General features: G+C 65.1%; 98 protein-coding genes, 1 tRNA gene and 6 pseudogenes (2 of these 105 only partly in view). 54 read left to right on the forward strand and 51 right to left on the reverse strand.

What is annotated here, in order from left to right:
• The 5 genes from RZA67_RS07430 to RZA67_RS07450 all read left to right on the forward strand — a co-directional run.
• Positions 1–257, forward strand: the 3' portion of a protein-coding gene (locus RZA67_RS07430) for a copper homeostasis protein CutC (RefSeq protein ID WP_317213940.1). Its footprint begins 499 nt before the window's first position; the window shows 257 of its 756 coding nt (coding positions 500–756); its start codon lies beyond the left edge, outside the window; its stop codon occupies positions 255–257.
• Between the two features lie 128 nt (positions 258–385).
• Positions 386–898, forward strand: a complete 513-nt coding sequence (locus RZA67_RS07435; RefSeq protein ID WP_317213941.1) for a DUF2975 domain-containing protein — start codon at positions 386–388, stop codon at positions 896–898.
• Positions 898–1125, forward strand: coding sequence for a helix-turn-helix transcriptional regulator (locus RZA67_RS07440; protein ID WP_317212055.1), 228 nt, complete (start codon positions 898–900; stop codon positions 1123–1125). Before RZA67_RS07435 ends, RZA67_RS07440 begins: the two co-directional genes overlap by 1 nt.
• Before the next feature lie 40 nt (positions 1126–1165).
• Positions 1166–2698 carry a TerC family protein gene (locus RZA67_RS07445; protein WP_317212056.1) on the forward strand — a complete coding sequence of 511 codons (1533 nt, stop codon included), beginning with the start codon at positions 1166–1168 and terminating at the stop codon, positions 2696–2698.
• A 36-nt stretch (positions 2699–2734) separates the two neighbouring features.
• Positions 2735–3058, forward strand: a complete 324-nt coding sequence (locus RZA67_RS07450) for a DUF3817 domain-containing protein (protein WP_317212057.1) — start codon at positions 2735–2737, stop codon at positions 3056–3058.
• A gap of 171 nt (positions 3059–3229) precedes the next feature.
• On the opposite strand, the gene RZA67_RS07455 is transcribed toward RZA67_RS07450, so the two are convergent.
• Positions 3230–4363, reverse strand: a complete 1134-nt coding sequence (locus RZA67_RS07455) for an MFS transporter (RefSeq protein WP_317213942.1) — start codon at positions 4361–4363, stop codon at positions 3230–3232.
• A gap of 187 nt (positions 4364–4550) precedes the next feature.
• Positions 4551–5549, reverse strand: a complete 999-nt coding sequence (locus RZA67_RS07460) for a hypothetical protein (protein ID WP_317212058.1) — start codon at positions 5547–5549, stop codon at positions 4551–4553.
• Positions 5550–5966: 417 nt separating this feature from the next.
• Here RZA67_RS07460 and glgA (RZA67_RS07465) point away from each other — a divergent pair, with 417 nt between their 5' ends.
• The 6 genes from glgA (RZA67_RS07465) (at position 5967) to glgX (RZA67_RS07490) (ending at position 15658) form a co-directional block, all read left to right on the forward strand.
• Positions 5967–7511, forward strand: a complete 1545-nt coding sequence (gene glgA / locus RZA67_RS07465) for a glycogen synthase GlgA (protein ID WP_317212059.1) — start codon at positions 5967–5969, stop codon at positions 7509–7511.
• Between the two features lie 95 nt (positions 7512–7606).
• On the forward strand, positions 7607–9760 hold the full coding sequence (glgB, locus tag RZA67_RS07470) for a 1,4-alpha-glucan branching protein GlgB (protein WP_317213944.1): 2154 nt from the start codon (positions 7607–7609) through the stop codon (positions 9758–9760).
• Complete coding sequence (gene treZ / locus RZA67_RS07475; RefSeq protein ID WP_317212060.1) at positions 9757–11514, forward strand: malto-oligosyltrehalose trehalohydrolase; 1758 nt, start codon at positions 9757–9759, stop codon at positions 11512–11514. Before glgB (RZA67_RS07470) ends, treZ (RZA67_RS07475) begins: the two co-directional genes overlap by 4 nt.
• The gene (locus tag RZA67_RS07480; protein WP_317212061.1) at positions 11511–13388 is read left to right on the forward strand and encodes a 4-alpha-glucanotransferase; all 1878 of its coding nucleotides are present in this window, start codon (positions 11511–11513) and stop codon (positions 13386–13388) included. The genes treZ (RZA67_RS07475) and RZA67_RS07480 overlap by 4 nt, the downstream gene beginning before the upstream one ends.
• On the forward strand, positions 13375–13557 hold the full coding sequence (locus RZA67_RS07485) for a DUF2934 domain-containing protein (protein ID WP_317212063.1): 183 nt from the start codon (positions 13375–13377) through the stop codon (positions 13555–13557). The genes RZA67_RS07480 and RZA67_RS07485 overlap by 14 nt, the downstream gene beginning before the upstream one ends.
• Positions 13544–15658, forward strand: coding sequence for a glycogen debranching protein GlgX (gene glgX / locus RZA67_RS07490; protein ID WP_317212064.1), 2115 nt, complete (start codon positions 13544–13546; stop codon positions 15656–15658). The genes RZA67_RS07485 and glgX (RZA67_RS07490) overlap by 14 nt, the downstream gene beginning before the upstream one ends.
• 70 nt (positions 15659–15728) lie before the next feature.
• On the opposite strand, the gene RZA67_RS07495 is transcribed toward glgX (RZA67_RS07490), so the two are convergent.
• Positions 15729–16121 (reverse strand): hypothetical protein, encoded by a 393-nt coding sequence (locus RZA67_RS07495; RefSeq protein ID WP_317212065.1) that lies wholly within the window; start codon positions 16119–16121, stop codon positions 15729–15731.
• A gap of 336 nt (positions 16122–16457) precedes the next feature.
• Here RZA67_RS07495 and RZA67_RS07500 point away from each other — a divergent pair, with 336 nt between their 5' ends.
• The gene (locus RZA67_RS07500; RefSeq protein ID WP_317212066.1) at positions 16458–16910 is read left to right on the forward strand and encodes a PA2169 family four-helix-bundle protein; all 453 of its coding nucleotides are present in this window, start codon (positions 16458–16460) and stop codon (positions 16908–16910) included.
• A gap of 132 nt (positions 16911–17042) precedes the next feature.
• On the opposite strand, the gene RZA67_RS07505 is transcribed toward RZA67_RS07500, so the two are convergent.
• The 8 genes from RZA67_RS07505 to RZA67_RS07540 form a co-directional block, all read right to left on the reverse strand.
• On the reverse strand, positions 17043–19442 hold the full coding sequence (locus tag RZA67_RS07505) for a response regulator (RefSeq protein ID WP_317212067.1): 2400 nt from the start codon (positions 19440–19442) through the stop codon (positions 17043–17045).
• Positions 19435–19896 (reverse strand): response regulator, encoded by a 462-nt coding sequence (locus tag RZA67_RS07510; RefSeq protein WP_317212068.1) that lies wholly within the window; start codon positions 19894–19896, stop codon positions 19435–19437. Before RZA67_RS07510 ends, RZA67_RS07505 begins: the two co-directional genes overlap by 8 nt.
• Entirely contained in the window at positions 19893–22139 is a 2247-nt protein-coding gene (locus RZA67_RS07515) for an ATP-binding protein (RefSeq protein ID WP_317212070.1), read from the reverse strand. The genes RZA67_RS07510 and RZA67_RS07515 overlap by 4 nt, the downstream gene beginning before the upstream one ends.
• A gap of 240 nt (positions 22140–22379) precedes the next feature.
• On the reverse strand, positions 22380–22634 hold the full coding sequence (locus tag RZA67_RS07520; protein ID WP_317212071.1) for a hypothetical protein: 255 nt from the start codon (positions 22632–22634) through the stop codon (positions 22380–22382).
• Positions 22631–23947 carry a TFIIB-type zinc ribbon-containing protein gene (locus RZA67_RS07525; protein WP_317212072.1) on the reverse strand — a complete coding sequence of 439 codons (1317 nt, stop codon included), beginning with the start codon at positions 23945–23947 and terminating at the stop codon, positions 22631–22633. Before RZA67_RS07525 ends, RZA67_RS07520 begins: the two co-directional genes overlap by 4 nt.
• 15 nt (positions 23948–23962) lie before the next feature.
• Positions 23963–25105, reverse strand: a complete 1143-nt coding sequence (locus RZA67_RS07530; RefSeq protein ID WP_317212073.1) for an SPFH domain-containing protein — start codon at positions 25103–25105, stop codon at positions 23963–23965.
• A 120-nt stretch (positions 25106–25225) separates the two neighbouring features.
• A complete protein-coding gene (locus tag RZA67_RS07535) occupies positions 25226–25594 on the reverse strand; it encodes a VOC family protein (protein WP_317212075.1) in 369 nt (122 codons plus the stop codon).
• Positions 25595–25665: 71 nt separating this feature from the next.
• Positions 25666–26430 (reverse strand): helix-turn-helix domain-containing protein, encoded by a 765-nt coding sequence (locus RZA67_RS07540; protein WP_317212076.1) that lies wholly within the window; start codon positions 26428–26430, stop codon positions 25666–25668.
• Between the two features lie 167 nt (positions 26431–26597).
• Between RZA67_RS07540 and RZA67_RS07545 the strand changes: the two genes are divergently transcribed.
• Positions 26598–27686, forward strand: a complete 1089-nt coding sequence (locus tag RZA67_RS07545) for a DUF5694 domain-containing protein (RefSeq protein ID WP_317213945.1) — start codon at positions 26598–26600, stop codon at positions 27684–27686.
• Positions 27687–27695: 9 nt separating this feature from the next.
• Here the strand turns inward: RZA67_RS07545 and RZA67_RS07550 are convergent, their stop codons facing one another.
• From RZA67_RS07550 to RZA67_RS07565, 4 genes are all read right to left on the reverse strand, one after another.
• The gene (locus RZA67_RS07550) at positions 27696–28820 is read right to left on the reverse strand and encodes a sensor histidine kinase (protein ID WP_317212077.1); all 1125 of its coding nucleotides are present in this window, start codon (positions 28818–28820) and stop codon (positions 27696–27698) included.
• A 96-nt stretch (positions 28821–28916) separates the two neighbouring features.
• A complete protein-coding gene (locus tag RZA67_RS07555; protein ID WP_317212078.1) occupies positions 28917–29108 on the reverse strand; it encodes a hypothetical protein in 192 nt (63 codons plus the stop codon).
• A gap of 101 nt (positions 29109–29209) precedes the next feature.
• Entirely contained in the window at positions 29210–30076 is an 867-nt protein-coding gene (locus RZA67_RS07560; protein ID WP_317212079.1) for an SDR family oxidoreductase, read from the reverse strand.
• Positions 30077–30171: 95 nt separating this feature from the next.
• Positions 30172–30552 carry a sensory rhodopsin transducer gene (locus RZA67_RS07565; protein WP_317212080.1) on the reverse strand — a complete coding sequence of 127 codons (381 nt, stop codon included), beginning with the start codon at positions 30550–30552 and terminating at the stop codon, positions 30172–30174.
• Between the two features lie 202 nt (positions 30553–30754).
• On the opposite strand from RZA67_RS07565, the gene RZA67_RS07570 reads away from it, so the two are divergent.
• Entirely contained in the window at positions 30755–31918 is a 1164-nt protein-coding gene (locus tag RZA67_RS07570; protein ID WP_317213947.1) for a zinc-dependent alcohol dehydrogenase, read from the forward strand.
• Positions 31915–32403 carry a hypothetical protein gene (locus RZA67_RS07575; protein ID WP_317212081.1) on the forward strand — a complete coding sequence of 163 codons (489 nt, stop codon included), beginning with the start codon at positions 31915–31917 and terminating at the stop codon, positions 32401–32403. Before RZA67_RS07570 ends, RZA67_RS07575 begins: the two co-directional genes overlap by 4 nt.
• Here RZA67_RS07575 and RZA67_RS07580 read toward each other — a convergent pair.
• Positions 32400–32771 carry a response regulator gene (locus RZA67_RS07580; RefSeq protein ID WP_317213948.1) on the reverse strand — a complete coding sequence of 124 codons (372 nt, stop codon included), beginning with the start codon at positions 32769–32771 and terminating at the stop codon, positions 32400–32402. The genes RZA67_RS07575 and RZA67_RS07580 overlap by 4 nt on opposite strands.
• Before the next feature lie 228 nt (positions 32772–32999).
• On the opposite strand from RZA67_RS07580, the gene RZA67_RS07585 reads away from it, so the two are divergent.
• The 3 genes from RZA67_RS07585 (at position 33000) to RZA67_RS07595 (ending at position 35021) form a co-directional block, all read left to right on the forward strand.
• On the forward strand, positions 33000–33521 hold the full coding sequence (locus RZA67_RS07585) for a ferritin-like domain-containing protein (RefSeq protein WP_317212083.1): 522 nt from the start codon (positions 33000–33002) through the stop codon (positions 33519–33521).
• Between the two features lie 32 nt (positions 33522–33553).
• Complete coding sequence (locus RZA67_RS07590) at positions 33554–34456, forward strand: manganese catalase family protein (RefSeq protein ID WP_317212084.1); 903 nt, start codon at positions 33554–33556, stop codon at positions 34454–34456.
• Positions 34457–34598: 142 nt separating this feature from the next.
• Positions 34599–35021, forward strand: coding sequence for a BLUF domain-containing protein (locus RZA67_RS07595; protein ID WP_317212085.1), 423 nt, complete (start codon positions 34599–34601; stop codon positions 35019–35021).
• Positions 35022–35042: 21 nt separating this feature from the next.
• Here RZA67_RS07595 and RZA67_RS07600 read toward each other — a convergent pair whose 3' ends face one another.
• From RZA67_RS07600 to RZA67_RS07610, 3 genes are read right to left on the reverse strand one after another with little or no spacing between them, the layout of a single operon-like run.
• Positions 35043–35615, reverse strand: a complete 573-nt coding sequence (locus RZA67_RS07600; RefSeq protein ID WP_317212086.1) for an isochorismatase family cysteine hydrolase — start codon at positions 35613–35615, stop codon at positions 35043–35045.
• Between the two features lie 11 nt (positions 35616–35626).
• Positions 35627–35908: a hypothetical protein gene (locus RZA67_RS07605; protein WP_317212088.1), complete on the reverse strand. Its 282-nt coding sequence runs from the start codon at positions 35906–35908 to the stop codon at positions 35627–35629.
• 58 nt (positions 35909–35966) lie between these two features.
• The gene (locus RZA67_RS07610; RefSeq protein ID WP_317212089.1) at positions 35967–36464 is read right to left on the reverse strand and encodes a DUF892 family protein; all 498 of its coding nucleotides are present in this window, start codon (positions 36462–36464) and stop codon (positions 35967–35969) included.
• 236 nt (positions 36465–36700) lie between these two features.
• Here RZA67_RS07610 and RZA67_RS07615 point away from each other — a divergent pair, with 236 nt between their 5' ends.
• From RZA67_RS07615 to glgX (RZA67_RS07670), 12 genes are all read left to right on the forward strand, one after another.
• Positions 36701–37651, forward strand: coding sequence for an acyl-CoA dehydrogenase (locus RZA67_RS07615; RefSeq protein WP_317212091.1), 951 nt, complete (start codon positions 36701–36703; stop codon positions 37649–37651).
• On the forward strand, positions 37639–38391 hold the full coding sequence (locus RZA67_RS07620; RefSeq protein WP_317212092.1) for a PIG-L family deacetylase: 753 nt from the start codon (positions 37639–37641) through the stop codon (positions 38389–38391). Before RZA67_RS07615 ends, RZA67_RS07620 begins: the two co-directional genes overlap by 13 nt.
• Positions 38388–38975, forward strand: a complete 588-nt coding sequence (locus tag RZA67_RS07625; RefSeq protein ID WP_317212093.1) for an SAM-dependent methyltransferase — start codon at positions 38388–38390, stop codon at positions 38973–38975. The genes RZA67_RS07620 and RZA67_RS07625 overlap by 4 nt, the downstream gene beginning before the upstream one ends.
• Positions 38976–38986: 11 nt before the next feature.
• Positions 38987–39661: a glycosyltransferase gene (locus RZA67_RS07630; RefSeq protein ID WP_317212094.1), complete on the forward strand. Its 675-nt coding sequence runs from the start codon at positions 38987–38989 to the stop codon at positions 39659–39661.
• Between the two features lie 190 nt (positions 39662–39851).
• Complete coding sequence (locus RZA67_RS07635) at positions 39852–40355, forward strand: BLUF domain-containing protein (RefSeq protein WP_317212095.1); 504 nt, start codon at positions 39852–39854, stop codon at positions 40353–40355.
• Positions 40356–40468: 113 nt separating this feature from the next.
• The gene (gene glgA, locus RZA67_RS07640) at positions 40469–42010 is read left to right on the forward strand and encodes a glycogen synthase GlgA (RefSeq protein WP_317212096.1); all 1542 of its coding nucleotides are present in this window, start codon (positions 40469–40471) and stop codon (positions 42008–42010) included.
• A gap of 44 nt (positions 42011–42054) precedes the next feature.
• Positions 42055–44238, forward strand: a complete 2184-nt coding sequence (gene glgB / locus RZA67_RS07645; RefSeq protein WP_317213949.1) for a 1,4-alpha-glucan branching protein GlgB — start codon at positions 42055–42057, stop codon at positions 44236–44238.
• Positions 44235–45977: a malto-oligosyltrehalose trehalohydrolase gene (gene treZ, locus RZA67_RS07650; protein WP_317212098.1), complete on the forward strand. Its 1743-nt coding sequence runs from the start codon at positions 44235–44237 to the stop codon at positions 45975–45977. The genes glgB (RZA67_RS07645) and treZ (RZA67_RS07650) overlap by 4 nt, the downstream gene beginning before the upstream one ends.
• Complete coding sequence (malQ, locus tag RZA67_RS07655) at positions 45974–47815, forward strand: 4-alpha-glucanotransferase (RefSeq protein ID WP_317212099.1); 1842 nt, start codon at positions 45974–45976, stop codon at positions 47813–47815. Before treZ (RZA67_RS07650) ends, malQ begins: the two co-directional genes overlap by 4 nt.
• The gene (treY, locus tag RZA67_RS07660; RefSeq protein ID WP_317212100.1) at positions 47812–50400 is read left to right on the forward strand and encodes a malto-oligosyltrehalose synthase; all 2589 of its coding nucleotides are present in this window, start codon (positions 47812–47814) and stop codon (positions 50398–50400) included. The genes malQ and treY overlap by 4 nt, the downstream gene beginning before the upstream one ends.
• A 1-nt stretch (position 50401) precedes the next feature.
• The gene (locus tag RZA67_RS07665; RefSeq protein ID WP_317212101.1) at positions 50402–50563 is read left to right on the forward strand and encodes a DUF2934 domain-containing protein; all 162 of its coding nucleotides are present in this window, start codon (positions 50402–50404) and stop codon (positions 50561–50563) included.
• Positions 50550–52667: a glycogen debranching protein GlgX gene (gene glgX, locus RZA67_RS07670; RefSeq protein WP_317212102.1), complete on the forward strand. Its 2118-nt coding sequence runs from the start codon at positions 50550–50552 to the stop codon at positions 52665–52667. Before RZA67_RS07665 ends, glgX (RZA67_RS07670) begins: the two co-directional genes overlap by 14 nt.
• Positions 52668–52711: 44 nt before the next feature.
• Here glgX (RZA67_RS07670) and RZA67_RS07675 read toward each other — a convergent pair whose 3' ends face one another.
• The 4 genes from RZA67_RS07675 to RZA67_RS07690 form a co-directional block, all read right to left on the reverse strand.
• Positions 52712–54442 (reverse strand): ATP-binding protein, encoded by a 1731-nt coding sequence (locus tag RZA67_RS07675; RefSeq protein ID WP_317212103.1) that lies wholly within the window; start codon positions 54440–54442, stop codon positions 52712–52714.
• Between the two features lie 126 nt (positions 54443–54568).
• Positions 54569–55039, reverse strand: a complete 471-nt coding sequence (locus tag RZA67_RS07680; RefSeq protein ID WP_317212104.1) for a hypothetical protein — start codon at positions 55037–55039, stop codon at positions 54569–54571.
• Positions 55040–55128: 89 nt separating this feature from the next.
• Positions 55129–57156, reverse strand: a complete 2028-nt coding sequence (locus RZA67_RS07685) for a TonB-dependent receptor (protein WP_317213951.1) — start codon at positions 57154–57156, stop codon at positions 55129–55131.
• Positions 57157–57283: 127 nt separating this feature from the next.
• A complete protein-coding gene (locus RZA67_RS07690; protein WP_317212105.1) occupies positions 57284–58387 on the reverse strand; it encodes a hypothetical protein in 1104 nt (367 codons plus the stop codon).
• A gap of 165 nt (positions 58388–58552) precedes the next feature.
• Here RZA67_RS07690 and RZA67_RS07695 point away from each other — a divergent pair, with 165 nt between their 5' ends.
• Positions 58553–61042: a methyl-accepting chemotaxis protein gene (locus RZA67_RS07695; RefSeq protein ID WP_317212106.1), complete on the forward strand. Its 2490-nt coding sequence runs from the start codon at positions 58553–58555 to the stop codon at positions 61040–61042.
• A 114-nt stretch (positions 61043–61156) separates the two neighbouring features.
• Here the strand turns inward: RZA67_RS07695 and RZA67_RS07700 are convergent, their stop codons facing one another.
• The 8 genes from RZA67_RS07700 to RZA67_RS07735 form a co-directional block, all read right to left on the reverse strand.
• Complete coding sequence (locus RZA67_RS07700) at positions 61157–61690, reverse strand: lipocalin family protein (RefSeq protein ID WP_317212107.1); 534 nt, start codon at positions 61688–61690, stop codon at positions 61157–61159.
• Between the two features lie 8 nt (positions 61691–61698).
• Entirely contained in the window at positions 61699–62772 is a 1074-nt protein-coding gene (locus RZA67_RS07705; RefSeq protein WP_317212108.1) for a cyclopropane-fatty-acyl-phospholipid synthase family protein, read from the reverse strand.
• Positions 62769–63554 (reverse strand): DUF1295 domain-containing protein, encoded by a 786-nt coding sequence (locus RZA67_RS07710; RefSeq protein WP_317212109.1) that lies wholly within the window; start codon positions 63552–63554, stop codon positions 62769–62771. Before RZA67_RS07710 ends, RZA67_RS07705 begins: the two co-directional genes overlap by 4 nt.
• The gene (locus RZA67_RS07715) at positions 63551–64804 is read right to left on the reverse strand and encodes a cyclopropane-fatty-acyl-phospholipid synthase family protein (RefSeq protein WP_317212110.1); all 1254 of its coding nucleotides are present in this window, start codon (positions 64802–64804) and stop codon (positions 63551–63553) included. The genes RZA67_RS07710 and RZA67_RS07715 overlap by 4 nt, the downstream gene beginning before the upstream one ends.
• Complete coding sequence (locus RZA67_RS07720; RefSeq protein WP_317212111.1) at positions 64801–65571, reverse strand: DUF1365 domain-containing protein; 771 nt, start codon at positions 65569–65571, stop codon at positions 64801–64803. Before RZA67_RS07720 ends, RZA67_RS07715 begins: the two co-directional genes overlap by 4 nt.
• Complete coding sequence (locus RZA67_RS07725) at positions 65568–66845, reverse strand: FAD-dependent oxidoreductase (RefSeq protein WP_317212112.1); 1278 nt, start codon at positions 66843–66845, stop codon at positions 65568–65570. The genes RZA67_RS07720 and RZA67_RS07725 overlap by 4 nt, the downstream gene beginning before the upstream one ends.
• A 1-nt stretch (position 66846) precedes the next feature.
• Positions 66847–67797 (reverse strand): fatty acid desaturase, encoded by a 951-nt coding sequence (locus RZA67_RS07730; RefSeq protein ID WP_317212113.1) that lies wholly within the window; start codon positions 67795–67797, stop codon positions 66847–66849.
• 80 nt (positions 67798–67877) lie between these two features.
• A complete protein-coding gene (locus RZA67_RS07735) occupies positions 67878–68645 on the reverse strand; it encodes a hypothetical protein (protein ID WP_317212115.1) in 768 nt (255 codons plus the stop codon).
• Positions 68646–68778: 133 nt separating this feature from the next.
• Here RZA67_RS07735 and RZA67_RS07740 point away from each other — a divergent pair, with 133 nt between their 5' ends.
• Together RZA67_RS07740 and RZA67_RS07745 are read left to right on the forward strand one after the other, a co-directional pair.
• Positions 68779–69402, forward strand: a complete 624-nt coding sequence (locus tag RZA67_RS07740; protein ID WP_317212116.1) for a sigma-70 family RNA polymerase sigma factor — start codon at positions 68779–68781, stop codon at positions 69400–69402.
• Positions 69399–70076, forward strand: coding sequence for a ChrR family anti-sigma-E factor (locus tag RZA67_RS07745; RefSeq protein WP_317212117.1), 678 nt, complete (start codon positions 69399–69401; stop codon positions 70074–70076). The genes RZA67_RS07740 and RZA67_RS07745 overlap by 4 nt, the downstream gene beginning before the upstream one ends.
• A 20-nt stretch (positions 70077–70096) precedes the next feature.
• On the opposite strand, the gene RZA67_RS07750 is transcribed toward RZA67_RS07745, so the two are convergent.
• Positions 70097–70738 carry a hypothetical protein gene (locus RZA67_RS07750; protein ID WP_317212118.1) on the reverse strand — a complete coding sequence of 214 codons (642 nt, stop codon included), beginning with the start codon at positions 70736–70738 and terminating at the stop codon, positions 70097–70099.
• Positions 70739–70894: 156 nt separating this feature from the next.
• Between RZA67_RS07750 and RZA67_RS07755 the strand changes: the two genes are divergently transcribed.
• Positions 70895–72550, forward strand: coding sequence for an acetolactate synthase large subunit (locus tag RZA67_RS07755; RefSeq protein WP_317212119.1), 1656 nt, complete (start codon positions 70895–70897; stop codon positions 72548–72550).
• A gap of 44 nt (positions 72551–72594) precedes the next feature.
• On the opposite strand, the gene RZA67_RS07760 is transcribed toward RZA67_RS07755, so the two are convergent.
• A complete protein-coding gene (locus RZA67_RS07760; protein ID WP_317212120.1) occupies positions 72595–73359 on the reverse strand; it encodes an EAL domain-containing protein in 765 nt (254 codons plus the stop codon).
• Positions 73360–73630: 271 nt separating this feature from the next.
• Here RZA67_RS07760 and RZA67_RS07765 point away from each other — a divergent pair, with 271 nt between their 5' ends.
• The 5 genes from RZA67_RS07765 to RZA67_RS07785 all read left to right on the forward strand — a co-directional run bounded on the left by RZA67_RS07765 (position 73631) and on the right by RZA67_RS07785 (position 77736).
• Positions 73631–74989, forward strand: a complete 1359-nt coding sequence (locus RZA67_RS07765) for an EAL domain-containing protein (protein ID WP_317212121.1) — start codon at positions 73631–73633, stop codon at positions 74987–74989.
• Positions 74990–75026: 37 nt separating this feature from the next.
• A complete protein-coding gene (locus RZA67_RS07770) occupies positions 75027–75176 on the forward strand; it encodes a DUF2256 domain-containing protein (RefSeq protein ID WP_317212122.1) in 150 nt (49 codons plus the stop codon).
• A gap of 66 nt (positions 75177–75242) precedes the next feature.
• Entirely contained in the window at positions 75243–76439 is a 1197-nt protein-coding gene (locus RZA67_RS07775; RefSeq protein WP_317212123.1) for a GAF domain-containing sensor histidine kinase, read from the forward strand.
• A 169-nt stretch (positions 76440–76608) separates the two neighbouring features.
• Complete coding sequence (locus RZA67_RS07780) at positions 76609–76875, forward strand: hypothetical protein (RefSeq protein WP_317212124.1); 267 nt, start codon at positions 76609–76611, stop codon at positions 76873–76875.
• 99 nt (positions 76876–76974) lie between these two features.
• Positions 76975–77736 (forward strand): hypothetical protein, encoded by a 762-nt coding sequence (locus RZA67_RS07785; protein ID WP_317212125.1) that lies wholly within the window; start codon positions 76975–76977, stop codon positions 77734–77736.
• A 63-nt stretch (positions 77737–77799) separates the two neighbouring features.
• On the opposite strand, the gene RZA67_RS07790 is transcribed toward RZA67_RS07785, so the two are convergent.
• The 6 genes from RZA67_RS07790 to RZA67_RS07815 all read right to left on the reverse strand — a co-directional run bounded on the left by RZA67_RS07790 (position 77800) and on the right by RZA67_RS07815 (position 85652).
• On the reverse strand, positions 77800–79218 hold the full coding sequence (locus RZA67_RS07790) for a dihydrolipoyl dehydrogenase (RefSeq protein WP_317212126.1): 1419 nt from the start codon (positions 79216–79218) through the stop codon (positions 77800–77802).
• The gene (locus RZA67_RS07795) at positions 79215–80600 is read right to left on the reverse strand and encodes an NAD-dependent succinate-semialdehyde dehydrogenase (protein ID WP_317212127.1); all 1386 of its coding nucleotides are present in this window, start codon (positions 80598–80600) and stop codon (positions 79215–79217) included. Before RZA67_RS07795 ends, RZA67_RS07790 begins: the two co-directional genes overlap by 4 nt.
• Before the next feature lie 66 nt (positions 80601–80666).
• A complete protein-coding gene (locus RZA67_RS07800; protein ID WP_317212128.1) occupies positions 80667–81428 on the reverse strand; it encodes a hypothetical protein in 762 nt (253 codons plus the stop codon).
• Between the two features lie 130 nt (positions 81429–81558).
• Positions 81559–82980 carry a PepSY domain-containing protein gene (locus tag RZA67_RS07805; protein WP_317212129.1) on the reverse strand — a complete coding sequence of 474 codons (1422 nt, stop codon included), beginning with the start codon at positions 82978–82980 and terminating at the stop codon, positions 81559–81561.
• Position 82981: 1 nt separating this feature from the next.
• Complete coding sequence (locus tag RZA67_RS07810) at positions 82982–85021, reverse strand: TonB-dependent receptor (RefSeq protein WP_317212130.1); 2040 nt, start codon at positions 85019–85021, stop codon at positions 82982–82984.
• Positions 85022–85151: 130 nt separating this feature from the next.
• Entirely contained in the window at positions 85152–85652 is a 501-nt protein-coding gene (locus RZA67_RS07815; RefSeq protein ID WP_317212131.1) for a DUF2946 family protein, read from the reverse strand.
• Positions 85653–85831: 179 nt separating this feature from the next.
• Between RZA67_RS07815 and RZA67_RS07820 the strand changes: the two genes are divergently transcribed.
• Entirely contained in the window at positions 85832–86251 is a 420-nt protein-coding gene (locus RZA67_RS07820; protein WP_317212132.1) for a hypothetical protein, read from the forward strand.
• Between the two features lie 640 nt (positions 86252–86891).
• Here the strand turns inward: RZA67_RS07820 and RZA67_RS07825 are convergent.
• Together RZA67_RS07825 and RZA67_RS07830 are read right to left on the reverse strand one after the other, a co-directional pair.
• Positions 86892–88014, reverse strand: a pseudogene (locus RZA67_RS07825) (IS3 family transposase).
• A gap of 512 nt (positions 88015–88526) precedes the next feature.
• Positions 88527–88649: pseudogene (locus RZA67_RS07830) on the reverse strand (TIGR03761 family integrating conjugative element protein); the annotation flags it as partial.
• Between the two features lie 208 nt (positions 88650–88857).
• Here RZA67_RS07830 and RZA67_RS07835 point away from each other — a divergent pair.
• Positions 88858–90039 carry an HNH endonuclease gene (locus tag RZA67_RS07835; RefSeq protein ID WP_317212133.1) on the forward strand — a complete coding sequence of 394 codons (1182 nt, stop codon included), beginning with the start codon at positions 88858–88860 and terminating at the stop codon, positions 90037–90039.
• A gap of 252 nt (positions 90040–90291) precedes the next feature.
• Here the strand turns inward: RZA67_RS07835 and RZA67_RS07840 are convergent.
• Positions 90292–91119: pseudogene (locus RZA67_RS07840) on the reverse strand (STY4528 family pathogenicity island replication protein); the annotation flags it as partial.
• On the opposite strand from RZA67_RS07840, the gene RZA67_RS07845 reads away from it, so the two are divergent.
• A complete protein-coding gene (locus RZA67_RS07845; RefSeq protein ID WP_317212134.1) occupies positions 91057–91644 on the forward strand; it encodes a flavodoxin in 588 nt (195 codons plus the stop codon). The pseudogene RZA67_RS07840 and the gene RZA67_RS07845 sit on opposite strands and share 63 nt — an antisense overlap.
• A 181-nt stretch (positions 91645–91825) precedes the next feature.
• Here the strand turns inward: RZA67_RS07845 and RZA67_RS07850 are convergent, their stop codons facing one another.
• The 7 genes from RZA67_RS07850 to RZA67_RS07880 form a co-directional block, all read right to left on the reverse strand.
• Positions 91826–92206 carry a hypothetical protein gene (locus RZA67_RS07850; RefSeq protein ID WP_317212135.1) on the reverse strand — a complete coding sequence of 127 codons (381 nt, stop codon included), beginning with the start codon at positions 92204–92206 and terminating at the stop codon, positions 91826–91828.
• A gap of 945 nt (positions 92207–93151) precedes the next feature.
• Positions 93152–94261, reverse strand: coding sequence for a caspase family protein (locus RZA67_RS07855; RefSeq protein WP_317212136.1), 1110 nt, complete (start codon positions 94259–94261; stop codon positions 93152–93154).
• A 23-nt stretch (positions 94262–94284) separates the two neighbouring features.
• Entirely contained in the window at positions 94285–96771 is a 2487-nt protein-coding gene (locus RZA67_RS07860; protein WP_317212137.1) for an effector-associated domain EAD1-containing protein, read from the reverse strand.
• A gap of 1 nt (position 96772) precedes the next feature.
• Positions 96773–97609: a hypothetical protein gene (locus RZA67_RS07865; protein WP_317212139.1), complete on the reverse strand. Its 837-nt coding sequence runs from the start codon at positions 97607–97609 to the stop codon at positions 96773–96775.
• 3 nt (positions 97610–97612) lie between these two features.
• Positions 97613–98401, reverse strand: a complete 789-nt coding sequence (locus RZA67_RS07870; RefSeq protein ID WP_317212140.1) for a hypothetical protein — start codon at positions 98399–98401, stop codon at positions 97613–97615.
• A 172-nt stretch (positions 98402–98573) separates the two neighbouring features.
• Positions 98574–99887 (reverse strand): GTPase-associated system all-helical protein GASH, encoded by a 1314-nt coding sequence (locus tag RZA67_RS07875; RefSeq protein ID WP_317212141.1) that lies wholly within the window; start codon positions 99885–99887, stop codon positions 98574–98576.
• A gap of 200 nt (positions 99888–100087) precedes the next feature.
• Positions 100088–101167, reverse strand: coding sequence for a site-specific integrase (locus tag RZA67_RS07880; protein ID WP_317212143.1), 1080 nt, complete (start codon positions 101165–101167; stop codon positions 100088–100090).
• 201 nt (positions 101168–101368) lie between these two features.
• Between RZA67_RS07880 and RZA67_RS07885 the strand changes: the two are divergent.
• Positions 101369–102286: pseudogene (locus RZA67_RS07885) on the forward strand (DNA-binding protein); the annotation flags it as partial.
• 490 nt (positions 102287–102776) lie between these two features.
• A pseudogene (locus RZA67_RS16475) lies at positions 102777–102863 on the forward strand (transposase); the annotation flags it as partial.
• A gap of 210 nt (positions 102864–103073) precedes the next feature.
• On the opposite strand, the gene fdxA reads toward RZA67_RS16475, so the two are convergent.
• A complete protein-coding gene (gene fdxA / locus RZA67_RS07890) occupies positions 103074–103397 on the reverse strand; it encodes a ferredoxin FdxA (RefSeq protein ID WP_317212144.1) in 324 nt (107 codons plus the stop codon).
• Positions 103398–103548: 151 nt separating this feature from the next.
• Here fdxA and xylB point away from each other — a divergent pair.
• The 3 genes and pseudogenes from xylB to RZA67_RS07905 all read left to right on the forward strand — a co-directional run bounded on the left by xylB (position 103549) and on the right by RZA67_RS07905 (position 107930).
• Positions 103549–105110 (forward strand): annotated as a pseudogene (gene xylB, locus RZA67_RS07895) (xylulokinase).
• Positions 105111–105132: 22 nt separating this feature from the next.
• Complete coding sequence (gene xylA, locus RZA67_RS07900) at positions 105133–106473, forward strand: xylose isomerase (RefSeq protein WP_317212145.1); 1341 nt, start codon at positions 105133–105135, stop codon at positions 106471–106473.
• A 32-nt stretch (positions 106474–106505) separates the two neighbouring features.
• Positions 106506–107930, forward strand: a complete 1425-nt coding sequence (locus RZA67_RS07905) for a sugar porter family MFS transporter (protein WP_317212146.1) — start codon at positions 106506–106508, stop codon at positions 107928–107930.
• 96 nt (positions 107931–108026) lie between these two features.
• Here the strand turns inward: RZA67_RS07905 and RZA67_RS07910 are convergent.
• Positions 108027–108101 (reverse strand) — tRNA-Glu (locus tag RZA67_RS07910).
• Positions 108102–108154: 53 nt separating this feature from the next.
• On the opposite strand from RZA67_RS07910, the gene pcnB reads away from it, so the two are divergent.
• The 7 genes from pcnB to RZA67_RS07945 form a co-directional block, all read left to right on the forward strand.
• Positions 108155–109528 carry a polynucleotide adenylyltransferase PcnB gene (pcnB, locus tag RZA67_RS07915; RefSeq protein ID WP_317213953.1) on the forward strand — a complete coding sequence of 458 codons (1374 nt, stop codon included), beginning with the start codon at positions 108155–108157 and terminating at the stop codon, positions 109526–109528.
• A gap of 6 nt (positions 109529–109534) precedes the next feature.
• On the forward strand, positions 109535–110023 hold the full coding sequence (folK, locus tag RZA67_RS07920; RefSeq protein ID WP_317212147.1) for a 2-amino-4-hydroxy-6-hydroxymethyldihydropteridine diphosphokinase: 489 nt from the start codon (positions 109535–109537) through the stop codon (positions 110021–110023).
• 31 nt (positions 110024–110054) lie between these two features.
• The gene (gene panB / locus RZA67_RS07925; RefSeq protein WP_317212148.1) at positions 110055–110870 is read left to right on the forward strand and encodes a 3-methyl-2-oxobutanoate hydroxymethyltransferase; all 816 of its coding nucleotides are present in this window, start codon (positions 110055–110057) and stop codon (positions 110868–110870) included.
• On the forward strand, positions 110867–111706 hold the full coding sequence (gene panC / locus RZA67_RS07930; protein ID WP_317212149.1) for a pantoate--beta-alanine ligase: 840 nt from the start codon (positions 110867–110869) through the stop codon (positions 111704–111706). The genes panB and panC overlap by 4 nt, the downstream gene beginning before the upstream one ends.
• 211 nt (positions 111707–111917) lie before the next feature.
• Positions 111918–112298, forward strand: a complete 381-nt coding sequence (gene panD, locus RZA67_RS07935; RefSeq protein ID WP_317212150.1) for an aspartate 1-decarboxylase — start codon at positions 111918–111920, stop codon at positions 112296–112298.
• Entirely contained in the window at positions 112295–113809 is a 1515-nt protein-coding gene (gene pgi, locus RZA67_RS07940) for a glucose-6-phosphate isomerase (RefSeq protein WP_317212151.1), read from the forward strand. The genes panD and pgi overlap by 4 nt, the downstream gene beginning before the upstream one ends.
• A 154-nt stretch (positions 113810–113963) precedes the next feature.
• Positions 113964–114623 carry the 5' portion of an HNH endonuclease signature motif containing protein gene (locus RZA67_RS07945; RefSeq protein ID WP_317212152.1) on the forward strand. It continues 18 nt past the right edge of the window, so only the first 660 of its 678 coding nucleotides appear in the window; its start codon is at positions 113964–113966; the stop codon falls past the right edge of the window.

Consider the following 114623-nt stretch of genomic DNA (forward strand, 5'->3'; position numbering starts at 1 on the left):
ACATGGCGGCGGCGGCAGGTCGCATCGCGATCATGGCAGGAGCGGGCGTCAATGCCGGCAACGTGGCCGAGCTGGTGAAGCGTACGGGCTGCAGACAGGTGCATGCCTCGGCCAGCCGGCTGCACTGTCCTTCTTCCGGCGGGAAGCCGGCGCCCGCGCTGCCGGGGCTGGCACCGGCCTACCGGCAGACCGATGCGCAGGCGGTGGCCGCGCTGCGGCAGGCGTTGGCGGCCATTGAAGGTCACGCTGGCGTCTAGATCACGCGTGGTCGGACTGGACACGTTGCATCATATCGTTTATCAATAAACGACGGCGCCGGTTGGGGCTGCCGGTTCCAGGAGGCGGTGTGTCCAGCAGTACCGGTCGTGAGGGCGAGCCCCGCGGCATCTTCAACCTGACCCGTTGTGCCATCCACGCGGTTGGGATTCTCTGCTGGCTCGGCATCGCCGCTGCACTGACCGCTTTGCCGCTGGTCGTCTCGACACCTGCCTGGCTGCTGGGCAGCATCGAACCTGCCGTGGTCGCCGCTCATGGCGATGGTCCGCATCTGCTGCTGCATTTCTGCGCCGGATTGCTGGTCATCGTGCTGCTGCTCGCCCTGGGGCTGGTCTTCCTGCGTCAGCTGCAGCGCTTCGTGGCATCCATCGGTCAACGCCAGCCATTCACCGATGGCAACGTCAGGCGTCTACGTCGCATGGCCTGGCTGATGCTGGTCATGGAGCTGCTGTCGATCCTGATCGGCCTGTATGCCACGTGGATGGGGCCGCCGTTTGCCTGGATGGAGATCGGCGGTGGCATGTCCATCACCGGCTTGATCGCGGTGCTGATGCTGTTCGTGATGGCGCATGTGTTCGCCGTGGGCACGGCCATGCGCGAAGACCTGGACCGTGTGGTCTGATGGCCATCGTCGTTGCACTGGATCAACTGCTGCGCGAACGCGGCATGACCCTGTCCGAGCTGGCCGACCGTGTCGACATCACGGTGGCCAATCTCTCAATACTGAAAACCGGCAAGGCGCGTGCCATCCGGTTTTCCACGCTGGATGCGATCTGCCGCGAACTGCACTGTGCACCGGGTGACCTGCTCGGACGCGACCCTGCGCGCGGACAGGATGATGCGCTCTGAAAATCCTGCCTTCAACTGACCTGGACTGACTGGAATCCTCATGGAATGGCTTGCCGACCCCTCGATCTGGATGGGGCTTGCAACACTGGTGGTGCTCGAGATCGTGCTCGGCATCGACAACCTCGTCTTCATCGCGATCCTTGCCGACAAGCTGCCACCGCATCAGCGCGACAAGGCACGGGTGATCGGGCTGTGCCTGGCGCTGCTGATGCGGCTGGTACTGTTGGCGGCGCTGGCCTGGATCATGAAGCTGACCACGCCGCTGTTCAGTGTGCTCGACCATGCGTTCTCCGGGCGCGACCTGATCCTGCTGTTCGGCGGCCTGTTCCTGCTGTTCAAAGGCACGATGGAGCTGCACGAGCGGCTGGAAGGGCGCGACCATGAAGCCGATGGCAAGAAAGCGTTTGCCAGCTTCGGCCTGGTGGTCACCCAGATCGTCGTGCTCGATGCGGTGTTCTCGCTGGACTCGGTCATCACCGCTGTGGGTATGGTCGACAATCTGGGGGTGATGTATGCGGCGGTGACCATCGCCATGTCGGTGATGCTGTTGGCCAGCAAACCGCTGACCCGCTTTGTCAACAAGCATCCGACCGTGGTGGTGCTGTGTCTGGGCTTCCTGCTGATGATCGGCTTCAGCCTGGTGGCCGAAGGCCTGGGCTTCAAGATCCCCAAGGGGTATCTGTACGCGGCCATCGCGTTCTCGATCATGGTGGAAGCCTTCAACCAGTGGGTGCGCTTCAACCGCGAGCGTGATGCGGCGCTGGTGCCGTTCCGACAGCGCACGACCGATGCCGTACTGCGGATGTTCGGTGCGCGCGATGGCCGCCAGGAACACGACGACGCAGAAGACGCGCAGGGCGCGCAGGGCGATCGTCTGCAGCCAGCCGAGCAGGACATGATCCGCAGCGTGCTGACCCTGGCCGAGCGGCCGGTGTCGAGCGTGATGACCGTGCGCACCGACGTGGAATGGCTGGACATCAGCCGTAGCCCGCAGGACATCATCGCGCGGCTCATTGCCAGCCCGCATACCCGCCTGCTCGTGGCCGACGGCGATCTGGACCGCCTGCGTGGTGTCGTGCAGAGCCGCGACCTGCTGGCCGGCCTGCTGCAGGGCCGGCCGCTGCAGCTGGAAGAGAATCTCCGTCAGGCCCAGTTCGTGTCCAGCACGGCCAGTGCGCTGCAGGCGCTGGAGCTGATCCGGCAGCATCCGGTACCGTTGGCGGTGGCGGTGGATGAATATGGCAGCGTGGAGGGCCTGGTGACGGCCAACGATCTGCTGGCCGCGATTGCCGGCGATCTGGCCGACACCCAGGACGACCGCTACGGCATCGAACTGATCGCCGAAGGACAGTGGGAGGCCGACGGTGCACTCACGCTGGAGGATCTGCAGCGCCAGGCGGGCATCCGCTTTGCGCGCAGCACCGACTATCAGACGCTGTCCGGTTTGCTGCTGCACACGCTGGAGCGCATGCCGGAGCAGGGCGATCGCATCGAGCACGAGGGGTACGCGCTGCGGGTGCTGTCGATGGCCAAGCGCCGCGTGGGCCGCATTGCCCTGCAGCGACTGGACTGATCCGCGTCGTCGTTACGTTGAATGAGGAGGCCGCTGATGCACACGTCGACACCAATGAGTCCCACCGGCCGCGTGTTTGCTGCGGTGGCCCTGTTTGAAGCCTTCACCTGGGCAGGGCTGCTGCTGGGCATGTTGCTCAAGTACGGCACTGGAACGACCGAGCTGGGCGTATGGGTGTTCGGCCGTCTGCACGGCGGGGCGTTTGTGCTGTACGCCGTCGTTGCCCTGGTCGCTGGTCTGAAGCTGCGCTGGCCCTGGTGGGCCACCGTACTGGCCGTGCTGGCAGCGGTACCGCCGCTGGTGACCCTGCCGCTGGAGATCTGGTATCGCCGGCGCGGTCTGCTGGCCAGCGCCACGTAGCGCCGGGCTCTGCCCGGCAGAACGTACAGCGTCGCGGCATTCGGTAGGTGACGACCGTTGGTCGTCACGCTGGTAAGCGCGCGGTTCTGCCCGGCGAGCACGCAGCGCGGCTTAAGCGCGACCCTGCCAGAAAAGCAGCCGGGCCGGCAACGATGTGCCGGGCCATGCCGGTCACGCACGTGCCGCGCGTTGCCCCAGCAGGCCGACCAGCAGCAATGCCGCCATCGCCAGGCAGAAGGCCATCACCAGACTGCTGGCCTGTGCCACAAACCCAATCAACGCAGGACCTGCCAGCACGCCGGCATAGCCCAGTGTGGTGACGGCTGGAATGGCCAGGGATTCGGGCATGACCTTCTGCCGCCCCGCCAGCGAAAACAGCGCCGGCACCACGTTCGCACAACCGATGCCGATCAGTGCATAACCCGGCAGCGCCACGGTCAAGCCCGCTCCGAAAGTGGCGAGCGCGAACCCGGCCGCTGCGACCACGGTGCCGACGAGGATGGCACGTGCGTAGCCGAGTGCGCTGATGACCCGATCACCGGCCAACCGGGTCAGCGTCATGGCGACAGCGAACACGAAAAACGCGACGCCGGCCTGATGCTCGGGTACGCCCTGCACGTCATGCAGAAACACCGCGCTCCAGTCGAGCATCACGCCTTCAGCAAGGAACGCGACAAAGCACATCAGGCCGATCAGCAGCACCACACCGTGGGGTGCGGCAAACATGGGCGCATCGTCCGGCGCGCGGTCCCGACGCCAGTGCGGGGCTGCCAGCACCGTGACACCCGCCATGCCGCCCACCAGAAGCAGGACGGCCACCCAAGGGGCCATGCCCACCCAAAGCAGCACGGTCATCGCCGCCGCGCCGACGGCACCGCCAATGCTGTAGAACGCATGAAAGCCCGACATCATCGGACGACCTGCATCGCGCTCGACCATCACGGCCTGCATGTTCATGATGCAGTCGCAGGCGCCCACGCCCGCACCAAAAACGAACAGCGTCATGCCGAGCATCAATGGGGTGGCCGCGACGGCCAGCAACGGCAGGGCCAACATGGCCACCACCAGCGTCAACAACAGGACCCGGCGGCAGCCGACACGCGCGGCAAGCGCGCCCGCCAGCGGCATCGCCAGCATCGAGCCGGTGCCCAGGCACAGCAGCGCCAACCCCAAGCTGGCCTCATCCAGATCGGTGCGATTTCTGGCGAAGGGAACCAGTGGCGCCCAGGCCGCGGTAGCGAATCCGGGCAGGAAGAACACCGCACGTGTGGCGTGCTGCTGGAGACGTGCGGTGGAGGCAGACAATGTGGGCATGGGTACCTGAGCGGAACTCGACAAGCGGGTGGATCACGCGCGAGGCGCGCGGCGCGCGGCGCTGCCAAAGCATGCCCGAGTGGCTGCCGCCCTGCACGCCGATGCATGCGCGTGCATACGTATTCGGGGCAGCACGCGGGGAGCAGATCATCGTGCATGCAGACCAGCGCCGCCTGTGTCAGCGCGACCAGGTCTGCTGGAAGAAGTCGATAACCTCATCGGCCAGCTGCGCCTGCACCCGGCGGCGGTCGACGCCCGGCGGGTCACTGCAGAGCGTCGGCAGCGCAGTGGCGAGCGGGGGCGGGCAGGGGGCCAGGTAGACGTAGTGGCCGGCGCCGACCACCGCGCGCCAGTCACGCAGCGCAGCAACGCCATCGCGTACGGCCAAAGCGTTCCAACGGGGCAGCAGCACGTCGTCGGCCATGGCGGCATGCAGGAAGACCGGCCGCTGGACCAGCGCCAACGCCTGCGCGTCATAGAACACTGCCAGAGGTGCCATCAGGAATGCGGCGCTGATCCGGCTGTCCTGGAGCGGCCGGCGCTGTTCCAGCGCAGGTGCGTCGGCGGGTGCCTGCAGACAGAGCTCCTCGTCCTGCGGGTGCTGCTGGCAGTAGCGCACGCGGCGCGCCGGATCGGGCTCGGCGCCGAGCAGCGCCAGTGCGGTATGGCCACCAGCGGAAAAGCCTGCTATTCCGATACGGTGCGGGTCGATGAGTGCGGCCCACTCCGGGTCGGCGAGCAGGGTGTCCAGCAGCGAGGAGACCTGCCAGGCGCGGCCCAGCAGGACGCGCTCGGTGCCGAAGCCACTCTGGTCCAGGTGGCTGTCGCCGGCATGCTCAATGGCCGCCACCAGGAAGCCGGCCTCGGCCAAGGCCACAGCAAGCGGATGATGGCCAAGGGCGCTGCCTCCATGGCCATGCGAAATGAGCACGAGCGGGTGCGGACCCGTCTGGCGGGGCAGCCCGAAGCTGGCGTCGACGACGTAAGGGCCGATACGGGTCGGCGCGCCCTGGGCAGGACTGGGATAGAACAGCATTGCGGGCATGCGTGTGTCTGTCGTCGGCTCGTGCACCTGCAGTTGCACGATCCCGGTCGCGGCGGCAGCGGGCGCCGCGGTCGGCAACAGGCAGGCGATCAGCAGACAGCGCAGAATCGGCAGCAGGGACATCGGGCGCATCGCACTTCCTTGTGGTCGGGTGTTCAGAAGACCCTCAATCGCTGCGCATGGCACGTCCCATCGGTCATCTAAACCTTTCCGCTCGTCAGAGCGCCGCGCCATGCCGGCAGAGCCGTGCCGCAGCCTTTCGACGCCGCGCCCCCGCAGCGCAGCCAGGAGTGGCAGGGGCCGCGCGCCGTAATTGCCCGCTCAGTGGAGTCCGCAATGCACGGCGCGCCACGTTGAGCGCGCCATGCCACGTCCACGTTCCCCCTTCTTTGTCGAGGCGGTGGCAAGAGGCCGGGTTTCGCGTGGTCGATCGATCGACGGCAAGTATAGATTCGATCGCAAGCCAGGGACTCAATCTATCTCCCTGACCTGTCACCGCGCGCGGTCCCAACGCCGCGCACGTCTTTCGGCCCACGCTAGGAGCGCATCATGAGCGCCGTCGTTGAAATGTCGCGCCATCACCCTGTCTCCACTCCGTTGCGAGCGCCACTGCGCGGCGCGCAGCGCAGCCGCGACGCGCGAGGTCGCTTCCTCTCGCTCGTTGAGCCGGCACGCCGCGCCGCTCCGGTCCTGTTCGTGGTGTCGGAGATGGCGGACTTCCTCAAAGCAGGCGGTCTGGGCGACGTGGCTGCGGCGCTGCCCCGCGCACTGCGCCACCAGTGTGACATGCGCGTGCTTATACCGGGCTATCCGTCCGTGCTGGCCGGCATGCAGTTCCTTCGTCACGTGGGAACCATTGCCGGACGGGCAGGGCTCCCGGACTGTGATCTTGCACTGGGCCGTCAGGCGGATGGATTACCGGTCTACGTACTGCTCAACGCGGCGCTGTATGAGCGCGCGGGCTCCCCATATGTGGATGCGTCCGGCCAGGCGTGGGTCGACAACGCGGTGCGCTTTGCCACGCTCTCCCATGCTGCTGCGCGCATCGGCGCCGGTCAGGGAGATCCTGACTGGCAGCCGTCGCTGCTGCATCTGAACGACTGGCCGACTGCGCTGGCTGCCGCCTATGTGCGCGCCGACAACGGCGATGTACCCAGCGTGCTTACGATCCACAACCTGGCCTACCAGGGCCTGTTCGACTGCACCCACGCCCCACAGCTCGGCCTGGATGGCGATGCGTTGGACGCCCTGCGGTTTCACGGCCAGCTGTCGTTTCTCCAGGCCGGCATCAACTGTGCGACACGGATCAACACTGTAAGCCTGCACTACGCGCGCCAGATCACCACCGCCGCCGACGGCTGCGGTCTGCATGCGCTGCTGGCCCAACGCGAGGCCGAGGGACATCTCAGTGGCATCGTCAACGGCATCGATGAGAGCTGGAATCCGTCTGGTGATCGCCACCTGCGCGCGACGTTCAGCGCGCAACACTGTGCTGGCCGCGCGCAGAACGCGGCAGCGGTAAGGGAGGCGTTCGGCCTGCAGTACACCACCGGCCCTCTGTTCGCCGTGGTATCGCGACTGGTACACCAGAAAGGGCTTGATCTGACTTGCGCGGTGGCTCCGCAGATCATCGCCGTTGGTGGGCAGCTGGTGGTGATCGGCTCGGGCGAGCCCGCGGTCGAAGCGCAGGTGCGGGAGCTGGGCCATCGCTATCCGGGGCAGGTGGGCGTGTGGATCGGCTTTGAAGAGGCGCTGGCTCGCAAGATGTTTGGCGGTGCTGATTTCCTGCTGATGCCCTCGCGCTTCGAGCCCTGCGGCCTGAGCCAGATGTATGCGCAGCGTTTTGGCTGCCTGCCGCTGGCACACGCAACCGGGGGGCTGGTAGACACCGTCGAGGATGGTGTCACCGGATTCCTGTTTCACGAGGCCAGCGTCGATGCACTGAGCGGCTGTGTCCAGCGGGCCATGCGTACCTTCGGTATGCCCACATTGATGCAGGCGATGCGCCGCGCCGCCATGCTCACGCCAGCCGGCTGGGATCGGGCGGGCCGACTGTACCTTGATCTGTACCAGCAGATGGGAGTGGCGGCGTGAACGGTTCCCTGGCTCCTGCCGAGATTCCATCGGCCGCGACAAAGCGCAGCGCGCGCCGCAGCCGGTCCACACCCCCTTCGACGCCGCATCCGGCGCTGGCCAGCGTGGCCGCCGGCCTGCCCGGCGATGCGTTTGCCGTGCTGGGTCCGCACCAGGCGGTCGAGGACAGCGTAGTGGAGACAGTGCTCATGCACGGCGCTGTGGCCGTGCATGCGCGCTGCGCTGGCAAGCGCAACTGGACCGCGCTGACCTCCACGTCGATCGATGGGGTGTTTGCCGGGGTTCTGCGCGGTAACGGCAGGCAGATACAGCTGCGCGTCCAGTGGCCACAGGGCGAGCAGACCCTTTGGGATCCCTACGCGTTCGGCACGCTGCTGCCTGAAACGGTGCTTCAGCGCATTGGCGAAGGCGACGTGGATGCGATGCGCCAGCTGGGCGCGGTGGCCTGTTGTGACTCGGGTATCGAGGGCGTGCGCTTTGCCGTCTGGGCGCCCAATGCGCGCCGCGTGGCCGTGGTGGGCGACTTCAACGGCTGGGACGGCCGCCGCCATCCCATGCGGCTGCGGCATACCGCGGGCGTGTGGGAGATATTTCTGCCGGGCGTGGAGGTCGGTGCCCGCTACAAGTTCTGCATCACGGCCCCCAACGGCCAGCCGCTGCCGTACAAGGCTGACCCGATGGCTCGCTGGGCGGAACTGGCGCCTGCGACCGCCTCACGTGTTGCGTCGCCTGCCGCGTTCCAGTGGCATGACCAGGCGTGGATGGCGCGTCGCGGCCGGTGGCGGCAGGGCCCGGTTTCGATCTACGAGCTGCATGCCGGCTCCTGGATGCGTGACGAGCACGGCAGCGTGCTGGGCTGGAATGCACTGGCCGAACGCCTGATCCCGCACATCCAGCGGCTCGGCTTCACCCATGTGGAACTGCTGCCGGTCAGCGAGCATCCTTTTGGTGGCTCGTGGGGCTATCAGCCGTTGGGGCTGTACGCACCGACTGCACGGCACGGCGATCCGGCGCAGTTCGCTGCGTTCGTTGACCGATGTCACTGCGCCGGTATCGGGGTCATCGTCGACTGGGTAAGTGCCCACTTCCCCGATGACGAACACGGCCTGCGCCAGTTCGACGGAACGGCTCTGTACGAGCACGCCGATCCGCGCGAAGGCCTGCATGCGGACTGGAACACGCTCATCTACAACTACGGCCGCAACGAAGTCGCCGCCTACCTGCTGGGCAGCGCGCTGGAATGGATCGAGCGCTTCCATCTGGATGGGCTGCGGGTGGACGCGGTGGCCTCGATGCTCTACCGCGACTACAGCCGGGCCAGCGGGCAATGGCTGGCCAACGAGCACGGTGGCCGCGAAAACCTGCAGGCTGTTGCCTTTCTCAAACGCCTCAACCAGCAGGTGGGCCGCTGCCATCCGGGCGTGATGGTGATGGCGGAGGAATCCACTGCCTGGCCTGGCGTCACCGCGCCGGTCGAGCACGGTGGGCTCGGTTTCACCCATAAGTGGAACATGGGCTGGATGCACGACACGCTGATGTACATGCAGCGCGATCCGGTGCACCGGTCACATCACCACAGCGAGGTGACCTTTGGCCTGCTGTATGCGTTTTCCGAACATTTCGTGTTGCCGCTGTCGCATGACGAAGTGGTGCACGGTAAAGGGTCGCTGCTTTCACGCATGCCGGGCGATTGCTGGCGGCAGTTTGCCCAGCTGCGTGCGTACTACGGCCTGATGTGGGCGCATCCCGGCAGCAAACTGCTGTTCATGGGCGGCGAGTTCGGGCAGGCCGGAGAGTGGCGGCATGATGCCGGCCTGGATTGGCAGGAGGCGGCGCTGCCGTTGAATGCGGGCCTGATGCAACTGGTCGCTGATCTCAACGCGGTGCTCCGCACCCAGCCGGCGTGCTTCCGGGCCGAGCAGGATCCTGGCAGTTTTCAGTGGGTCGTCGGTGATGACCACCAGAACAGCGTGTACGCCTTCCTCCGGCATGACCCCAGCGGCGCTGCAGCTCCGGTGCTGGTCGTGTGCAACCTCACCCCCGTGGTTCGCTCCCATTACCGCGTTGGTGTCCCTGTGGCCGGGTTCTGGCGCGAGGTGCTCAACACAGACGGTGCAGGCTATGGCGGCAGCAATGTGGGCAATGAGGGCGGCCGGCACAGCGAGGCGGTGACATGCCATGGTCAACCGCATTCGCTGGTGCTGCAGCTGCCGCCGCTGGCCACACTCTACCTGCAGGTCGCCGCATGAACGAGCCCGGCACGGTGCGCTGTGGTGCCTGGTACCGGCATGACGGCCGCGTGCGTTTCCGACTGTGGGCGCCTGCTGCCCGACAGGTCGAGCTTATGCTGGGCGACCAGTGCCTCCCCATGCAGGCCGACGCTGCGGGTTTCTACGAGGTCAGCGCTGCAGCGGCGGCGGGCAGTCGCTATCGCTATCGGATCGACGGGGGCGCGGTGGTGCCCGATCCTGCCTCCCGCTGGCAGCCGGACGGGCTGCGCGGCGCCAGCGCGGTGCTTGACGATACGTCCTACACCTGGCGACACGCCCCCTTGGCGCGGCCTTGGCACGAACTGGTCATCTACGAGGTTCATCTGGGCTGCAGTGGCGGTTACGCGGGGCTGCAGGCGCAGCTGCCGACACTGGCTGCCAGTGGCATCACCGCGCTGGAGCTGATGCCGCTGGCGCAGTTTCCGGGACGCCGCAACTGGGGCTACGACGGCGTTCTTCCGTTCGCACCTGCAGAGGCATACGGCACTCCGGACCAGCTGAAGTCCTTGATCGACGCGGCGCACGGCCTGGGCATGGCGGTGCTGCTGGATGTGGTCTACAACCACCTTGGTCCCTACGACAATCACATGGCGTGCTATGCCCCCGGTTTCAGCCGGGACGACCGCGCCACCCCCTGGGGCGAAGCGATCGACTTCCGCCAGCCGCCGGTGCAGCAGTTCTTCATCGAGAACGCCCTGATGTGGTTGCGTGACTACCGTTTCGACGGGCTGCGTCTGGACGCCGCGCAGGAGATCCAGCCCAGCCGCTTTCTGGGCCAGCTCGCCGATACGCTGCGTGCTGAGCTGGGCGGGCAGCGGCAGATCCATCTGGTGCTGGAGAACGAGCATCGGCAACCGTGCTGGCTGCATGAGCATTACCAGGGGCAGTGGAACAACGATTTCCACCACGCCCTGCATGTCATGCTGACGGAAGAAAAGGAAGGCTACTACCGACCTTACGCGGTGCCGGGCCAAGCCGAGGCCGCGCTGGCGCGCTGCCTGCAGGCCGGCTTCAGTGAAGCAACCGACCAGCGCCATGCGTCCCGGCCCGCCCGCGCCGTCGATGGGCGGCTGCCACTGGACCGGTTCGTGGTCTTCGCCCAGAACCATGACCAGATCGGCAACCGGGCCTTTGGCGAACGTCTGAGCACCCTCGTCGATCCCCTGCGTGCGCGTCTGGCGACGGCCATGGCGCTGCTCACCCCGATGACACCGATGGTGTTCATGGGCGAGCCGTGGCAGTCCAGGGCGCCGTTTCTGTACTTCATCGACATCGAGCCTGCGCTGGCCGAGCGCGTCCGGGAGGGCAGGCGGCGCGAGTTTCGCGGGTTCCTGGCGTTCGGCGATGCGCAGGCGCTGATCGGCCTGCCTGATCCGAATGCACCGGTCACGTTGGCCTGCAGCACGGTTGCGCTGCCCACTGAAGGTGACAGCTCACAGACCCGGGCACTTGCGGCGTTCACGCACTGGGCGGCATTGCGTCGTCGTTATCTCTGGCCCGCCGAGGGGGCCGCCAGGCCACTGGGCGCGCAGGTGATCGGCCCGCGTGCGGTGAGCGCGGGGTGGCAGCTGCCCGCAGGGCAGTGGTGGCTGGCCTTCAACGCCGGCGATGCGCCTGTTGCGCATGGGCTGCCTGCGGGTGAGTGTGTGCTGGACATCAGCGTAAGCAGCGACCGCGACCACGCGGCCTGTCTGGCCGGCCCCGGCCTGCGGTTGCACTGGAGGCCAGCGTGACAGCGGGCGTGACGGCGCTGCACGCGCGGGCGGTGGCGCTCGGCATGGAGGTTCAGTGGCGCGACATCCAGGGGCGCCGTCGGCAGGTCGCCGACGCAGCACTCGCCGACGTGCTCTCGCGGCTGGACGGTATTGACCACGATCCAGCAGGATCACTACTGACCTGCATCGTTGGCGCCACCGTGCCGATCGCCGCCAGCGCGAAGCACGCCGCCAGCTGGGAGGATGAGGCTGGGGCACTGGAGCCTGCGATCTCTGTGAGCGACGGCCTGTGGCAGGCGCCCTCGCGTCCAGGCTATTGGCGCTGGCTGCAGGGCAGACGCGTGCAACCGGTAGCCGTAGCGCCGCCGCGCGCTTGGTACCCGCCCCGTACAGGGCCCTGCCGGCACTGGGGACTGGCGGCGCAGGTCTACAGTGTGCGCGGGTGCGGTGACGGTGGAATCGGTGACAGCCAGGGCGCGCTGGGCTGGCTTGGGCAGATACACCGCCATGGCGGCCACGCGCTGGGTCTCAGCCCGATCCATCGCGGCATGACGGGCGGCTATCGACCCTATTCGCCAAGCGATCGGACTGCCTTCGAGGCTGTACATGGATCACCGATGCAGGTGTTTCCCCGCGCTGCGACCGCGGTGCGCACCGCCGACCCTGCACTGGATGCGCGCCTGTGTGCGCATGAGGCAGCGACGAGCATGGACTGGGCAGCCGCAGCGGCCGACAAGCGGGAGTGGCTGCAGCGTACGGGCGACTGGCTGCGCGAACACGACCCGATCCAATGGCAGGCGTGCATGACCGCGCGCGATGGCGCCACGACGACGCTGGAGTGCTTTGCGCAGTGGGTCGTGCGCGAGGGATGGGCGCGTGTGCAGCAGCAGGCGCGCGCGCTTGGCATGGGCATCGGATTGATCGCCGACCTGGCCGTGGGCTTCGACCCTGCCGGTGAGGAGGCACAGCGCAATGCCGGCAGCGTGCTGCACGGACTGCAGCTGGGCGCGCCGCCGGACGCCTTCAATCCAGAAGGGCAGGCCTGGGGGATTACCAGTTTCTCGCCGCAGGCACTGCGCAGGACCGGCTACGCGCCCTTCATCGCGCTGCTCCGCGCGACCATGGCCGATCGTGGCGGTCTGCGGGTGGACCACATCCTGGGATTATGGCGGCTGTGGCTGGTGCCCTGCGGTGCCGAGCCGGCGCAGGGCGTGTATCTGCGTTACCCCTTCCAGGATCTGCTGAACCTGCTGGTTCTTGAGTCGTGGCGACACCGCTGCCTGATCATCGGCGAGGACCTCGGCGTGATTCCGGACGGCATCCGGCGATGTCTGGCCCGCCGCGGCGTACTGGGCACGGAGGTCCTGCAGTTCAACCACGACGAAGCTGGCTTCATGCCCCTGCGCAGGTGGCGCTCGCGCGCGGTGGCGATGCCCTCCACCCATGACCTGCCGCCGATCGCAGCGTGGCTGCAGGGTGATGATCTGCGTTGGCGACGGCGAGTGGGCTGGACCAGCGGGGCGGAAACCGCGGCCGCGCTGCAGCAGCGCAGCCAGCACGTCGCGCAGCTGACTGAACGGGTGTGTGCCGAAGGCATCACGCCTACCGACCCCCTTGCTGATGCCTTGCGCCTGGTTGCGTGCTCGCCTGCGGTTCTCGCACTGATGCCGCTGGAAGACATCTGTGGAGTGCGCTGCCAGCCCAACATGCCCGGCACCGTCGAGCAGCACCCCAACTGGTGCCATCGGCTGCCGGAGGCCGCAGAGACCGCACCCGGGGTCGAGCAGCGTCTCGTGGCAGTGAGTACGGCACGCACGGCATCTGCCGGTGTCGCAGGGCTTGATGACCAAGCCGAAGCGGTAAGTACCAGCGAGGTGGATGATGGAGACTGACCAACGGCAGCAGTGGCTGCAGCAGCTGGCCTATCAGGTGTGGGAAGCCAGAGGCCGACCGCACGACGGGCACCAGCAGGACTGGCGGGTCGCCGAGCGCCTGCTGGATGCGGAGCTTGCGCTGCGCCATGCCGATGACACTGAGGACCGCGCCGATGTCAAGCCGTAGCAGAACGCTGACCCGATCCAGGGTCAGGTCCGGCCGTCCGTATCCGCTCGGTGCGCATTGGGACGGCCTTGGCGTCAATTTTGCCTTGTACTCGCGCCATGCGACAGCGGTGGAACTCTGCCTGTTTGACGCGCGGGGCCGTGAGTGCGAGCGGGTAGCCCTGCCCGAATACACCGACGAGGTATGGCATGGCTATCTGCCCGACGCGCGCCCGCTGCAACGCTACGGCTATCGGGTGCACGGACCGTACTCGCCGGAAGACGGACACCGCTTCAACCCGAACAAGTTGCTGTTGGATCCGTACGCACGCCAGATCAGTGGCACCCTGAAGTGGGCACCGCAGCTGTTCGGGTACGTGCAGGGACACCGCGATGCTGATCGGAGTTTTGACCGGCGCGACAGCAGCGCCTACATGCCACGTTGCGTGGTCATCGATCCGGCCTACACCTGGGGAGCGGATGCGCCCCCGCGCGTTGCCTGGGAACACACCGTGATCTACGAGGCGCACGTGCGTGGGCTGACCATGCAGCATCCGCTGGTACCCGGTTGCGAGCGCGGGACGTTCGCTGCCCTTGGCAACGATGCCGTGGTCGAACATCTCTGCCGGCTCGGCGTCACTACCGTGGAACTGTTACCGGTGCAGGCCTTTGTTGATGATCAGCACCTGCTGCAGAAAGGTCTTCGCAACTACTGGGGCTACAACAGCATCGGCTTTTTCGCCCCCGACCCGCGTTATCTCGGGCAGGATTCGGTGGACGAGTTCAAGCAGATGGTGGCCCGACTACACCATGCCGGACTGGAGGTGGTGCTGGACGTGGTGTACAACCACACCGCCGAGGGCAACGAGCTGGGGCCTACGCTCTCGTTCAAGGGCATCGACAACGCCAGCTACTACCGGCTGGCCGAAAACAAGCGCTACTACGTCAACGACACCGGTACGGGCAATACGCTGGACCTGACCAACGCTGGCGTTCTGCAACTGGTGATGGACTCGCTGCGGTACTGGGTCAGCGAGATGCATGTCGATGGATTCCGTTTCGACCTGGCCAGCATTCTGGCGCGGGAGCGGCTGGGGTTTGACCCGTCCGGCAGTTTTCTCGATGCGGTGCGTCAGGATCCGGTGCTGGGGCAGGTGAAACTGATTGCCGAGCCGTGGGACATCGGGCAGGGTGGCTACCAGCTCGGAAACTTCGCGCCAGGCTGGAGCGAGTGGAACGACCGGTTCCGTGACACCGCGCGTGCCCTGTGGCGGGGCGATGCCAACCATCTGGCGGACTTTGCCACCCGCTTTACCGGCTCGGCCGACCTGTTCGAGCACAGTGGACGACGTCCGTCTTCGAGCATCAATTTCATCACCGCGCACGATGGTTTCACGCTGCGTGACCTGGTCACCTATGCCAGCAAGCACAATGAGGCCAACGGCGAAGAGAACCGTGACGGCAGCTCGCACAACCTGTCCAGCAATCACGGCATCGAGGGACCCACCGACGATCCGGCGATCATCGCCGCGCGTCTGCAGCACATGCGCAACCTGCTGGCAACGCTGCTGCTCTCGCAAGGAACGCCGATGCTGCTGGCCGGCGATGAATTCGGACACAGCCAGCAGGGTAACAACAACGCCTACTGCCAGGACAATGCACTGAGCTGGCTTGATTGGGAGCTGGCAGGCGGCACCGAGGCGCAGGCGCTGGCCGGCTTTGTCGAGCGACTGCTGGAACTGCGACGTCGCCATCCGCTGCTGCGGCGCAATCGTTTCCTGCGCGGGCAGCCCGATGCGCACAGCCAGATTATCGACGTTCGCTGGTACCGCCCTGATGGCAGGCTGATGGAGCAGGCCGACTGGCATGATGGCCAGCGTCGCAGCTTGGCCATCGTGCTGGATGGACGGGGGCCCGACAACGGTCTGCGTGAACCGGGCAATCATGTCAGCCTCGCGCTGCTGCTCAATGCCGCCAGCGTGGAGGAGACCTTCGTCCTTGCCGAGTCTGCTGTGCAGTTTGATTCGCTGCTGCTGCAGACCGCCTCGGCGCCTGTCCAGCGGCTGGGGGACAGGCGGTGGCGGGTGCCAGCCAGCAGCCTGTGTCTGCTGGCGGCCGCATGATGGCAGACTGGCAGATGACGCGTCCGGACGAGCGGCGGCAGCGTCAGCGCGGGACGGGCTGAACGGCCGCTCAGCGCACCAGGTGTAGCGTCCTGTGCGTCGGACGGCTGCTCTGGCGACGTTGCCGTTCCAGCGCCTGCATCCGTCGCCTGATCAGCAGATGCAGATCGAGCAGTGCGAGCTGATCCGGTCGCGGCTGCGGCGCGATGTCCAGCAGTGCGGTGACAGCCTGCTCAGCTGATTCGTCCGGGAGGGTGAGTCGACGTTCATAGAGAGTGAGGCAGTGGCGCCAGCAGTGCTGCAGACCGCCAGCCGGCAACGGCCTGACCAGCCGCTCGTAGCATGCCCAGAAGGCGCGCTCGCGGCGCACGTCCACGTTGCGCGCTGACGAAGAGGTGGCTGGAAGCAGCGCGTGGACGGGCGATGGCCGTCGGGCGCAGGGCAGGGGAGAGGCGCGGTCCATCCCACCATCGTGCACCGCATACCTTGCCGCAACATTGCCGTTGCAGGAGCGGTTGACGAGCCTCCGGATCGTCGCGCTGCTGGTACACCACCCCCGGTTGCGGCAACGCCACACGGCACGGCGGCCGGGGCCGAGATCGGCTCGGCAGCAGATTCGCGGGGCCGGCGCGCCAATGGCCTCTGCGCTCCGAGGTGCCCGGGTCAGCTCGGGTTTTGAGGAATGACAGATGGATGAAACGGCGCTCACCTGCATTGCACGCCCACCTCTTCAATCTGGCTGTGCAGGCGGCCGATACCACTGCCGCCCTCACCAAGAACTCACGTAAGGAGCATCGCCATGAGCACCCAGTCCACCATCGAACATCGCCTCAATGATCTGATCGAAATCGCTCGTGACGGTCAGTCGTTCTACGATGAAGCCGCAGGCAAGGTCAAAGACCCCGAGCTTTCGGCACTGTTCACCCGCATTGCCGCGGTGAAGACCCGTATCGTCGCAGCACTGAGCGGCTCGGTCGCTGCCAGCGGCGGCAAGCCGGCCGAGCACGGCACCATGGTTGGTTCCATGCAGCAGTTCTACGGCAAGGTGCGCGCAGCGTTCGGTGACACCAACTACGGCTACGTCGCCGAACTGGAAGAGTCCGAAGACCGCCTGCTGGCTGCGTTCAAGGACGTGCTGACCGACAACGATCTGCCGCCGACCGTGCGCCAGGAAGTCCAGCAGCTCCTGCCGGAAGTCCAGGAATGCCACAACGTCATGCGCACCCGCAAGCACGCCATGAAGGCCGCCTGATTCCGGAACAGGGCGGGGCATTGCTCCGCCCTGCCGCGATGATTCTTTGGACGCCCCGCCATGCGCGGGGCGCCCTGCGTTGTGCAGAGAAGGGGCTGACGGCCGGGCACGGGAGCCGCGTCATCAGCGCTGTCAGGCCGTGGCCGGCCCCATGGCACGGCGGACTGCCTGGTCCAGATCGCGACGGGTGAACGGCTTGGCGAGCATGGGCGCCGTACGACCCTGCTCGTCGGCCCCCTGATGATCCTTGGGGTACCCGGATGCGAACAGCACGGGAAGCTGCGGCAGCTTCGCCCGCACCTGACGCGCGAGTTCCCACCCGGACATTCCGGGCATCACGATATCCGAAAACAGCAGGTCGATCCGCGTGTCCGGCCGCTCCAGCAGGCGCAGCGCGCTGGGCCCATCGTGCGCTTCCAGCACGCGATAGCCGAACTGCCGCAGCGCCTCCACCGCGTAGGCGCGCACGTCGTCATTGTCCTCGACGAGCAGAATGGTCCGGCCGTCACCGTCTTCGAAATCGCCCAGCTCGGCAACGGGTTCCACAGCAGCTGGCAACGGCAGCGAAGAGCGTGGGAACATCAGGGTAATGGTGGTGCCCACGCCCTGAATCGACTTGACGAACACATGGCCGCCTGACTGCAGCACAAAGCCGTGCACCATTGACAGGCCCAGCCCGGTGCCGCGGCCGACTTCCTTGGTGGTGAAGAAAGGTTCGAAGACCTTGGCAACCACATCTGCCGGCATACCGTGCCCGGAGTCGGACACGCGCAGCATCACATATTCACCGGGGGTCGCACCTGGATACTGGTCGACGTAATCGGTCTCCAGATGACTGTTGTCGACCTCGATGCGCAGATTCCCACCGTCGGGCATCGCGTCGCGCGCATTGACCGCCAGATTGAGTACCGAGGCTTCAAGCTGGCCGGGGTCGAGCTCCACGCACCAGAGGTCGTCAGCACTGCGGATCTCCAGCTGTACCAGCTCGCCGAGGGTACGCTGGAGCATCTCGTGCATGCCGCCCACGTGGTCGCCCAGATGTACCGCCTCGCTGCGCAGCGGCTGCCGCCGTGCGAAAGCGAGCAGCCGCTGGGTCAGGCCGGCAGCACGCCCCACGGCCTTAAGCGCGCTGTCCAATGCACGGGACATTCTCGGGTCCGTCGCAGCGGCCCGCTCGTTGAGCATGCCGACGTGCTCGATGTTGCCGGCAATGACGGTCAGAATATTGTTGAAGTCGTGCGCAATGCCACCGGTGAGCTGGCCCACCGCTTCGATCTTCTGGGACTGGCGCAGTGCGTGCTCGGCATGGCGACGCGCCGTGGTTTCCACCGCTTCGGAGACCACCGCCGCCACTCCGCCATCACTGTCCAGCAGCGGACGCAACGAGAACTCGAAGCTGCGACGGCCGGAAGGCAGTTCAAGCTCGATTTCATGGCGGCTCGCACGTCCGCCGATGGCATCGGCGATGGCAGCAGTGACGGTCGCGCCCGCTTCGGGCGTGCTGGAAAACCATGCCGACTGCGCGAACAACTGGCCCAGTACGCTCTGCCGCGTAGTGAGTACCGCATCGAGCGAGGCGACATTGGCATCAACGACCCTGCCGCGCAGGTCCAGCAGGACCTGGTGCTGGAAGCTGGACTGAAACACCGCCTGCAGACGCTGCTGACTGCGCTGAAGCTCACGGGTGCGCGCCTGCACCTGGTACTCGAGAGACTCATTGGCCTCACGCAACGCCCGTTGCACTTGCTTGAGCGCGGTGATGTCGTGGCTCAGCACGATATAGCCGGCGACGCTGCCGTCGACAGCGCGTTCCGGAACACAGTCGACCTGCAGGACGTGCAGGGTGCCATCACGGTGCCGGCGCTCGACCTCAAAGCTCTGCCGCTCACCTGTGAGGACCTGCTCCAGATGGATGCGTGACTCCTCGAACGACGCTGCTCCCGCGATGTCGGTGGCGTGCCGTCCAACCAGCTGCTGCAGTTCCAGACCATGCCAGTTGAGATAGGACTGGTTGGCAAAGCGGAAGCGATGCTGGTTGTCCAGATTGGCGATCATCGCCGGCAGTGCGTCGGTGATCAGCTGCATGCGGCCACGGCTTTCATCCAGCGCCGCTTCCGCCGCCGCGAGCCGGTCGCGCTTGCTGGCCTCGGCAACGGCACGCAGGATGGCATCGGGCAGGCGCTGCAGACGCTGTTTGACTACGTAGTCGCGTGCGCCACGGGTCAGCGCCTGCACCGCCAGCTCTTCAGTCAGGGTGCCGGAGACGAAGATGAAGGGCACGCGCGGCGCCATTTCTCTGGCCAACGCGAGCGCTGAATCGCCGTCGAAGTTCGGCATCACGTGGTCGGCGAGGATCACCTGGTAGTCAGCCGACCGGAGCGCCTTGATGAACGGCTCGCGCTCCCATACGCGGTCGATGTGCGCATGCACGTCGGCACGGCGCAACTGGGCACCGATCAGTTCGGCGTCCAGTGCGCTGTCTTCCAGCATCAGGATGCGCAAAGCAGTGCTGGCGGGCGCAGGCTCAGCCATTGGTCGCGCCTGCCGAGCGCTGGGGCGGTGGCTGGTTGGTGATGCCCCAGAACATGCCCAGGCCCTGGATGGCCTCGAAGAACTCGTTGAAGTCCACCGGCTTGACCACGAAGGCATTGACACCCAGCTCATAGCTGCGCACCAGATCCTGCTCCTCGCGCGAGGAGGTCAGCATCACAATGGGGGTGCTGCTCAGCTGACGGTCGCCACGCACCTGCTCCAGCACCTGCAGACCGTCAAGCTTGGGCAGTTTCAGGTCAAGAAGCACAACGACCGGGCCACCATGGTTGAGGCCGGCGAAGCGACCCTCGCAACGCAGATACTCCAACGCTTCCACACCATCGCGGACGTGGGTGACTTCGTTGAGCAGCTGACAGCGCGCCAGCGCGGTCATGGTCAGCTCGGCGTCCTTGAGGCTGTCCTCGACCAGAAGGATGGGGCGAAGATCCCTCATGGGCGTACTCCGGATATCAAGGGAAGGGTGAAATGCAGGGTGGCGCCGTGATCCGGCTCGCCTTCGGCCCAGGTGCGCCCGCCATGCCGGCTGATGATGCGCCGGACGTTGGCCAGGCCGATCCCGGTGCCTTCGAATTCATCAGCGTGGTGCAGTCGCTGGAACACGCCGAACAGCTTGTCGACGTAGCGCATGTCAAAGCCGCAGCCATTGTCGCGCACGAAGAAGTGGTGCTCCTCATCTTCAGTCTGGTGGCGGACTTCGATCCGGGCCTGCGCCCGGTCGCGGGTGAACTTGACGGCGTTGGCGAGCAGGTTCTGCCACACCAGTGCGATCATGGCCGGGTCGGCCTGCACGCGGGGCAGGGGATCGACGTGCCACTCGATGCTGCGGTTCTGCAGGTCGAGCTCCAAATTGCGGCGCACGTCGGCGACCAGTGTCGCCATATCCACGGTCGCCGGGCCCAGGGTCGAGCGGCCCATCTGCGAGAAACTCAACAGGTCATCGACGAGTGTGCCAGCCGATTTGGCCGACTCGACGATGGTGTCCAGATAGCGGCGTTCGGTTTCGTTCATGCGCTCGGCGGCAGAACTGCCCAGCAGTTCCGAGTAACCGACGATGTGCCGGAACGGTGCGCGAAGGTCATGGCTGACCGAATATGAGAAGGCCTCCAGCTCGCGGTTGCTGCGAACCAGCTGCTCGTTGAGCTCGGCCATTTCCTCGGCCTTGCGCAGCACGATGTCGACAATGGCGGTACGGATCTCGAGCGCGGCCTCGCGATCAGCTTCGTTCCAGGGCAGGCTCTGCTGGTGGACCGTCTCCTTCCACGCCTCGAACGAATGACGCGGCGACAGCGGCAGACCCGCTCCTGCAGCCTGTTTACGCGGCTCACCGCCCCAGCGGACGGTGCGCACCACCTCGGGGCGGAACCACATCAGGTAGCTGTCGTGCAGCTGCGAGATGGAGACGGCGAGCAGACCGCTGGCGCGGTCGGCGAAGGCCGCCGCTTCAGGCAGCATCGCAACCAGATTGTCGGTACTGAAGACTTCCTCCCCTGTCCGCGTCCGTGCCAGCCATTGCGCCAGCGCCATCACATCATCGGCCGCCGGGCAGCAGCCCAGGCGGATGCAACGGCCCTTGTGCACGATGGCGGCCCCGCTCGCTTCGGCCAGCGCCATCAGCGTCTGGGCCTCCTGACCGAGCGCACTCATGAATTCCTCGGTGCCCGCCATGCGTCCCAGCAGTTTGACCAGCATGGCCCGCCGCGCGACGCGCATCTCCATCGCCTGCGCGCGCTCTTTAAGACTCATCTGCAGCGACTGCACCTGGCCCAGGAACTCGCAGGCCGTACGCACGGGGTAGGAAACCCGACGCGGGCGTTGACTGTGGCAGGACACCAGTCCCCACAACCGACCTTCCTGCAACAGCGCGATGGACATCGAGGCGCCGGTGCCCATGTTACGCATATACTGCAGGTGCACCGGCGAAACGCTGCGCAGGACCGCCAGGCTCAGATCGGTCGGATCGGCAGGTCCGGCCGCGGGCGGCGCGCGCAGCGGTACCGGCTCATAGTTGGCATCGGCAATCAGGCGCACGCGCATCTGCTGGTATAACGCACGTGCCTGCGCCGGGATGTCAGATTCGGGAAAACGCAGGTCCAGGTAGGAGGGCAACACCTCATTGCGGTCTTCGGCGACAACCGTGCCGTTCCATTCCGGGTCAAAGCGATAGACCAAAACGCGATCGAAGCCGGTCAGCGCACGGACGTGCACAGCAGCCAGCCGGCAGAGCTCGGTGCTGTCGCCAGCGGTTTCGATGTCGGCCATCATCGCGCGGATGGCCGGATAGAGTTCTTCCAGTGAACCGGCCTGTCCCTCAACCGGCGCTTCCAGCTCCACCAGCAGGTCCCGCTCGGAGCGGTGAACAAGCAACTGGTAACGGCCCAGCGCTGCCAACTGAACACCACCCAGGTGCACCGAGCTGCCGGGCGCCGCGGCTTTCAGCTGTTTCAGAAACGGAGCCAGCACGCCGCCCAGCGCCCTGTCGGCGTCTTCGCCCAACGGATCGCCGAAGGCCTCCACCAGGGCAGGGTCACTGACCGCACACTCGCGCACACGCTGCGAATGAGGATCAATGACCAGCAATACCCCATAGGGCTGGATGGCGCCGGGTGTGTGGATCGGCTCACGTGCACAGCCGGACAGGTCCAGCTGCGCGGCGTCGTCTTGGGTGGATGGAGTCAAGAGGGCAGCTCTGATTCTGGGTGGACACAGGACGTGAAGGAACCATCACATCAAATGCCTCCCGACCGGTGAGGCAAGGTTACCGCGAAAGTGCGCCGGCGAGGTGAAATCACCGTGCCATCGCTCCGGCCAGCAAGGGGTTCGCCGCGCTCGCCGCCGAGCCCGTGGCGGTGACGGTGGCGGGTATGGCGAGCGTGCCCGCCGGAGCGGGGCAACGGCGTGACGACCAACGGTCGTCACCTACCTGAGACGTGTGCGGGCGACCCGTTTGCGGTAGTCACGCCCGTTTTCACCCCGGATGCGCCGTTCCCGCGTCCCGGTGATGCTGTCCACGCGTCGGTCCGAGCCGCTGACCGGCTTGGCCTCGACCTTGGTGTCGCGCTCGAAGGCATGCGATTTGTCGGTGTTGCGGTAATAGCGGTAAAGCGCCCAGTACAGCGCCGTTGCACCAGCCGGCCCGGCGGCCAGCAGCCATAGTCCGTTTTCGTCGCTCATAGTCCTGCCACCAGCATCCAGATAACGAGAGCTTCAATGAAGGTGCCGGCCGTCAACGCGGCCAGCAGCAGCTTCCACTGCTGAACCGGCACGCTGCCCATGGTTTCGCCGGTACGGCCATTGACCGCGATGTAATGCAGCATGCCGCCGTTGCGGCCAGGCTGGTGATAGGAGTACAGCCACACCGGCAGGTACATCGAGACCCAGCGGGTACCATGCACCTCCAGTTGTTCCTGTTCCCAGCGCACGCCGCGGTCATACCGTACAAGCGAACGTTCCACCTGCGCGCGCGCGAGCGACAGCAGCTGGTCTTCCAGGCGGGGACGCATCTTCTCGACGTCCAGATCGCGCTTTTCGGACGTGAAGCCGAGCAGATAGGACGCGTTCCATTTCAATGCGTTCTTGGTGTCGAACGGCAGGATGGCGTTGATGATGTTGTTGGTGTTGGTCTTGATGTCGAGGTTGCCACGCTCGGCTGACGACTCCAGCGGCAGGTCATCAACGGTGAAATCCACCTGACGCTCGACCTGGTAGATGTCGGCGTCATAGTAGGTGGTCTTGTTCTTTTCCGTGCCCCGCGTGTATTGGCGGGTGAGAATCTCCCCCTTGCCGGACACCGCGGCGCTGACATTGCTGTCCACGATCATGTAGGGCAGGTACACGCCCACGACATTCTCGGGTGTGAACTGATCCTTGAACGCCTTGAGCGCGAACAGGCGCCGCTTGTCGACGAACTGACGGATGCGTGCGACCGCATCGTCCTTGCTGATCCGGAAGGGCAGCACCGCATCGGGTACCGCGCCGTTGGCCACCTGTTCGTTGACTCCGAATACGTGACGGCACCAGTGGCAGCGCGCCGTCATGGTGGTCTCGGTATTGATGGTGACCTCTGCACCACAACCGGTGCACTTGAAACTCATCAACGTACTGGCGTCGGCGGCGATGTCGCGCGCACCGCTGGCGATCACCGTCCCGCGCAGCTGGTCCAGTCCTTCCCCGAGGCCATAGGCCTCCTCGACACGTTCGCCATGCCATTGGTGGCGACAGTACTGACACACCAGCACGTCGGTGCCCGGTTTGAGCCTGACGTCACTTGAGCCGCACCGGGGACAGCGGTTGACGCCGTCGCTCAGTTCGACGGCGGATGTGTCCAGCGCCTGCGGATCGGGCGCCTCCAGCTCGTCACGGATGGCCTGCGGCAGGTGCGAGGTGTCGACCGGGAAACTGCCGGGCAGGGGCGGCACATCGCGCGGGGAGCCGGGGCCTGCGACGGGCGCCCTGGGCAGCGGCGGCGGGGTACGGCGTTCGGACATGTAGAGGGTGCCTGCTCAGAGTCCCAGCGCCTTGGCCTTCAACGCATCGTAGTCGGCCTGGGTGATCAGACCGAGGTCGAGCATCTGCTTGGCCTTCTGCAGCTTCGCAACCGGGTCGTCAGCGGCCGGCGCTGGCTGCTGCTGCAGGTTGCCAAGCCCGCCGAGCATGCCACCGGCCATGCCCACGCCGACCAGCCCGGCTGCGCCGCCGGTCTCGCCGGCCGACTGGATGCCCTGGGCGACGCTGGCCTGCAGGTTGGAATTGCCGCGTGAACCGGACAGCGCATCGGCGCGCTGGACGGTCTTGAGCAGTTCGCGGGTGTTGGCGTCGTACTCGATGGAGACGATCGCCGTCTTGACGATGGCCAGCCCCCGGTCCGAGCTCCACTGGTAGCCCTGTTCGACCGCATCGGAGAGGCTTTTGGCAAAGCCCAGCGAATCCTGCTGCAGGCGGGTGATGCGGTTGCCCTTGCCTGGATCATTGGTGTAGAGGCTGAAGGCCGGCGCCAGCGAGCTCACGACCTCGTTGAACAGCTGGTTGGCAGCTGCGTTTTCCAGGTCGGTGAAGTCGAACACCTGTCCGGGCTGCAGGTAGCGCGCCGGGACGAAGTTCTTCACGAACAGGATCGGATCGACGATCTTCAAGGTGTACGAGCCGCGGGTTACCGCGCCGACCTGGGTGTTGAGGAAGCCATCGTCCCAGTAGATTTCCGACTGGGTGCCGAAGCGGTTGTCCGGCAGTTCCTTCAGTGACACAAAGAAGGCGGCCTGCTGCGTGCCTGGCTGGCCGCCGAACTTGAAGCGCTCCCAGCTCTGGCGGATCAGCGGCGTGACCAGGCCGTCGCCGGCGAAGATCGACTGCGAGTTCACCTCATCCGACCGCCACTCGTAGCCGCCAGCCTCGGCGGCAAAGCCGGTGATGGCGCCATCCTGCATCAGCAGCAGCCCATAGCCCTCGGGCACCACGATCTTCGACCCGTTGGTGATGATGTTCGACGATCCGCTGGTATTGGAACCGCGGCCGGCGTTGCTGCCCCGTGGCACGGCGGCGAACAGGGCCGCCGTGGCGGGCAGGCCGGTGGGCACGGTCAGGAAGTCCTTCCACTGGTCGGCCAGCACGCCGCCGACCGCACCTTTTACTGCCTGCACCAGACCCATGATCGAACTCCCTGTGTCATTGCCGGGCACCGTGCCCGGGCATGTCGGCCGACTATATCAGGGCCAACGGCTTCGTCACGGCCGGACCATGAACGCCTGCCGACATTTCCTACGGCGGCGTCAGCCCGCATCGCTCCAGACCGCCAGGGCATAGCCGTCGAGGTCGCGGAAATGGAAGCGACGGCCACCGGGGAAGGCGAAGGCGGGCAGGACGATGCTGCCACCGGCCTCCAGCACCCGCCGCTCGGCGGCGGCCAGATCCGAACAGTAGATGATGACCAGCGGTCCGCCGCTGGCCTGCACCTCACCGTCGGTGGTGAATCCGCCTTTCAGCCGCCCATCGTCAAACTCGGTGTACCCGGGACCATAGTCCGTGAACTGCCATCCAAACACCTGTGCATAGAAGCGTTTGCTGCGCGCGATGTCGGCGACGTGGAACTCGATGTTGTCGATGCGGCGCTCGGCGCCGCCGGTCTGTTGCTCTGTCATGGGAAGGCTCGTGGTCAGGAGGAGGCAGCATGCCATTGCGTCCGGACGCCGGTCTTGAACAGAACGGCCAATCAGACGCCATGGTTCCGACGCAGCACTGCAGCACTCAGCAGGGTCAGCTCGCGGGCGTCGCGGCTCAGGTGGGACTGGTCGGCGTAACCGGCAGCGGCGGCAAGCCCGGCCAGCGTCTGGCCCGGCGCGCGACGCGAAAGATGAAGGAAGCGCTGCAGCCGCAGGATGCGCTGCAGCGTCTTGGGCCCATAGCCGAACTGTTGCTGGCAGAGACGGCGCAGGGTGCGCGGACTCAGGGCCAGGCGGGCCGTCAGCCGGTCCAGCTCCGCCTCCCCGGTGCGCAGCGCGTCGAACACCGCCGCCGCCTGCCGGCTGCGCAGCGCGTCGGAACTGTCGAGGATGCCGGCCATCCCGGCGGCGAGCGTGCGCAGACGTTCGCCGGGCGTTGCACTGCCAATCCGCTGCGACAGTGCTTCCACGCCGGTGCGGGTGAACTCGGCCAGCGGTACGGCCTGGCCCACCAGCTGGTCAAGTCCAACACCGAGCGCGGCGTGGGCCTGGCCCGGCAGAAAGCGCAGGCCGAGCACATGGGCTCCGGGGGGAAGGTGGGGGTGCGCGGCTACGCGATCGGGCCCCACCACCAGCAGCGTGCCCGCGCGCCAGATGATGTCCACACAGCCGTCGGGCAGTACGGTGATGCTGCCGGCCTGTGTGCTGGGCAGGTGGCTTTGCCACAGCTGGCCGAAGCTGGCCCTCAAGGCGCCAGACGCCGCGTACTCAATGTAGCCGGCGCCTGCGTTGGCGGAGGAGGGTGGGGCGTCCATGGTCCGATTATCACTGCTGGCCGCGTCGAGGGTACCGGCCGATGCACCGCCGAGGGAAAAGGTTGCAGTGACCAATGGGGCTGTCACGCATCCCTGCGGCGCGTCAGCATCAGCCTGCCGGTCAACACCGCCTGCCGGCATCACTCCGTTCTCAGCAGGGAAGCACCATGTTCCATCGCATGACCTTCACTCTCGCCCTGGCCCTGGGCTGCTCCAGTGCGCTGGCGGCGGAGCCGGGATATCAGCCGAGCTTCCACCCCGACCAGCTCAAGGGTCCCCCGGCCGGGGCTCCGAATCGCGTGCTGGTACTGGGCAGCCCCCATCTTGCCGAGCTGTCCACGCGCATCGAGCCTGAGCATATCGAGCCGCTGCTGTTGCGGCTCGCGGCCTGGCGACCTGACGCGATCGCGATCGAGGCGGTACCCGGACTGCAGTGCGATTTCATGCGGCGCTCTCCGTCCCGGTACGCAGACAGCGTGGACAGCTACTGCGTGGATACCGCTCCGGCAGAGCGCGCCACCGGACTGGATGTGCCCGCCGCCAATGCCGAGGCCGAACGCTTGTTGGCGGCCTGGCCCGCCGCTCCCTCACCCGCTCAGCGCCGCCATCTCGCCGCCATCCTGCTGGCGGCGGGCGAACGTCACTCGGCACTGGTGCAGTGGCTGCGTCTAGCGGCCAACGAGCGGATCGCCGCCGATGGACTCGATGACGCGCTGGCGGCCTATCTGAGCAGCCAATCGCAGCGCCCCGGCGAGAGCATCGTGATCGCCGCCGTGCTTGCCGCGCGACTCGGACTGGAGCGGGTGTGGGCCGTTGACGACCATACGGCAGACTCGGCCACGCCCGATCACGAGCGGACCGCCGCAGCACGTGCGCTTGGCCTGGCGTGGGACAACAAGGATGTGCGGGCGCGTGCTGCAGCGGACGTGCCGCTGTATGCCAACCTGCGCGAGCCCGGCGGTATGCTGGCGCTCTACCGCGCGTACAACGCACCCCCGAACGCGATGCTGGCCTACCGCGGGGACTTTGGCGCGGCGTTGCGTGAACCGTCCGCCGAAGCCTACGGCCGCCGGTACCTGGGGTATTGGGAAACGCGCAATCTGCGCATGGTGGCCAACATCCGTGACGTGCTGGCGCGGAAACCGGCGACCCGGATGCTGGCCCTGGTGGGCGCTTCGCACAAAGGCTACTACGAGGCCTATCTGCACCAGATGCATGATGTGCAGCTGGTTGACAGCGACGACATCCTCCGCTGACGCCGCCGATCAGGTGTTCCGTGGCAGGGTGATTGAAAACGTGGTCGTGCCGTCGTTCGACGCCGCCTCCACACTGCCGCCGTGCGCACGGGTGATTTCCCGCACCAGGAACAGGCCAAGCCCGAGGCTGGCATGTTCGCCCTGCGAAGCGCTGCGGGACCCACGGCGCAGCGGATCGAACATCACGCGCAACGCCTCATCGTCCAGATCCGGACCTGCATTGCTCACGGTAATCGTGATGGCGCCAGCATGGCCGTGCACGCGGATGTCCACAGGAGTACCCGCATCACCATACTTGGCCGCGTTCGAGGCGAGGTTGTGCACGGCCTCGCGCAACCGCGAGGCGTCGAACTGCCCGCGTGTGTCACCCGCTGCGGCCAAGCGGATCTGCGTGCGAGGCAGGGCAGCGCGCAGCAGTTCGGCTTCTTCACCAAGCGCCGTCCCCAGGTCTGCCTCTTCACGCCGGATGAGCATGCCATCGCCGAGCTTGCTCCGGCTGTACTCGAGCAGATCGTCCAGCAGGCGGGTCATCCGCAGGCCGCCGTTGATGATGCGGTCAAGCTGCTGTGCATGGGCGCCGCTGCCCAGGTCTTCGGCAAGGGCATCGGCAGAAAAAACTACAGCCGCAAGCGGCCCGCGCAGGTCGTGCCCCAGCGTACCGAGGAAAATCTGCCGCCAGGATTCGACCTCCCTGGAGAACTCGGCAAGCGACTCGGCCACGGCCTGGTCGATGGCTTCATTGAACCTGAGCACGTCTCCGATCGAATCGACCACCAAAGCAGCATCGGCCGCCCACAAGCGCAGGACCGACGCACGCAGCGCACGATACTCGGCGACCATCTGGTTGATACCAAAACCAGCAATAGCGCGGGTGCGACCATGGTAGGTCGCGGCGGTCTCCGGTCCGGTCACCGCAGGCGCGCGTCCCTCGGACTTCACCTGTTGCTGCAGGGCGGTCTGCGGTGTGCGCAGGTCAACAACCACCGCCTGCAGTATCTGCGGGAGATGGTTGCGCAGTTCCTTTGTACTGAAGGCGGTGCCCGGCGGCGCCTGCGTCTCTGCAAAGGCCACGGCCTGGCCAAGAATCGCCTCCGCATTGTGTTCGATGAAATCCGCAAGCCGCATCTCGGTCATTGGAGTCCTGGTGACGAGAGCGTATACAAACGGGCATATTCGGTTGTGAAACACATCTCACTGGCCACGAAATGTTATGGGCGCGTGAAAGGATGCTCAGCCGTTTTTCCCTGTCGGGTCGGGATCGGGCCTCTCGTAATCATCAGGACGTGCTTTCGGCTCGTCGCCCTCGTCGGGCATGTCGTGTTCCCGCCACGTAGCTTCATCATTGCGAAGCTTGTCCGGTGTATGCGCCTTGGACTGGTCATCCACATCGGCAGTGGGGTTGAACGGCAGTTTGTCTGGCATGGCGTGTGTCCCTCTGGGGCTGTGCTGAATGGCGAAGGCAGCGCTGGTTCAGCCGCACGGCGGCAGGCAACGGCTGTGACCGCTGCCTGCACAGGCGACGGTTACAACGTGACCGCGCCGCCGGAAATGGTCAGCAGCGCACCGGAGGTATAGCTGGCGCTATCGGCGGCCAGCATGACGTAGGCCGAGGCAAGCTCGGCGGGCTGTCCGGGGCGGCCAAACGGGGTCTGACTGCCGAACTGCTCCACTTCCTCCGCAGCCATCCCCGCAGGAATGAACGGCGTCCAGATCGGGCCGGGCAGCACCGCATTGACCCGGATGCCCTTGTCGGCCAGCAGCCCGGCCAGCCCGATGGTGAGATTGGCCAGCGCGCCCTTGGTGGCCGAGTAGGGCAGGATATTGGGCGTGGGTTTCTTCGAGTTGACCGATGCGGTATTGATCACCGATCCCCCATCACGCAGGTGGGGCACCGCCAGACGGGTGAGGTTGAATACCGCGTGCACATTGGTGTCAAACGTGCGGCGCCAGTCGTCCAGGGTGATGTCATCAAAGCTTTCGTAGTAGCGCTGGTAGGCCGCATTGTTGACCAGCACGTCCAGGCCGCCCAGTTCCTTCACCACCTGGGCGATGAGCGCGCTGGCCTGCCCCTCATCGCTGACATCGCACGGTACCAGCAGTGCGCGCTGACCGGCCTCTTCGATCAGTGCGCCGATGGCCGCGGCGTCCTGCTCCTCACCTTCGAGAAAGGCGATGGCAACATCCGCGCCTTCTCGCGCAAAGGCAATTGCGACTGCCGCACCGATGCCGCTGTCGCCGCCGGTAATCAGCGCACGCTTGCCCTTCAGCAGGCCATGCCCCTGGTAGGTCTGCTCGCCGTGATCCGGGCGCGGTTCGAGCAGACCGGTCTTTCCCGGGAACGACTGCTGCTGGGCCTTGAACGGTGGGCGGGGGTAGTGAGGGACGGGCATGCGAGGCTCCTGATGTGGGAAGTGTGGCAAGCAGTGTGGGCGTGCAGGTGTAAACATGGCGGCCCGCAGGCGTCGCTGCGATGTGCAGGCCGGTATCACACCGGGTAGGCCAGCGTGGTCATGATCGAGTTCGCTGCCTGTCGGGAGTCCAGGCGCGTGTGCTGTACCACCACCGGGACATCGGACTCGACCACACACGAGAAGCCGACGCCTCTGGGAACCGGGGCCGGGTCCTGCAGGTCGTTGAACCGCAGGTGGACCGTCCGACGCGCGGGCACCGCAAGCAGATAGGGACCCTGCGGCTCTCGATCCTCGAAGTACAGCATCAGGCTCACCTTGGCGCTGTTGGGCCCCGTGTTAAGCACGCAGCAGGTCTCGTGGCTTTGCAGCTCGGGCTCGGGCCCGTTGCTCCAGCCGGGGATGTAGCCCTCGGCGATGGCCCAGCGGTGACGTCCAATCGGGGTCTCGTTGCTCATGGCAGACTCGGATGCATGGAGAGTCGGCAGCATCGCAGGCGGCTGACGGTCTACGCTGTGCAGGAGGCGTGGGCGCGGGATCAAGACAGTGCCGGCTTAACGGAATGACGGCACCGGCTGGACGTGATGCATACGGTGTGGTCACCGTGGCGCCATGCAGGCGCATGCGAGGCTGCATGCACCCCCTGACGGAGAGTGCATGATGCAGGCGTTGACCTACCATGGCCGCAAGGACGTACGCGTTGAAACGGTTCCCGATCCGGTGCTGGCCGCCGAAGATGATCTGATTCTGCGGGTGACTGCCACTGCGATCTGTGGATCGGACCTGCACCTGTACCGCGGCAAGATTCCTGATCTGCACCAGGGTGATGTGCTGGGCCATGAGTTCATGGGCATCGTCGAAGAGGTCGGTCCAGCGGTGACCCAGGTACGGCCCGGCGACCGCGTGGTGATTCCCTTCGTCATCGCCTGCGGCGACTGCTTCCACTGCCGTCTGTCCGAGTACGCGGCGTGCGAGACGACCAATCCAGGCCATGGCGCCACCTTGAACAACAAGGGCATGCTGCCGCCGGCCGCGTTGTTCGGCTACAGCCACCTTTATGGCGGTGTAGCCGGAGGCCAGGCCGAGTATGTCCGCGTGCCGAAGGCCAACGTCGGTCCGCTGCGTATTCCCGAGGGCGTGGCTGACGAGCAGGTGCTGTTTCTCTCCGACATCCTGCCGACCGGCTATCAGGCCGCGCTGAACGCCGGGGTCAAGCCCGGATCGACCGTGGCGATCTTCGGTGCTGGACCCGTCGGGCTGATGAGTGCGGCGTGCTGCCGGTTGCTCGGGGCGGAGACCATTTTCATGGTCGATCACCTGCCTTACCGCCTTGAGTTCGCGCAGCGCACCTATGGAGTAACCCCGATTGACTTCAAGCAGATTGACGATCCGGCCGATTACATTGTCAGTCAGACCAGCGGTCGCGGCGTCGATGCGTCGATCGAAGCGGTGGGCTTCGAGGCTGAAGGCAGCGCGCTGGAAACAGCACTGACCGCCGTCAAGCTCGAGGGCAGCAGCGGCGTTGCCATCCGCCAGTGCATCGCAGCCACCCGCCGCGGTGGCGTGGTCAGCATCCCCGGCGTCTACGCCGGCTTCGTCCACGGCTTCCTGCTCGGCGACGCGTTCGACAAGGGACTGACGTTCAAAATGGGCCAGACCCACATGCAGGGCCTCATGCCTGAGCTTCTCACCGCCATTCTGGAAGAGCGGCTGGACCCGGGCCATATCATTTCCCACCGCATGCGCCTGGCAGACGCGGCACAGGGCTATGCGATGTTCGACAACAAGGATGACGATTGCCGGAAGATCGTGCTCACGCCATGAGCAGCGTGGTGATGGCAGGCCTCTACGCGCTCTGGCTGACCGCCGGGGCGCTGGACTTCCATTTTCACCGCCGTACCTGTATCGCGCAGACCTCGGGCCTGCGCGAAAGCGTCCTGCACGGCCTACAGCTTGCCATCATCGGAGGCGCGGCGCTGTTGTGGTTGATGCTGGCGCCAACCCGAGGGCTGGCTGCAGCGCTGGCCCTGGCAGCTGGGCTGCACGCGCTGGCGGGCTATATGGATACCGTCAGCGCGGATGGGCGCCGCCGTATTTCTCCAGCCGAGCAGCACGTACACAGCGTCCTTGACGTGGCCCCGTGGCTGTTCGTGGCCTGGGTTGCTGCGGGACGCCAGGATGCATGGGGCCTGACATGGCAGCCCGCACCGCTGGTCATCTGGTTCGGCGTGCTCGCGCCGGCCATCGTCCTCGCCGGCCTGCCATGGCTGGCCGAGCTTCGACGCTGCCTGCAGGCTGCGCCGAACTAGCCGCCGAGCAGGGTTTCCACCTTCTCCTGCAGTTCGGCGACGTGGAAGGGTTTGGCCAGGAACGGTACGCGCCGGTGCCGCGCCGGAACCAGCTGCGTATAGACCGCGGAGGCGAAAAGGAAGGGGATGCCGCGCTCGGTGAGGCGATCGGCGACAGGAAACACCGTGCCGTCCAACAACTCCACGTCCAGTACCGCGCCGTCGAACTGCTCCCGCTCGAGCAGGCTCAACGCTTCAAAAACACTGTTTGCATGCACGACCTGTTTGCCACATTGCTCCAGTGCCTGCTCGACGAGCCCCGCCAGGTCCAGCTGATCCTCCACAAGCAGCAGCCGTGTGCCAGCCGGGGCAGATCGTTCCAGTTTCATTGCCGATGTCCGTAATGCCATGTTGCGTTCTACTGTGTGCCGCGACTGATCAAGGATGCGGTAAACCACCGTGTGCGTCATGCGAAGGCACCGCAACCGGCGCTTTCTTGTTAGCGGCAGGTGGTGGTCGCGTCGTCAGTTGCGCCGTCGTGCACTCACGCCAGCCGACGTCGCAGTGATGCCGCGCCGGTAACGATGGACTCCCACGCCAACGCCGCGGAGCGCCGGATGTCCACCAAGCACGATATACGTACCGCCCGCCTGCTCAAGTGGCTGCAGGACGCCTATGCCATGGAGCAGGAGGCAGAAACGATGATGAAGGCCATGGCCTCGCGCATCGAGCACTACCCCGCTCTGGCTGCACGCATCGCCCAGCATGTGCAGGAAACCCGCAACCAGGCGCAGACACTGCGCGAGTGCATTCATGCTCTGGGCGGCAGTGTGCCTACGGCCAAGGGGCTGGTGGCCAGCGTCGGTGCCGCATTGCATGCAGCCGGCAACAGCATGATGGAAGACGAGGTGGTCAAGGGTATCGGTCTGTCCTTTGGCTTCGAGAATACCGAGATCGCCACCTATCGGGCGCTGATCCTGGCAGCCGAGCGTGCAGGCGCTACCGATATCGCAGCCGTGTGCGCCCAGATCCTGCAGGAAGAACAGGCGATGGCCGGCTGGCTTGAGCAGCACCAGGACAGCCTGGTCGGCGCCTTCCTTGACCGTGAAGAAACCCCCGGCGCCGAATCCAAGCGCTGAACCCGCCCGCCACCGCCAGCAAAGGAGTTTCCATGTTCTTTCACCACAAGAAACTGATGTATACCGTGCGCGTCCGCGAGTCCAACCCGCAACTGGCAACGCTGATGCTCGAGCAGTTCGGCGGCCCCCAGGGGGAACTGGCCGCCGCCATGCGCTACTTCACCCAGGGTCTGGGTGAGTGCGACCCGGGACGCAAGGATCTGCTGATGGATATCGCCACCGAGGAGATCAGCCACCTGGAAATCATCGGCACCATCATCGCCATGCTCAACCGCGGCCCCAAGGCAGTCCAGTCGGAGGGAATGCTGGAAGCCGAAGACATGCGGCTGCTGGGCCAGAACAGCACCAGTCACACCGAGCAGATCCTGTACGGCGGCGGCCCTGCGCTGGTGAACTCCAGCGGCGTACCGTGGACGGCGGCCTACATCGATACAATCGGCGAGCCGACGGCCGATCTGCGTTCCAACATCGCTGCCGAGGCCCGCGCAAAGCTGGTGTATGAGCGCCTGATCAACGTCACCGATGACCCCGGCATCAAGGACGCGCTGACGTTCCTGATGACGCGCGAAGTGGCCCATATGAAATCCTTCGAGAAGGCGCTGCACAGCATCCAGCCCAACTTCCCGCCGGGCCGGGTGCCCGGCGATCCCGCTTTCACCGACCTGTACATGGACATGTCGCAGGGCGGAGTCGAGCCTGAAGGCAGCTGGAACAGCGGGCAGTTGTGGGAGCGGGTAAGCGACCGCGACGCACAGGCCGCGCTGGACGGTGGCGATGGCAGTTGCAGCGTCGGCTTGACCGAGCGCGAGCAGGCAGCCGAAGCGGCAATGGCTCTGCGCACGATGTCGGTGCCGGAGGCGCGGCCGACCACGGGTGCCGAGCTTGGCGCCGGTCCCGGTGCAGGCGCGCTGGATCTTCCGCCGCGGGAGCCCTGAGCGGATCCGGGCCACAGGTGCGGCCGATGTCCGCGCCTGTCCGCTGAGCCCCTGTGAAAGGCGGCACGCGCAGCTTCAACACCGCGTTGACGCAGTGTGGGTAAATCTGGACGCTCCCGTTCCAGGCAGATACCAAAGGATCATGGCAAACCGCGCGTTGGCCTATGTGAGCGAGCCGATCAAAGGCCTCTCGAAGCAGAAATTGACTGCTCTGGTCGAGGACGCTGCGGCGTTCAATCAGCTACACGGCATCACCGGGCTGCTGCTGTTTGACGGCACGCGATTCCTGCAGTACCTGGAGGGGCCGGAAGAGGCGATGAAACGTACCTATTCGCGCATTCTGGCCTCGACCAGCCATCATGAGATCGTTGAGCTGGCGCGCGGACGCATCAGCGGCCGGATGTTTCCGGCCTGGTCGATGCGTCTGCTACCTGTGGGCGCACCTGAACTCAGTCAGGCCGCCTTGGCCGACTGGCGCGGGTTCGTCAAGCGTGCGGGCCGCCAGGGCGGGACCCCGGCGGCAATGGACCACCTTGCGGCTGCCGCGGCTCCCTATCTGGCGTGACAGGGCACTGCCCGCAGTCGCTCACTCGGTCTGCGGGGCAGAGGAGCGCAGCATGTCCGCCAGCGCGGCGTTGCTCATCAGTTCGGCGGTGTGCGAGCGCTGAAGAGTCTGCAGCGCCGGTTCGCGCCGATCGGGCAGCGCCGCCACCGCTTCGTGGGCAACGATGGTCTGATATTCCCGGGAGTTGGCGTCCATTGCGGTGGCCAGAACGCAGGAGTCAAGCGCCATGCCGGTGAGGATCAACTGGTCCACGCCGAGCTTGGCCAGCAGAACCGGCAGCGGTGTGGCCAGGAACGCGGAGTGTTTGGGCTTCAATACGAAATAGTGCTCGCGCCTGGGAGCCAGCAGCCGGGCGATCCCGGCCGAGGCCCCGCCGCCGCGCCGGCACGCATCGACCAGTGCTGGGAAATCACGCTGCCAGTTACCGAAGTTGTCATTGGCATAAATGACGGGCAGCCCATGGTGATCAAACAGCGCACACAGTTTCGCCGCCTCGCGAGCAGCGCGCAGCGCCAATGGCCCCAGCCGCCGCCCGTCGGGGAAGTCGAACAGGCTGAAGAAGTCGACCAGGAGCAGGGCTGGCTTTTTTTCCACGGCAGTACCTGTCAGCAGGGTGGGGGCGGCGTGGTGGAGCGCTGCCGTCGTCGCCAGGCAAGAAACTGCCCGGTAATCGCGGTTCCGAGAAGCAGCAGGTTGGTGACCACGAAAACGCTCGATCCGAGCAGGTAACTGTAGAGGGTGAACAGCGCTGACGCGCTCATCTGCCCGAGAAATAGCCAACGCGACACCGTCTCCGGATGCGCAGCCCGATGCTGCTTGATCATCTGCCGGACCAGGGTGGCCACCAGTACGAGCGTCGCCACCCAGCCAAGAATGTCAGGATGCATGGTCCACTCCCTTGCCACTGCCGCCGTCCCCGGTGACCGGAGACGGCGGCCCGCGCGATCAGGCGGCCTGTGCGGCCTTGGCGTTGCCGCCGGATTTGGCCAGCAGCGTGAGCTTCTCGTCGGTTGCCTTTTCTTCCTCCAGCGTCTCCAGCAGCAGCGGCAGCGCATCCTTGTAGCCGAGTTCCTTGGCCAGCGCCGCGATGGTGCCGTAGGACGCGATCTCGTAGTGTTCCACCTTCTGCGCGCCGCCGATCAGCGCAGCGTCGCGCACCGGTCCCTTGTCGATGCTGTCGATGACTTCCTTGCTCTCTTCGACCAGACCCTCCATCGCCGCGCATTTGATGCGTTTGAGCCGGATGCCGAGTACCTCCACAACCTGATCGATACGCTCGATCTGACCCTGCGTTTCCTCCAGATGGGTCTCGAACGCGGCTGACAGATCGGGGTTGTCGGCGGCGTGGGCCAGACGGGGCAGGGCCTTGGTAAGCTGCTTCTCGGCACTATAGATGTCAGAGAGCTCGTGGATGAACAGTTCTTCGACGGTCTTGATCGCCATGGGGCCTCCTGTCTTGTCGGAACGGGATTTCAATCTAGGGCAGTTACCGTGGACCGTCGGCGGAAGCTGCGTGAACGCGGAATCGTTGCCGGCCGAATGTTTCTGCATGCGGCCACAACAACTGACCGTGCAGCGCCTGGCGCACGGGCGCAATATTCATCTGGAGAGCACCTGCCAATAACGGGATCGTGACCCTCTGTCCACTACGTTCGGCTGCCCCGACTGTATGACCGCCGATGACCCCGGATAGAGCACCGCTTGTAGAGCGCGCGCGCAACTGGCTGCAGAACGAGCCGGCACTGCCGTTCCCCGGTGGAGGCGATACGCTCGGTCGCTGGCAGGCGCTTGCGCGGATGGGCGCTGAGGATCTGGCGCTGGCCAAGGTGCTCGAAGCCCACCATGACGCAGTTGCGATCCTGCACGAACTTGGGCTCCCGGCACCGGCAGCGCTGCGCGACGGCTCAGTCCCGCTGCTTGCGGTGTGGGCCGCCGAAGGGCCAGCCTGCACTCTGCGGGTGGACGATCGTGGGCGTCTGGACGGCGACAAGCCCTGGTGCTCGGGCGCCGACCTGGTCGACGGTGCGCTGGTAACTGCGCGCGGGCCACACGGCACTGCCCTGTATCGTGTCGACGCCGGCCAGTGGACAGCGCTGCCCGATCAGCAGTGGCACGCGCCGGGCATGACGATGATCCCGTCGACCACGGTGCGCTTTGCACGGGTCGCCGCAGCGCCTGTTGCGGGGCCGGACGCGTACCTGGACCGGCCCGGTTTCTGGCACGGCGGTGCCGGCATTGCCGCTGTGTGGTATGGCGCCACTGTCGCGCTGGCCGAGAGAATGCGTCCTGCGTGTGCCGATGGCCTGCGCGCCCGGCTCCTCGGCGAAGTCGATCTCATCCTGCCGCCGGCTGCGGCATTGCTGCGGGAGCTGGCCGCCGCCATCGATGCAGCGCCCGATAACAGTTTCCAGCAGGACGTCATCCGTGTTCGCAGCGTGGTCGAGCGTGCGGCCTCCCGCGTGCTGGACCTCGCAGGGCGCGCGCTCGGCCCGGCGCCCATGTGTCTGGAGCCGGACCACGCACAGCGCTGGGCTGATCTGGCGGTCTTCATCCGTCAGAGTCACGGCGACAAGGACTGGGCGTGGCTCGGTGCGGCCCGCGCCGGGCAGGAGGCACCGTGGACGCTGTAGCGCTTATCAATGGACAGGGCTCGGATGAACGCGCCTGGCAGGGGTGTGACTGGCTGTGGCAGCAGCCGGAGACCGGGCTGCATGCACTCTGCGCTGACGCTGCGCGCATCGTCGTCGTCGCTCCGCACCCTGACGATGAGGTTCTCGCCTGCGGTGGGCTGCTGAGTCTGGCTGCGGCCGACGGGCTGCAGAGCTGGGTCGTTGCCGTGACCGATGGTGAAGCGTGCTATCCCGACGAGGCCTGGTGGACACCGCATCGCCTGCGCGACGCTCGGCGGCACGAACTGGCAACTGCGGTGTCGGCCCTTGGCATCGGAGCGGAGCGCATTACCCACCTTGGGATCGCCGATGGCGGGGTGGCCCAGCGTGAGGCCGCCCTGCAGCGCTGGCTGAGGCGACATCTGCACAAGGACGACCTGGTACTGGCTCCGTGGCGGTTCGACGGTCACCCGGACCACGAGGCGGCGGGGCGGGCTGCGTGGCACGCTGCCCGCGCTGTCGGCTGTGCACGCCTGGAGTACCCGGTCTGGGCGTGGCACTGGATGGACCCTGCTTACGCGCATATTGCATGGGAGCGACCACGACTTCTGGACATCAGTGCCGGTCGTGGTGCCAAGCAACGCGCCATCGCCGAGTTCCGTACCCAGACCGGCGATGTCGAGCAGCTGCAGAGCCCGCCGATCCTGCCAGCGCATGTCCTGGCCCGTTTTCACCGCAACCATGAGGTGTATCTGGCATGAGTGCCCAGCCTTTCTTCGACGAACTGCACGCACAGGAGGACCCCTTTGGCTATCGCAGCCGCTGGTACGAACAGCGCAAGCGTGCGCTGTTGCTGGCGAGCCTTGATCGGGCACACTTCGAACGCGGCTGGGAACTTGGCTGCTCCAATGGCGTGCTCACCGAAGCCCTGGCGCCGCGCTGTCAGCGCCTGCTGGCCACCGACATCAGTCCGCGTGCCACGTTCCAGGCCCGACGCAATCTTTCACACCTCTCCCATGTGCAGGTGCATTGTGCACAGCACCCCCAGCAATGGCCTGCGGGACGCTTTGATCTGATTGTCTGCAGTGAAATGGGCTACTACCTCGAGCCGGGCGAGTTGGCGCCACTGCGTGACGGGTTGCATGCGGCGCTGCGATCGGATGGCCTGCTGGTGGCCTGTCACTGGCTGCCCGCCTTCAGCGGCCGGACCTGCAGGAGCGAACTGGTGCATGAGCGGCTGGGGCAGGGCCTGCAGGAGACCTTCCATTATCGTGATGCCGACTTCCTGCTGCAGGGGTGGTCCTGGACCTCCCGGTCGCTGGCCCGCGACGAGGGGTTGCGGTGATAGGGGTTCTGGTGCCGGCACACAATGAGGCCGACACCATCGCCGCCTGCCTCCGGTCAGTGCGGCGGGCCGCACGACATCGTGCGCTGGGCGGTGAGGCGGTGCGCATCGTCGTCGCGCTGGACAGCTGCACGGACGCAACGGGGGCGGTCTGCGAGCGCTTCGGGGTCATGACCCTGCCCGTGCAGGCGCGCAATGTCGGTGCCGCGCGCGCGGCAGCGGCGGCCTACCTGCTGGCACAAGGGGCGCGCTGGCTGTCATGCACCGATGCCGACAGCCGGGTGCCTGATGACTGGCTGGTGGGTCAGCTGGCGCACGGCAGCGATGTGTTCTGTGGGCTGGTCGACCTTGATCCTGCCAGCGCGCCGGATCATCGACTCGAAGCACGGTTCCATCAGCGCGAGCAGTGGGGAGATGCTCACGGCCGTATCCATGGGGCCAACCTGGGGATTTCGGCGCAGACCTACAGGGCCACGGGCGGCTTCGCGCCGTTGCGCTGCGCTGAGGACGTCGACCTCGTCGGGCGGGCGATAGCCGGTGGGGCGAGCGTCTGCTGGGCGGCCTCCCCTGTGGTGCTTACCAGCGCGCGACTGCAGGGTCGTGCGGTCGGCGGGTTTGCGGATTTTCTTGCGGCCATTGCCTTGCCGGTGCCGGCGCTGACTCCCGAGGCGATGCGCACCGTCTGATGGGCCGGGCACTCGCACCGGACATCACGCACCTCATGCTGACAGGGTGCAGGCGAGCTGGAAGCAGTACCGACGACGGACGCAGCCGATGCGAAGAGCGCGTATGTGCCGCGTGAGCTGATCGGCGAGCTGCTCACGCCGGTTTACCCGGGGACGTCCACTCTCTTTCCATGGAGGACTTCCAATGCCAATGAATGCCATCGTCTATGCGAGCCAGGCTGTCACCGGACTGGAGCCGGCCCGTCTGCAGGCGCTGGTGCGCAGTTCTTCCGAGTTCAATGTCCGTATGGGAGTCACCGGCATGCTCCTGCACGATGGTCAACGGTTCCTTCAGTACATCGAGGGCCCCGAACGCGAGCTGCGTCAGGTGTACGCGCGCATCTGTGCGTCCAGTTCCCACCACGAAATGATGGAACTGGCGCGCGGGCAGATCGATGTCCGGCGCTTTCCCGACTGGGCACTGTACCTGGCCCCAGCGACGCCGCCCGTACTGCGCGAGCTGGTCCTGTCCGACTGGAGTGCTTTGGTCCGCAGCAGGCACGTTGGCGCACGTGCAGGCACCGCGATTGATCGTCTCATCGGCCTCATCGGCAACGAGGCCATGGCGTTGCCGGTCGAGCGCATCTCACTTAAGAGCCCCTGTCACGGTCGCGTCGCTTTTTGTTCACGATTGCTTGATTCACCAAACGTATAGATTCGTTTGAAGCCTCCGTCGGCGTTCCCCCACGCCTCCGCGATGACTCCTCGAATTTTCCTGCCGCAGCCCTCGAGGGTTGCGGCGTGCACCTGCCTACCCTGCGAGCCCTCATGAACGCCCTTGTCGAACCGCTGCTCCGTAACTCTCCATCGCAGCTGTCAGCCACCGCCACCACGCCGCGCAGGCGTGACGCGCGGGGTCGCTTTGCTGGCGCCGGCGGCAGCGCCCAGCGGCGTGAACGGGTCTTGTTCGTGGCCTCTGAGATGGCCGATTTCATCAAGGCTGGTGGCCTTGGTGACGTGGCAGCATCGCTGCCGCGGGCGCTTCGCAGTGGATGTGACGTAAGGGTGCTGATTCCCGGTTATCCGGCGGTACTGGAGCGCTTGCCACATCTGCAGCCAGTCGGCGTGATCGCGCCGCGCGCAGGATTGCCCGAGTGTGTCCTGGCCTGCACCGAGCAGGGCGATGGTCTGCCGATCTATGTGCTGCTCAACGCCGCCCTGTTCGAGCGCGAGGGCTCACCCTATGTAGACGAGCAGGGCGCCGAGTGGCCCGACAACGCGCTGCGCTTTGCCACACTGGCCCACGCCGCCGCCGAGATCGCCGCCGGTCATGGCGACCTGGAGTGGAGCCCGCAGCTGCTGCACCTCAACGACTGGCCCGGCGCCCTCGCTGCGGCATATGTGCGCTGGAACGGCACCGATGTTTCGACATTGCTGACCATTCACAACCTTGCCTACCAGGGCCTGTTTCCCAGTGCGCTTGCGCCGGTGCTGGGTGTCCCGGCTGCGCACGCGCATGAGCTGGACTTTCATGGCCGGCTGTCCTTCCTGCGCGGCGGTATCGTTCACGCTACGCGGCTGAACACCGTGAGCCTGCGCTACGCCGAGCAGATCACCGACGAGCGTGATGGCTGCGGATTGCACGGGCTGCTGGCACAGCGTGCCGAGCGCGGTCATCTGTCCGGTATCGTCAATGGCATCGACGAAAGCTGGGACCCGCGCAGCGATCACCACCTGCGCGCCCACTTCAGCGCTGATCAGATCAGCGGTCGCGCCGAGAATGCGCGCAGCGTGCGCGAAACGTTCCGCCTGCATCCCGGCACCGGGCCGCTGTTTGCGGTCGTATCACGGCTTGTCCACCAGAAGGGCATCGACATCACCTGCGAGGTCGCGCCGCAGATCATTGCGGCCGGCGGCCAGCTGGTGATCATCGGTGGCGGTGAACCGGCCGTGGAACAGCAGGTGCGGGAGCTGGCGCAGCGTTATCCGGGCCAGGTCGGCGCCTGGATCGGGTTCGAGGAGCGCCTTGCGCGGCAGATGTTCGCTGGCGCGGATTTCCTGCTGATGCCCTCGCGGTTTGAACCATGCGGGTTGAGCCAGATGTATGCCCAGCGCTTCGGATGCCTGCCCATTGCCCATGCTACCGGCGGGCTGGTGGACACGGTCGATGATGGCGTTACCGGGTTCCTGTTCGAGCAGGCGACCGCTGACGGCATGCGCCGCTGTGTGGAGCGCGCCATGCGCACCTGGCGGCTGCCGGTGCTGCTCAAGGCGATGCGTCGCGCGGCCATGCTCCGTCCCAGCGGGTGGAAGCTCGCCGGGGGGCGTTATCTTGACCTGTACCGTCAGGCGATCGGGGCGGCAGCATGATGGCGCTGGACGGTGGAACGGCGCAGGACGCCAGCGCGGGCATGATGATGCACGAGAGCGCCGAGGAAGCATTGCCGGCGCTTGGCACGCTGGTCCGGGGCGAGCCGGCTGATGCGTTTGCGCTGCTGGGCGTGCATGCCACCGAGCAGGGGTGGGTACTGCGTGTGTTGCTCCCCGGCGCGCTCTCGGTCGCCGCACGCGGCGACAGCGGCACCTGGCAACCGGTTCATGCAAGCGCGCTTGAGGGTCTGTTCACCTGCCCGTGGCCACACGCGTGCCGACGTGCACAGTTGCGTGTTCAGTGGCCCGGCGGCGAGCAGATCATCGATGACCCCTACGGCTTCGGCACGCTGCTTGAGGAAAGCGTCCTGCAGCGGCTCGGACAGGGCGATTCCGATGCGATGCGCGCCCTCGGCGCTGTCGTGACCGAGGTCGACGGCATCGCCGGGGTGCGCTTTGCGGTCTGGGCGCCCAACGCGCGCCGCGTGGCGGTGGTGGGCGAGTTCAATGGCTGGGACGGCCGCCGGCTGCCGATGCGGCTGCGACATGCTGCGGGCGTCTGGGAACTGTTCGTGCCCGGCGTTGAAGCAGGCATGCGGTACAAGTACCAGATCACCGGCGCCGACGGTCGTCTGCTGGCCGACAAGGCCGACCCCATGGCGCGCTGGGCAGAGGTCGCACCAGCAACCGCCTCCCGCGTGGCCGCCCCGGCACAGTGGGCCTGGAACGATGCCGACTGGATGGCGCAGCGCGGCCGCTGGGCTGAGCAGGCGCTGTCGATCTACGAGGTACACGTCGGCTCCTGGCAGCGTGACCAGACGGGACAGATCCTGGACTGGCAGTCGCTGGGTGATCGACTGATCCCGCATGTACAAGGGCTGGGGTTCACCCATATCGAGCTGTTGCCGGTCAGCGAACACCCCTTCGGCGGAAGCTGGGGCTATCAGCCGCTGGGCATCTATGCACCCACCGCGCGCTACGGCGCTCCGGAGGAGTTCGCGCGCTTCGTTGACCGGTGCCATCAGGCCGGCATCGGCGTGATCGTCGACTGGGTCGGGGCACATTTCCCCGATGACGTGCACGGTCTGCAGCGTTTCGATGGCACCGCCCTCTACGAGCACGCCGACCCACGCGAGGGGCTGCACGCAGACTGGAACACGCTGATCTACAACTTCGGTCGCAACGAGGTGTCGGCTTTCCTGCTTGGCAGCGCACTGGAGTGGGTCGAGCGTTTCCACCTTGACGGCCTGCGTGTGGATGCAGTCGCATCCATGCTGTATCGCGATTACAGCCGTGCCGAAGGTGAGTGGGTACCCAATGAACATGGCGGGCGCGAGAACCTCCAGGCCGTGGCATTCCTGCGCCATATGAACGGCACGCTGCGCCATCGCCATCCGGACGTCATGCTGATCGCCGAGGAATCGACCGCGTGGCCGGGCGTGACCGCTACGGTCGAATCCGGCGGACTTGGTTTCACTCACAAGTGGAACATGGGCTGGATGCACGACACACTGAGCTACATGCAGCGCGACCCGGTGCACCGCCGTCATCATCACAGCGAGATGACCTTCGGGCTTGTCTACGCGTTTTCCGAGCGCTACGTGCTGCCGCTCTCCCACGACGAGGTGGTACACGGCAAGCGCTCGCTGATGGGCCGCATGCCCGGCGATCACGATCAACAGCTTGCGCAGCTGCGCGCGTATTACGGTGTGATGTGGGCACATCCGGGCAGCAAACTGCTGTTCATGGGCGGTGAGTTCGCGCAGTACCGCGAGTGGAACCACGACGCGGCACTGGACTGGGAGCTTGCTGGCGAAACCGGACGAAAGGGACTGCAGCACCTGGTGGGTGATCTCAATCGTTGCCTGCGCAGCGAGCGTGCGCTGCACCGTGCGGAAGCAGACGAACGCAGCTTCCAGTGGAGCGTAGGCGACGACGCCGATAACAGCGTGTTCGCGTTACTCCGGCATGATCCGGCCGTTCCGGATTCGGTACTGCTGGTGGTAAGCAACATGACGCCGCTGCGGCGGACCGGTTACCGGGTGGGCGTGCCCGTTGCGGGACGCTGGCAGGAGATACTCAATACCGACAGCGCTCATTATGGCGGCAGCAACGATGGCAACAGCGGAGCGGTTGCCAGCGAGCCGGTGGCCATGCATGGCCACGCTCAGTCGCTGCAGTTGACCTTGCCGGCATTTGCCACGCTGTATCTGCGGGTCGGCGTATGAGCACTGGCGCTGCTTCCCGATTGGGCGCATGGCCGCGTCCAGAGGGCGACGTCGAGTTCAGACTGTGGGCCCCGGCTGCCGATCGCGTTGAGCTGATTCTCGACGGCCAGCCGGTGGCGATGGTACAGGAAGGCGCGGGGGTGTTCAGTACGCGTGCTGCGGCGCCGAGCGGCACGCCTTATCGTTTCCGCATCGATGGCGATGCACAGGTGCCCGATCCGGCATCGCGCTGGCAACCGCACAACGTGGAGGGCGCCAGCGCTGTACTGCCATGTGACGGCTACCAGTGGCGGTGCACAGACTGGCGGGGCCGTCCGTGGAACGAGATGGTCATCTACGAGGTGCATGTCGGTTGCAGCGGTGGCTATGAAGGCCTGCGTGCGCAGCTGCCTGCGCTGGCCGCCACGGGCATCACCGCGCTGGAGCTGATGCCTGTGGCACAGTTCCCGGGCCGCCGGAACTGGGGCTACGACGGGGTGTTCCCGTACGCGCCGGCCGAAGCCTACGGCCATCCTGATGGGCTCAAGGCCCTGGTGGACGATGCGCACGCGCACGGGCTGGCCGTGGTGCTGGACGTGGTCTACAACCATTTCGGGCCGCAGGGCAATCTGTTGAGCCAGTATGCGCCTTCTTTCTTTCACAAGGGCACCGATACGCCGTGGGGCGATGCGATCGACTTCGCGCAGCCGCAGGTCCAGCAGTTCTTCATCGACAATGCGTTGATGTGGCTGCATGAGTACCGCTTTGACGGGCTGCGCTTGGATGCCGTCCACACCATCGCGCCGCAGACCTTCCTCGACACCTTGCTGGACGCGGTGCGCGAGAGCATCGAGCCAGGGCGGCACGTGCACCTGATGCTTGAGAACGAGCGCAACCAGGCCCGCTGGCTCGAAGCGGGCTACCAGGCGCAATGGAACGATGACTACCACAATGCGCTGCATGTGCTGCTCACTGGCGAGACCCACGGTTACTACGCTGACTATGCTGGCGAGGGCCGTGCGGCGGCGCTGCTGGCGCGATCGCTTGCAGAGGGATTTGCCTGGCAGGGCGAGACCAATGCCGCCGGCCAGGCGCGGGGGGAACCGAGCGCAGCACTTGCCACGGCCTGCTTCATCAACTTCGCGCAGAACCACGACCAGGTCGGAAACCGCGCGCTAGGTGAGCGTCTGGTGGAGCTGGTCGGTGCCGAGCGCGCGCAGCTTGCAACCTCGCTGACGCTGCTGGTCCCGATGGTGCCGCTGGTCTTCATGGGCGAGCCATGGCAGACCCAGCGTCCGTTTCTCTTTTTCACCGACTACACAGCGCCGCTGGACGAGCAGGTGCGCGAAGGCAGGCGCGGGGAATTCGCTGCGTTCCCTTCGTTCGACGACCCCCACCGCCGCGAACGGATTCCCGACCCCAATGATCCAGAGACATTCGCCGCCAGCGTAGTCACGTTGCCGCATGCGGATGATGCACCCGCACAGCAGGCGTTGGCGACGTTCCAGACCTGCCTGGCGCTGCGTCGTGAGTACCTTCAGCCGGCGTTGATGGAAGTGCGCTCATTGGGCAGCCTGGTGCTGGGCGAGCAGGCCGTACAGGCCGGCTGGGAGCTGCCGGCAGGGCAGTGGTGGCTGGCGTTCAATGCCGGCGAGGCGACGATCAGGCACCATCTTCCCGCAGGCAAGGTGCTGCTCGGCGGCGCTGACGGACCGACACTGGCGCCGGGCGAACTGCGCGTGCACTGGGTACAGGCATGAGCCCCGGCACCCTGGAGCTGCGTGACCTGCATGCGTGTGCCCGTGCGGCGGGACTGCAGGTCCACTGGGAAGATGTGAGTGGCGCGCCGCGCACGGTTGAGCCGGAGGTGCTGCGCGCAGTGCTCGATTCACTGGGGCCGCGGGCAGCGGCTCCCACCTCAGCAGCGTTGCAGACCGGCATCATCGGCCAGACAGTGGCCATTGCCGGGAGCAGCCGTTCCGCTGCGGTCTGGTGTGACGAGGCGGGCCGGCAGAGCCCGGCCAGCTGCAACGCAGATGGCCATTGGCTGCTGCCTGGCACGCCCGGATACTGGCAGTGGCAGCAGGGCGAGCGTAAGCAACCCGTTGCGGTCGCCCCGCAGCGGGCGTGGCATTTTGAAGAGGCAGCAGCACGCTGCTGGGGTCTTGCCGTACAGAGCTACAGCCTGCGCGGCAACGCTGATGGCGGCATCGGTGACAGCAGTGGTGCGGCCGCCTGGCTCGGCGCCATGGCCGCGCAGGGGGGCGTTGCCCTCGCCCTGAGTCCGATGCATCTGGCCATGGGGTTCGGAGACGGCTTCAGTCCGTACTCGCCGAGCGACCGTGCAGCGCTCGAGCCGGTTCACGCAGCGCCGGCGCAGGTGCTGCCCGAAGCTGCGGCAGCGACACGTGCTGCAGACCCCGACCTCGATGCACGCCTGGCCCACCATGAAGCGCAGTCGCTGATCGACTGGCCATCGGCCGCACGGACCAAGCGGGAATGGATCGACCGCCTGCCGGCGTGGCTGCAGGCCCATCAGCCCGACCTCTGGCAGACAATCGCGGCACAGCTGGGCAGTGGCTGCATGGCGCTGGATGACGCGCGGCAGGCATTCGCGCAGTGGCTGGTGCGGCACAGCTGGCAACAGGTACAGCAACGCGCCGTGGGCGAGGGCATGGCCGTGGGGCTGATCGCTGACCTGGCGGTCGGTTTTGATCCCCATGGCCAGGAGGCCCAACGCAATGGCGATGCCGTACTGCGCGGACTGGAACTTGGCGCGCCACCTGACGCGTTCAATCCGCACGGGCAGGCGTGGGGCATCACCGGCTATGCGCCGCACGCCTTACGGGCTTCGGGCTATGCGCCGTACATCGCACTGCTGCGCGCGGTGATGGCCGACCGGGGTGGCGTACGGATCGACCACATCCTTGGCCTGCAGCGGCTGTGGGTTCTGCCGCAGGGGGCCGGCGCCGGGCAGGGCGTTTACCTGCGCTATCCTTTCGACGATCTCCTCAACCTGCTCGTCCTCGAATCGAGCCGGCACCGTTGTGTAGTGATCGGTGAGGATCTGGGCGTGGTCCCGGCCGGCATCCGCGACGCATTGGCGACGCGCGGCGTGCTGGGCATGGACGTACTGCCGTTCGCGCGCGACGACGCCGGATTCTGGCCCCCGCAGCGCTGGCGACGAAGCGCGGTGGCGATGACCTCGACCCACGATCTGCCCCCCTTGGCCGGCTGGCTGGACCGCAGCGACCTGGACATCCGACAGCAGCTGGGCTGGCTGGACGCTGCGCAGGCAGAGGCCGCCCACACGCAGCGCACGCTTGAGATCGACCAGCTGCGCGCGGCCACCGATGACTGGGCGGCTGAGGCGGCATCCCTGGATGAACGGGCGCTGCAGCTGGTGGCGCGCAGCCCGTCACCACTGGCCCTGCTGCCGCTGGAGGATGCACTGGGCGAGCGCGCCCAGCCCAATCTGCCGGGCACCGTGCACGAACACCCGAACTGGCGCCGCCGCCTGCCACCGCCTGGCGACGCCGACGTTGAACACCGACTGGCCACCTTCGCCGCTGCGCGCACCCTCAAGGATCCTGCATGACCCCCCTGCGCGCGACTGTTCGCCTGCAACTCCACGCGGATTTCGACTTCGACGCCGTCCTTGCCCAGCTCGATTACTTCGCCACGCTGGGAATCAGCCACCTTTATCTGTCGCCCATCGCCGAGGCGGTGGCCGGGTCGACTCACGGCTATGACGGGGTGGACCCGACCCGGATCAGCAGCGCGCTGGGCGGTGAGGAGAGTTTCGTCAGGTTGGCCGAAGCGGTGCGCAGGCACGGCATGGGCATCATTCTGGACATCGTGCCTAACCACCTGGCCACCGACCTGGCCAACCCGTGGTGGCGCGACGTACTGGCCAAGGGCCAGGACAGCCGCTACGCCCGCTGGTTCGACATAGACTGGCAGGCCCCGGGGGCGGAGGGCCGTGTGTGGCTGCCGGTGCTTGCCGAACCCCTGAACGCCCTGCTGCGGCGCGATGCGCTCGGCATCGTGCTGCACGACGACGCACCATGGCTGCAGGTGGACGGCGGCGCTTGCTGGCCGTTGCATGCTGACAGCGTGCCGGCCGAACGCGAGGCTTGGCCGCAATGGCAGCAGACCTGCAATGCGGACCCGGCGGTGCTGGCTGGCGTGCTGGAGCGGCAGGCCTATCGGCTGGCCTGGTGGCGCACCGGTGCGGACCGTGTCAACTACCGCCGCTTCTTCGATATCAGCGGATTGGTGGCAATGCGGGTGGAGATGGCCGAGGTCTTCGATGCCATGCACGCGTTGCCGCTCAGGCTGGTGGAAGCGGGATGGGTGGACGGTCTGCGTATCGACCACATTGACGGACTGGCAGACCCGCAGACTTACCTGCAGCGGCTTCGCGCCGCGCTCGACGCGGCTGGGGCCAAGCGGGGTCTTGCCCCGGGAGCGCTGAGCCTGCATGTGGAGAAGATTCTCGCTGCCGACGAACAGCTCGACCCGGCCTGGTGCTGTGATGGCACCACCGGCTACGACTTCATGGACCAGGTCAGTGCCGTGTTCCATGATGCACAGGGTCAGGCAGCACTGGATGGACGCTGGCAGCAGGCCTCAGCCGGCGCGCCGACGTTTGATGAGCTGCAGCGTCAGGCGCGTGTGCAGATGCTGGGTGGCTCCCTGCAGGCCGACATGGATCGCTGTCTTCGCGCCGTGTCGGCCCGCGCAGTATTCGACCCGGACTGCAGCGAGCTGGGGCCGCGCGTGTTCGAGCGCGCACTGCGCGCATTGCTGGTGGCCTATCCGGTGTATCGGACCTACCGTATGCAGCGCACCGCTGAACAGACGTGGCTGGCCCAGGCCGCACGCGTTGCAGCCGAGGGCCTGGATACCACTGCCGTGGTGGCACTGGAAAAACTCACCGGCTGGCTGGCTGATGCCCATGATCCGCGCAACCGCCTGCTGCGTACGCGCGTGGCGCAGCTGTCGGCACCCCTCAACGCCAAGGCGGTGGAAGATACAGGGTTCTATCGTGACGCGCGGCTGCTCTCTCGCAACGAAGTAGGCAGCGACCCTGCGGTCTTCTCGTTGTCGCCAGAGCACTTCCTGCAACGTGCCCAGGAGCGCGCCCGACACTGGCCGCGCGCGATGCTCGCCCTGGCGACCCATGACCACAAGCGCGGCCCGGAGGCACGCATGCGCCTGGCGGTCCTGTCGGCGTGGCCGCAGGCATGGGTCGAGACGGTCGCCGACTGGACGCAGCTGTCGCAGCAGCTGGGCCACCCCCTGCCACTGCCTGATGCGGAAGCGTACATGACCTGGCAGGCGCTGTTGGCCGCCTGGCCACTGCAGGCAGATCAGGCAGATCAGGCAGAAACCGCTGACGCAGCGGATGAGGCGTTCGCCGAGCGCATGCAGCAGTGGCTGCGCAAAGCGCTGCGCGAAGGCAAGCGCGTCAGCAGCTGGAGCGAGCCGGATGAAGTGCTGGAAGCCGGCGCGAACACGTGGCTGCACTGGCTCTGCACCGCCACCGGGAGCAGGCGGCTGCGGCAGCGCATCGCCACGTTCGCCGGGCCCGTGGCACGCGAGGCGTCGCGGCTGGGGTTGGCGCAGCTGGCACTGCAGCTGGTCTGCCCGGGTGTGCCCGATCTTTACCAGGGGGGGGAGGGCTGGGATACCAGTCTGGTAGACCCCGATAACAGGCGACCGGTGGACTACATCCAGCGTCGGAACTGGCTGCAGGACGGCCGTCGGTGGAACGTGTTGCTGCAGCAGTGGCAGGACGGGGCGCCCAAGGCGCGCCTGCTGGCCACGCTGCTTGAGCTGCGGCGTCAACAGCCGGATCTGTTCCTGGACGGCAGCCTTTCGATTCTGCCGGTCGATCCGGCGCAGGTGCTGGCGCTGGCAAGACGGGCGCGCGGACGCACGTTGCTGCTGCTGGTCAGCCTGCGTCCACGGGACCTGACAGGCAGTGCCCACGACAGCCTGGACCATGGCACGCACGGTGCCGGTACGCGCATCCGGCTGGCTGGGCTGCCACGCGGCATCTACCGGAGCGTGCTCGATGAGCGCACCTGGCACAACCACGGACAGGAAACAGAAGAACTAACGGCCCTGCTTGCGGGCGGGCCACTTGCGGTGATGGTTGCTGATACGGAGAAGTAAGATGGATGAAGAACAGCGCAGGCGCCGCACCGAGGAACTGGCCCACCAGATATGGGAGGCCGAGGGCAAACCCGAGGGGCAGCAGCAGCGGCATTGGTTGATGGCAGAACGGCTGGTGAAGGCCGAGCTGGCAGATGCGGAGGACGCTCATGTCCAGCCGTAAGTGGGGACAGACCTCGCGCGTACGCGAAGGTCGGCCGTATCCGTTGGGGGCGACGTGGGACGGTCTCGGCGTGAACTTCGCGCTGTATTCGCGGCATGCCACGCGCGTGGAGCTTTGCCTGTTCGACGAGCGGGGGCGCGAGCGCGAGCGGATCGTCCTGCCCGAGTACACCGATGAAATCTGGCACGGTTACCTGCCAGATGCGCGCCCGGGCCAGCGGTATGGCTACCGCGTGCATGGCCCGTACGCGCCCCGGGACGGGCACCGTTTCAACCCCAACAAGCTGCTGCTGGATCCCTACGCAAAACAGCTGGCGGGCGAGATCAGATGGGCCCCGCATCTGTTTGGCTACACCGTGGGTCACCGCGATGGCGACCTCAGCTTCGACCGACGTGACAGTGCGGCGCACATGCCCAAGTGCGTCGTGGTCGATCCCGCCTTCAGCTGGGGAGCAGAGCGCGCACCTGCCACGCCGTGGGACCGGACGGTGATCTACGAGGCGCACGTACGCGGCCTGACCATGCAGCACCCGGACATTCCCGAGAGCGAGCGCGGTACCTTCTCGGCCTTGCGCCACGATGCCATCGTCGACCACCTGGCCGGGCTGGGCGTTACGGCGATCGAGCTGCTGCCGGTGCATGCGTTCGTCGACGACCAGCACCTGCTTGAGCGTGGCCTGCGCAATTACTGGGGTTACAACAGCATCGGCTTCTTCGCGCCCAACCCGCGTTACCAGTCGCTGGGCACGGTGGCCGAGTTTAAGCAGATGGTGGCGCGGCTCCACCATGCCGGGCTGGAACTGATCATGGATGTGGTCTACAACCACACCGCCGAGGGCAACGAGCTGGGGCCGACGCTGTCCTTCAAGGGCATCGACAATGCCAGTTACTACCGTTTGGCCGACGATCGCCGCTACTACATCAATGACACAGGCACCGGCAACACCTTCGACCTGACCAATGCCGGCGCGCTGCGCATGGTGATGGATTCACTGCGCTACTGGGTTACCGAGATGCGGGTGGATGGCTTCCGCTTCGATCTTGCCACCATCCTCGGTCGCGAGCGTCACGGGTTTGATGCCTCCGGCAGCTTCATGGACGCGGTGCGGCAGGATCCGGTGCTCAACCAGGTCAAGCTGATCGCCGAGCCGTGGGATATCGGACCCGGCGGCTACCAGCTCGGTGCTTTCGCACCGGGCTGGGCAGAGTGGAATGACAGGTTCCGTGACACCGTGCGCAGTCTGTGGCGTGGTGATGCGGGAAAACTGCCGGAGTTCGCCTCCCGTTTCACCGGTTCGGCCGACCTGTTCAACCATCACGGTCGTCGTCCCACCGCCAGCGTCAATTTCGTTACGGCCCATGACGGGTTCACGCTGCATGACCTGGTGAGCTACGACGGCAAACACAATGAGGCCAACGGCGAAGACAACCGCGATGGACACTCGGACAACCTCTCGCGCAACCATGGCGCCGAGGGCGAAACCGACGATCCAGCGATCCTGTCGGTGCGCGCGCAGCAGATGCGCAATCTGCTGGCGACGCTTCTGCTGTCACAGGGGACGCCGATGCTGCTGGCCGGCGATGAGTTCGGCCACAGCCAGCAGGGCAACAACAATGCGTACTGCCAGGACAATCCGCTGACCTGGATCGACTGGGAGAAGGCCGCCACGCCCAGCGCGCAGGCACAGGCGGCGTTCGTGCGGCGGGCGTTGACCCTGCGCCGTCGCTACGGCCTGCTCCGGCGCAACCGCTTCCTGCGCGGCGAGGTGGACAGCGAAACCGGCATCAGCGATATCCGCTGGTGTGCAGCCAGCGGTGAGCCGATGCAGGAGCACCACTGGCAGGATCCCGGCCTGAGTGCACTGACCATCGTGCTGGATGGGCGCAGCCCGGATTCGGGCCTGCGCGAACCGGGTCGGCACCTGAGCCTGGCGCTGCTGATCAACACCGGCAGTGAGGCTGCGCATTTCAGCGTGGGTGACGATACGCTGAAGTTCCGCCGCGTGCTGCTGCAGACGCCGGAACAGCCGTTGGAGTGCGATGAGCAGGGCGGGTGGACGCTGCCAGCAGGCAGCCTGTGTCTGCTGGCGGCAAGCAGCCGCTGAGCAGTGGCATGATGGGCCCGGCGCAGCGCGGCTGCGCCGGGCGGTCAACGCGGGCCGCGCCAGGTCGCCGGAGAGGCAACACCCAGCGCATTGGTCCAGCGTGCTGCCGAGGCCGGCCGTATGGCCGCGGACAGCTCGGCGAGGGTGTAAGGCTTGCGCAGCACGGTGAAGCCGTGCCCAGGCTCACGCGCCAGCAGTTCGCTGTAACCGCTGGTGAGCACGACGCCCAGCGAAGGAAAACGCTCGCGCAGGCCTTTGGCCATCTCCAGTCCACTCATGCCCGGCATCACCACATCGGAGAACACCACGTCGTAGTGCGCAGGGTTCTGCGCCAGCTCGTGCAGCGCCTCACTGGCGTCATGGGCCAGAAACACGCCATAGCCCAGCTCACGCAGGGCGCCCACGGCAAACTCGGCGACGTCCACATTATCCTCGACCACCAGTACGTTGATGCCCTGCGCACCGGGCAAAGGCTGCGCATCACCATTGGCCACGGCGGCAGGGGTCTTGTGGGTAAGCGGCAGATACAGGGTGAACGTGCTGCCTTCGCCCACCGTACTGGTGACGTCCACCTCACCTTCGGACTGTTTGACGAAGCCGAAGACCTGGCTCAGGCCGAGGCCCGTCCCTTCACCGACCCCCTTGGTGGTGAAGAACGGATCGAACACCTGGGTCAGCACAGCTTCCTCGATGCCGGCGCCTGTGTCACTGACTGACACTGCGGCAAAGCTGCCCTTCAAGGGCTCGGCGAAACGGATCGAACGCATCGTGTCGACCTTGCGGATGCTGATCCTGACCTGACCGTGGCCTTCAATGGCATCGCGCGCGTTGACGGCGATGTTGATGAGTGCGGTATCCAGCTGGGTCTTGTCCAGCAGCACGTGCAGTGGCTGCTCGGGGATGTCCAGTTCCAGCGTGATCCGCGCCCCGACCAGTGTGCGGATGATGTCGGCCAGCCCTTTGAGTCCTTCGCACAGGTCAAACACCTCCGGTGACAGGGTCTGCCGGCGCGAGAACGACAGCAGATGGGAGACCAGACTGGTGGCGCGGTCGGCGGCTGAGCCGATGGCCTCGATGTAACGACTCTGGCGTTCGTCGGCGGTGCCGCCGTAGCGCAGCATGTCCACCGAGCCGCTGATGACCTGCAGCAGGTTGTTGAAATCGTGGGCCACGCCCCCGGTCAGCTGACCGATGGCCTCCAGTTTCTGCGACTGGCGCAGCTGCTCGCGCGCCTTGAGCAGCTCGGCCTGTGCATGGCGGGCTTCCTCGCTGATGGCTTCCACCAGGCGCGTGCGCTGGTCACGCTCGAGCACGAACTCGGTCTGGTCGCTGACCACGCACAGGATGCCCCCGACCTCGCCGCCGACGCGCCGGATCGGGGAGTAGGAGAATGTCCAGAACGTTTCGCGGCTGGTGCCGTCGCGATCCATGAAAACCCGCAGATTCTTGAAGCTGCGGTGCTTACCGGCCATCGCATCGGCGATCGCTTCATTCACGTCGTCCCAGACGTCGTGCCAGACAACCTGCAGCGGGCTGGCCATCGCTCCGTCGAGCTTGCTTCCCAGCCAGGGCATGAAGGCGTCATTGAAATAGAACCGATGATCGGGCCCCCATGACATCCACAACGGCTCCGGACAGTCCAGGATCATCGTCAACGCGGTGCGCATCTCCGCTGGTGCATCGACCGCAAGCCCGGCGTGGACCCAGTCACTGTCCTGCAGCAGGCGATAGGCGGGGGAGTCGGGAGACGAGGTGGGCAGTTCGTGGGGTGCCATGTGAAGCCAGTGTCGGAACTGCGGCAAGCATTCACCACGCCGCTTCCACGTAGTGTGAGGGCCCGGGAAGAGGCCTGCGGCGCAAGGCGTGGCGGCGACGCCGCACCTTGCTGGCAGGACGCGCGCTTACTCCCGGTAGCCGCTTTCGTCGTAGCTGCCGGTCACGGTGCAGCTCAGCGCGACGCTGCTGTCATCGCTGAAGCCAAGGCTGCCCATGGTGGTCCGGCGCTGGCCACTGGCATCGAGCTTCGCTGCCGAGCGCAGCTGGGCGCGGGTCGCGGCGAAGCTGGCGCTGTAACTGGCGCCCATCTCGCCGTCGGGATCGATGTACACCGTGACCTCGCGGACGGGCAGGCCGAAGACGGTGAACGGCGACGGCGGCTGGAACGGTCCCAGCGACCCACCTTCGGCAGGACCGAGCGCCTTCCAGGCGGCAGCATCGGTGTCCGGCGCGGTGCGGCATTCGATCGCAGCCTGCAGCGCCGGCGCGACCGCCTGCCACTGGCGCGCATCAAGCGCGTGTGCGGCAGGCATGGCCGACAGCCCGATCAGCAACCCGGCCGCGAGGACGAGCAGGGAAGCGCGCGAAGAGGTCATGTACATTCCTTTGCGTGAACCGATACGACGGTGAGCCGTTCAGTGTAAACGGTGACCTGACCGCACGGAACCACGCGCGGTGCTGCGCATCAGAGTTTCATGTTCAGACCAACGAAAACCTGTCGCCCTGCCGAGGGCGAGTACATCGGCTGGGGCCGGGCCTGGAAGAAGCTGTCATACCACGCGTAGTCGTACAGGCGCCCGGTAAGGTTGCGCAACTGCAGATCCACACTCCAGGTCGGACTCATGTCGTAGCGCGCGCTCAGATCCAGCGTGGCGATGCGCCCGTATTTTCCCGCGACGTTGCGCTCCTCCAGGTAATAGTCACCCTGCAGGCGTCCCTGCAGCCCCAGACGCAGCGCATCGGTGGCCTGGTAATCCATGCCGATGTTGCTGATGTGACGGGGCGTTGCCATGACTTCGTTGCCCTGGATCGAATCGGCGGCATCGCGATCATCGCGGGTGATAATGGCTTCCTGGTAGGCATGTGACGCCCACAGCGTCCAGCGCTGGCCCAGCTGTGCGTTAAGCTGCAGATCAACGCCGCGGCGGCGGGTTTTGCCGAGCACCACGGTCGTACCCGTGGCGGGCATGTTGGAGATTTCGTTGGTGGCATCCTGCTGCCAGAGTGCAAGCCGTGCCTGGGTATCTGCGAACGGCCTGAACTTCATTCCCAGCTCCATCCCTGTATTGGTGGAGGGCGACATGGGCGCCTGGCCCGGGGTGAGGTACGCCGGTGCAGTGGCGCCGGTCAGCACCTGGAAGGTGCGTCCCCAGTTCGCATAGAGATGGGTGTGGCGGGATAACGCATGGACGATGCTGAGTTTGGGCTGGGCGATGGTGCCGTAGTGCTGCAGAGGGGCATGCACACCGCCTGGCAGCGTTGTGCTGCCGTCGAACCGGTCCACGCGGTAGGCCGGGACGATCTTCAATGCCTCAACGGGCTGGTAAATGGCCTGCACGTAGGCGCCCAGGTTGTCGAAGCTGTGCCGGTCATCGTTCTGGATGCGCGCCGGCACGGCGGAAAAATCGGTGGGTTCGGCATAGCTGTAGCGAAGCCGCTGGTAGCGGTTGTCCTGGTGCTCGACGTTGAACCCGGTCTCCAGTGTAAGCTGCGGCGCGGCCTGCCAGGTAAGCGTGGTGAGCAATCCGACCTGCGATTCATCCCATATCCGCCGCTGCCGGGGAGCGTTGCCGGTCGCCAGGCTGCCGAAGGTGACCCGGCGGTCGTCTTCGTAGATGTTGTAGTAAAGGCGCGTGCCGAAGAACGTCTGCTCGGCGAGCTTCATGTCCAGATGCACCGCCACCTGCCGCATGTCGCGGTCGCTGCGGTCGTTGCCGTTGCGAAGCGCTGACCGTCTCCGCGCGGTGCGCAGCTCGTCGGCGGTCATGAAGCCCGGCTCCTCGGCGCCGGTGCGGTACGCTCGCGCGCTCAGGCCGATGCGCATGCCCTGGTCGAGATCGCCGACGAACCATTTGCCACCCACCGAGTAACGATGTGAGGCATCGTGCTCGCGGTACCCCTGCGACGACTGCACGCCGAGGAAATAGTTCTGCGCCAGGCCGTTGCCTTCGCGCCCGATGGCCAGCTGGCCCTCACGCGTGTCGAAGCTGCCCAGTGCCACGCGCGCGTCGGTATAGCTGCCGCCCTGGCGGGTGCCGAAGTTGATGTTGCCGCCGATGTTGTGCAGGCCGTAGCGCGGATCGTTGGTCCCGCGAACCACCTCGACATAGCTGATCTCCAGCGGGAACAGCATGTCGATGAAACGCTGGTTGCCACTGTTGACGTTGCTGGGAATGCCGTCGATCAGGGTCTTGATCGCGTTGACATAGCCCTCGCCGTTGAACGCCCGGAAGCTGACCTTGCCGGACTCGGCGCCCTGACGGAACTCGGTGAGCTGGATGCCTGGCATCTGGCCCAGCAGTTCCCAGCTGTGCGTGACATTGCGCCCTTCGATCTGGTCGGCTCCCAGCACGTCCACCGAGGTGAGGATCTGGTGCGCGCTCAGCTGACCTTCGGCGTGTTCGTGGACATCGACCTTGCCCAGCGTCAACGCCGCGTCCGAGGACTGCGCATGGACCGACAGCGAGGGCAGGGCGCTGACAGCGACCGCCAGGAGGCAGGGTTTGCAATGCAGGAATAGAGCGCTCACGCGGGACCGGACAGGGGAAATTATGCAATGTTATACCATTGCATCATGTCGCTGGCCATGTCCGCGCCAAGGTCGGCCGCAGCCGGGAGGCCTAGAAGTAGAACCCGATGTTGAGGTTGAACCGGGAGTGCCAGCCAGTCGCCATCCCAGTGTCGATGCCGATGCCATTGCCGCCGGCAAACCACATGTTCTTGCCGGCGATCCAGTCGGCGTAGATCAGCATCGGTCCCTTGCCCAGACTGCAGCCGCTGACGTTCTGCCAGGACTCGCGCACCGCAGGTCCGCGCTGGACCGGCAGGGTGAGGCTGAGGTTGTTGTAGCAGGTGACATCGTCCAGCCAGCGCTGGCGGCCGAACGAGTAGGCCAGGTTGGCGGTTGGTACGTCAGCCTCGGCGGCGATCTCGAACGGCGCCAGAAACGCGGACATGGCGATCCGCTCGCCGGGCACGTCATACCGGTAGCGGGCCCACTGCAGCTGCGTGGTCCAGCCGTCCCGCTTGAACTGCGCATGCAATGCCGCGCCGTGGTGGCCATGGTGACGCCGGGTATCGACGTTCTGCACCTTGCCGCTGAAGCCTGATGCGCCCAGCTGCAGCTGCCCACCTGCCCATTCCAGCGCCCGCTCGTATCGCAGGTGGATGCGGTCGCGCTCACGATAGGGCAGCGCGTCGGTCTGGGCCACGTCGAAGGAATAGCGGTCGGCACGCGAACCGGTGCCGTATTCGTCGGCCATAAACCAGGCCGCGTGCCACTGGTGGGGGCCCTGCTCATGCCGGATCATGACGCCGGTATCGTAGTCATCCTCGATACCCAGGTAGTAACCCGAACCAAACCAGAAACTCTGCGCAGCGGCCGGCAGCAGGCCGAAGGGCACCTGCTGCACACCAGCGGTCACTGCGGTCTGTTCGCTGATGTTCCACCCTGCATACGCGTGATGCACGGCGTCGAAGCCGTCATACCAGCGGTATTGTGCCGAGAAGAAGGCCGGACCCGCGCCCGCGTCCAGATCGGCGCGCAGCAGTTCCAGCTGCAGGCCGCTGGTGGGACCATAATCCAGCCAGCCATAGTTGAAGCGCACCGCGCCGCCGATGTCCAGATAGGGCGCCGCCTCGGTATCGTTGGCGGCCACCGCCTCCGGTACAGCGCCCGCAGCAAGCAGGGAAAGGCAGAGCAGACTGGGCAGGGCAGCACGCATGAGGGTCGGGGCCTGTGGAATGGATCAATCGCGGCGCACTATACCTGCTGGGGCGCAGTTTTCTGCATGGCAAATGGTTGTTAAAGAAGCGGCCGCGCGCGCCGTTACCGCAGAACGGTGCACTGCGTCCATTCCGGGCCGCGGCCAATCTTCGAGTAATTCCGCATGAGCGTTTCGTTGTTGCGTAACAGCGTGGCCGCGCGCCTGATGCTGGGCACCGCACTGCTGGCCGTGGCCTGCTTCAGTTTCACAGCGGTGGTGATCTACTGGCGCAGCAGTGATGCCCTGCTGGCCTCGGCCCAGCAGATGCTGGGCGAAGTGGCCCGGCACGAAGCCAGCACCATCGCAACCGAACTTGAGGCTGGCTTTGACACCAGCGCCGTGCTGGCGCGAACGCTGCGCACCCAGCATGCGGACCCGGGCTTCAGCCGCGACACCGCCGCGCGCATCCTGCACGACCAGCTGCAGGCGCGGACGGACTGGCTGGGTATCAGCAGCACCTGGGAGCCGGATGCCTTCGACGGCAAGGACGCCGACTACGCAGGTACCGAAGGCCATGACGATACCGGCCGCTTCATGGCGTACTGGTCGTGGCAGAACGGCACGCTGGTGCGCGAAGCGGTGCGCGACTACACCGTGCCCGGTGTCGGTGACTGGTACCTCAAGAGCCACGACAGCCACGCGCCGAACGTCATCGAGCCCTATATGTATCCGCTGGCCGGGGTGGACACTTTGATGACCACGCTGAGCACTCCGATCATGGAGGATGACCGCTTCGTCGGTGTGGTGAACGTCACCTTGGCGCTCGGCGCGCTGCAGGAACGGCTGTCCAGGCTCCGCCCGCTGGGTGTGGGTGAGGCCTTCCTGCTGTCGCCGGCGGGTGCGGTCATGGCCAGCGCCGACCCCACAGAAGTAGGCAAGGTGCGTAACGATGCCGACACCAGGATGCTGTTGGAGGTGACGCGCAAAGGCGAGCTGGTCAACGACGAAATACAGGCCCGCGGCCAGGATGCCCTGCGGGTGGTGGTGCCGCTGCGCCTTGGTGATGCTCCGGAGGTGTTCGCACTTGGCATCACGGTGCCCAGGAGCCACGTCATGGCGCCGGCCCGTGGGCTGTTGATCGCCATCATCGTTGTCGGGCTGCTGTCTGCGGCACTGATGTGTGCGGCCCTGTTCGTGCTGATCCGCCGTCAGGTGCTGGCACCGCTCGCCGAGGCGGTACGCGTTTCCGGTGCGGTGGCGGCCGGCCAGCTGGACAGCCGCATCGATATTAGTCGCAGTGACGAGCTGGGCCGCCTGCTGCAGGCGATGGGCCATATGCAGACGCAGCTGCGCAGCGTGATGGACGCCCAGGACGAGATGGCGCGTCGCCACGATGAGGGTGAGATGGGCTATCGCATGCAGGCTGACACCTTCCCCGGCGAGTACGGGCGCATGGTGGCCGGCACCAATGCGCTTGTGGGCGCGCATGTGCAGGTCCAGCGCCAGCTGGTGGAGGTGATGTCGCGGTACGCGGTGGGTGACATGACCGCCGACATGCCGGCATTGCCGGGCGAAAAGGCTGCCATCAGCGATGCCATGGCCGTGACCAAGCGCAACCTGCAGGCGATCAACACGCAGATTCTGGCTTTGGCGGGCGCGGCGGCCAACGGCGATTTCAGCCAGCGGGGTGACGCGCAGGCGTTCTCGCACGATTTCCGGGGGATGGTGGAGGGTCTGAACGCGCTGATGCAGACCACCGACGCCAACCTGGCCGAGCTTTCCCGTCTGCTGCGCGCCATTGCCGCTGGCGACCTGAGCACGCGCATGGTGGGGCACTTCCATGGCGTGTTCGCCCAGATGCGCGATGATGCCGATGCCACCGTGGATCAGCTGCGCGCGATTGTCGGCCGCATCCAGGAGAGCACCGGGGCGATCAATGTGGCGGCCAGTGAAATCGCGGCCGGCAACGACGATCTTTCCCGGCGGACCGAACAGCAGGCCGCGAGCCTGGAGGAGACCGCTGCGTCGATGGAGGAGCTGACCTCCACCGTCCGCCAGAATGCCGAGCACGCGCGCAAGGCCGATGCCCTCGTGCAGGGCACCGCGCAGGTGGCCGGTCAGGGCGGTGCGGTGGTGGCCGAGGTGGTGCAGACGATGGTCGGCATCGAGGCGTCTTCGCGCCGGATCGGCGATATCATCTCGGTCATTGACGGCATCGCCTTCCAGACCAACATCCTGGCGCTCAACGCAGCGGTCGAGGCCGCCCGCGCCGGTGAGCAGGGCCGTGGTTTTGCCGTGGTGGCCAGCGAAGTGCGCACCCTGGCACAGCGCTCGGCCGATGCCGCCCGGGAGATCAAGGGGCTCATCGAGGAATCGGTCGGTCAGGTCGAAACCGGTGCGGTGAAGGTGCGCCGCGCCGGCAGCACCATGGAAGAGGTCGTCGCCTCGGTGCAGCAGGTCACGCAGATCATGGCCGAGATTTCCGCCGCCTCGCAGGAACAGAGCGCCGGCATCGACCAGGTCAGCCAGACCGTCATCCAGATGGACGAGGCCACCCAGCAGAATGCGGCTCTGGTGGAGGAGGCCAACGCGGCCGCGCGTTCGATGGAAAGCCAGGCCCAGGCGCTGCAGGGGGCGGTGGCGATCTTCAAGCTGGACAGCAGGTACCGCTGAGTCCCGGCAGCGGCTGCCTCGGGCCGCGAAGGCCCGGGCAGCGCCGGTTGGCGTGCGGCTGCTTTTGTCACGCACTCTCTGCCAGGCATTCAATGCCTGGCAGGGCGGCGGCGCTCAGCGTTCCGACTGCGGCACGCGCCTGATCCTGCTGGTGTCGTATCCCATCGCGGCGATGCGCTCCATGGCCTGCTGGTAATCCTGGTCTGAGACCTGCGGGGTGCGCGCCATGTACCAGACGTAATCCCGCTTGGTACGGCCGACGATGGTCTGGTCATAGCCTTCGTCCAGCCAGGCGATGATGTATTCGGCCTGTATCGGCCAGACGAACTGCATGCCCCATACCGCGCCGTTGCCTTCCTTTTCCACCCGCCCGATCGGATGCATGGTCTTGAGCGGCGCGGTGAAGCTGCCCTTGCGATAGGTGAAGTCGGTCTGGATCCGTCCGTCGTTGCGCGGTGAGTAGCGCTCGACCGCATCGAACGCCTCGCGTTCGGGCCAGGTCGGGATGTGTGCGATCACGTACCAGTCCCCCATGAAGCGCGGCACGTCGACCGAATCGGGTCGCGGCAGGGGGCGGTTGTCATGGGTACTGCAGCCGGCGCCGAGCAGACCGACAGCGAGCAGCGGAAGCATCGAGAACAAACGCATGGGTCACCTCAGCGGGGTCGGAAGAGATAGTGGGCCACCAGCCACTGCTGGCCGTCGTCGTAGCCGAACAGCTCGGCGCAGGCCATCCAGAACATCCGCCAGCGCTGCCACCAGATCGGGGCGGCTGCCTGACCGTAAGTGTTCACCAGCACCGGCATGATCTGCTCGCGCGCCGCATCCTGATTGGCCAGCCAATGGTCGGCCGTGCGCTGGTAATGGGTGCCATCGAGCAGCCAGCGCTGCTGCAGCTGCAGATCGCGCTGGAAATGCAGCAGCGTGTCGGCAGCAGGCATCAAGCCGCCGGTGAAGAAATGGCGGCCCATCCAGTTGTCGCCGCCCTCGGTCTCGAACGGATACATCAGCGTGCGGTGCGCGAAGATGTGTACGAACAGCGCGCCATCGGGTTTCAACCAGCGGGCGATGCTGCCCAGCAGGCGCTCGTAGTTGCGCACATGCTCGAACATCTCCACCGACACGCAACGATCATAGCGGCCTGCCGTCAGATCCAGTTCGTTGACGTCGCAGGTGATGACCTGCACATTGTCCAGTCCACGCGCATCGCACTGGGCCACGATGTGCTGACGCTGGCTGTGCGAGTTGGAGACGGCGGTGATCTGGGCCTGAGGGTAGCGCTCAGCCATCCACAGTGTCAGCGAGCCCCAGCCGCAGCCAAGCTCGAGGATCTGCTGGCCGTCAGCCAGGCCGGCGCGCTCACCATACAGCGCCAGCATCGCCGCTTCGGCCTGATCGAGGGTTTCCTTGCCGGTGGGGTAGTAACAGCTGCTGTACTTGAGCCGCTTGCCGAGGCAGGCCTTGAAGAACGCTGCGGGCACTTCGTAATGCTGCTGGTTCGCTTCGTCCACATGCAGGGCCAGCGGACTGCTGGCCAGTTCGGCGATGCGCGCGGTGAACCGTGCCGACTGGGCTTCGATACCGCCGTCGGACTCTTCATGCAGGCGCTGCGCGCACAGCCGGCGTATGCCTGCGCGGAGCGCCGCGTCCGGAACCAGACCGCGTTCAGCCCAGCCGACCAGACCAGGTTCGGTCTCCGCAGGACGCGGTGATGAGGGGATTGCGTTCATGCGGCGTGCTCCTTGGAGGTGCGTGGAAACCAGGGAAAGAACATCGGGGTGGTGCGCTGGTACTGACGGTAATCTTCTCCACGGCTGCGCAGCGCCTGCTTTTCGGTGAAGGGAACGCCGCTGAGATAGCGAAGGAACAGGTACATCACCACCGGACCGGCCCAAGACAGCCACCAAAGCGGCGAGCCGATGGCCAGCAGCACATAGGTGAACCAGTGCAGCCACTCGAAGAAATAGTTGGGATGGCGCGAGTAGCGCCACAGTCCCTCCCGGCAGGTCCGGCCCTTGTTGTCAGGGTCGGCGCGGAAGCGCGCCAGCTGTCTGTCGGCGAGCGCTTCGCCACCGACGCTGATCAGCCACATCGCGATGGCGGCCAACACCCAGCCGGCCATGTCGGTGTTCGGGTTGGCAGCGACCGCTACAAAGGGCAGCGCGAACAACAGGATCAGCATGGCCTGGGCCATGAAGAACCCAAAAATCTTTCCCTGGTGGCTGTGCCAGTGCTCGCGCAGGTAGCGGTAGCGTCCGTCCTCTTCTTCGCTGCGCACGCGGCGCCACAGATGCAGGGCAAGGCGACCACCCCACAATCCGCCCAGCACGCCCAGCGCGACGCGCGGCTGCCACGCGCCCTGGCCCAGCAGAGCCAGCAGCAGCGCAGCAACGCCTACGCCCTTGGCCCAGAGCACGTCGACCACGCCGATGTTGTGGTGGCGGCGCTGCCACCACCAGCCCCAGCTCATCGATGCGACCGCGTACAGCGCTACCCACAGCAGCGAGCTCATGCGCTGGCTCCCAGTGTTGGTTGGTAGCCTGGCCGCGCCAGCAGCAGATGCGAGACACCGATCGAGCGCTCCAGAAAGCCACCCTCGCAGTAGGCCAGGTAGAACTCCCACAGCCGGCAGAAATCGTGATCGAAGCCCTGCGCCGTTACTGCGGGCAACTGCGCCATGAAGCGCTGGCGCCAGGCGCGCAGGGTCAGCGCGTAGGAGTGGCCGAAGTCGTGCTGACCGATCAGCTGCAGGTCGGTCACCCGGGTCTTGGACGTCATGATGGCGTTGAGCGAGGGAATGAAGCTGCCCGGAAAGACGAAGCGCTTGATGTAGTCCACGCTGCGCCGCGCCTGTTCATAACGGTGGTCTTCGATGGTGATGGCCTGCAGCAGTGCCAGGCCGTCAGGCTTGAGCAGCCTCTGCAGAGTCGCCATGTAGGTGTCCAGGAACTCGGCACCGATCGCCTCGATCATCTCGATGGAGACGAGCTTGTCGTACTGGCCGGTCAGGTCCCGATAGTCCTGCATCAACAACGTCACCCGGTCCTGCAGCCCGGCCGCCTGGATGCGCGCCGCCGCCAATGCGTGCTGCTCGGCCGAAATGGTGGTGGTGGTGACATGGCAGCCATAGTGCTGCGCCGCGTACAGGGCAAAACCGCCCCAGCCGGTCCCGATCTCCACGACACGGTCGCCGGGCGCGAGGCGAAGCTGCTGGCAGATATGGTCAAGCTTGCGCCGCGACGCCACTTCCAGGCTTTCGTTCTCGCCCGCAAACAGGGCCGAGGAATACATCAGGTCGGGGGAAAGGAAGACCGAGAAGAAATCATTGCCGAGGTCGTAGTGCGCGGCGATGTTCCTGCGGCTGCCCTCACGACTGTTGCGGCGCAGCCGGTTCCAACCGCGCAGCAACCATCCTCCGATACGCGCAGTGCCGCCCTCCATCCCATCAAGCAGGTCGCGGTTGCGCACCAGCAACCGGACCAGCGTCACCAGATCATCGCAGTGCCAGTCGCCGTTGATGTAACTCTCGCCTGCGCCGACGCTGCCTTGAGCGGCCACCTTGCGGTAGAACGCGACGTCCTTGATGGTGAGCGTGACACGCAGCGCCCCGATGGCTTCACCCAGAACGGTTTCGCCGAACGGATCGACCACCCGCAACTGACCATGCTGCAGCGTGGCCAGCTGGCCGAGAAGACGACGGCGCAGAAGGCCATCCAGCCCGGCAGGAAGGGCAAGGGCGACCGAGGGAGTCAGTTCGTTCATCGCGTTTTCTCGGCAAGGGAAGGGTGGTCGTGGACCGGATTGCGCTTGAGCCACAGGCGCAGTGCATGCCAGTGAATGGCGGCCACCACCTGCAGGGTCATCAGTGGGTATGCCAGCAGCACGCGGGCGAGCCCGCGGCCATCGAGCGGACGCCGCTGCAGGCGCTGCACGGCGTCGAACTGGCGTTGGCCTTCGCGCCAGACCTGCATGTGCACACGCAGATCCTCACCCGGTGCGGAAAACCCCCAGTCGTACTGGCAGTCCATCTGCATGAAGGGCGACACATGGAAATCCTTGTCAAACCGCCAGCGCAGGCTGCCATCGGCACCAGTTTCGGCCCGGCGGGCGTCCAGCACGTAGACGTGGCGTTCTTTCCACGGGGTATTGGTGATTTCAGCGACGATGCAGTCCAGCGTGCAGCCATCGACCTGATAGCAGTAGTAGAAACTGACCGGATTGAACACATGGCCGGCAAAGCGCAGATGGGCGAGCAGCCGCACCGGCCCGGTCGGGCGCCGTCCCAGCGTCTGCGCGGCACGGTCGCGAACCGCGTCGGCCAGCGGACGCGACGGGTCACCGTGGTAGTCGCTGCGGCGGAACTCGGCCAGGTTGCGGCGGTTGACCGACCACAGCCAGCGGCCGGCAAACACCGTGTCCAGTTCGTCCAGGTCCAGCAGCAGCTGCGCCACCGGGTAGCGGAACGCATGCGCGTGCGGCCGATGCCGGGCGTGCATTACCTGGCCGAAATAGAGCGCGCTTGCCGTCATGCAGCGAACTCGGCCTGTGGAGCGAGCTGACCGGGGCGCTCGCGGGTGCCGAGAACGTCCACTACACGGCGTGCGCTGCGGATGCCATCCTCGTGGAAACCCCAGCCCCAGTAAGCCCCGGCAAACCAGGTATGACGATGACCCTGGATCTCCTCCCAGCGTTGCTGGGCCTGCACTGCGGCATGATCATGGACCGGGTGCGCGTAGTGCAGGGTACGCAGCACCTTGCGCGGGTCAATCGCCTCGCTGCGGTTGAGGGTCACTACCAGCGGTACGTCACCGGGAAGGCCCTGCAGCAGGTTCATGCAGTAGCTCACCGTGCAGGGTGCGCCTGGTTCACGCGGCACATGGGCGTTCCACGCTGCCCAGGCCTTGCGGTCGCGCGGAAGAAGCGAGGCGTCGGTGTGCAGTACAACCTCGTTGGTCTGGTAACGGATGGCGCCCAGCACCTGGCGCTCGACCGCATCGGCGTCCTCCAGCAGGGCAAGCGCCTGGTCGCTATGGCAGGCCAGGATGACCTCGTCGAAGCCTTCCACGCCGGCTGCGCTGTGTACCCGAGCGCCCCACGGCATGCGTTCGACACGGTGTACGGGGCATTCCAGTCGCTCACGCACGCGCCAGCGGCTGCGCAGGGCCTCTACGTAGCGCGCCGAGCCGCCAGTCACCACCCGCCAGGAGGAGCGACCGGTCATCTGCAGCATCTGATGGTTGGCCATGAACTGGGCAAGGTAACGCGCCGGGAAGTCCATGATCGTCGCGGTCGGCGACGACCACAGCGCCGAAGCCATCGGCAGCAGGTGTTCCTCGATGAAGGCTTCGCCATAGCGCTGCTGGCGCAGGTACTGACCGAGCGTGGGCCCACGCTCCTCACGCAGCAGCAAAGGCGCATCGCGATAGAAGCGCCGCAGGTCGGCCAGCATGCCCCAGAAACGGGGTGACACCAGGTTGCGCCGCTGGCAGAACAGCCCGTCAAGCGAGGTCGCGTTGTATTCGACCCCGCTGCGCTCGCTGTGCATCGAGAAGCTCATCGTGGTGAGCTGTGATGCCACCCCGAGCTCGTCAAACAGGCCGGTCAACAGGGGGTAGTGCTGTGGGTTGAAGACGATGAATCCGGTGTCGACCGCCATTCGCAGTCCACCGACCTGGACGTCGTGGGTGTGGGTGTGACCGCCCAGCCGGTCGTCAGCCTCGAACAAGGTCACTTCATGCTCGCCGTCCAGCCACCATGCGCTGGCGAGGCCTGCGATACCCGAACCGATGATTGCGATGCGCATGTCAGTATCTCGCCTTGTCCAGCACCCATTGCGGAATCGGTTTGAGCCCGCTGACCAGGCGCAGCGCAGCCATCGCGCGAAGCCCGTACCAGGTCAGGTCGACTTCCCACCAGCGGAAGCCCTGGCGTACCGTGCCGGGGAAAAAGTGGTGATTGTTGTGCCAGCCCTCACCAAAGGTGAGCAGGGCGAGCCACAGATTGTTGCGGCTGTCATCGCGTGTTTCGAAACGGCGTCGGCCAAAACGGTGTGACAGCGAATTGATGGTCACCGTCGCATGGAACAACACCACGGTGGAAACAAAGAAGCCCCAGACCAGCAGCTGCGCCCCGCTGGTGTGCAGGCCCGGCGCCACGCGTTCCAGTAGCGCGCCGGTGCCGTACAGCGAGGCGGCCAACAGCACGGGAACGGCGGTATCGAAACGATCAAGCCAGCGCAGCTCGGGGAAGCGGGCCAGATCGGGCACGCGCGAGAGGTCGGTGGCGAAGGCTTCACGGGTGAGGAACCAGCCCATGTGGCTGCGCCAGAAGCCACGCTGACGCGGCGAATGCGGGTCCTGCGGCTGGTCGGCATGCCGATGGTGATGGCGATGATGTGCGGCCCACCACAGGGGGCCGCGCTGCACGCTGGCAGCGCCGATGAGCGCGAACACGAACTGCACCGGCCGTGATGCCTGGAAGGTGCGGTGCGAGAAATAGCGATGGTAGAACGCGGTGATCGCAAACATGCGCACCGCATAAAGTGCGGCCGCAACCAGCAGTGCCGTCCAGGAGACGCCGACCCACAGCACGCCCAGGCACGCTACATGCATCAGGATGAAGGGCACCGCACGCAACCAGTCGATACGCTCCGGCTCGCCGCGTGGCATGTCCGCTGCAGCGCTGGCGTCGAACCAGCGTCGGAGCGTCTGCCACAGGCGCGCACGTCGGCGGAGGTGAGGCGCTGCAGAAGCCATGTGGGGTCCCGGAGTGATTTCTACCGGTCTTTACGTGGCAGGGCGCTGTATGGATGCAGTGTAGGCAGACTTTTTATTCGTCACGCCTTGTTGACGTGGCAGCGTGCGATAAGCGGCCTGGACCACTGGCGCCCATAGTCTTCGCGACTCTGTTCCTGGGCGATCTGCGCAAAGCGCACCGTTACCTGCGGATAGCCGCCTTCGGCGTCGCGCAGGTTGGAGGTGCCGCGGAATTCCAGCAGGCGCTGATCCGCGTCGGCGTAGACAAGCCTGAGTCGAGGCGCCAGCCCGCCGTGCCACGCGGCCAGCGCGACCTCGATCTGCTGTGCCGATTGACCTTCCCAGCGCAGTGCTGCGCGGCGGATCACCTTTACCGGGTAGAACTGTTGGCGGCCTGGCACCAGGAAGGGCAGGGTCAATGTCTCACCCCGCATCAATGCGCCCCAGTGCTGACGGACGGCGGCGTCGAATCCCATATCAACCACGGCGTCTGCCGGCAGCGCCAGCTCCCGCTCGCGTCTGGCCGCAGCAGTCGATTCACGCCACTGGATCCGCACCGCGCCGGAGGCGACCTCAACCACGGCGTCCTGGCCACTGCGCATATCCTGCAGGCGATAGCCACGCACCTGCGCCCGTCCACTGGCAGGCAGCTGCTTGCGGGCAAACGGCCGACCGTCGGGACACTCGTACTGGACCCAGCGCTGGGCACCGGCCTGCGGCCCGTCCTGCCAGTGCACCTCGCGGTACAGCACACTGCCGTCGCTGCCGGTGGCCAGCCCCTCGCTGCGCAACAGAGGGGCCGCCCAGCCGATGTTCGGCAGGCACAACAACAGGCAGAGCATGCGCATGGCGGCGTCTCGGTAATGGGTTCAGACCGCCTACGTCGGGAGACGCTGAACAGATGCAGCAACCGGGCTGCATCCAAATGGGTCGCCCGCACGTAACCAGGACAAACCAATTCATCGACTTCCGCCCTGCCTGATGTACTCTGACGCCGCCAGCCCCCCTTCCAGCTTCGACACCGCGCGCATCGTGTCCAGTTCCCAGCAGCCCAGCAGCGAACCGATCAACTGGACGCATGATATGAGTGGCGTCGCGCGCCTGCGTGACCGTGACTGCTTCCTGCGCATCTATGACCACTTCATGCCGCGGCTGTGCGTCTACCTGCGCGGTCTCGGCGCGCCGGAGGCGGTCGCCGAAGAGCTGGCGCAGGAGAGCCTGCTGCGGTTGTGGATGCGCGCAGCCGATTTCGATCCCGCCCAAGGTGCCTTGAGCACGTGGCTGTACCGGATCGGGCGCAACCTGCATATCGACCGGATCCGTCGTGAGCGCAGCTGGATGCAGGTGCAGGATGCGGTGGAGGAGGCGTCCGCGCTGGATGTGGTGGAGCGCAGCAGTGCAGAACAGTTCGCAGACCAGGCGCGGCTGCGCCAGCGCATCAACGAGCTGCCTGCTGTGCAGGGGCGTCTGGTGCGCATGTCCTACTTCGAGGCCAAAAGCCACGGTGAAATCGCGCAGGCGTTGGGCATGCCGCTGGGCACCGTCAAATCGCACCTGCGCCGGGCCTTCCTGCAGCTGCAGAGCAAGGTGGGGGGTGTGCGATGAGCCCGAACCACCATCTGGACGAGTCCACGCTGATGAGCTACGCCGCCGGCGCGCTGCCGGCACCGCTGAGCATCGTGGCAGGCGCGCACCTGGAGTTGTGCGCGCATTGCCGCCGGCGGCTGGGAGCGGCTGAGGCAATTGGTGCGACGCTGCTGGAGCAGACCCAGCCGTCGGCCGCGGACGAGGCGCGTCTGGCCGTGATGCGCGAGGCGATGCTGTCGCAGCTGGGCGCACTGGTGCCGGCCGACCGTCCGGCCGAAGTACGTTCGTTGCCACCCGAGCGCCCCCAAGCCGATCCTGATTACATGCCCGCCGCGTTGCACCCGTATTTTGGCCCCTCGCTGAGTAGACTGCGCTGGCGCTGGATCGCCCCCGGCGTGCACTGTATCCGCGCGGTCGGCATGCCCGAGCTGATCATGCTGAAGATCGCGCCAGGCAAGAGCCTGCCCCTGCACAGCCATGGCAGCAGCGAGCTGACCCAGGTTCTGCGTGGCGCCTACAACGATGCGCTGGGCCTGTTCGCACCGGGTGACGTTGCCGATCTCGATCAATGCGTGGAGCACCAGCCGGTCACCGCGCCGGGCGCGCCGTGCATCTGTGTATCCGCGTTGGATGCACCGCTGGTTTTCAGTGGATGGTTGGCACGCAAGATCCAGCGGTTTGTAAAACTGTGACGCGATGCACCTGGGCACGTTCAGCCACCTGCGTCCAGCTGCGCTGACAGCAGGCGTGCCAGTTTGTTGCGGGCGAAGTAGCCCTGGAGCTGACGGGCTTTGATCGTATGCGCCTTCAGACGCGGTTGACCTGACGTCGCGCGTTCGATGCCGTAGCAGCGGACGGCGCCGCACAGCTCCGCCTGGCTCGCGGTGACAATGACGACCGTGATCTCCAGGCTGGTGAACTCACCCTCCGCCTCGATATCCGGATTGGCGGTACTGGCCCGCTCGATCAGCGTGCGGAAGCGGCCCAGGTCGCGCTCACCGCCGCTGCTGAGCGGACCGACATTGGTTGCCAGCCGCGCATCATCGTCCTCACCGGGCTGCACCTTGTTCCAACGCTCGGTGCGCTCAGGGATGACCGCGCGCGCGACCCTGCCGTTCGTGTCGATCAGGTCGATCACCACGTCCAGCAGATAGACCGGTTCCAGGCCCAGATTGGTCACGAAACAGTGCGCGTCCAGATCGCGACCGGCACCGGAGGTGATCAGGATCGACGGGCGCTGCTGGCGCCGGTAGCTGCGCAGGAAGAAGCTCAGGTAGACGATCCAGATCATCGCCGTCACGCAGGTCATTGCCGCGGTGATCAGAGGGGCGTAATGAAGCAGGTTCTGGAGCATGGGGCTGGCAGCGGTTGCCGGGAAAGCTGATGGAAGGTCTTCGATCATCGCGACCTTGCCGCTCTGGCGCTGTGAACAGCCTGCGTATGACTGCAGTCACGCCGCTTCACAGGGGGGCGGTATAGTCACCCGGACCCCTGCTCGAGGACCGACACGATGCCAAAAGGCTCCGATCTGTTCGTTGCCGCACTGGAAAACGAGGGTGTTGACCGCATCTTCGGCGTGCCTGGCGAAGAAAATCTCGACCTGCTCGAGTCGCTGCGCCACTCCAGCATCGAGCTGGTGCTGACCCGTCACGAGCAGGCCGCCGCTTTCATGGCGGCCACGCACGGCCGTCTCACCGGCAAGCCCGGGGTGTGTCTGGCCACGCTGGGGCCCGGCGCGCTGAACTTTTCCACCGGTGCTGCTTACGCCCATCTGGGCGCATGGCCAATGATCCTGATCACCGGGCAGAAGCCGGTAATGAGCGCCAAGCAGGCGCGCTTCCAGATTGTTGACATCGTCGCGTCGATGAAGCCACTTACCAAGATGACGCGGCAGGTCGTCAATGCTGCCGCCATCCCTGCGATGGTGCGTGATGCGTTCCGGGTGGCGATGGAAGAGCGCCCGGGCCCGGTGCATCTCGAACTTCCCGAGGACATCGCCGCTGAAACACTGGATGACGTGCCCGTCGTGGCGGTGCATCCCATGGAGCGGCCCCATGCGCATCCTGCAGCGCTGGACCGCGCCGAGGCGGCCATCCTTGCGGCCAGGCGTCCGCTGCTGATGCTCGGCGCTGCAGCAAGCCGACCCTCGCTGACCGATGCGCTTTCCAGCTTTGTAGTCCGCACGCGGCTGCCGTTCTTCAATACCCAGATGGGCAAGGGGGCGGTGACCGGTGGCTCGAACCTGTACATGGGCACGGCCGCGCTTTCCGAAGGTGACTATGTGCACGACGCTGTCGAGCGCGCGGATCTGATCATCGCCATCGGCCACGACACCGTCGAAAAGCCACCGTTCCTGATGAAGCCAGGCGGCGCGCGCAAGGTCGTCCATATTGGATTCCGGTCGGCGACCGTCGAGCAGGTGTACCACCCTGACATCGAAGTGATCGGTGACATCGGCGCCAGCGTGGACGCCCTCGCAGATCGACTGGAAGGCCGGGTGTCGGGGGACGAGGGGATGGCGGCGCTGCGCCAGCAGATTCTGGCCAGGCTCAACGACCGTGCGGACGAGGATCGCTTTCCGCCAACGCCGCAGCGTGTGGTGCATGACGTGCGCCAGGCCGTGCCGGAAGACGGCATCGTGTGTCTGGATAACGGCATGTACAAGATCTGGTTCGCGCGCAACTACCGCACGCACGTAGCCAACACGCTGCTGCTGGACAACGCGCTGGCCACGATGGGGGCGGGATTGCCGTCGGCCATGATGGCAGCGCTGTTGTATCCCCAGCGTCGGATTGTTGCGGTCTGCGGCGATGGCGGTTTCATGATGAACTCGCAGGAGCTTGAGACCGCAGTCCGCCTGGGCCTGAACCTGGTGGTGCTCATCCTCAACGACTGCGCTTACGGCATGATCCGCTGGAAGCAGGCGGTGGACGGTTTCGAGGATTACGGCATGCGCTTTGGCAATCCGGATTTTGTCCGCTACGCCGAAGCATATGGTGCAAAGGGCTCTCGGCTCACGGCGGTCGAGCAGCTGGTGCCGATGATCGAGGCTGCCTTTGCCGCCGGCGGGGTGCACCTGCTGGATGTGCCGATCGATTACAGCGAAAACACCCGGGTGCTGGTGGACGAGCTGCGCAACAAGACCCCCGGTGTAACCTGCGCATAGCAGGGCTGGGCGCCTTCGGCGGAGGGGGCAACTGCCCCCAGGCGTCAATCCGACCAGGCAATCTCGCGTTCGTGCGTTGACGACTCGAAACGGGGCTTGCCAAACCAGTAGCCCTGCATCAGGTGCACGCCCAGATCGCGCAGGCACCGCGCTTCGTTCGCGGTTTCGATACCTTCGGCGATCACGTCGATGTCCAGTTGGCCGCACATCGATACCACGCCGGCCACGATGGCCCGGCGCGCAGGACTCTGGTCGATGCTGCGGATCAGTGCCATGTCCAGCTTGACCATGTCGGGCTGGAAATCGGCGAGCAGATTGAGACCGGCAAACCCCGCGCCAAAATCGTCGATGGCGGTCATGAAGCCGATGCGCTTGTACTGGTTCAGGATTTCCGCCAGCCACTTGCCATCGCTGACCTGCTCGCCTTCCACGGTTTCAAAGATGATGCGCTCCACCGGAAAGCCGTGACGTCGTGCGGCCTGCAGGGTGGAGCGGATGCAGACCTCGGGCCGGTAGACCGCGTTGGGCAGAAAGTTGATCGACAGGTGCGAGCGTAATCCCAGCCGTGCCGCAATGGCGATGGCCTTTTCCCGGCAGGCCTGGTCGAACGCATAGCGGTTGTCTGCAGTAACCCCCGTCAGCACCGATCTGGCCGACTCGCCCGACACCCCCCGGACCAAGGCTTCATGCGCAAACACGCGACGCGTGTCGACATCCACAATCGGCTGGAACGCGTAGCTGAAGTCGAACGAGAGCGGCTCGGCATCGCGGCACAGCGCGCAGCCGGCCCCCGGATCGTTGGAACGCATGTGCTGGAAGGCCTGGCCGGGTTGAGGCGCACAGGATAGCGGATGCGGATGAGCGCCGTGTTGAGGCGCCTGGCTCGAACCGCAGCGGGCGGCGAGGCGCGAGTGATCCTGTTGTCGCCATAAAGCCGGACTGAGGCGGCTTGGGCTTGTCTCCATGCTTTGCTACTCTCCTGCCAGCCGCCTTGTTCAGCACCCACGTGCCTCCCGCAGTACAGGCGTCGCTGGTCACGTGGGCGCGTGGCCGCAACCGCCGCCACAGGAGCTTTTTGTCATGATGAACAGAGCGGCGAGGAGCGAGTATGGCGTGCTCCGGTTCCACGGGGCAGTGCGGCGAGAGAAGGTCTCGGCCATCCTGTCCCTGTCCGGCATCGCCTGCATCAGCCTCGGGCTGGCCTGGACCATCTGTTACCTGATGTTTGACAGGGCTGAGCTGTCCATCGTCTTTGTCGGATTGATGGCGGTAGGGATCCTCGCGCTGGTCCGAAGCCGTCGCAGCGACGGTGCGTCACTGCTGATCGTTGCCCATGGTGTACTGGCTGCGATCTGCGCCATCGCGCTGATTGATGCGCCCATCGAGCGCGTGCCTCGCTCCGTGCATCTGTTTCTGCTGCCGCTGGCCGCCGGCGCGGCGTTCACCTTCGAAGCGCGGGAACGTTACGGGTCGATGGTGTTTCCGCTGGGCTGCATGGTGCTGTTCGTGGGGTTTGCACTGGGCACGCTCGACACGCTCGCGCCGGGGCTGTCCCCGCCGCTGGAACTGCGCGAATGGGGCGCGCGGGCCAATACCACCATTTCCATGGCACTGCTTGCCGCCATATTCGGCATTTACCGGCTGGATATCGGCAAGCGGCTTCGGCTGGAGCGCGAGCTCGGCAGGGCGGTGCGCAATGGTGAGATCGAGGTGCACTATCAGCCGCAGGTGCGCGTCGATGGCAGGCCCATCGGCGTCGAAGCCCTGGTGCGCTGGCGGCACCCTTCCGGCACTACCCTGTCACCGGATACGTTCATTCCGCTGGCCGAAGAAAGCACGCTGATCAACGATATAGGCCTGGAGGTGCTGCGGCAGGCCTGCGGGTTGCTGGAGCAGTGGTCGCACCATCCCAACACCTGCGGTCTGCGGGTCGCGGTGAACATCAGCCCGGTACAGCTGCTTGACGCGGCATTTGTCCCGTCGGTGGCACGGCTGGTTGCGCAGAGCGGGATCAACCCTGCGCTGCTCGAGCTGGAGCTGACCGAGTCGGCGCTGTCGGCCGATACCGCAGAGATGATCGAACGGATGCGGGAACTGGAGGTGCTGGGGGTCAGCTGGGCGCTGGATGATTTCGGCACCGGGTACTCTTCGCTGTCGACATTGCGGCGGCTGCCGGTCCGCAAGCTCAAGATCGACCGGCAGTTCGTGCAGGAGGTGACCGCGCAGGAGCGTACGCAGCGTCTGCTCGGCAAGATCGTGGAAATCTCGCAGATCATGGGCATGAACGCGTTGGCCGAAGGCGTGGAAACGGTCGAGCAGCGCGACCTGCTGGTGACGCTGGGCTGCGAACAGTTCCAGGGTTACCTCTTCGCACGCCCGATGCCCGCCGCGGCCCTGCATGCGTGGCTGGACAGCCCAATGATCTGCGAGGGCGTCTGATGCTGCGTGACGCTGGGCGAAGCGCACCGTGCCAAAGATGAAGAAAAAGACGGAGCTGCCATGGAAGCTCTGCGCTGTCTGTGGTCGGCCCTTCACCTGGCGTCGCAAATGGGCCCGCGACTGGGACAGTGTGCGCTACTGTTCGGACCGATGCCGGAACGAGCGCGGGCGGCAGGTCAAGAGCTGAACGGGGTTGGCCGACTCCCGGACGGGTTTCATGGGATGATGGACGACCCTGCTGCTGTTCCCCTGCATGCCGACCCTGACCGATCCTGATCTGCTGGAAGACATTGCCGAGATCGGTCGAGTCCAGGCGGTACCGCGTATTCTTGAGACGGTGGCTCACATCACCGGCTCGCGATTTGCCGCCATTGCGCGGGTCACCGACACGACCTGGACCGCCTGCGCGACGCTGGACCGCCTTGAGTTCGGGCTCGTTCCCGGCGGCCAGCTGGTGCTGGAAACCACGATCTGTGACGAGATCAGGCAGTCGTCCACCTCTGTTGTGTTCGCCCACGCGAGCGCTCATCCGCAGTTTTCAGAACACCATACGCCCCGCATCTATGGGCTGGAAAGCTATGCATCGGTGCCGATCTTCCGGCCTGACGGCAGCTTCTTCGGCACGCTCTGCGCCATCGACTCGCTGCCGGGCAACTTCGACGAGGCCCACGTCCAGCGTTCGATGGAGCTGCTGGCCGAGCTGGTCGGCAACCATCTGGACACAGAGGACCGCCTGCGCGATGCGCAGACCGCGCTGACGGCCGCTCAGCAGGCCTCCGACCTGCGCGACCAGTTCATCGCCGTGCTGGGTCATGACCTGCGCAGCCCGCTGCAGGCCATCAGCATCGCCGCCGAGTCGCTGGAGTTCGATCCGACACCCGAACGGCAGCAGCAGATGCTTGCGCACATTGCATCAGGCGTACGGCGGATGGATGGGTTGATCAACGACGTGCTTGATTTCGCGCGCGGTCGTCTGGGTGGGGGCATCCCCGTTTCGGTACGCATGGTCGCAGCGCTCGAAGAAGAGCTTGTGCGGGTGGCGCAGGAGGTTGGCATCGCCACCGGGCGCCAGGATATCCACGTGCAGATGGACATCGACGGCAGCGTGATCTGCGACCCCAACCGGCTCGCGCAACTGCTCGCCAATCTGCTGACCAATGCAGCGCAGCACGGCGAGCGTTCGAGCCCGGTGACCTTGAAGGTGCGTGCCGCCGACAATGTGCTGAGGCTGGATGTTCACAATGCCGGGGTGATCCCCGCAGACAGGCTGCAGGTCATCTTCAGTCCGTTCTCGCGTGAGCAGAGCGACCAGCCGCGACCGGGCCTTGGTCTGGGGATCTACATCGCCTCGGAGATTGCCCGATCGCACGGCGGCACCCTCGGCGTGACGTCGTCGGCAAGCGACGGTACCCGGTTTACCTTCGAGATGCCGTACGCCGACGCCGCCTAGCAATGGGTCCGGTGCCCGGCAGCCAGGGTGGCTGTCAGTAATTTGGTAACGCGTTACGATTATGGCGGCACAGCCTTTGTCAGGAAACTACCGCGATGCTGCAGCCGAAAACCGGATCATCCAGAACACCCGCCAGCGCGACGCCCGCCAAACTTGACGGCCGCCCGCAATGACCCCGCCGCACGAGCCGTGCGGTCAGCCGCGCAAACGTGGCCGCAGGCCGCTGGGCGACCGCGCGATGACGTCAGCCGAGCGGCAGCAGCGCTACCGCATCGAGCGCTCCCGTGCGGCGAACTCGGCCCGTGACCCTTCACAGATGACCGATACCGTGCTGCTGGATCGCATCCGGACGTCGTTGTCCGACGGCAGCGCGGCCAGTGCCATCGCGCTGTATGTTGACGAGCTGACACGGCGGCATGGGTCTTCGCGCCCGTAGGTGTCAGGCGTATGGAATGCGTGTTCCGGGACACGCGAGCCCGCCGCTCGGATACGATGCTGTCCTCGGCGACGTGGCCGGGACCGTGCAGGGGGTGCAATGGAGATGCAGACAGAGGGCCGCGCAACAGGCAAAGGGGCCTGTGAGCAGGATGATCTGAGCTTTCACTGGCTTTACCAGCGTGTGCAGGCGTTGGTCGCGTACAGCATTTATCCCAAAGCGGGCAGGGTGGAGCGCTGGTCGTTGCGCACAGGCATCGCCGCGGCGCTGATCGGCGTTCTCACAGCACTGATCCCTGAGCATGTCATCGCGCCCCGGATTGCGCTTGGTCTGGTCCGGGTCTGCCTGTTTGTCGAGCTCGCGGGGTTCATCGTCTCAGGCGTGCTCGGTGCACGGCGCGAGATTCGTCAGTACATCCAGCCCAGGCTTTCGCATGCCTGCGAAATGGACAGCGAGTTCGACCGCTGGCAGGAAGTGATTGAAAGTCTCAGGCAGTTTCCACGCATCGAGCGCGAGCGTCGTCTTGCCTATGTCGCCAACCTGCGTGCCGGCATGACCGAGCGTATGGGCATCCTGTTCGGCGGACTGCAGCGACTGGGTCCATTTCCCCTCCTGATTGCCCTGTACCTGCAGTTCCGTGACTGGAAGTGGGGTGACTGGGCCGCGGCGTTCGACGTGAGCGTGTTCGGTGCGATGCTGATCTTCGCGATGGCACTTCTCTACCTGATTGGCTGGGTAGGGATCAGCCTGCGCACGCGGCTGGACACCTACGTCGCGCTGCTGGAGAGTTCCATTGCAGGACAGGTTGAAGCCGCAGGCCTGCTGGGACAGACACACTCAAAGGCACCGCAGGTTCACTGAAGCAGGCGCGGACAGGAGCTGCCGGCCCGGCGTGGTGGCCGGACCGGCAGCGCAGGGTCGCCATCAGGCTCCCGACGGCACTCCCGCATCATGGTTGGCCGGTAACGGCAGGGGCGTTGCCGCACAGATACGTCGCAGCGCCTCCTTGAGCCCTTCTTCCACGGTGGGATGGTAGAACGGCAGTTCGAGCAGCTGGCTCGCCGTGCAGCCGGTCTCGATCGCCCATGCCAGCAGATGCGCCAGGTGCTCGCCTGCCGGTGCCACCAGATCCGCACCGATCAGCCTGCCCTCCGGCGCTGCTGCGTACAGGGTCAGCTTTCCTTCGTTGATGCCCTCCACGCGCGCACGGCCCTGGTCATCAAAGTCGGACGTTCCGGTGATGGCGGCTTCGTCCTCCGACTGCCCGATGCTGGCAATGGGAGGCTCGGTGAAGGTGATGCTCAGCGCAGTGTGCCGTTTGACCGCGATGCGTGCGGGCAACGCCGCCGCGTTGCGACCGGCAATGGCGCCGTCGCTGGACGCCTCGTGCAGCAGGGGCAGGTCGGCGGCCGCGTCGCCGGCAAGAAACACGGCGCTGTCGCCACAGCGCATGGTTTCGCGGTCGTGGCAGGGCACGCCGTGCTGGTCGAGCGCCAGCCCGGCTTTGTCCAGTGCCAGTCCGTCCAGAAGGGGCGGGCGGCCGAGTGCGGCCAGCACATGATCCACACGAACGCTTCCGTGTGCACCCTGCTCGCCCTGCCAACGCACCTCCACGCCATCGGCGGTGCGCTCCGGGTGAACATCCACGCCCAGGTGGAGGTCCATGTCGCGTTCCAGCACGGCCTGCAGCGCGTCGTGCACGCGCGGGCAACGGATCCTGGCCAGCTGGCTGTCCTTGCCGAGCAGGGTTGTCTTCACACCGAGCCGCGCCAGTGCCTGGGCGAACTCGAGACCCAGCGAACCGGTGCCGACCACCGCGATGCGCGCCGGCAGCTGTTCAAGCTCGAACAGGCTCTCGTTGGTCAGCACACGCTCCCCCAGCGCCGCAAACGGCGGCGGGAGCAAGGGTGACGAGCCGGTAGCGATGACGATGGCGCGCGCCTGGATGCGTCTGCCATCGTCCAGCTCCAGCGTCGTCGGCCCGGTAAATCGCGCGCGACCGGTGATGCGGGTGGCCGGGTCGAGCTTCTCGATCTGCTTGCGGGTCAGCGCGGCGAAGCGATCACGCTCGTCACGCACGCGCTGCATCACAGCGCTGTCGTCGATGTGCATACCCTGCACCCGGATGCCGAACAGGTCCGAACGCCGGACGCGCGCGGCCTGCGTGGCAGCGGCGATCAGCAGCTTGGAGGGCATGCATCCCACGGTGGCGCAGGTGGTGCCATCAAAGTGCGGATCGATGATCAACGTGGAGGCGCCGTTGCGGCGGGCGGCACGCTCTGCCGCCAGGCCGGCGGTGCCCGCGCCGATCACCGCCACATCACACTGCAGGACCCTGCTCATCGGGCCGCCGGCAGCGTGATCGACTTGACGTTGACGAACTCCTTCAAGCCTTCAGGGCCATGCTCGCGTCCATAGCCGGACGCCTTCACGCCACCGAAGGGCAGGGCGGGGCTGGCCACGCTGAAGCTGTTGATGCACACCATGCCGGTATCGAAATACGTGGTGGCCAGTCGGCGGGCATGCTCCACGTCTCGACTGAAGATGCCACCGCCCAGTCCGTAGCGGCTGTCGTTGGCAATGCGCATGGCATCCTCATCGTCCTCGGCCCGGATGATGGCGGCCACCGGACCAAACAGCTCGTCCTCGTAGGCGAGCTGGCCGGGGGCTACGTCGGCCAGAACCGTGGCCGGATAGAAGCACCCTGTCCTGGCCGGTACTTCGCCACCCACCACGAGCCGTGCGCCCTGCGCGATGCTTCTGGTCACCTGGTCGTGCAGGGTGTCACGCTGTGCCTTGGACACCATCGGCCCAAGCTGGGTTCCGGCCTCATTGGGGTCACCCATGCGGATCTGCGCGAACTGCGCCGCATAGGCGTCTACAAACGCATCGTAGTTCTTCGCGGTGACGATGAAGCGCTTGGCGTTGACGCAGGTCTGGCCGTTGTTGAACAGACGTCCCTTGACGCAGGTGGTTACCGCCAGCTCCAGGTCGGCATCATCGAGCACCAGATAGGCATCGTTGGAGCCCAGCTCCAGCATGGTTTTCTTCAGCGCCTTGCCGGCCTTTTCGGCCACGGTACGACCGGCCTTTTCACTGCCGGTCAGCGTGACCGCGCGCACCAGATCATGGTCGATGATGGCATCGGATTGCTCATGGCTGATGAGCAGCACACCAAACAGTCCCTCGGGCAGGCCCGCCTCCTGGTACAGGTCGCGCAGGAACAGGCCGCTGCCGGTGCAGCTTTCGGCGTGCTTGAGCAGCACGCCGTTGCCGGCCATCAGGCTGGCGATGGAATAGCGCACGGCCTGGTAGGCGGGGAAATTCCACGGCTGGATGCCGTACACCACGCCGATGGGCGCATGGGTGACGATGCCGGTACCGTTCGCGGCGGGGCGCTCCTCATCGGCCAGTACCTTCGGGCCGTGCTCGGCGGTATACCGGCAGATGGCCACGCACAGATCCACCTCGCTGCGGCTGTCGCCGATCAGCTTGCCGACCTCGTTGGTCATCAGCTGTGCAAAGGCCTCTTTCTTTTCCTCCAGTTTCTGCGCGATGGCAGTCATGACGCTGGCGCGATCTTCCAGACTGCGCAGACGCCATTGCAGGAAGGCTTCATGACAGGCCTTGACGGTGTCTGCAGCCTGCGCATCGGTCATGTACGCATAGGTGTCGAGTACCTGTTCGTCAAGGGGGTTTACGGTCGTGATCTGCTTGTCGCTCATGCTGTGTTTTTCCTGTGGAAGAGGGGATCAGCCGGGGCAGGGACGGCACCTGCGCGTCCCGGCGTTTCAGCCGTGACGGCGTCGATGGCGTTGGAGTACGGTCTCAACGCTGTGCAGCGCGCCGAGTAGCTCGTCGCGCCAGCCGGCAGCCGGCAGCGGACGCACGGCACTATGCGCGGCGCAGACGAAAGGCGTGCCAGCCCAGCGTTCGGCCAGTGCATGCACCCACCGCGCGAATGCATCGGCTGCGCCTGGCCGCGCCTGCAGTGCATGCGCCAGCTTCGGATGGAACTTCAGTTTCGACTGCGGCAGCAGCTTGCCCAGCACGCCAGGGGCAGCAAGGACGTTGAGCGTGTCATCGACGTGGACGATCCCGCTGCGGCGGTGACGCACCAGCACGGAACTGGCGTGCACGCTGTCATCATCCGGCACCAGCGCCAGCCCGTCCGGAACGGAAAACTCGAGGTCATCGGCAAACTCGGCCTGTGTGCCGTCATCTTCAATGACCTGCGGGTCCCACGGCAGCTGAGGTGCCCGCTGCAGGTGGCGGCGGGTACCGATCAGGCGCGCACCGGGCAGCAGGTGGTGCAGCGGTTCGCAGTGAAGGGTATGGAACGGATGCACGTTGATGATGGCATCCACCCGCGTGCCACCCTCGGTAAGGCGCAGCAGCGTCTCGCGTTGATCATCGTCGGGTGTGTAGCTGTCCAGCACCAGAAAGCGCCCGTTGCGGCGGCGGATCAGCGAGAGCTGTGTACCCAGGTCAAGGATGCCGGCTACCTTGAAGGTGCCGCGCAGGTTCCAGAAATCGTTGGCGAGTTGCTGCATTGTCAAGGCAGCCAGAACCACAAGGCCCTGGCTGGCAGTTGGGTGGGGAATGTGCATACTGCGTCTGCGCCGATTGCACCGATGTGAAAACCGGTGAGGGAAAATTCACGGGCGGCGAAGGTGAGCGCGGCTATCTCCGCCAGCCACGGGTGGCCGCAAAATCGAGCAGACCGACCAGCAGCAATGAGAGGCCGACAAGCGGAAACACCAACCCGCCGATGCACAGCAGCGCGAACACGCCAGCAACACTGCGGCCTTGTCGTGGCAGTGGCGGAACCCCGATGCCGCCGAGTGGGCGGCGCTTCCACCACATCACCGCGCCGCTGGCGCACACCAGTACGATCGCCAGACAGGCAACCAGCAGGAACAGGCGGTTGGCCGTGCCATAGTGCTGGCCGAGGTGCACGTTGATGCCCCACTCCAGTCCGCGGCCCAACAGCCCGTAGTCGGCGTAGCGCGTGTCCAGCAGCACCATGCCGCTGTACTGGTCCAGATGGATGACCCGCTGGTGCTCCAGTGCCTCCGGATACACCGAGCCGGTGTACACCCCCGTGGCGCCGCGCGGCAGGCTGACACTGTAGCCTCGGGCCAGACCCATACGGTCAAATGCCGCAACAGCGGCATCAATGCCGATGGCGCCCGGTTGCGGCGAAAGGTCGCCAGGGGCGTCTCCTCCATGCCCCTCATGCGCCCCATGCCCGTCGTTGCCGGGCTTCGCCGCGTGGTGAGCATGCGACGTAGTGGAGACGGGCAGGCGGGCCTGCTGCATCGACCACGCAGGCGTCGTGGTATCGGCCAGACGCTGGTGTGACATGGGTATGTCCACGCGCACGCCGGCCGGGTAGCCGTAGTCGTGCCCGTTGGCCCACGCATTGACCTGCTGCCCCCACACCACCGACCACGGCATGCCGGTGACAGCCAGAAACACCAGCACGAGGCCCACCCACACCCCGGTCATGGCATGCAGGTCGCGCCAGAACACGCGTTGGCCTGGCCGTCCGCGTACCGTGGTCACGCCACCGCGTTGGCCGCGCGGCCACCACAGGTAGACACCCGTGGCGACCAGCAGGATCGCCCAGCCGGCTGCGATCTCGATCAGCGCGCTGGCGTAGGTGCCCAGCAGGTCCAGGCTGTGCAGGCGCCGGACGATGCCCGAGAACGTGCCTTTCTCCGGCAGATGACCGAGCACGCGCGAACTTCCGGGGTCCACGTAATAGACCTGCCGGCGCCCATCCCTTTCGACGACGCCGACCTCCACGCTGCCATCGCTGCGTTCCGGCCCGGTGTAGCGGAACACATCGCCCTCGGTTACTGCCTGCACGGCGGCGATATCGGCGCTGGGCAGTGCCCGCGTCGCGCCCACCGACGAGGCCACCTTCAGGCCGCTGTGGACCCAGCGGTCGATGGGCTTCTGATAAAGGTAGACCGCGCCTGTCAGTGCCAGCCAGGCGATGAACGGCAGCACGAACAGCCCGGCATAGAAATGCCACCGCCATACCGCGCGGTAGAAGCGCGGACGGTCAACGGTGACAGGTGGGACGATGGCTTTCATGTCAGAGCTCCCGTGTCCAGCTCAGGTAGAGCGCACGGCCGTCGCCGGGTGAGTAGCCGGACGAACCACTATCATGCCAGGCGTACAGATAGGCCCGGTCGGCTGCGTTCTTCAGCTGCAGCGACAGTTGAGTGTGCAGGTCGAGCCGGAAGGTGACACCCAGGTTGAGCAGCGCGTAGCCACCATGGCGGCCCAAGGTGTTGGTGCGCTCCACGTAGTAGTCACCCTGGCCGTTGCCCCAGGCGCTGAAGGTCCAGTCATCAGTGGGGCTGACCTCCACACCAACGCTGGCCAGCCAGTTCGGCACGTTCTCGATCTGCCGCCCGCCGGTCGCCGGCGCGCTGGGATCGGGCACTTCGATGATGGCTTTCTGCCGCGAATAGGAGGCCCACGCCCGCCAACGCGTATCGGGTTGCCAGTTGGCCTGCAGATCCCAGCCCCGGCGTCGGGTGCTGCCGACGTTGCCGACCTCATTGCTGCCAACGGAGCCGTTCACGCCTAGGATCGTGGCCACCTCGTCCGACGCGGTCTGCTCCCACACCGCAGCGCGGGTCTGCAGGCCCGCCACGGGCGACCACTTCACCCCCGACTCCCAGCCTTGGTTGATGGAAGGCGACAGGTTGCCCGCCTGCGTGCGGTACGCACCGTTGCCGCTGCCGATCTGGAAGGTGCGCCCCCAGTTGGCGTAGACGACCACCGCATCGGTGAGGGCGTAGGAGGCGCTGAACTTGGGCTGCCTGATCAGCCCATAGTCGTACACCGGTGCCTGCACGCCCGTGGATGCATCGGCGAAGTCACCCCAGATGCGATCCACACGGTACGCCGGTACAAGCTTCAGCTTGTCCAGCGGTCGGATCACCGCCTGCACGTAGGCGCCGCGGGTCTCCAGATCAAAGTCCCAATCGCGCAGTGTGAGCTGGCGCTGACGCTGCACCGTGCGGTAGCGCTGCGCGATGTTGTCCTGCCATTGGCCGTCCACGCCGGCATCGACCACCAGCTCGGCCAGCGAGGTGTCCGGCCGCCAGGTGGCGGTGAGGATCAGGCCGCGCTGCGTTTCATCGTTGAACCGCTCCTGCTGCGCGCCGCCCTCGGTGAAGGTGACCCAGCGCTGATTGCGGTAGTCGTTCTGGTAGGCCTTCGCGGCCCATACCCAGTCCCCGCCGATGCGGCCGTCGAAGTGCAGTGCACTCTGGCGGGTCTGGCGCTCGCTGCGGTCGTCGCTGGCATAAGCCGGCGACTGTTTCGGATCGGCCTGTAGTTCGGCGTAACCCAGGTAGCCGGCTTCCAGCGCCGCGTTCTGGTAGTAACGCGCGGTCACACCGCCGCGCCAAACCCCGTCCGCAGCGGTGTAGAACCACTTGCCCGCGAAACTGCGCTGGGTAGCGTCGGCGTGATCACGCTCGCCGGCTGACTGCCGCCAGCCGATGAAGTAGTTCTGCGACCACGCCCCGCGCTCGAATCCCTTGGCGGCCTGCAGGTCCTGCGTGCCGAAGCTGCCGGCGGTCACACTCAGCTGGCCGTCATTGCCGCCTTGCCGGGTAACCACGTTGACGTCGCCAGCGATGGCATGGAGGCCGTAGCGCGCGTCATTGGTGCCGCGCACAATTTCCATGGCGGTTATGTCCAGCGGCCACACCGCATCCAGATACGGCATGCCGCCGGCGTTGTCGTTGCTGGGTATGCCGTCGATCAGCAGCTTCACGGCATTGACGCGGCCTTCGCCGTTGAAGCCGCGGAACGAAAAGCGGCCTGCGTCGGTGCCCATCTTGAACTGCGTCACCTGCACACCGGGTGCGTTCATCAGGAGCTCCCAGCTGTGCTCGACGCGCTGGGACTGCAGCAGGTCGCCACCGATCACATCGACGGAACTGAAAACGGCGTGGGCACTACGGTCCCAGTGATCCGCATCGGTCACCTGCACGGTGCCGAGGGTGAGGGCGGTGCCTTCCTGCGCGGATGCGCTGGCAGGCGACGCGCACAGGCAGCCGAGCGCGATGGCCAGATGCAGCGGGAGCGGCGAACGGGTAGGGTTCTTTGTCATAATCACAACACATGGCGCCACCCGGCCTGCGCCGGATGGTGCGGGAAAACAGGAGGCAGCGGCGTGCCGGCGCAGTCGAGCGCAGGCCGCGTTTCGCAGCGACGGGTTGCCACGCCGGTGGCGCGGCCGGTCAGACGGGCAGCGGCGGCCCGCGGGCACCCAGATGGCCGGGCGCGATGCTGGCACGCCAGGGCAGCGTCGAGGCACGCACGTAGCGAGCTGGACGCAGGCCGATCAGGGCGACGAGCAACGCCACCAGCAAGCTGAGCATGCGCGCAGCGATCAGGCAGTACTCGCAGTCCACGCCCATGTCATGGCCTGCATGCGGGTCCTTTCCCGGGAGGTGGGCCGGCGGCGGCGGCACTGGATCATCGCTGTTTGCCGGCATGGCCATTGCCTGATGATCGTGAGCGCTGTGCCCCGCCTTGGTGGATGCCGCGTCGACCAACCCATGGCCCTTGGTGTGATCCTGCGGTGCAGCGTGGCGGTGTTCCACCGTGCTGAGCGCCTCGACATGCGCAGGCCCGGCACCGTGCACGATCCATCGGCTCACCATGGGGGCGAGCACGATGAGCAGGACGGCAACGAGTGCCAGCATGCTGAGGCTGCGATGGAAGGCGGGGAAGGGCACATCGGCATTGTAGGGGAAGGTTGAAGCTCTGCACGGCGACAAGGCAGGCGTGCGATATGTTGCCGCACCCGGCTGCTTGGTCAGCGTGGCGGTACCAACAGGTCGCGCTCGGAACGAGTGCACCTGGCACTGTCGTTGTGTTCCCCTATATGCTCACGCTACAGGGACAGGGGAAACACATGCGCACGGACGTGATGCTGGCAGTGGCGTTAATGGCCGTTATTTCTGCAACACAGGTACAGGCCCAGCAGGTCTACAAGTGTGTCGAGGGTGGCCGGACCGAGTACCGCTCGATGCCTTGTGAAAATGGCCCTCCGGTCAGGACGTGGGACGTTGAGGTGGCGCCGCGATCAGCGGACATCATCGCAAATGAGCAGCGCATCGACGCCATGCGCCGCGAGGTCGCCGCGCGTCAGGCGCAGCAGCGCCAAGGTTCCCGGCCTGCCGCGACCATGATTCATTTCTCGCAGCACAGGGAGCCCGAGCGCTGTGCACGCGCCAAAGCCCAGCGGGACGCGGCTTACCGGAATGCGGGGCATCGGCGGTCTTTTGCCCTGAGCCGCCAGATGGATGATCTGGTTTATGACGCGTGCAAGTGAGGCGTGGGATAGGTACAGCGGCAAGATGTCGGTTTCGCTGATTGATGGCCACCCGTACGCTGTTGAATGCACGCGGTTTTCCAGCGAAGGGGCCTTGCCAGCGCAAAGCGATTAGCAGTCAGGGTCACGATTCGGCAAAAGAACGGCCATCAGGGACGCGATTCGACGAAAGCATCTTCGGTATCTTTCGGCATTTGGAATGCGCCCGCACGAGACCTCGGCGGCTCCCTTGTCGTCGCGCCACGAATCCAAAAATCCATAAAACCCCTTATTGGTCAAATGGTTGCGTTTGCGGAAACTCGCCGAGCGTGATAATGCTGGGGGGCCACGCCCGTGGCAGTACCTAGACGGCGGAGACGACAACTATGGCCTGAAGCAGCTGGATGCCTGCGGCTAGAACGACGAAAGGCCAGGGAGGCAACCCTGACCTTTCTGAACAACCGGATAATCCGCCGATTGGGGCTAGCCTTCCATGCCTCACTTCCTGTGTCAACAGGTAGCGGGCTTCTGTTGGCTCGGGTCCAGAGGACCCATCCATGAGCTCAACGCTGAGAGCCGCTCGCCCAGTTAAAGACCTGGTTGTCAAGCCGGGGCAATTAGCCATGTGCCGACGTCCCCCCGGCCTGAGTAGCGGTCGGGCTTAGAGTCCGGTGCTGATTTTATCTTCCTTCGCCGCCAGCTGGGCGGCGTACTGGGCGGGTGTCAGACCGCCAAGCGCTCTTTTGGGTCTTTCTTCGTTGTAGTCGCGCCGCCAGCTTTCGATACTGGTGCGGGCATGAAGCAGCGTCGGGAACCAGTGCTCGTTGAGGCATTCGTCGCGCAGCCGCCCGTTGAACGACTCCACGTACGCATTCTGGTTCGGCTTGCCCGGTTCGATCAGGCGCAGGGCAACTCTTTTTCCGTGAGCCCAAGCCACCATCGCCTTACCGCAGAACTCCTTGCCGTTATCTGTCCTGATCACGCGTGGCAGGCCGCGCTGGATGGCCAATCTGTCCAGCACCCTGGCAACTCCCTGCCCGGAAATGGCCCGTTCCACCTCGATAGCGACGGCTTCGTGGGTGGCGTCGTCAACGATGGTCAGGCATTTGATCACCCGGCCTTCTGCCGTACGGTCGAACACGAAGTCCATCGACCACACCTCATTGGCAGCGGACGGCCGCAGGAGCGGCTGGCGCTCGCCTACCGGCACCTTCTTACGCTTTCTGCGCCGCACCTGCAGGCCCGCTTGCTGATACAGCCGCTCCACGCGCTTGTAGTTCACGACATGTCCTTGCTGCCGCAGCTTCAGATGGATCATGCCCACGCCGTAGCGTCTGTGCCGGTGCGCCAGCGCAGCGATCTGCTCGCGCAGCTCGACATTGTGGTCAGGCCTGGGCTCGTAGCGCAGCGCACTGGCGCTCATGCGCACGACGACCAACGCACGCCGTTCGCTCAGCCCTTTCTCGACCATGCTCCGCACCAGCAACCTGCGCGCCGGTGCGGTCACCACTTTTTTCGCAGTGCATCCTTGATGATGTCGTTTTCGAACACCTGTTCGGCCAACAGCTTCTTCAGGCGTGTGTTCTCCGCCTCCAGGTCCTTGAGCCGCTTGGCGTCGGGCACGCTCATGCCACCGAACTTGCTGCGCCACAGTAGTACGAGGCCTCACTGAAGCCATGCTGGCGGCAGAGGTCCTTGATCGGCATGCCGGCCTCAGCTTCGCGCAGGAAGCCGATGATCTGCTCTTCGGAAAAGCGCTTCTTCACGTCCAATCTCCTTGTCATTGAGGATTGGACTCCAAACCGCTGCGCTACTCAATCTCGGGGGGACGTCGGCAGGCAGACAGTCCTGCCCAGATGAGTCATTGTGGTGGTAGGTTCTCATCTTTCAGATCCTCAGGAGTCCGTACTAGCGCATTTGGGTTGGGGCAGTTCGGCTGTTCACAGCGACTTGAGTCTCCCTGATGCGAGGTCGTACAAGTGTCTGGGACGATCTGGGGTTCACTGACTCTCTCCCTGATCGCAAATTCTTGAGGTCGTTGTTGTATATCGATGAGTTCAATGCAATGGGGATGCCTCATGTGCAAGTACTCACCATCTCCATGGCTAAGAGGTTCATTCTTCAGGTAAGCCACCGTCTGACGACGTTACAGCTAGTCGACCAACTGGATCCCTTTGGCCTGCTGGTGCAGCTTGGCCGGCGGCCGCCTTCGCCCCAAGAATCTCATTTCAGCGTGGTAGGGATAAGGGATGTTTATCAGGGGTACGGGAGGGCAGCTGCCGACCCAAAGCAGTCATCGCGATTCAGCGGCGGCAGCACGGTCATGCCGGATCGTGGAGGCGTGATGGGTGTGCAGCGTCAGCGTCATTGCGCTGCGCAATGACCCGAGGTTCAACCTCAAAGACTCATCGATTGCCAGGGTGAGGGCTCTCTGTAGGGGAATGAGCCAGCAGCTTCCGGGCAAGTGGGGGGATGTCAGTCAAGAAACGGAACGGGGAAGGTTCCGGGTTGCGTTTGGTGCGGCAGCTGGCAGGGGTGTGGTCCGGGGATAGAGCCAAGGAAGGCCAGTGAAGGCTATTATTTCGCGCTACGAATGGGATTTACGCTTAACCTTTTTGGAGCCATAGATGGACAAGTGCCTGTTTTGCGATCGCGATCTCGACCCTGGTAGCGAGGAGCATATTTTCTTATCAGCACTGGGCGGGCGTCTGGCGACTCGGAAAGCGACCTGTCTTGTCTGCAACAACGCTTTTGCGAATGAAGAGACGGGAAAGGTCGACGATGCCCTTGCCAAAGGGTTCGAAGAGATCCGGAATGGGCTAAAAATTTGGTCGGGCCGGAACAAGGCCCCGCCAACGCTGCTACGCGCAGCAAAGCTAGATGTTGGGCTTGAATTAGATTTGGCGCCGGGGTTCGTTCCTGTGGCAAGGCCGGGGAAGGTCCCCAGAGAAATGGTGTACGGGGTAGAGCAACAGCTTAGTGCGAACAGTCAGGCCAATGCCGAGCAGATGCTCTCCATCCTTGCCAAGCGAGGGGCTTCCGTTGAAGTGTTGAGTGCAATTCGGGTTCAGGAGAAGGCGCCTATGGTGCATCGGCAGATTTCGTTCGATGGGCCCAAGGTTTGGCGGTGTGCTGCGAAGTCGGCGGTGGTCGGATGTGTGGTTCTGTTCGGGAACGGACAGGCACGCAAGCTTCTCTCTGGGGATCTGCTTAAAGCAATTCGTTATGGAGAGCCTGCCATCAATCGCTTTGCGGGATGGGATTTCGTCAACGAATGGCCGAAGATCAACTCGCTCACTCCGCACGACAAGACTCCTTATGCGCAAAGCTCAGGATTCGAACACGTTCTGATCGTGGCCGACGTAGGTGACAAGTGGATCGCCTATATTTCCTTGTTCGGGGGGTGGCGACTCTCATTGGCTCTTGGGCCCAGCTCAGGTCTTCCGACGCGTGGCTTTGCGTTAAATCCACGATCAGCGAAGCCAGCACGTTTCATTGTCGAGGCCACTGCGCCGACCTTCTATTCCGAGCGAAGGGAAGACTCGTTCCAAACGGAGCATGCCCATGTGCGGGCGGGGATTCAAAGGGAGTTCGACCGAGCGCTGGCGCAATGGAGTATCGAGGCGCGGGAGGACTATGCCGAAGATCTAGTCCGGGAGTTGCAAGAAACCGTCGCACAGGCTGGTGAGGATGAAGCACAACGAATACTCGCCGTCAGTTCGTTTGCACAGAAGCTCGCTTGCATTGAGCTGGGTGACTCCTGGGAAACCGATCTCAAAACCCTGTTCGCCGACGACAAGGATCCCTGAGATATCACCCTCCAAGATTAGACCAAGGACCGACAATGAAATCCAACAGCCGCGACTGCTCGACCTAGGCGCAAGGCCTCAGTGCTCCAGGTCGATGAGCCTGACAAGCAGCGCCAACGCGCTTTGTACGCGGTCCGCGTGAATTTCCTTGCTCCTCTCCATCCGGAAAGCTCTTGGATGACCAAACTCGCAGGGGGTAAAGCTAGCCCCCATGGCGCTCTGTGGTTCTACTCCCTGCGGATAATTTGCAATCTACGGCTTGCGAAGCAAATCTTTCAGACGCGCAATGTGCTGTCGCGCCTTCGCGTGAGACGGCTTTGGTTGGAGCTTCACGCGGCGTTGCCGGTGTTGAGACTGATGCAGGTGGGGCGGGCTGGGCTTGTTTGGCCCAAACGTTGAATTCGCCCCGGATCACGCGCTGGATGATGCCAAACAGGTGCGCCTCAGGATTGCGGATGCCGTGCCTGCTGCAACGTGCGGTCCATTCGTCCAACACGGCTTTCCGCCGGGTATCGTCCACCTGCTGCGACGCTATCCGGGCACTCATGTGTTGCTCCGCTCTTAGTTCCGCGAAGCGCTTGAGCCACTGCAGTCCATCCAGCGCGAGCGACCGCCCAGTACTACGTACTTCATTCATACCAGTACTACGTACAGTACTAGCGTGCTTCGGATTCCGAAGGTCGGTGTCTGGCGCGCGTTGCAGGCCTGCTTCGGATTCCGAATCGGGGCAATCACCCTTCCGAAGAAGGCTCAAGCCCCCTTCTTCGGAATCGAGAGGGGCCTCCTCTTGCGGACGAGTTCCTGGCCTGCAATGACTTCGTTGGCAAGGCGTTCGGCCAGGACCTGCAGCCGCGAGGGCACGGTGTGACCGGACAGCAGCGGGTCGTGCGCGATCTCCCGGAGCGTGTTCAAGCCCACGACCTGAACGGTCTTGGCCAAATGCCCCAAGGACAGGCTGAGCAGGGCTAGGTAGTCTGTGTCGAGCTGCATCGCCTCGAACGGCGCCAGAGGTTCGTCGTGCAGTACAAAGAGGTTGCCGAGGATGCGACCGGTTCTTGGATCAAGGCGTCGTCGCACCAGGCGCAAACATCGGGCACTCCCTCCCGCACGCTGGCCGCCTACATCTCACGCTCCGGGAATACGCGTGTCGTTGCAGGCCTGATCCACTGCGAACCGGGCGCCGACCTGTTCGAGATCCGGCCTGCGTTGCCTTATCCGGAGGGCTACCTGGTCAACGTCGAACAGGCGCGACAGGAAAGCGATAGCGGATTCGAGCCTGCATTGGAGACCAAGGTTTCAAACATGGCCGGCTACGGCACCGTGTACCTGGGTTTTCCCATCTGGGGAGATACCACACCGCGGGTGATCCGCAGATTCATCAAAGCACAAGACCTTTCAGGGAAAGTCCTGATCCCCATCGTCATTCATGGAGGCCACGGACTCGGAGACAGCCAGCTTGTCCTCGCGAACCATGCGACCAAAGCACAACTCCGTCGAGGCTTCTCTTTGGACGCGGATCAGGAGAGGGGAACGATGAATCGCGTGAAGGCTCAGCGAGCGCGATTTCAAAGGCTGAGCATCTCCGATGCGAAAAATCCTAGATGACTGCTCTTGGCGTGTGGCGGGCATCGGCGGGGCAGGGGATTAGGAAGAATTATCGTGGGTATCAGGTTCCCGTGCTTGACCGATTGCAGGCCACTTCTCGGCGTAATTCGCCGCAGCAGAATCACTCCAAAATTCTTGCGGAAGAATGCGCTAGAGCATCGCCAACTAACCAGCCGATCCTTCAGTCAAGTTGCTCCACCAAGTCTACGAAGATCATCCCAAATCCTGAACCATAGTCTTCTACGTCGAGGTCTTCGGGCCACTCAGGTCCGTCACCATCCAAACCTTCGTCGGTCGTATAGGGATCTGCCTGCATGACGCGGAGGTAGTCGAACTGGCACCACTCGTGGATCTCTGCGCGATAAAAATCGTGGCACTTAGTGCGAAAAATTCTCGTGCTCTCAAACTGAGTTGCGAACCCAGTACTCATCAAACCCAAGTCCCCACCACTACCGGCGGCCACGAGCGAGATCGCCTGCTGAGGTAAGGCGAGCGGCGCTATGTTCTTCCAGCGGCCACCCGTAAGCTTCGAGGCGAGCTTGCGGTGCACGTGATAGGACAAGGTGACATACAGACGCCTCCACTCCGTGCAAGAAGTCCCTCGACCGACATCCGCTCCCCAAGGGGGCATGCAGTTCGATGCCCCGTTTACTGTTGAGCCGGCCAGGCAGGCGCGGGTTTGCTCAACTACGCAGGAGAAAAATGGTTCGCATGTCGTCCGCTGGCTAGGCCATGCGACATACGCGTGCGACGGTCCACCGGGGACGGCAACAGGCGAAGAGGGTGCGAACAACAGGTACGCCCAGAAGGGGATACCCGCGTGCGGTGGCTGGCCGAAGTCGGACCGAAGAGAAAACTGTCCAAGCGGCTCGGCGTTAGGGTGCGCTGACGTAAACAGATCGAAAACAGGAACTTTCTCGAGGAAATCAATCTCCTTTGGCGAACTACCCATGCTCTTCCACGAAGAGTGATGAACCTTGCCTTGAACCAACAACATACGCTCACGAAGGCCAGTTGGCCCAAGTACACGCACAACTACGGCTAGGTCGGCCAGTTCCCGTCCGTCTGGAGTTGACGGGGCTTTGGGGCGTGCAATCGGAAAACGGTCGATCCATAGGGAGGTAACGCGAGGTTTATTGCCTGTCGCGGATTGGATGGAAGCCTGTAGGTCGAGCACGCCTTGCTCATCGTGAAATGCGCGAAGGAAGTCCCGTTCACTACCGCCAGCGAGTTTGCCTCGCTCCCAAACTGCGTACTCAGAAGCTTCTATAGATCCAGCAGGGTAAGGATTGGACATCGCGTGTTGGTTCCTAAAGGCTGCGCATCAGCGAGAAAGGGCATCCGGGCTACTGGCCCCTACTTATCTGGTTCCGACCGACCAATCCGCTAGCCTTGTGGAAATCCCGACGACTGCTTCGCAGCGGGAGCGGTCAGTTACGACTTGCCAAGGATTTCACGGAATCCCAAATACTTGGAGCGGAGTAGAGTCTAATCGTCAACTTGTCGCTCAGCACGCCCGCAGTGCCATCAGCGTCGGATGGGTTGCAAAGTCTTCAAGAGCTGTACTGATAAGCGTCGCGAAGGTAATCGAGCGTCCGCCGCCTCCTTGCCTCAGCTTTCGAAGTGCAGAATGCCATGCAGCTTGGCCTGTAGATTGGAATTCGAGGCGAGAAAGATCGCCTCCCGCTCGACTCCAAATTTCCTGGTCACGAGGTCCAAACGGATAAAGATCCGATAGCGCCGATTCAAGAGCCGCCCACAAATCCTGAGTTGGCACCAAGCCCCCCACCTCCGCCAGATCGCCAAGCACTGCACCCTTCTTGCCACCTAAGCTCAAGGCGATTGCGAAGTTCACCTCAAGATTATCTGCTTTGAATATGGGATGCTGGTTATCCGGGATCTGCTTCGGGACTTCTTCTGCGACGTAGTTGAACAGGTCGAAAAGTCTTATGAAGCCGCTGCCTGCTTTGTCAGCTGCGCCTCGAAGACCTGCCAGTAGCGCGGAGGTAAAAACGCTATTCCGGGCACCATGGAACACGGTAGAAACTTCGTCAACGCGGCATGATGCCATCAGCGCACGACCACTGCCCGCGGCCAGTTTTATGAAGGTGTTTTGAGAGTAACCGGACTTAAACATGTGGCCTTTGCCGTCCGACAGTGACTTTGAGACAGCTGCGCCACCTGCATGGCATGCATCAATGAATACAAGAACACGCTTGGCCTTTATTCTTGACAGCGCCTTGCCGAACTCCTCGGAACTGATGGATGTCCCCTGAATATCAGAGAGATCGGTGTCCACCGTAACCAACACGCTGTCTTCATCGCCAGGGCTGCCAATGACTGCCCCGTGACCCGAGAAGAACACGCAGACCGTATCGTCGACGCAAGCACGGATGGCCAACTCGGCGAGGCCAGCCATAATCGCTACCCGAGTGGCTTGACCATCCAGTAGCGTGACCACATTCCCGGGGTCGTAACCGCAGTAAGCTGGCGACGTCAATGTGGCTGCGACGTCTTGAGCATCGTGCAGAATCGAAGCAGGCAAGCTCGAGACTCGTTGGTAATTCGCAACTCCGATAAGCAGCGCGTGACCTTGTGGATAGGTGGGTGAGTTCATAGATCAGAAGTCTTCTCAGAGTGTCAACGCCATCCGACGATGTCGGTGTCGTTCGCGAAAAGGTTAAGCCTGTCGTTCTCGCGGAAATCGTCGCGCATCACTCTCAGCAGATCGCGCACAAGCGGGCGACCGCCATAGCGAAGCGATTTGAGTGTGGAGTGCCACCTCGTGCGACCGTTCTGCGATTTTCCAGGGAGGTCGGAGTTCTTACCTCCCGCGCGGGACCATAGCTCGTCGTGATCCGGTCCGGTGGGGTAAAACTCGCATGCCGCCTCCTCCAAGGCCCGCCACTTGTCTTCAATGCTCGGCTTCGATATTCCAAGCGTCCACCGCTGCCAAATGGATAGAGAGTTTGCGCATTGCTGCAGCGCCGGCCTCAGATCGGACCTTCCGCCAAGGCAAAGGTTGCAGAGATGTTGGATCGTATGGTTCCAGCGTCTGGCGCCCACCAAGACACCAAGCTGCACAGACTCTGTGTGAAGCAAAGATCGATTTGCGCGCAACAGATAGTTCAGGAAGCCCATGAATGCTTCCTCGCGGAACGCGGGTAGAGCACTGACGATTGCCAAGATTGTCTTCGGTGGAACCGTCGTGCCCTGAAGCACAGACTGAAATTCGGAGCTCGTCAATACCGCGGCTTCGAGCTCGGACTCCGGTGTTGTAACGACGTTGCTGCTAACCGCGGCGTCCAACCATCCATTGGCGGTCGCTTTTAAGTACAGGTCGCGGCAAGAGACAGGTAGTAGCGACCAAAGGCGTGCCCGGTTCGGTACCGCGGCCAAGTCGGCGAGTGGTGTCTTCGCCAGCGCTTCGACAAGACCTGCGAACGGAGCTTTGCTGCTGCCGAGCTCAGCGAGAACGTGGTCTCGGGCATCGACAGGGTCGCTCGGCGCACTCCACAAAGAACTGTTCTTCTTAACGGCGGCAGCCCACACCTTCTGCTCCATCAAATCCACGCAGCGGATGCTCAGAAGCATCTTCGGGTTCGTGACCGAGAGATCACCGCAGATTTCTACCAGCCGCTCGTCCTTTAGGTCGAGCGTGACCTGCAACATCTCAGCTGATGTCGCATGCTGAAGAGCTGCCTGCAAGCCAGATATGCTATCGGTTTCCCTGTCGACCTTGAGTTGTTGCTCTGCAGCTGATCGAGGAGACATGAGGGCTGCTAGAGCCGCTCCATGCGCCGTTAGCCATCCTTTCTTGAGCAACAGCACGGGGGTTTCAGCTGCTCTCACGGGATCAAGCTTCCTGGGCGCCGCCTGTACCAACGAAGTTTCTGAGGATGCTTCAGACGGCAAAAGCTCCATTGCAATGGCGAAGGCTGCATGGCTTAGCTCGGCCCATCGCCAAATGGCCTTCAAAAAGTCCGGTTTCGCTCTACGCGCGGCACGGGAAAGCCCACTCGTAACTGCTTCGCGCCATGCCGGTAGAGCAAGGCTTCTGTCGGCAGATGCGATGACGAGTGCGACAAGATCCGCGTCCTTAGTCTGCGCAAAGTCGAACTTGCTTACCAGAAGATCTACGGCAGACCAGAGTGCCCTCACACTCTCGAAGCTCGATAGTTCCAGATTCCTCATCGGCATCAGCTGTGCGCAACTGGCAGCGGGAACCAGCGTCGCGAGTTGCGCTATCAGGTTCGACTTGAACTCTCTGCCGAGATTAGAGCTGTTGGAAAGGCCGTCGATCAGTCGTGCGGCTTTGAGCAGATCGTCAAAGCTGTCGACGCTAGCGATCAGGCTGTGAAGCCTGGCGAGCCTCGCTAGGTCCTTGATGGCAATGGCCTCGAGTCCAAGCTCCCGAGACAAGTCGATGTACGGTCTCGCATCATGTTGACCACACAAAATCGCGGCAGCAGGCGTTTGGGGGATCTGGTCGGTCGGATTGACGACTCGATGCCTTATCCAACGCGCCTGCAGTTGCTCTGGCGTGCACACAATTGCCGGCCCAGGCTGGGCCTCGATATCCTTTGGGCCAAAGCTCAGTCGGAAGGCGAAGGTCTGCCTCATGGACGGCCATAGGTGCCGCCAGAGCGCAGCCACTAGACTTTCAAACTCAGCTACGCCCATTCGAATCACCGGCCCTCGCTGCTCAGCCAAGGCATTGGCGGCACCGACTAGGTCCGTTGGGGTGCTGTGAGCCCCTCCTGCGACCGCAATGTTTAGGGCGGTGAGTTCGGGGGGGAAGGCATCAGGGGCCTTGGCCAGTCGTTCGAAGAACACAGCTAGGTCATCAGTCTGGCAAATTTCGTCCAAGCTGACGATCAGTGCGTGAGTTAGCACCATGCCACCTCGTGACGAGCCAGAGTCAACGAATGTCCGCGCCAGGACGTAGTGCCCCTCAAAAGGAAATCCTCGAACAAACGGCGACCACGCCAAGACATCCGGCGGAACGCCATCTGGAAGATCCAGCCAAGTGGCGACACTCTCAGCGACCGACGAATCGGTGCTTGAGCCTTTGAGGCCGTGCCCACGCCCTTTGACCTCTCCGTACAACGCTTGTTCGATACGCATATCAGGTCGCTTCAGCCATCAGTTGTCTGATTGGCAGTGTGATGTCGTTGCTTCTTTCGCCGTTCGGCAGGATCACGTAGCCGAACTCTTCGGGACCTCGGATGGCGTAATCCGCATCAGGGTCCGTCTTGCTTAGCGCTTTCTCGAGGGCTGACAGACCGATAACACTTGGCGAGGACCAGTTGCTCCGGACAAAGGCCCAGAACATCGGTAACCTGGCCGCCAGCAAGTCAGGCGGCAGTTCAGCGGTTCTGAGCTCGTCCCAGCAGCTGAGAAGAATGGTCAAGCGTGGTTTGTGTAGCGGCCTGTCGAGGGATGACTGCGCGAGATACAGCAGCATTTGAAGAAGCTCAATGATTCGCGCTTGGTCTGATGGTTCGAACGCAGCATGCTCGTTCTGGGCTGCAACAGCAGCGAAGGTTTGGAGCGGCCGCGAAAACAGATCTTCTTCAGATCGAAGTGAGTGCAGCCGGATAAGGACGACCCAGTCTGTCGCTTGCACGGTCCTCTCGCGCCAAGTCGGTGGGATGCGGCGTTCGGTCACCAGATTTCGGACCTGCTCTCCACCATAGTCTGGCCAGACTAGATCCGCCGACCGGCCTGAATCATCTCGAATTGGCCAAACGCTTTCCACGTAGTTGCTGGCTGGCGTGTGGTCTGTCGCCCTGCCTTCCGTCAGACAGCCAAGCGCGGTTGTGAACGCTTCAAGATTCGTTGGCGCACCGCGCATCTGTAGGGCGCATGCCTTAACCATCAGTCGTTTTAGAAACTGAGCGCCGTAATGGGTTTTGCCGACGTTGGACTCGCCGACTAGTAGGATCGTGTGCTGATCAGCCACTGTCTATTTCCTGCTGAATCGGAAAAGGGGGTCGTTTCCGGACGGCTGCGTTGCCGGCACCACCACTCCGCACCGTCTTGTGCTGACGATCCAATCGAACAACTCCCGGAAGCCGTCTCCAAGGGTGACCTGCTCGCGTGGAGCTACGCTCACAGTGAACTCAGGAATGGATTGCGGCAGGGAGGCGACTGCTCGTCGAATCTGGGCCTCCATTGCTGCAGCCACCTCGACATCCCCCTTAGTCCAGACCAGAGCCAAAGGGCGCCCACGCGCTTCGGCAATAGTACGCTGTGCGAGCAGTTGGAAGTCGTTGCGCGCTGTCCCCAGACTAGAGCCGGAGAGTGCTTGGCGGTCCGCAATGAGCAGGGTCACGTCAGCATGCCTAGCGATCCAGCGAGCACCTTCTGCGTCCGGCGCTTCCTGGTTGACGGCCCATTTTCTGAACCACTCTCCTGGTGCATCGGCAAACAGCAGTTCGCGGAGCGTTCCATCCTTGCGGCGAAACGCTAGGTGCAGCATGCCCGGTGCGCGCGCCTTCCCGCTAGGCGTGTGCGGTGGAAATCGAGGTGGCATTGGTCCTGGCTTCCACCGCATGGATGCTGCGACCGCCTCCCAACCCGTCAAGGTGTACGAATTACTGAAGACGTTCTCCTCGGTCGTTAGTACACCTCGACCAAGCAGGAGATAGAAGGCGCCGAGGATGGTCGTTTTGCCGGCACTTTCCGGACCGACGATGCCTACAGTCACGGGTTTAATCCGGCCGCTGACGAAGTTGAGGTCTGACTCCCCCATCGCCAAGCCGCTCCACGGAAGAAGCATCTCTTCCGAGACTGGCTTCGCTGTAGCCGTGGGGCTATCGATGCGCTGCCACTCTGGGCACTTTCCCCGATCGAGGTACCCTAAAGTGCAAGTGGTATTGTCGTCGGCGAAGCAATCTTGGTGGGGACATTTATCCATTCGTCATTCACCGCTTCCTGGCCCGCTTTCCATTGTTGGCGCTAGTTGCCCGTGCCGCCTGAAGCTCGCGAAACAGAAAGGTCCCCCATTCGCTAGCAGTCATTGTCGATGAGGCATCGACGCCGACAAGGTCGCGCAGCTTTGTCGCTTCAGTGGTTGCGGCATCTTGCCCGTGACCAATCAAAGCCAGAAGCGGGCCGCGTCCGATCGGCGCCAGCACGTACTGCGCAGCCAATGCCCGGAACGGCTGCATGAACTCAGCGCTTCTGGCCTCACGAACCAGTGATGCGACATCGCGTTGCCCCTCACCTTCGCCGTCTGGCTCTACCGGCAAGCTGCGAATCGCTTCCTTCAAGAACGCCGAAACGCTTGCGGGCGAAAATGTGGGCACCTGTTCATGGAGATCCAGCGCCATCAACGCTGACGCCTGAAAGGCAGGCATCTCAAGATAGCTCGTGTGAGCACTCGGCGAGAACATTGCTTCCTTCCACCACAGCAGGTAGGTACGACGCTGCAGGCCGGTGGTGGCGCTGCTGAAGCTCGCTAGAGCCGCTTCGACGTGGGCGGCTACTGCCTTGGCGAGCGAAGCCAGAGGTGCCGATAAGTCAACTGGGGCGGGGGCAAGCTCCTGAGCCATTGCGTCCAATGTTTCGGCAATGGCCGAGCTCATCTTATCAGCAAACTGCTGCGACCAATGCGACCCTTGACTGGGTTGAAATTGGTTTGGGTTGTTCGGACCCCATGGGCCGGCAGCGGAATGAATTGACCCCAGCAGTGCAGATCGGTCAACAACAGGCGGCTCAAACTCGATCTCCCTTGGAGCCGGCGGGGTGTACTGAAGCGGCTCGACCGAAATCATCTCTGGGGTCGCCCACTCAGCCTCCGCACGCGCGTCAACCTTGGTTTCAATTTCGCTGACTGCGTCGCGCCATAGCGGAGCTTCATCGGCTGTCTCAGTGTGAGCCAACGCATTTCGCGCTACATTCACGAAGGCGACCGCAATGGCATCGTCCCGACGAGCAGCTTGGACGATCGCATCCAGTAGTACCGCTCGCAGGACAGCCACAGGCCGGCCGGTGAACGCGTTTGACACCGTTTCCCAGTGCTTGCGGACGACCGCCATTGCCTCGTCCAGCACAGGATCTGACGAGGGCACTGAGGGATCTGCCGCAACCATTGTGAAACTAGCGGTCTTGGCTGGGTTCTTTTGAAGCGCGCCGGCCAAATCCTTAACCGCCGCGCGCAATTTCTCCAGCTTAGTATCATCGCTATTGAGACTGAACGCCCCGATATCGAGGAACCTCATCAGAAACTCATCCATCGACAGCCCCCCCCCTAATCTTTGTTGATGCAAGTTAATTGTAGCGCTTCCGCGGGATTGCTGGACCCGCTGCTAGGCGGGGATTTGCCGCTGTTCTTGGATAGCTTGGTTAACAACTCGCTCTTCCCGGCCCAACGCGGCGGCGTGGCGTAGCTCAAGCGTTCTATGTCTGCTTCAGGCGGGTCACAGACGAACTCAAATCATTTCAGCAGGCGAGCCGCAGGATTGTCTTCAGCTGCTCCAGCTTGGAAGTAGCCAATCACGCTGGCAACAGAGCGATGCTCAGTCATGGCCATGACCGCGGGCAGTGGGACACCTTGCCTGCCGGCCTCTGTGACAAACCCCGATCGAAGGCTGTGCGCCCCGAAGTCCCCTTCAAGCCCCGCCAGCCTCGCCCGGCGCTTCACGATCGACGCTACTGATCCCGGGAGCAGGGCAGCGCCAACACGCCCTTTCCAAATACGCCGGAAGATCGCGCCCTCGTGGATCCCCCCTGCATTGAGCCATGCCGTGAGCGCTTCGGCGCTACGCCCCAGAATCGGCTTGTCCGGCGTCGAGTCCGCCTTGACGCCTGCTTGCTGGGTCTTTGAGTACTCAAGTCGATAGACGTAGCCGTCGTCGCAGACCTTGCGCAGATCCCGCATGTGAGCGGCAGCGATCTCGCTGCGTCGGCGTCCACCACTGGCAAAGCCGAAGCAGAGCAGGGCGCGATCACGCACGCCCTCCAGAGTGTCGTCACAGGTTGCGAGCATTGCCTCGAGCTCAGGCCGAGTGATCGCAGTCTTCTTGGTCGGACGCTCGCCGCGTTTGACCGCAGCGCGTCGCGCCCGGCTAAGCAGGGTCCGGACACTGGGCAAGTCGCAGGGGTTGGCCAGACGCTTGAGCTTGTGTGCTGTGGACAGCACAGCCACACGTTGAACAACGGTCGAGAGCTTGAGCGGCCCGACCTTGGCCTTGAGACCAGCGGCCACCAGGGCTTGATCCAGCCTCGGTGGCAGTTCGCTGACTAGAGTGGCCTTGCTCTTGCGCTGGATGTGGTCGACCAAGAACTGGATCACCACGGCCTCACTGACAGGCAGCGCCAGTTCGACCCCGTAACGGCCTTGGTGCCAGCCGGCCCAGTAGCGTAGGGCAGTCGCGTAGCTGCGTGTCGTGTTGGCGGCGGCCGCTTCGGCCAGCAACTCGCGCACCGCTTCGGCGGCATGCTGGGCCAGCTGTTCTGGCAGCACCAGGCTGGTGACCGTCGCTGCGTTGGCGAGCAATGTGTTATTTCGTTTCATACTATGTAATGTATGCTATGAAATGGGTGTATCTACTAACGATAATCATCACTTATCACAAGTACGAAAACAACGGGGCAGGGCGCAGACCCGGGCTACATATGCCCGCTGGCATACTGGATCTGTAGCTCATAACGGCTCCAAACCCCTTACGGAGGCCATATGGCTCGCGGCATTACTTAATCTGTAGTTCATGAGGCTGCGGATTCGATCGTCGGCACCGGTGAGCGACCAACAGTGGAGCGGATCCGCTCCCATCTGGGGACGGACTCGCCGAACACCATCGTCCGGTGGCTGGACACGTGGTGGAAGGCTCTTCCGGCGAGGCTAGATAAGCACAGCGCTAGGCTGAATGCAGCAAAAGCCCCGGATGCAATTCAGGAGCTGGCAGCTCAATGGTGGGAGGCCGCTCTGGGCTTCGCGCGGCAAGAGATAGTCGCAGAGCTCAGTGGCCAGCGAGAAGATTTGGACGCCGCATGCAACGCACTGGCTGCTGAGCGCATGCAACTGCAGGCAGTAGTCGACGCAGCAGAATCGAGGACTGATGAAGCACTCCAGCGAGAGGTCCTGGCATTGGCACAGGCCGCCGAGATGCGGGTCTTAATTGCTCAGCTCGAAAGCCGATCCGAACGGGCAGAGAAGGAGTTGCATAGTTCGCAACACAAGCTTAGTGACGCAGACACCTCACTCCAACACGCGCATTTTGAACGAGAGCGCATCCTGACAGAGGCCAAGACGGAAATAGCAGCCATTTCCCAGCACGCTCGTGATGTAGAAGAACGGTCTCACAAGGAGATCGATCGAGCCCGTCAAGAATCCAAATCAATCTCGGCGGATCTAAGTCAACTGCGCAAGCAGATGGCGAGCGAGCGCCAAACGCTGGAACGAATGGCCAACGACGCAAAGACCGAGTTGAAGGCGGCACTGGCCGAGTCTTCAGCCCACAAAGCGAAAGCAGCGGAACTCGAAGGGCGACTTGCCGCACTACAGGACCTGCCAAGCGCATTGAATTCGGCAATCCAGCAGATTCAGAAAGGGTCAACTGGCGCCAAGGCTGCGCCTAGCAAGCGGAGGGCTATCCAGACCAAGAAGCGGACAAGAAAAAAGCAGTTGCCTTAGTCAACTGCCAATTGATACTGCTCGCAGTGATCAATCGGTCGCTCCAGGTCGACAGACCTGAAGGCCTGCATGGCACTGGAATCTATGGCGCGCCCTGGATTTGCTCTCAGCCGTCGCACCATCTGCATGAACTGCCCGTGGCAGAACACAACTGCGCCGTCGTTCGCACGCCCCTGGACGACCCGCAGCGCAGCCCTCGTGCGCTCGGCAAACTCCCTGAAGGTTTCCGCTCCCGATCCATCCCGGAAATCCGGGTCGCTGACCTCCCAGTAATGAGCAACCCAGAGTCGTCGATCCGCAGCAGTAGTGCCAGCGCACTTGGCCGGCGACAGATACGTGAACTCCTGAACCGGAGCCTCGAGAACTGGCAGATGAAACCTGGCAGCAAGCGGAACGGCCGTCTGCAACGCACGCAGGTAAGGCGAACTGGACCGGCCAGGATTTCGTAGACAACTCGGAGCCATAATCAATGGTAACCAAAGAGGTGTCTATGGCGAGCAAGCAGTACACAGATGAGTTCAAGGCCGAGGCGGTCAAGCAGGTGGCCGAGAGGGGCTTCGCGGTTGGCGGGCTTGCGGGGGTGTGGGAGCCCTGGATGGGCGGACACAAGGCTACATGGATGTACTTGCGCCGTCCCCCGCAAGCCCGCCCCGCCCGGCCGCCGCGACTGACGGCCGCCGCGACGCATCGCCGCCCGCGATCACCAGCCCCTCGCTATCCACCGCGACCTGCGATGTACAGAAAAGGCGCCTGACGGCGCCTTTTCCATGCTCCACCGCAGCGCGCCTCAGCGCTCCAGCAGCTTCAGCTTGTCCGGCTTGCCGTCCCAGTCGCCCGCGTCGGCCGGCGGGTCCTTGCGCACGGTCAGCACCGGCCAGGCCTTGGCCAGCTCGGCGTTGAGCTCGACAAACAGCTCCTGCCCCGCCGGCACATCGTCCTCGGGGAAAATCGCGTTGACCGGGCACTCCGGCTCGCACAGCGTGCAGTCGATGCACTCATCCGGGTCGATCACCAGGAAGTTCGGGCCCTCGTGGAAGCAATCCACGGGGCAGACTTCCACGCAGTCGGTATGTTTGCACTTGATGCAGTTTTCGGTGACGACAAAAGGCATAGGGGGAAGGCAGATCCGTCGTTAAGCCGCACAATTCTAGAACAGGTTGGGCCCGAGCGCCGGTTTCCAATATGGTCCTGCATGGCGGCCGGTGCCCCATGCTTTTGCCGCACTGCACATTGCCTCCCGCGCACAGGGCAGGCAAGACTGCATGTCTATCGGTGGACATCGGACGGAAGCACGTGCGGCAGATGGCAGAGGGTGGGGCGTGAGCAGGCGTGAAGGCGTGTACCTCGGGATCGATGCCGGGACGCAGAGCATCAAGGTCGTCGCCTACGATGCGCAGCGGCGGCAGGTGCTCGAACAGCAGGCCCGGCCGCTCGCGCTGATCGCCGGTGAGGACGGCAGCCGGGAACAGGACGCCGGCGACTGGACCGCCGCACTGGCCGATGCCATCAGCTGCCTGTCGCCGGCCGTGCGTCAGCGCGTGCGCGGATTGTCGGTATCGGGCCAGCAGCATGGCTTCGTGCCGGTAGGCCGGGACAACGAGGTACTGGGGCCGGTCAAGCTGTGGTGTGACACCAGCAGCACCGCCGAGTGCGACGCGATCACCGCGGCGGTCGGCGGCCAAGCAGCGTGTATTGCCGAAGCCGGCAATGCCCTGCGTGTCGGCTACACCGCCTCCAAGCTGCCCTGGACCCGTCGACACCGGCCCCAGGTCCACGCCGCGCTCGACGCCATCCTGCTGCCGCACGACTACCTCAACCTGTGGCTCACCGGCCAGCGTTTCATGGAGTGTGGCGATGCCTCCGGCACCGGCTGGCTCGATGTGAGAACGCGGCACTGGTCGGCGGCCCTGCTGCGCGCGACGGACGACCAGTGCGACCTCGCCGCGCTGCTGCCACCGCTGGTGCCGCCGCAGGAAACCTTTGCACTGTTGCCGGACGTCGCCGCGCGACTGGGTCTGCCGGCGCAGGCACGGGTCGCGGTGGGGGGCGGCGACAACATGATGGCGGCCATCGGCACCGGCGCGGTGCGCGAAGGGCGCCTGAGCATGAGCCTGGGTACCTCTGGCACTGTGTTCGCATGGAGCGCCACGCCCATGATCGATGCGCAGGGACGCTGGGCGGCGTTCTGTGCAGCCGATGGCGCTGGTTGCCGCTGGTCTGCACGATGAACTGCACCGTGGCCACCGAGCAGGTGGCGCGCCTGCTGGGACTGCCGCGTGGACAGGGCGAGGCCCTGCTGGCGCAGAGCCGGCCCGGTGCGGACGGGCTGGTGATGTTGCCGTTCTTCAACGGCGAACGCAGCCCGGACCTGCCGCTGGCCAACGCGGCGCTGCAGGGCATGGACCTGCACAACCTCACCCCCGCCAATCTGTATCGCGCCGCCGTGGAAGGGGCCAGCTTCAGCCTGCGACTGGGTGTGGAAGCGCTGGCCGAAGGCGGCGTCCGGGCGCAGCGGCTGGTGCTCACCGGCGGCGGCGCCAACAGCGCGGCGTGGCGCCAGCTGATCGCCGATCTGCTGCAGGTCCCGGTGCAGGTGCCTGTGCAGGCCGAAGGCGCGGCCTTCGGCGCGGCGCTGCAGGCGCTGTGGGCCATCGATGGACAGGGAGCGTCGCTGGCCGATCTGGTCGACGACCACCTGCTGTTCGACCCGGCCCTGGCGGCCACCCCCGATCCCGCGCAAGGGCCGCGCTACGCGCAGGCCTACCAGCGTTTTGTCCACCACCTGCAGGCGACACTGCCGCTGTTCCAGCAGCGCCTGTCCTGATCCAGCAAGAGGACGCACGACCATGAGCTCCACGTTCCACGTAGGCCAGCGCGAATACTTCCCCGGCATCGGCGCCATCCCCTTCGAGGGCCGCGAGTCGGACAACCCGTTGGCCTTCAAGGTCTACGACGCACAGCGGCAGATCGGCGGGCGCAGCATGGCCGAGCATCTGCGCTTTGCCGTGGCGTACTGGCACAGCTTCTGCGGCACCGGTCAGGACCCGTTCGGCCCCGGCACCCGCATGTATCCGTGGGACCAGGGAAGCAGCGCTCTGGCACGTGCCGAAGCCAAGGCCGATGCCGCGTTTGAGTTCATCACCAAGCTCGGCGTGCCGTATTACTGCTTCCACGACGTCGACCTGGCGCCCGATGCCGATGACATCGGCCAGTACCGTGACAACCTGGCGCACATGGTCACCGTCGCCGGCCGGCTGCAGCAGCAGACCGGCGTGAAGCTGCTGTGGGGCACGGCGAATCTGTTCTCGCACCCGCGCTACATGAACGGTGCTGCCACCAATCCGGACTTCGCCGTGGTTGCACGCGCGGCGGTGCAGGTGCGCGCAGCGCTGGATGCCACCGTGGCGCTGGGCGGGCAGAACTACGTGTTCTGGGGCGGTCGTGAGGGCTACGCCTGCCTGCTCAACACCGACATGAAACGCGAGCAGGCGCACCTGGCCCGCTTCCTGGCCGCCGCGCGCGATTACGGCCGCAGCATCGGCTTCACCGGCACGTTCCTGATCGAGCCCAAGCCGATGGAGCCGATGCACCACCAGTACGACTTCGACAGTGCCACCGTGGTCGGCTTCCTCCGCGCCCACGGGCTGGACGGCGACTTCAAGCTCAACATCGAAGCCAACCATGCCACGCTCAGTGGGCACAGTTTTGCCCACGACCTGCAGGTGGCCGCCGACGCGGGGCTGCTCGGCAGCATCGACGCCAACCGCGGCAACCCGCAGAACGGCTGGGACACCGACCAGTTCCCCACCGACCTGTATGACACCGTCGGGGCGATGCTGGTGGTGCTGCGCAGCGGCGGCTTCGGTCATGGCGGACTGAACTTCGATGCCAAGGTGCGTCGCGAATCGACCGACCCGCAGGACCTGTTCATGGCCCACATCGGCGGCATGGACGCCTTCGCCCGCGGCCTGGAGGTGGCCCACGCGCTGATCGAGCGCTCGCCGCTGGAAGGCTGGCGCGCCGAGCGTTACGCCAGTTTCGACAGCGGCGCGGGCGCGGCGTTCGCACGTGGCGAGCTGGGGCTGGAGGCATTGTGCGAGCACGCGCTTGTGGCCGGCGAGCCGACCGTCCGTAGCGGCCGGCAGGAAGCCTATGAGAATCTGCTCAACCAGTACCTGCTGCGCTGAACCGCAGGCCCTGTCCGCAACCGGAACCTTCCATGAGCACAGCCATCAATGCCCCAGCCGGTGCGCCCGGCGAGAACACCGCTTTCATCGTCCTGATCAGTTGTGTGGCCACCATCGGTGGCTTCCTGTTCGGCTTTGACAGCGGCGTCATCAACGGAACCGTCGATGGCCTGCGCATGGCCTTCAACTCCAGCGAGGCGGCGCTGGGCTTCGAGGTCGCCTCGATGCTGCTGGGCTGCGCCATCGGCGCGTTCCTGGCCGGCCGCCTCGGCGACCGGCTGGGCCGCCGCAGCGTGCTGATCATCTCGGCGGTGCTGTTCCTGCTGTCGGCCATCGGCGCCGGTGCGGCCCACGCCTCATGGCTGTTCGTGCTGGCGCGTGTGGTCGGTGGCTTCGCCGTCGGCGCGGCCAGCGTGATGTCACCGGCCTACATCGCCGAGGTCGCCTCGGCACGCTATCGGGGCAAGCTGGCCACCGTGCAGCAGATGGCCATCATCAGCGGTCTGTTCGCCGCGTTCCTGAGCAACTACCTGCTGGCGCGCGCCGCCGGCGCGTCCACTGAGGCGTTGTGGCTGGGCCACGAGGCCTGGCGCTGGATGTTCTGGATGCAGGCCATTCCGTCCCTGCTGTTCCTGGCGCTGCTGCTGGTGATCCCGGAAAGCCCGCGCTTTCTGGTGGTCAAGGGGCGCCGCGCGCAGGCCGAGGCCGTGCTGGACCGCCTGTATGGCGCGGCGGAGGCACGCATCAAGCTGGCCGAGATCGAAGCCAGCCTGGCCGGCGAGCAGCACCGTCCGCAGCTGTCCGACCTGGTCAACAAGGCCACCGGCAAGCTCCGGCCCATCGTATGGGTGGGCATCGGGCTGGCCGTGCTGCAGCAGCTGGTGGGCATCAATGTGGTGTTCTACTACGGCGCGGTGCTGTGGCAGGCGGTGGGCTTCTCGGAGAACGATGCTCTGCTGATCAACGTGTTGTCCGGCGCGCTGAGCATCGGCGCCTGTCTGGTCACCGTGCTGCTGATCGACCGCATCGGCCGCAAGCCGCTGCTGTGGATCGGCTCGGCTGGCATGTCGGTGGCTCTGGCGTTGATGGTGGTGGCCTTTGCCAGCGGCGCGCTGGTCGAGGGCCGGCTGCAGCTCAGCGATGGCATGGGTCGTTTGGCGCTGGTCGCGGCCAACGTCTACGTGGTGTTCTTCAACATGTCGTGGGGGCCGGTGATGTGGGTGATGCTGGGTGAGATGTTCCCCAACCAGATCCGCGGCTCGGCCCTGGCCGTGGCCGGTGCCGCGCAGTGGACCTCCAACTTCGCCATCACCGTGACCTTCCCGATGCTGCTGGTGGGGATCGGCCTGGCCGGTGCCTATGGCATTTACACGGTGGCGGCGGTGCTCTCGGTGTTCTTCGTGCTGCGTTATGTGCGTGAAACCAAGGGCAAGGAGCTGGAGCAGATGGAAGGCTGAGGCAGGGCAGGGCGGGGCTCTGCCCCGCTCTGGCTGCCCGGCGCAGACGCAAAAAAGCCCGCACATGGCGGGCTTTTCTGTTCCTGCTGCGGCGACTGGCGCTCCCTAGGGGACTCGAACCCCTGTTTTAGCCTTGAGAGGGCCACGTCCTGACCACTAGACGAAGGGAGCGGTGTTTGTGTCGCTGCCGGGGCAGGCGCGCTAGTATATGTATCTCGATGCCATTGGGCAATCCCGTAACTTCAACCGGAAGCGCCAACATCATTTCCTCCGCTACATCCCCGATCAGCCTGCGCGTCATTCCGCGCGACCAGCACACCATCTCGCGCAAGGACATCAGTCCCAATGCACTGCGCGTGCTGTACCGCCTGCGTGATGCCGGCTTTGCCGGCTACCTGGTGGGCGGCGCCGTGCGCGACCTGCTGGTCAATGGCCACCCCAAGGATTTCGACGTCGCCACCGACGCCACCCCGGAACAGGTCAAGCAGCTGTTCCGCAACTGTCGCCTGATCGGACGCCGATTCCGCCTGGCTCACGTGGTGTTCGGCCGCGAGATCATCGAAGTGGCCACCTTCCGCGCCAACAGCGATGACGGCAGCGGCGACCGCGAAATGGAAAACGGCATGCTGGTGCGCGACAACATCTACGGCAGCGTCGAGGACGATGCCGTACGCCGCGACTTCACCTGCAATGCGCTGTATTACGCCATCGAGGATTTCTCGGTACGCGACTACGTCGGCGGCTTTGAAGACGTGCAGGCGCGCCTGATGAAGCTCATCGGCGACCCCGAGCAGCGTTACCGCGAAGATCCGGTGCGCATGCTGCGGGCAATCCGCCTGGCGGCCAAGCTTGGCTTCCAGATCGAAGAGCACACCGCCGCACCGATTCCGCGCCTGGCCAGCCTGCTCAACGAGGCCGCCCCGGCGCGCCTGTTTGAAGAGGTGCTCAAGCTGTTCCTGTCCGGCCACGGCGTGGCCAGTTTCGAAGGTCTGGAGCGCTTTGGCCTGCTGCAGGTTCTGTTCCCGGAAAGCGCCGCCGCACTGCGTTCCAACCGTAGCGGTGCGCTGCGCCGGATGTTGATCGAAGGCCTGGCCAACACCGATATCCGCGTGGCCAACGATGAGCCGGTGTCGCCAGCGTTCCTGTTCGCCCTGCTGCTGTGGCCGGCGTTCTGTCGTGCCCAGGCTACCCTGCAAAAACAGGGCGTGGCCATCGAAGAGGCGCAGCGCCGCGCGGCTGATCGGGTCACCCTGCATCAGCTGAGCACGGTGGCCCTGCCGCGCCGGTTCTCGCTGCCGATGCAGGAGATCTGGCTGCTGCAGGCGCGCTTTGGCTCGCGCCAGCGCAAGCGCGTGTTCCGCACGCTCACCCACCCGCGCTTCCGTGCCGCCTTCGACTTCCTGATTCTGCGCCAGGTGGCCTCCTCCGAACACGAAGCCGACGTGGCGTTCTGGCGCGAGGCACAGCTGCAGAACGGTCGCGAGCTGGAATCCACGCTCGATGCGATGCACGCCCAGGAGCATGACGAAGGCGAGGAGGGCGGAGCGCCGCGCCGCCGCCGCCGTCGTCGCCGCCGCGCCCCGGCAGCCGGCGAGTAAGCTGTCGTGGCCATTGCCTGGATCGGGCTGGGCGCCAATCTCGGTCCGGCCCAGGCCACGGTTAGCGCGGCCACTGCCGCGCTGGGCCGGCTGGAGGGCTGCACCCTGCTGCGCGCTTCGTCCCTGTATGCCACCCCCGCCTGGGGTAATACCGCGCAGCCGCCCTTCGTCAATGCGGTGGCCAAGCTGCGGACCACGCTGGCGCCGCTGTCACTGCTGCAGGCCCTGCTGGCGCTGGAACGCACGTTTGGCCGCGTACGCCTGCCGGGCGAACACTGGGGGCCGCGCGCACTCGATCTGGACCTGCTGCTGTACGACCAGCAGGTGCTTGCCCTGCCGGGTCTGGACGTCCCGCACCCGCACCTGCATGAGCGCGCATTCGTACTGGTACCGCTGGCCGAACTCGAACCGGACCTGCAGATTCCCGGTCATGGTCGCGTGCAGGATGCAGTGATGCGGGTGGACACCTGCGGGATCACCTTATTAGGGGGATAATGCGCGGGTTATCTCCCCCGGTTATTTCCACATGAGCACCCACGCAGACAGCAAGCCCTGGACCGTTCCCGCATTGGCGCAGGCCAAGCGCGAGGGCCGCAAGCTGGTCATGTTGACCGCCTACGACGCGGGTTTCGCGCGTACTTTCGATGCCAACGGCACCGACCTGATCCTGATCGGCGACTCGCTGGGCATGGTCGTGCAGGGGCATGATTCGACCCTGCCGGTGACCGTGGCCGACATGGTCTACCACACCCGTGCCGTGGCGCGCGTGCTGGAGCGGGCACTGCTGGTGGCCGACCTGCCGTTCGGGGCAGATGCCACCCCGGAGCGCGCGCTGGAGGCATCGCTGCAGCTGCTGCAGGCCGGTGCGGAGATGGTCAAGATCGAGGGTGCCGGCTTCAAGCTGGACATCATCCGCCATCTGGTCGAGCGCGAGATACCGGTCTGCTCGCACCTGGGGCTGACCCCGCAGTCGGTACTGCGGCTGGGCGGTTTCCGTGTCCAGGGCCGGGGCGAGGCGGCCGAGCAGCTGCGCCGTGATGCGGCCGCTGCCGTGGACGCGGGGGCGGCGCTGGTGGTGCTTGAATGCGTGCCCAGCCCGCTGGCCGCGCAGATCACCGCCGAGATTGCCGCGCCGACCATCGGCATCGGTGCCGGCCCCGGCTGCGATGGCCAGGTGCTGGTGATGCACGATTTCCTCGGGTTGGACAGCGGCCACCGCCGTCCCAAGTTCGTCAAGGACTTCCTGGCCGAAGGCGGCTCGATCGCCGGCGCCGCCCGTGCCTACGCCGATGCCGTGCGCAACGGCAGCTTCCCCGACGCCGACCACGCCTACGCCCAATGATCCAGACCTTCACCGAACTGGCCGCCCTGCGCCAGCAGGTACGCCAGTGGAAACAGCAGGGCCTGCGCGTGGCGCTGGTCCCGACCATGGGCAACCTGCACGGCGGACATCATTCGCTGGTGCAGCTGGCACGGCAGTACGCCGACAAGGTAGTGACCAGCATCTTCGTCAACCCGACCCAGTTCGGCCCCAACGAGGATTTCAGCCGCTACCCGCGCACGCCCGAGGCCGACGTGGCCGGGTTGGAGCAGGCCGGCTGCGATGCGGTGTGGCTGCCGAGCGTTGAGGCGATGTATCCACTGGGTGTGGAGCTGACCACCCTGATGCGCGTGCCCGGGGTGAGCGAGGTGCTCGAAGGCGCGCATCGTCCCGGTCACTTCGATGGGGTATGCACCGTTGTGGCGCGCCTGTTCCTGCAGGTACAGCCGGACGTGGCCGTGTTCGGTCGCAAGGATTTCCAGCAGCTGGCGGTGATCCGGCAGATGGTGGAAGAGCTGTCCTTCCCGGTGCAGCTGGTCGGCGCGCCGATCGTGCGCGAAGACAGCGGGCTGGCCAAGAGCTCGCGCAACCAGTATCTGGACGCAGCGCAGACCGAGGTCGCCACCACGCTGCATCGCACCCTGCTGGGCATGCGTGAGGGCTATATCGCCGGGCAGGATCGCGCGCGCATCGAGGCCGAGGCCACCGCCAGCCTGCAGGCCGCCGGCTTCCAGGTCGACTATGCCGTGCTGCGCACGCCGGACCTGAAGGAGCCGCCGCACGAAGGCGGCCCGCGCGTGGCCCTGCTGGCCGCCCGGCTGGGCAGCACCCGGCTGATCGACAACCTCGAGTTCTGACCCCCGCGCGGCTGCGCCGCTGGGGCGTGGTGTCGCACGCTGGGTAGAGCCGACCCGACGGTCGGCTCGCCGCGCCGAGCGCGGCGCGGCAAAGGCACGGGTACCCGCGTGACGACCCACGGTCGTCACCTACCGGTTCAGGATGATCCGGCCTGTCGCCATTGTCCCAGGTGGTAGAATCGCGCCTTTCCTCTTTGCGCTTCATCGTGCCATGCACCTCTCCCTGCTCAAGACCAAGATCCACCGCGCCACCGTCACCCATTCGGAACTGAACTACGAAGGTTCCATCGCGATCGACGACAATCTGCTGGCCGCTACCGGCATCCGTGAGTTCGAACAGGTCCATATCTGGGACGTGACCAACGGTGCGCGCTTCTCCACCTACGCCATCCGTGCCGAAGCCGGCAGTGGCGTGGTCTCGCTCAACGGCGGTGCCGCGCGTCATGTGCAGGTGGGTGACATCATCATCATCGCTGCGTTCGCTACCATGAGCGAGCAGGAAGCGGACAGCTTCAAGCCGAAGCTTGTTTACGTGGACGGCAGCAACCAGATCACCCACACCAACGACACGATCCCGACACAGGCCGCATGACAACCAACAACGGATTCGACACGCTCCACTCCCACGCCCGGCGCCTGCAGGGCGCAAGCATTCCAGGCCTGCTCGCCGCCGAACCTGGCCGCGTGAAGGAGCTGGCGCTGCGGGTCGGTCCGTTGTACGTCAACTTTGCGCGCCAGACCTACGACGCCGCAGCGCTGCAGGCGCTGCTGTCGTTGGCCGCCGAGCGTGATGTCGGCGGCGCCATTGCGCGTCTGCTGCAGGGCGAGCAGGTCAACCTCACCGAAGGCCGCGCCGCGCTGCATACCGCCCTGCGTGGCGATGTCGTGGACGCCCCGGTGGCGGCCGAGGCCTACGCTACCGCGCGTCAGGTGCGGCAGCAGATGGGCGAACTCGTCCGCGCGCTGGAAAGCAGCGGCGTGACCGACGTGGTGAGCGTCGGCATCGGCGGTTCGGATCTGGGCCCTCGGCTGGTGGCCGATGCGCTGCGCCCGGCGCAGGGTGGACGCCTGCGCGTGCATTTCGTGTCCAACGTTGACGGCGCTGCGATGCAGCGCACGCTGGCCGGGCTGGACCCGGCGCGTACCGCCGGCGTGCTGATTTCCAAGACCTTTGGTACGCAGGAAACCCTGCTCAATGGCCAGATCCTGCATGACTGGCTGGGGGGCAGCGAACGCCTGTATGCGGTCAGCGCCAACCCCGAGCGCGCGGCCAAGGCGTTCGCCATCGACGCCGCGCGGGTGCTGCCGATGTGGGACTGGGTCGGTGGTCGCTATTCGCTGTGGTCGGCGGTCGGCTTCCCGATCGCGCTGGCCATCGGCTTCGAGCGCTTCGAGCAGCTGCTGGAGGGCGCCGCGCAGATGGACGCGCATGCGCTGGACGCGCCGCTGGAGCGCAACCTGCCGGTGCTGCATGCGCTCACCGACATCTGGAACCGCAACGTGCTGGGCCATGCCACGCACGCGGTGATGACCTACGACCAGCGCCTGGCGCTGCTGCCGGCCTATCTGCAGCAGCTGGTGATGGAGAGCCTGGGCAAGCGCGTCCAGCGCGACGGCGCACCAGTGGCTGGCGATACCGTGCCGGTGTGGTGGGGCGGTGCCGGCACCGATGTGCAGCACAGCTTCTTCCAGGCGCTGCATCAGGGCACCAGCATCGTGCCGGCCGACTTCATCGGCTGCGTACGCCATGATGACCCTTACGCGATCAACCACCAGGCGCTGCTGGCCAACCTGCTGGCGCAGACCGAGGCACTGGCCAATGGCCAGGGCAGCGAAGACCCGCACCGTGCGTATCCTGGTGGCCGCCCGAGCACGCTGATCCTGCTCGACGCACTGACCCCGCAGGCGTTGGGTGCCCTGATCGCCATGTACGAGCATGCGGTGTATGTGCAGTCGGTGATCTGGAACATCAACGCGTTCGATCAGTTCGGTGTGGAGCTCGGCAAGCAGCTGGCCAACGGCCTGTTGCCCGCCCTGCAGGGTGAGGCGGTCGAGATTGCCGACCCGCTCACCGCCGAGATCCTCGCCCAGCTCAAGCGCTGACGCGACGACCGAAGGTCGTCGCCGACCCTGATGCAGGCGGGTGGTGACGGGCGATGCCCGTCACCCTGGTGGCGCGTGACGCTCTTCCATCATTCCACCGGGCAGGGCACTCTGGCAGGCCACACGCCAGCGATCATCCGCCAGGGAGGGACCGATGTCTGGAGCGGTAAGGTTTGATGGGCCCGAGGCTGACTATCTGCAGTGGCTCGCGGCCAATCCTCACGGGTTTGTGGTCAATACCACGCGCTCGATGTCGCCTGGCTACTTCTTTCTTCACCATGCTTCGTGCAGGGCAATCAACAGCCGCTCCGGCGCCAGGAAGTTCACCAGCGCCAAGTACATCAAGGTCTGCGCCCCGCGCGTTGCGGACCTGCGCGCGTTCATGGCGGACAATGACCGGAAGGATTTCTCCGGCTATTGCGGGAGCTGCACGCCGGGTGCCGCCGACGCTGACCACGATATCGACGCATTCCAGCGCAAGGTGGTTCGCTCGCTGCAGGATGACCCGGCAGCCCGCGCAGCGCGGCTGAAGGTCGCGCCCGTTTTCGCCAAAGCCGTGCAGGTCGTCACCACCGTCCACATGCGGAACCCGGATGTCGTTGCCGAGGTGTTGGCGCGGGCCAAGGGGGTCTGCGGGGGGTGTGGCAGCCATGCGCCTTTTATCCGCGCCAGCGACGGCAGCCCCTATCTCGAAGTGCACCATCGCAAGCGTCTGGCAGATGGCGGGGAGGATACCGTGGCAAATGCCGTCGCCCTGTGCCCAAACTGTCACCGCGAGCAGCACTTCGGCATCAAGGCGCCCGTCCTGTCTGGT

Origin of the sequence: Stenotrophomonas sp. C3(2023), assembly GCF_032911385.1 — a bacterium.
Taxonomy (GTDB): Bacteria; Pseudomonadota; Gammaproteobacteria; order Xanthomonadales; family Xanthomonadaceae; genus Stenotrophomonas.

Coding starts and splice junctions, on each gene's coding strand:
- RZA67_RS07440 (WP_317212055.1), top strand. CDS start 898: ATGGCCATCGTCGTTGCACTGGATCAACTGCTGCGCGAACGCGGCATG.
- RZA67_RS07445 (WP_317212056.1), top strand. CDS start 1,166: ATGGAATGGCTTGCCGACCCCTCGATCTGGATGGGGCTTGCAACACTG.
- RZA67_RS07450 (WP_317212057.1), top strand. CDS start 2,735: ATGCACACGTCGACACCAATGAGTCCCACCGGCCGCGTGTTTGCTGCG.
- RZA67_RS07460 (WP_317212058.1), bottom strand. CDS start 5,549: ATGCGCCCGATGTCCCTGCTGCCGATTCTGCGCTGTCTGCTGATCGCC.
- glgA (WP_317212059.1), top strand. CDS start 5,967: ATGAGCGCCGTCGTTGAAATGTCGCGCCATCACCCTGTCTCCACTCCG.
- treZ (WP_317212060.1), top strand. CDS start 9,757: ATGAACGAGCCCGGCACGGTGCGCTGTGGTGCCTGGTACCGGCATGAC.
- RZA67_RS07485 (WP_317212063.1), top strand. CDS start 13,375: ATGATGGAGACTGACCAACGGCAGCAGTGGCTGCAGCAGCTGGCCTAT.
- glgX (WP_317212064.1), top strand. CDS start 13,544: ATGTCAAGCCGTAGCAGAACGCTGACCCGATCCAGGGTCAGGTCCGGC.
- RZA67_RS07495 (WP_317212065.1), bottom strand. CDS start 16,121: ATGGACCGCGCCTCTCCCCTGCCCTGCGCCCGACGGCCATCGCCCGTC.
- RZA67_RS07500 (WP_317212066.1), top strand. CDS start 16,458: ATGAGCACCCAGTCCACCATCGAACATCGCCTCAATGATCTGATCGAA.
- RZA67_RS07505 (WP_317212067.1), bottom strand. CDS start 19,442: ATGGCTGAGCCTGCGCCCGCCAGCACTGCTTTGCGCATCCTGATGCTG.
- RZA67_RS07510 (WP_317212068.1), bottom strand. CDS start 19,896: ATGAGGGATCTTCGCCCCATCCTTCTGGTCGAGGACAGCCTCAAGGAC.
- RZA67_RS07520 (WP_317212071.1), bottom strand. CDS start 22,634: ATGAGCGACGAAAACGGACTATGGCTGCTGGCCGCCGGGCCGGCTGGT.
- RZA67_RS07525 (WP_317212072.1), bottom strand. CDS start 23,947: ATGTCCGAACGCCGTACCCCGCCGCCGCTGCCCAGGGCGCCCGTCGCA.
- RZA67_RS07530 (WP_317212073.1), bottom strand. CDS start 25,105: ATGGGTCTGGTGCAGGCAGTAAAAGGTGCGGTCGGCGGCGTGCTGGCC.
- RZA67_RS07535 (WP_317212075.1), bottom strand. CDS start 25,594: ATGACAGAGCAACAGACCGGCGGCGCCGAGCGCCGCATCGACAACATC.
- RZA67_RS07540 (WP_317212076.1), bottom strand. CDS start 26,430: ATGGACGCCCCACCCTCCTCCGCCAACGCAGGCGCCGGCTACATTGAG.
- RZA67_RS07545 (WP_317213945.1), top strand. CDS start 26,598: ATGTTCCATCGCATGACCTTCACTCTCGCCCTGGCCCTGGGCTGCTCC.
- RZA67_RS07550 (WP_317212077.1), bottom strand. CDS start 28,820: ATGACCGAGATGCGGCTTGCGGATTTCATCGAACACAATGCGGAGGCG.
- RZA67_RS07555 (WP_317212078.1), bottom strand. CDS start 29,108: ATGCCAGACAAACTGCCGTTCAACCCCACTGCCGATGTGGATGACCAG.
- RZA67_RS07560 (WP_317212079.1), bottom strand. CDS start 30,076: ATGCCCGTCCCTCACTACCCCCGCCCACCGTTCAAGGCCCAGCAGCAG.
- RZA67_RS07565 (WP_317212080.1), bottom strand. CDS start 30,552: ATGAGCAACGAGACCCCGATTGGACGTCACCGCTGGGCCATCGCCGAG.
- RZA67_RS07570 (WP_317213947.1), top strand. CDS start 30,755: ATGCAGGCGTTGACCTACCATGGCCGCAAGGACGTACGCGTTGAAACG.
- RZA67_RS07575 (WP_317212081.1), top strand. CDS start 31,915: ATGAGCAGCGTGGTGATGGCAGGCCTCTACGCGCTCTGGCTGACCGCC.
- RZA67_RS07580 (WP_317213948.1), bottom strand. CDS start 32,771: ATGAAACTGGAACGATCTGCCCCGGCTGGCACACGGCTGCTGCTTGTG.
- RZA67_RS07585 (WP_317212083.1), top strand. CDS start 33,000: ATGTCCACCAAGCACGATATACGTACCGCCCGCCTGCTCAAGTGGCTG.
- RZA67_RS07590 (WP_317212084.1), top strand. CDS start 33,554: ATGTTCTTTCACCACAAGAAACTGATGTATACCGTGCGCGTCCGCGAG.
- RZA67_RS07595 (WP_317212085.1), top strand. CDS start 34,599: ATGGCAAACCGCGCGTTGGCCTATGTGAGCGAGCCGATCAAAGGCCTC.
- RZA67_RS07605 (WP_317212088.1), bottom strand. CDS start 35,908: ATGCATCCTGACATTCTTGGCTGGGTGGCGACGCTCGTACTGGTGGCC.
- RZA67_RS07610 (WP_317212089.1), bottom strand. CDS start 36,464: ATGGCGATCAAGACCGTCGAAGAACTGTTCATCCACGAGCTCTCTGAC.
- RZA67_RS07615 (WP_317212091.1), top strand. CDS start 36,701: ATGACCCCGGATAGAGCACCGCTTGTAGAGCGCGCGCGCAACTGGCTG.
- RZA67_RS07625 (WP_317212093.1), top strand. CDS start 38,388: ATGAGTGCCCAGCCTTTCTTCGACGAACTGCACGCACAGGAGGACCCC.
- RZA67_RS07635 (WP_317212095.1), top strand. CDS start 39,852: ATGAATGCCATCGTCTATGCGAGCCAGGCTGTCACCGGACTGGAGCCG.
- glgA (WP_317212096.1), top strand. CDS start 40,469: ATGAACGCCCTTGTCGAACCGCTGCTCCGTAACTCTCCATCGCAGCTG.
- glgB (WP_317213949.1), top strand. CDS start 42,055: ATGATGCACGAGAGCGCCGAGGAAGCATTGCCGGCGCTTGGCACGCTG.
- treZ (WP_317212098.1), top strand. CDS start 44,235: ATGAGCACTGGCGCTGCTTCCCGATTGGGCGCATGGCCGCGTCCAGAG.
- malQ (WP_317212099.1), top strand. CDS start 45,974: ATGAGCCCCGGCACCCTGGAGCTGCGTGACCTGCATGCGTGTGCCCGT.
- treY (WP_317212100.1), top strand. CDS start 47,812: ATGACCCCCCTGCGCGCGACTGTTCGCCTGCAACTCCACGCGGATTTC.
- RZA67_RS07665 (WP_317212101.1), top strand. CDS start 50,402: ATGGATGAAGAACAGCGCAGGCGCCGCACCGAGGAACTGGCCCACCAG.
- glgX (WP_317212102.1), top strand. CDS start 50,550: ATGTCCAGCCGTAAGTGGGGACAGACCTCGCGCGTACGCGAAGGTCGG.
- RZA67_RS07675 (WP_317212103.1), bottom strand. CDS start 54,442: ATGGCACCCCACGAACTGCCCACCTCGTCTCCCGACTCCCCCGCCTAT.
- RZA67_RS07680 (WP_317212104.1), bottom strand. CDS start 55,039: ATGACCTCTTCGCGCGCTTCCCTGCTCGTCCTCGCGGCCGGGTTGCTG.
- RZA67_RS07690 (WP_317212105.1), bottom strand. CDS start 58,387: ATGCGTGCTGCCCTGCCCAGTCTGCTCTGCCTTTCCCTGCTTGCTGCG.
- RZA67_RS07695 (WP_317212106.1), top strand. CDS start 58,553: ATGAGCGTTTCGTTGTTGCGTAACAGCGTGGCCGCGCGCCTGATGCTG.
- RZA67_RS07700 (WP_317212107.1), bottom strand. CDS start 61,690: ATGCGTTTGTTCTCGATGCTTCCGCTGCTCGCTGTCGGTCTGCTCGGC.
- RZA67_RS07705 (WP_317212108.1), bottom strand. CDS start 62,772: ATGAACGCAATCCCCTCATCACCGCGTCCTGCGGAGACCGAACCTGGT.
- RZA67_RS07710 (WP_317212109.1), bottom strand. CDS start 63,554: ATGAGCTCGCTGCTGTGGGTAGCGCTGTACGCGGTCGCATCGATGAGC.
- RZA67_RS07715 (WP_317212110.1), bottom strand. CDS start 64,804: ATGAACGAACTGACTCCCTCGGTCGCCCTTGCCCTTCCTGCCGGGCTG.
- RZA67_RS07720 (WP_317212111.1), bottom strand. CDS start 65,571: ATGACGGCAAGCGCGCTCTATTTCGGCCAGGTAATGCACGCCCGGCAT.
- RZA67_RS07725 (WP_317212112.1), bottom strand. CDS start 66,845: ATGCGCATCGCAATCATCGGTTCGGGTATCGCAGGCCTCGCCAGCGCA.
- RZA67_RS07730 (WP_317212113.1), bottom strand. CDS start 67,797: ATGGCTTCTGCAGCGCCTCACCTCCGCCGACGTGCGCGCCTGTGGCAG.
- RZA67_RS07735 (WP_317212115.1), bottom strand. CDS start 68,645: ATGCGCATGCTCTGCCTGTTGTTGTGCCTGCCGAACATCGGCTGGGCG.
- RZA67_RS07740 (WP_317212116.1), top strand. CDS start 68,779: ATGTACTCTGACGCCGCCAGCCCCCCTTCCAGCTTCGACACCGCGCGC.
- RZA67_RS07745 (WP_317212117.1), top strand. CDS start 69,399: ATGAGCCCGAACCACCATCTGGACGAGTCCACGCTGATGAGCTACGCC.
- RZA67_RS07750 (WP_317212118.1), bottom strand. CDS start 70,738: ATGCTCCAGAACCTGCTTCATTACGCCCCTCTGATCACCGCGGCAATG.
- RZA67_RS07755 (WP_317212119.1), top strand. CDS start 70,895: ATGCCAAAAGGCTCCGATCTGTTCGTTGCCGCACTGGAAAACGAGGGT.
- RZA67_RS07760 (WP_317212120.1), bottom strand. CDS start 73,359: ATGCGTTCCAACGATCCGGGGGCCGGCTGCGCGCTGTGCCGCGATGCC.
- RZA67_RS07765 (WP_317212121.1), top strand. CDS start 73,631: ATGATGAACAGAGCGGCGAGGAGCGAGTATGGCGTGCTCCGGTTCCAC.
- RZA67_RS07770 (WP_317212122.1), top strand. CDS start 75,027: ATGAAGAAAAAGACGGAGCTGCCATGGAAGCTCTGCGCTGTCTGTGGT.
- RZA67_RS07775 (WP_317212123.1), top strand. CDS start 75,243: ATGCCGACCCTGACCGATCCTGATCTGCTGGAAGACATTGCCGAGATC.
- RZA67_RS07780 (WP_317212124.1), top strand. CDS start 76,609: ATGACCCCGCCGCACGAGCCGTGCGGTCAGCCGCGCAAACGTGGCCGC.
- RZA67_RS07785 (WP_317212125.1), top strand. CDS start 76,975: ATGGAGATGCAGACAGAGGGCCGCGCAACAGGCAAAGGGGCCTGTGAG.
- RZA67_RS07790 (WP_317212126.1), bottom strand. CDS start 79,218: ATGAGCAGGGTCCTGCAGTGTGATGTGGCGGTGATCGGCGCGGGCACC.
- RZA67_RS07795 (WP_317212127.1), bottom strand. CDS start 80,600: ATGAGCGACAAGCAGATCACGACCGTAAACCCCCTTGACGAACAGGTA.
- RZA67_RS07800 (WP_317212128.1), bottom strand. CDS start 81,428: ATGCAGCAACTCGCCAACGATTTCTGGAACCTGCGCGGCACCTTCAAG.
- RZA67_RS07805 (WP_317212129.1), bottom strand. CDS start 82,980: ATGAAAGCCATCGTCCCACCTGTCACCGTTGACCGTCCGCGCTTCTAC.
- RZA67_RS07810 (WP_317212130.1), bottom strand. CDS start 85,021: ATGACAAAGAACCCTACCCGTTCGCCGCTCCCGCTGCATCTGGCCATC.
- RZA67_RS07820 (WP_317212132.1), top strand. CDS start 85,832: ATGCGCACGGACGTGATGCTGGCAGTGGCGTTAATGGCCGTTATTTCT.
- RZA67_RS07835 (WP_317212133.1), top strand. CDS start 88,858: ATGGACAAGTGCCTGTTTTGCGATCGCGATCTCGACCCTGGTAGCGAG.
- RZA67_RS07855 (WP_317212136.1), bottom strand. CDS start 94,261: ATGAACTCACCCACCTATCCACAAGGTCACGCGCTGCTTATCGGAGTT.
- RZA67_RS07860 (WP_317212137.1), bottom strand. CDS start 96,771: ATGCGTATCGAACAAGCGTTGTACGGAGAGGTCAAAGGGCGTGGGCAC.
- RZA67_RS07870 (WP_317212140.1), bottom strand. CDS start 98,401: ATGGGGGAGTCAGACCTCAACTTCGTCAGCGGCCGGATTAAACCCGTG.
- RZA67_RS07875 (WP_317212141.1), bottom strand. CDS start 99,887: ATGGATGAGTTTCTGATGAGGTTCCTCGATATCGGGGCGTTCAGTCTC.
- RZA67_RS07880 (WP_317212143.1), bottom strand. CDS start 101,167: ATGAAACGAAATAACACATTGCTCGCCAACGCAGCGACGGTCACCAGC.
- fdxA (WP_317212144.1), bottom strand. CDS start 103,397: ATGCCTTTTGTCGTCACCGAAAACTGCATCAAGTGCAAACATACCGAC.
- xylA (WP_317212145.1), top strand. CDS start 105,133: ATGAGCTCCACGTTCCACGTAGGCCAGCGCGAATACTTCCCCGGCATC.
- RZA67_RS07905 (WP_317212146.1), top strand. CDS start 106,506: ATGAGCACAGCCATCAATGCCCCAGCCGGTGCGCCCGGCGAGAACACC.
- panB (WP_317212148.1), top strand. CDS start 110,055: ATGAGCACCCACGCAGACAGCAAGCCCTGGACCGTTCCCGCATTGGCG.
- panC (WP_317212149.1), top strand. CDS start 110,867: ATGATCCAGACCTTCACCGAACTGGCCGCCCTGCGCCAGCAGGTACGC.
- panD (WP_317212150.1), top strand. CDS start 111,918: ATGCACCTCTCCCTGCTCAAGACCAAGATCCACCGCGCCACCGTCACC.
- pgi (WP_317212151.1), top strand. CDS start 112,295: ATGACAACCAACAACGGATTCGACACGCTCCACTCCCACGCCCGGCGC.